This window comes from Streptomyces sp. NPDC049915, assembly GCF_040656475.1.
In the GTDB taxonomy this organism is placed as follows: Bacteria; Actinomycetota; Actinomycetes; order Streptomycetales; family Streptomycetaceae; genus Streptomyces.
This window is the reverse complement of the sequence record NZ_JBFAMH010000009.1, coordinates 100,898-214,136: the sequence shown is the minus strand read 5'-3', so window position 1 is coordinate 214,136 and position 113,239 is coordinate 100,898. Positions and strand designations below refer to the sequence as shown.

General features: G+C 70.8%; 105 protein-coding genes, 3 tRNA genes and 4 pseudogenes (1 of these 112 only partly in view). 63 read left to right on the top strand and 49 right to left on the bottom strand.

What is annotated here, in order from left to right; translation table 11 throughout:
- The 6 genes from murJ to trxA form a co-directional block, all read left to right on the top strand.
- Positions 1-621: the final stretch of a murein biosynthesis integral membrane protein MurJ gene (gene murJ / locus AB0J12_RS18395; RefSeq protein WP_363265334.1), read on the top strand. 1,698 nt of this gene lie to the left of the window's left edge; the window shows 621 of its 2,319 coding nt (coding positions 1,699-2,319); the start codon falls outside the window, past its left edge; it ends in the stop codon at positions 619-621.
- Between the two features lie 136 nt (positions 622-757).
- The gene (locus AB0J12_RS18390; protein ID WP_363265333.1) at positions 758-2,479 is read left to right on the top strand and encodes a protein kinase family protein; all 1,722 of its coding nucleotides are present in this window, start codon (positions 758-760) and stop codon (positions 2,477-2,479) included.
- Positions 2,480-2,505: 26 nt separating this feature from the next.
- Positions 2,506-3,231, top strand: a complete 726-nt coding sequence (gene sigM / locus AB0J12_RS18385; protein WP_363265332.1) for an RNA polymerase sigma factor SigM — start codon at positions 2,506-2,508, stop codon at positions 3,229-3,231.
- A complete protein-coding gene (locus AB0J12_RS18380) occupies positions 3,228-4,139 on the top strand; it encodes a hypothetical protein (RefSeq protein ID WP_363265331.1) in 912 nt (303 codons plus the stop codon). The genes sigM and AB0J12_RS18380 overlap by 4 nt, the downstream gene beginning before the upstream one ends.
- Before the next feature lie 126 nt (positions 4,140-4,265).
- Entirely contained in the window at positions 4,266-5,237 is a 972-nt protein-coding gene (gene trxB / locus AB0J12_RS18375) for a thioredoxin-disulfide reductase (protein ID WP_363265330.1), read from the top strand.
- A gap of 44 nt (positions 5,238-5,281) precedes the next feature.
- Positions 5,282-5,608: a thioredoxin gene (gene trxA / locus AB0J12_RS18370; protein ID WP_363265329.1), complete on the top strand. Its 327-nt coding sequence runs from the start codon at positions 5,282-5,284 to the stop codon at positions 5,606-5,608.
- A gap of 63 nt (positions 5,609-5,671) precedes the next feature.
- Here trxA and AB0J12_RS18365 read toward each other — a convergent pair whose 3' ends face one another.
- The 9 genes from AB0J12_RS18365 to rpmH all read right to left on the bottom strand — a co-directional run bounded on the left by AB0J12_RS18365 (position 5,672) and on the right by rpmH (position 12,583).
- The gene (locus AB0J12_RS18365) at positions 5,672-6,289 is read right to left on the bottom strand and encodes a GNAT family N-acetyltransferase (RefSeq protein ID WP_363265328.1); all 618 of its coding nucleotides are present in this window, start codon (positions 6,287-6,289) and stop codon (positions 5,672-5,674) included.
- Between the two features lie 299 nt (positions 6,290-6,588).
- Positions 6,589-7,686, bottom strand: coding sequence for a ParB/RepB/Spo0J family partition protein (locus tag AB0J12_RS18360; protein ID WP_363265327.1), 1,098 nt, complete (start codon positions 7,684-7,686; stop codon positions 6,589-6,591).
- Complete coding sequence (locus AB0J12_RS18355) at positions 7,683-8,756, bottom strand: AAA family ATPase (RefSeq protein WP_363265412.1); 1,074 nt, start codon at positions 8,754-8,756, stop codon at positions 7,683-7,685. The genes AB0J12_RS18360 and AB0J12_RS18355 overlap by 4 nt, the downstream gene beginning before the upstream one ends.
- Positions 8,757-9,055: 299 nt before the next feature.
- Complete coding sequence (gene rsmG / locus AB0J12_RS18350) at positions 9,056-9,772, bottom strand: 16S rRNA (guanine(527)-N(7))-methyltransferase RsmG (RefSeq protein ID WP_363265326.1); 717 nt, start codon at positions 9,770-9,772, stop codon at positions 9,056-9,058.
- Positions 9,773-9,890: 118 nt separating this feature from the next.
- Positions 9,891-10,403 (bottom strand): R3H domain-containing nucleic acid-binding protein, encoded by a 513-nt coding sequence (locus tag AB0J12_RS18345; protein ID WP_363265325.1) that lies wholly within the window; start codon positions 10,401-10,403, stop codon positions 9,891-9,893.
- Positions 10,404-10,418: 15 nt separating this feature from the next.
- Positions 10,419-11,699, bottom strand: a complete 1,281-nt coding sequence (gene yidC, locus AB0J12_RS18340; RefSeq protein ID WP_363265324.1) for a membrane protein insertase YidC — start codon at positions 11,697-11,699, stop codon at positions 10,419-10,421.
- Positions 11,700-11,702: 3 nt separating this feature from the next.
- Complete coding sequence (yidD, locus tag AB0J12_RS18335; protein WP_363265323.1) at positions 11,703-12,056, bottom strand: membrane protein insertion efficiency factor YidD; 354 nt, start codon at positions 12,054-12,056, stop codon at positions 11,703-11,705.
- Positions 12,053-12,424, bottom strand: a complete 372-nt coding sequence (gene rnpA / locus AB0J12_RS18330) for a ribonuclease P protein component (protein WP_363265322.1) — start codon at positions 12,422-12,424, stop codon at positions 12,053-12,055. Before rnpA ends, yidD begins: the two co-directional genes overlap by 4 nt.
- Positions 12,425-12,445: 21 nt before the next feature.
- Positions 12,446-12,583, bottom strand: coding sequence for a 50S ribosomal protein L34 (rpmH, locus tag AB0J12_RS18325; protein WP_003975051.1), 138 nt, complete (start codon positions 12,581-12,583; stop codon positions 12,446-12,448).
- Between the two features lie 378 nt (positions 12,584-12,961).
- Between rpmH and dnaA the strand changes: the two genes are divergently transcribed.
- From dnaA to AB0J12_RS18275, 10 genes are all read left to right on the top strand, one after another.
- Positions 12,962-14,947, top strand: coding sequence for a chromosomal replication initiator protein DnaA (gene dnaA, locus AB0J12_RS18320; protein WP_363265320.1), 1,986 nt, complete (start codon positions 12,962-12,964; stop codon positions 14,945-14,947).
- 976 nt (positions 14,948-15,923) lie between these two features.
- Complete coding sequence (gene dnaN, locus AB0J12_RS18315; protein ID WP_363265319.1) at positions 15,924-17,054, top strand: DNA polymerase III subunit beta; 1,131 nt, start codon at positions 15,924-15,926, stop codon at positions 17,052-17,054.
- Between the two features lie 211 nt (positions 17,055-17,265).
- Positions 17,266-18,141 (top strand): phosphogluconate dehydrogenase (NAD(+)-dependent, decarboxylating), encoded by an 876-nt coding sequence (gnd, locus tag AB0J12_RS18310; RefSeq protein WP_363265318.1) that lies wholly within the window; start codon positions 17,266-17,268, stop codon positions 18,139-18,141.
- 95 nt (positions 18,142-18,236) lie between these two features.
- Positions 18,237-19,358 (top strand): DNA replication/repair protein RecF, encoded by a 1,122-nt coding sequence (gene recF / locus AB0J12_RS18305; RefSeq protein ID WP_363265317.1) that lies wholly within the window; start codon positions 18,237-18,239, stop codon positions 19,356-19,358.
- Positions 19,359-19,377: 19 nt separating this feature from the next.
- Positions 19,378-19,956 carry a DciA family protein gene (locus tag AB0J12_RS18300; RefSeq protein ID WP_363265316.1) on the top strand — a complete coding sequence of 193 codons (579 nt, stop codon included), beginning with the start codon at positions 19,378-19,380 and terminating at the stop codon, positions 19,954-19,956.
- A gap of 476 nt (positions 19,957-20,432) precedes the next feature.
- A complete protein-coding gene (gyrB, locus tag AB0J12_RS18295) occupies positions 20,433-22,517 on the top strand; it encodes a DNA topoisomerase (ATP-hydrolyzing) subunit B (RefSeq protein ID WP_363265315.1) in 2,085 nt (694 codons plus the stop codon).
- A gap of 42 nt (positions 22,518-22,559) precedes the next feature.
- Entirely contained in the window at positions 22,560-25,154 is a 2,595-nt protein-coding gene (gene gyrA, locus AB0J12_RS18290; RefSeq protein ID WP_363265314.1) for a DNA gyrase subunit A, read from the top strand.
- Between the two features lie 17 nt (positions 25,155-25,171).
- On the top strand, positions 25,172-25,867 hold the full coding sequence (locus AB0J12_RS18285; protein WP_363265313.1) for a DUF3566 domain-containing protein: 696 nt from the start codon (positions 25,172-25,174) through the stop codon (positions 25,865-25,867).
- Positions 25,868-25,957: 90 nt separating this feature from the next.
- Positions 25,958-26,034 (top strand) — tRNA-Ile (locus tag AB0J12_RS18280).
- A gap of 105 nt (positions 26,035-26,139) precedes the next feature.
- Positions 26,140-26,328, top strand: a complete 189-nt coding sequence (locus tag AB0J12_RS18275) for a hypothetical protein (protein WP_363265312.1) — start codon at positions 26,140-26,142, stop codon at positions 26,326-26,328.
- A gap of 244 nt (positions 26,329-26,572) precedes the next feature.
- On the opposite strand, the gene AB0J12_RS18270 is transcribed toward AB0J12_RS18275, so the two are convergent.
- A complete protein-coding gene (locus tag AB0J12_RS18270) occupies positions 26,573-26,956 on the bottom strand; it encodes a DUF6344 domain-containing protein (protein WP_363265311.1) in 384 nt (127 codons plus the stop codon).
- A 358-nt stretch (positions 26,957-27,314) separates the two neighbouring features.
- Here AB0J12_RS18270 and AB0J12_RS18265 point away from each other — a divergent pair, with 358 nt between their 5' ends.
- Positions 27,315-27,443 (top strand): DLW-39 family protein, encoded by a 129-nt coding sequence (locus AB0J12_RS18265; RefSeq protein WP_003999697.1) that lies wholly within the window; start codon positions 27,315-27,317, stop codon positions 27,441-27,443.
- Between the two features lie 160 nt (positions 27,444-27,603).
- Positions 27,604-28,899, top strand: coding sequence for a hypothetical protein (locus tag AB0J12_RS18260; RefSeq protein ID WP_363265310.1), 1,296 nt, complete (start codon positions 27,604-27,606; stop codon positions 28,897-28,899).
- On the opposite strand, the gene AB0J12_RS18255 is transcribed toward AB0J12_RS18260, so the two are convergent.
- Together AB0J12_RS18255 and AB0J12_RS18250 are read right to left on the bottom strand one after the other, a co-directional pair.
- Positions 28,863-30,209, bottom strand: a complete 1,347-nt coding sequence (locus tag AB0J12_RS18255; RefSeq protein ID WP_363265309.1) for a protein kinase — start codon at positions 30,207-30,209, stop codon at positions 28,863-28,865. The genes AB0J12_RS18260 and AB0J12_RS18255 overlap by 37 nt on opposite strands.
- 88 nt (positions 30,210-30,297) lie before the next feature.
- Complete coding sequence (locus AB0J12_RS18250; RefSeq protein WP_363265308.1) at positions 30,298-30,846, bottom strand: DNA-binding protein; 549 nt, start codon at positions 30,844-30,846, stop codon at positions 30,298-30,300.
- A gap of 181 nt (positions 30,847-31,027) precedes the next feature.
- On the opposite strand from AB0J12_RS18250, the gene AB0J12_RS18245 reads away from it, so the two are divergent.
- A tRNA-Ala gene (locus tag AB0J12_RS18245) sits at positions 31,028-31,100 on the top strand.
- 125 nt (positions 31,101-31,225) lie between these two features.
- Here the strand turns inward: AB0J12_RS18245 and AB0J12_RS18240 are convergent.
- On the bottom strand, positions 31,226-31,936 hold the full coding sequence (locus AB0J12_RS18240; protein WP_363265307.1) for a DUF5324 family protein: 711 nt from the start codon (positions 31,934-31,936) through the stop codon (positions 31,226-31,228).
- Between the two features lie 327 nt (positions 31,937-32,263).
- Here AB0J12_RS18240 and AB0J12_RS18235 point away from each other — a divergent pair, with 327 nt between their 5' ends.
- Together AB0J12_RS18235 and AB0J12_RS18230 are read left to right on the top strand one after the other, a co-directional pair.
- On the top strand, positions 32,264-32,797 hold the full coding sequence (locus AB0J12_RS18235) for a peptidylprolyl isomerase (RefSeq protein ID WP_363265306.1): 534 nt from the start codon (positions 32,264-32,266) through the stop codon (positions 32,795-32,797).
- Positions 32,798-32,940: 143 nt separating this feature from the next.
- Positions 32,941-33,837, top strand: a complete 897-nt coding sequence (locus AB0J12_RS18230) for a rhomboid family intramembrane serine protease (RefSeq protein WP_363265305.1) — start codon at positions 32,941-32,943, stop codon at positions 33,835-33,837.
- Between the two features lie 281 nt (positions 33,838-34,118).
- Here AB0J12_RS18230 and crgA read toward each other — a convergent pair whose 3' ends face one another.
- Entirely contained in the window at positions 34,119-34,373 is a 255-nt protein-coding gene (crgA, locus tag AB0J12_RS18225; protein ID WP_363265304.1) for a cell division protein CrgA, read from the bottom strand.
- A gap of 140 nt (positions 34,374-34,513) precedes the next feature.
- Here crgA and AB0J12_RS18220 point away from each other — a divergent pair, with 140 nt between their 5' ends.
- From AB0J12_RS18220 to AB0J12_RS18200, 5 genes are all read left to right on the top strand, one after another.
- Positions 34,514-35,296: a DUF881 domain-containing protein gene (locus AB0J12_RS18220; RefSeq protein WP_363265303.1), complete on the top strand. Its 783-nt coding sequence runs from the start codon at positions 34,514-34,516 to the stop codon at positions 35,294-35,296.
- Between the two features lie 163 nt (positions 35,297-35,459).
- Positions 35,460-35,621 (top strand): hypothetical protein, encoded by a 162-nt coding sequence (locus AB0J12_RS18215; protein ID WP_363265302.1) that lies wholly within the window; start codon positions 35,460-35,462, stop codon positions 35,619-35,621.
- Positions 35,618-36,256 carry an aminodeoxychorismate/anthranilate synthase component II gene (locus AB0J12_RS18210; RefSeq protein WP_363265301.1) on the top strand — a complete coding sequence of 213 codons (639 nt, stop codon included), beginning with the start codon at positions 35,618-35,620 and terminating at the stop codon, positions 36,254-36,256. The genes AB0J12_RS18215 and AB0J12_RS18210 overlap by 4 nt, the downstream gene beginning before the upstream one ends.
- A complete protein-coding gene (locus AB0J12_RS18205) occupies positions 36,253-37,380 on the top strand; it encodes a class E sortase (RefSeq protein WP_363265300.1) in 1,128 nt (375 codons plus the stop codon). The genes AB0J12_RS18210 and AB0J12_RS18205 overlap by 4 nt, the downstream gene beginning before the upstream one ends.
- 11 nt (positions 37,381-37,391) lie before the next feature.
- Positions 37,392-38,132, top strand: coding sequence for a class E sortase (locus tag AB0J12_RS18200; RefSeq protein WP_363265299.1), 741 nt, complete (start codon positions 37,392-37,394; stop codon positions 38,130-38,132).
- 85 nt (positions 38,133-38,217) lie between these two features.
- Here AB0J12_RS18200 and pknB read toward each other — a convergent pair whose 3' ends face one another.
- From pknB to AB0J12_RS18170, 6 genes are all read right to left on the bottom strand, one after another.
- Positions 38,218-40,206 (bottom strand): Stk1 family PASTA domain-containing Ser/Thr kinase, encoded by a 1,989-nt coding sequence (pknB, locus tag AB0J12_RS18195; protein ID WP_363265298.1) that lies wholly within the window; start codon positions 40,204-40,206, stop codon positions 38,218-38,220.
- Positions 40,207-40,375: 169 nt separating this feature from the next.
- Entirely contained in the window at positions 40,376-41,860 is a 1,485-nt protein-coding gene (locus AB0J12_RS18190; RefSeq protein WP_363265297.1) for a penicillin-binding protein 2, read from the bottom strand.
- Entirely contained in the window at positions 41,857-43,293 is a 1,437-nt protein-coding gene (locus AB0J12_RS18185) for an FtsW/RodA/SpoVE family cell cycle protein (RefSeq protein ID WP_363265296.1), read from the bottom strand. Before AB0J12_RS18185 ends, AB0J12_RS18190 begins: the two co-directional genes overlap by 4 nt.
- A gap of 27 nt (positions 43,294-43,320) precedes the next feature.
- On the bottom strand, positions 43,321-44,865 hold the full coding sequence (locus tag AB0J12_RS18180) for a Stp1/IreP family PP2C-type Ser/Thr phosphatase (RefSeq protein WP_363265295.1): 1,545 nt from the start codon (positions 44,863-44,865) through the stop codon (positions 43,321-43,323).
- 140 nt (positions 44,866-45,005) lie between these two features.
- The gene (locus AB0J12_RS18175) at positions 45,006-45,515 is read right to left on the bottom strand and encodes an FHA domain-containing protein (RefSeq protein ID WP_363265294.1); all 510 of its coding nucleotides are present in this window, start codon (positions 45,513-45,515) and stop codon (positions 45,006-45,008) included.
- 10 nt (positions 45,516-45,525) lie between these two features.
- Positions 45,526-46,419 carry a DUF3662 and FHA domain-containing protein gene (locus AB0J12_RS18170; RefSeq protein ID WP_363265293.1) on the bottom strand — a complete coding sequence of 298 codons (894 nt, stop codon included), beginning with the start codon at positions 46,417-46,419 and terminating at the stop codon, positions 45,526-45,528.
- 510 nt (positions 46,420-46,929) lie between these two features.
- Here AB0J12_RS18170 and AB0J12_RS18165 point away from each other — a divergent pair.
- The 3 genes from AB0J12_RS18165 (at position 46,930) to AB0J12_RS18155 (ending at position 48,272) form a co-directional block, all read left to right on the top strand.
- A tRNA-Leu gene (locus AB0J12_RS18165) sits at positions 46,930-47,013 on the top strand.
- Between the two features lie 186 nt (positions 47,014-47,199).
- Positions 47,200-47,463 (top strand): tetratricopeptide repeat protein, encoded by a 264-nt coding sequence (locus AB0J12_RS18160; RefSeq protein ID WP_363265292.1) that lies wholly within the window; start codon positions 47,200-47,202, stop codon positions 47,461-47,463.
- A 158-nt stretch (positions 47,464-47,621) separates the two neighbouring features.
- On the top strand, positions 47,622-48,272 hold the full coding sequence (locus AB0J12_RS18155) for a TetR/AcrR family transcriptional regulator (protein ID WP_363265291.1): 651 nt from the start codon (positions 47,622-47,624) through the stop codon (positions 48,270-48,272).
- 66 nt (positions 48,273-48,338) lie between these two features.
- Here the strand turns inward: AB0J12_RS18155 and AB0J12_RS18150 are convergent, their stop codons facing one another.
- Entirely contained in the window at positions 48,339-49,256 is a 918-nt protein-coding gene (locus tag AB0J12_RS18150; protein WP_363265290.1) for an aminoglycoside phosphotransferase family protein, read from the bottom strand.
- Between the two features lie 227 nt (positions 49,257-49,483).
- On the opposite strand from AB0J12_RS18150, the gene AB0J12_RS18145 reads away from it, so the two are divergent.
- On the top strand, positions 49,484-50,227 hold the full coding sequence (locus AB0J12_RS18145; protein WP_363265289.1) for a 2OG-Fe dioxygenase family protein: 744 nt from the start codon (positions 49,484-49,486) through the stop codon (positions 50,225-50,227).
- A gap of 173 nt (positions 50,228-50,400) precedes the next feature.
- Entirely contained in the window at positions 50,401-51,015 is a 615-nt protein-coding gene (locus AB0J12_RS18140) for a LysE family transporter (protein ID WP_363265288.1), read from the top strand.
- Between the two features lie 94 nt (positions 51,016-51,109).
- Here the strand turns inward: AB0J12_RS18140 and AB0J12_RS18135 are convergent, their stop codons facing one another.
- On the bottom strand, positions 51,110-51,607 hold the full coding sequence (locus AB0J12_RS18135; protein WP_363265287.1) for a YbaK/EbsC family protein: 498 nt from the start codon (positions 51,605-51,607) through the stop codon (positions 51,110-51,112).
- Positions 51,608-51,926: 319 nt separating this feature from the next.
- Between AB0J12_RS18135 and AB0J12_RS18130 the strand changes: the two genes are divergently transcribed.
- The 3 genes from AB0J12_RS18130 to AB0J12_RS18120 all read left to right on the top strand — a co-directional run bounded on the left by AB0J12_RS18130 (position 51,927) and on the right by AB0J12_RS18120 (position 54,635).
- Positions 51,927-53,327 carry a DUF2252 domain-containing protein gene (locus tag AB0J12_RS18130; RefSeq protein WP_363265411.1) on the top strand — a complete coding sequence of 467 codons (1,401 nt, stop codon included), beginning with the start codon at positions 51,927-51,929 and terminating at the stop codon, positions 53,325-53,327.
- A gap of 121 nt (positions 53,328-53,448) precedes the next feature.
- Positions 53,449-54,255, top strand: a complete 807-nt coding sequence (locus tag AB0J12_RS18125) for a hypothetical protein (RefSeq protein WP_363265286.1) — start codon at positions 53,449-53,451, stop codon at positions 54,253-54,255.
- Positions 54,256-54,287: 32 nt separating this feature from the next.
- Positions 54,288-54,635, top strand: coding sequence for a rhodanese-like domain-containing protein (locus tag AB0J12_RS18120; protein ID WP_363265284.1), 348 nt, complete (start codon positions 54,288-54,290; stop codon positions 54,633-54,635).
- A 78-nt stretch (positions 54,636-54,713) separates the two neighbouring features.
- On the opposite strand, the gene AB0J12_RS18115 is transcribed toward AB0J12_RS18120, so the two are convergent.
- The 5 genes from AB0J12_RS18115 to paaA are packed head-to-tail and all read right to left on the bottom strand — an operon-like array spanning position 54,714 to position 58,330.
- Positions 54,714-55,775, bottom strand: coding sequence for a 2Fe-2S iron-sulfur cluster-binding protein (locus tag AB0J12_RS18115; protein WP_363265283.1), 1,062 nt, complete (start codon positions 55,773-55,775; stop codon positions 54,714-54,716).
- Complete coding sequence (paaD, locus tag AB0J12_RS18110; protein ID WP_363265282.1) at positions 55,775-56,305, bottom strand: 1,2-phenylacetyl-CoA epoxidase subunit PaaD; 531 nt, start codon at positions 56,303-56,305, stop codon at positions 55,775-55,777. Before paaD ends, AB0J12_RS18115 begins: the two co-directional genes overlap by 1 nt.
- Entirely contained in the window at positions 56,299-57,021 is a 723-nt protein-coding gene (paaC, locus tag AB0J12_RS18105; protein WP_363265281.1) for a 1,2-phenylacetyl-CoA epoxidase subunit PaaC, read from the bottom strand. The genes paaD and paaC overlap by 7 nt, the downstream gene beginning before the upstream one ends.
- Positions 57,018-57,305 carry a 1,2-phenylacetyl-CoA epoxidase subunit PaaB gene (gene paaB / locus AB0J12_RS18100; RefSeq protein WP_363265280.1) on the bottom strand — a complete coding sequence of 96 codons (288 nt, stop codon included), beginning with the start codon at positions 57,303-57,305 and terminating at the stop codon, positions 57,018-57,020. Before paaB ends, paaC begins: the two co-directional genes overlap by 4 nt.
- Entirely contained in the window at positions 57,302-58,330 is a 1,029-nt protein-coding gene (paaA, locus tag AB0J12_RS18095; protein WP_363265279.1) for a 1,2-phenylacetyl-CoA epoxidase subunit PaaA, read from the bottom strand. Before paaA ends, paaB begins: the two co-directional genes overlap by 4 nt.
- Positions 58,331-58,929: 599 nt before the next feature.
- Between paaA and AB0J12_RS18090 the strand changes: the two genes are divergently transcribed.
- From AB0J12_RS18090 to AB0J12_RS18080, 3 genes are read left to right on the top strand one after another with little or no spacing between them, the layout of a single operon-like run.
- The gene (locus tag AB0J12_RS18090; RefSeq protein ID WP_363265410.1) at positions 58,930-59,634 is read left to right on the top strand and encodes a DUF5819 family protein; all 705 of its coding nucleotides are present in this window, start codon (positions 58,930-58,932) and stop codon (positions 59,632-59,634) included.
- Positions 59,631-60,845 carry an HTTM domain-containing protein gene (locus AB0J12_RS18085; protein ID WP_363265278.1) on the top strand — a complete coding sequence of 405 codons (1,215 nt, stop codon included), beginning with the start codon at positions 59,631-59,633 and terminating at the stop codon, positions 60,843-60,845. Before AB0J12_RS18090 ends, AB0J12_RS18085 begins: the two co-directional genes overlap by 4 nt.
- Positions 60,842-61,591, top strand: a complete 750-nt coding sequence (locus AB0J12_RS18080; protein WP_363265277.1) for a TrmH family RNA methyltransferase — start codon at positions 60,842-60,844, stop codon at positions 61,589-61,591. Before AB0J12_RS18085 ends, AB0J12_RS18080 begins: the two co-directional genes overlap by 4 nt.
- A gap of 175 nt (positions 61,592-61,766) precedes the next feature.
- Here the strand turns inward: AB0J12_RS18080 and paaN are convergent, their stop codons facing one another.
- Positions 61,767-63,461, bottom strand: coding sequence for a phenylacetic acid degradation protein PaaN (gene paaN / locus AB0J12_RS18075; RefSeq protein ID WP_363265276.1), 1,695 nt, complete (start codon positions 63,459-63,461; stop codon positions 61,767-61,769).
- 159 nt (positions 63,462-63,620) lie between these two features.
- Between paaN and AB0J12_RS18070 the strand changes: the two genes are divergently transcribed.
- The 3 genes from AB0J12_RS18070 (at position 63,621) to AB0J12_RS18060 (ending at position 66,198) form a co-directional block, all read left to right on the top strand.
- Complete coding sequence (locus AB0J12_RS18070) at positions 63,621-65,138, top strand: 3-hydroxyacyl-CoA dehydrogenase (protein ID WP_363265275.1); 1,518 nt, start codon at positions 63,621-63,623, stop codon at positions 65,136-65,138.
- Between the two features lie 28 nt (positions 65,139-65,166).
- A complete protein-coding gene (locus AB0J12_RS18065) occupies positions 65,167-65,757 on the top strand; it encodes a TetR/AcrR family transcriptional regulator (RefSeq protein ID WP_363265274.1) in 591 nt (196 codons plus the stop codon).
- 90 nt (positions 65,758-65,847) lie between these two features.
- On the top strand, positions 65,848-66,198 hold the full coding sequence (locus AB0J12_RS18060) for a hypothetical protein (protein WP_363265273.1): 351 nt from the start codon (positions 65,848-65,850) through the stop codon (positions 66,196-66,198).
- A gap of 35 nt (positions 66,199-66,233) precedes the next feature.
- On the opposite strand, the gene AB0J12_RS18055 is transcribed toward AB0J12_RS18060, so the two are convergent.
- Positions 66,234-66,770 (bottom strand): Lrp/AsnC family transcriptional regulator, encoded by a 537-nt coding sequence (locus AB0J12_RS18055; RefSeq protein ID WP_363265272.1) that lies wholly within the window; start codon positions 66,768-66,770, stop codon positions 66,234-66,236.
- A gap of 171 nt (positions 66,771-66,941) precedes the next feature.
- Between AB0J12_RS18055 and pdhA (AB0J12_RS18050) the strand changes: the two genes are divergently transcribed.
- The 5 genes from pdhA (AB0J12_RS18050) to AB0J12_RS18030 all read left to right on the top strand — a co-directional run bounded on the left by pdhA (AB0J12_RS18050) (position 66,942) and on the right by AB0J12_RS18030 (position 73,082).
- Positions 66,942-68,090, top strand: coding sequence for a pyruvate dehydrogenase (acetyl-transferring) E1 component subunit alpha (gene pdhA / locus AB0J12_RS18050; protein ID WP_363265271.1), 1,149 nt, complete (start codon positions 66,942-66,944; stop codon positions 68,088-68,090).
- Entirely contained in the window at positions 68,087-69,094 is a 1,008-nt protein-coding gene (locus AB0J12_RS18045; RefSeq protein ID WP_363265270.1) for an alpha-ketoacid dehydrogenase subunit beta, read from the top strand. The genes pdhA (AB0J12_RS18050) and AB0J12_RS18045 overlap by 4 nt, the downstream gene beginning before the upstream one ends.
- Complete coding sequence (locus AB0J12_RS18040; protein ID WP_363265269.1) at positions 69,094-70,617, top strand: dihydrolipoamide acetyltransferase family protein; 1,524 nt, start codon at positions 69,094-69,096, stop codon at positions 70,615-70,617. The genes AB0J12_RS18045 and AB0J12_RS18040 overlap by 1 nt, the downstream gene beginning before the upstream one ends.
- A gap of 129 nt (positions 70,618-70,746) precedes the next feature.
- A complete protein-coding gene (locus AB0J12_RS18035) occupies positions 70,747-71,673 on the top strand; it encodes an NTP transferase domain-containing protein (protein WP_363265268.1) in 927 nt (308 codons plus the stop codon).
- Positions 71,670-73,082: a molybdopterin molybdotransferase MoeA gene (locus AB0J12_RS18030; protein ID WP_363265267.1), complete on the top strand. Its 1,413-nt coding sequence runs from the start codon at positions 71,670-71,672 to the stop codon at positions 73,080-73,082. Before AB0J12_RS18035 ends, AB0J12_RS18030 begins: the two co-directional genes overlap by 4 nt.
- Positions 73,083-73,161: 79 nt before the next feature.
- Here AB0J12_RS18030 and AB0J12_RS18025 read toward each other — a convergent pair whose 3' ends face one another.
- Entirely contained in the window at positions 73,162-74,271 is a 1,110-nt protein-coding gene (locus AB0J12_RS18025; RefSeq protein ID WP_363265266.1) for a potassium channel family protein, read from the bottom strand.
- A 114-nt stretch (positions 74,272-74,385) separates the two neighbouring features.
- Here AB0J12_RS18025 and AB0J12_RS18020 point away from each other — a divergent pair.
- A pseudogene (locus tag AB0J12_RS18020) lies at positions 74,386-75,051 on the top strand (NAD(P)-binding protein); the annotation flags it as partial.
- Between the two features lie 86 nt (positions 75,052-75,137).
- Positions 75,138-76,118, top strand: a complete 981-nt coding sequence (locus AB0J12_RS18015) for an NAD(P)H-quinone oxidoreductase (protein WP_363265265.1) — start codon at positions 75,138-75,140, stop codon at positions 76,116-76,118.
- A gap of 28 nt (positions 76,119-76,146) precedes the next feature.
- Here the strand turns inward: AB0J12_RS18015 and AB0J12_RS18010 are convergent, their stop codons facing one another.
- Entirely contained in the window at positions 76,147-76,704 is a 558-nt protein-coding gene (locus AB0J12_RS18010; protein ID WP_363265264.1) for a hypothetical protein, read from the bottom strand.
- 76 nt (positions 76,705-76,780) lie between these two features.
- Complete coding sequence (locus AB0J12_RS18005; protein WP_363265263.1) at positions 76,781-77,593, bottom strand: hypothetical protein; 813 nt, start codon at positions 77,591-77,593, stop codon at positions 76,781-76,783.
- Between the two features lie 210 nt (positions 77,594-77,803).
- Between AB0J12_RS18005 and AB0J12_RS18000 the strand changes: the two genes are divergently transcribed.
- The gene (locus AB0J12_RS18000; RefSeq protein ID WP_363265262.1) at positions 77,804-78,349 is read left to right on the top strand and encodes a bacterial proteasome activator family protein; all 546 of its coding nucleotides are present in this window, start codon (positions 77,804-77,806) and stop codon (positions 78,347-78,349) included.
- A gap of 132 nt (positions 78,350-78,481) precedes the next feature.
- Here AB0J12_RS18000 and AB0J12_RS17995 read toward each other — a convergent pair whose 3' ends face one another.
- The gene (locus AB0J12_RS17995) at positions 78,482-80,125 is read right to left on the bottom strand and encodes a protein kinase (RefSeq protein WP_363265261.1); all 1,644 of its coding nucleotides are present in this window, start codon (positions 80,123-80,125) and stop codon (positions 78,482-78,484) included.
- Positions 80,126-80,464: 339 nt separating this feature from the next.
- Between AB0J12_RS17995 and AB0J12_RS17990 the strand changes: the two genes are divergently transcribed.
- Entirely contained in the window at positions 80,465-82,138 is a 1,674-nt protein-coding gene (locus AB0J12_RS17990) for a protein kinase (protein ID WP_363265260.1), read from the top strand.
- 115 nt (positions 82,139-82,253) lie between these two features.
- Here the strand turns inward: AB0J12_RS17990 and AB0J12_RS17985 are convergent, their stop codons facing one another.
- On the bottom strand, positions 82,254-83,243 hold the full coding sequence (locus AB0J12_RS17985) for a phosphotransferase (protein ID WP_363265259.1): 990 nt from the start codon (positions 83,241-83,243) through the stop codon (positions 82,254-82,256).
- Positions 83,244-83,920: 677 nt separating this feature from the next.
- On the opposite strand from AB0J12_RS17985, the gene pdhA (AB0J12_RS17980) reads away from it, so the two are divergent.
- The 3 genes from pdhA (AB0J12_RS17980) to AB0J12_RS17970 are packed head-to-tail and all read left to right on the top strand — an operon-like array spanning position 83,921 to position 87,585.
- A complete protein-coding gene (gene pdhA / locus AB0J12_RS17980; RefSeq protein WP_363265258.1) occupies positions 83,921-85,159 on the top strand; it encodes a pyruvate dehydrogenase (acetyl-transferring) E1 component subunit alpha in 1,239 nt (412 codons plus the stop codon).
- A gap of 1 nt (position 85,160) precedes the next feature.
- Positions 85,161-86,141 (top strand): alpha-ketoacid dehydrogenase subunit beta, encoded by a 981-nt coding sequence (locus AB0J12_RS17975; protein ID WP_363265257.1) that lies wholly within the window; start codon positions 85,161-85,163, stop codon positions 86,139-86,141.
- Positions 86,142-86,151: 10 nt separating this feature from the next.
- Positions 86,152-87,585, top strand: a complete 1,434-nt coding sequence (locus AB0J12_RS17970) for a dihydrolipoamide acetyltransferase family protein (protein ID WP_363265256.1) — start codon at positions 86,152-86,154, stop codon at positions 87,583-87,585.
- A gap of 113 nt (positions 87,586-87,698) precedes the next feature.
- On the opposite strand, the pseudogene AB0J12_RS17965 reads toward AB0J12_RS17970, so the two are convergent.
- The 4 genes and pseudogenes from AB0J12_RS17965 to AB0J12_RS17950 form a co-directional block, all read right to left on the bottom strand.
- Positions 87,699-88,502 (bottom strand): annotated as a pseudogene (locus AB0J12_RS17965) (hypothetical protein); the annotation flags it as partial.
- Positions 88,503-88,719: 217 nt separating this feature from the next.
- Entirely contained in the window at positions 88,720-89,712 is a 993-nt protein-coding gene (locus AB0J12_RS17960; protein WP_363265255.1) for a DUF1648 domain-containing protein, read from the bottom strand.
- The gene (locus AB0J12_RS17955; RefSeq protein WP_363265254.1) at positions 89,709-90,056 is read right to left on the bottom strand and encodes a GntR family transcriptional regulator; all 348 of its coding nucleotides are present in this window, start codon (positions 90,054-90,056) and stop codon (positions 89,709-89,711) included. Before AB0J12_RS17955 ends, AB0J12_RS17960 begins: the two co-directional genes overlap by 4 nt.
- Before the next feature lie 99 nt (positions 90,057-90,155).
- Positions 90,156-91,064 (bottom strand): D-alanyl-D-alanine carboxypeptidase, encoded by a 909-nt coding sequence (locus AB0J12_RS17950; protein ID WP_363265253.1) that lies wholly within the window; start codon positions 91,062-91,064, stop codon positions 90,156-90,158.
- A gap of 223 nt (positions 91,065-91,287) precedes the next feature.
- Between AB0J12_RS17950 and AB0J12_RS17945 the strand changes: the two genes are divergently transcribed.
- Together AB0J12_RS17945 and AB0J12_RS17940 are read left to right on the top strand one after the other, a co-directional pair.
- The gene (locus AB0J12_RS17945) at positions 91,288-91,950 is read left to right on the top strand and encodes a GntR family transcriptional regulator (protein WP_363265252.1); all 663 of its coding nucleotides are present in this window, start codon (positions 91,288-91,290) and stop codon (positions 91,948-91,950) included.
- The gene (locus AB0J12_RS17940) at positions 91,947-93,254 is read left to right on the top strand and encodes an MFS transporter (protein WP_363265251.1); all 1,308 of its coding nucleotides are present in this window, start codon (positions 91,947-91,949) and stop codon (positions 93,252-93,254) included. The genes AB0J12_RS17945 and AB0J12_RS17940 overlap by 4 nt, the downstream gene beginning before the upstream one ends.
- A gap of 101 nt (positions 93,255-93,355) precedes the next feature.
- Here the strand turns inward: AB0J12_RS17940 and AB0J12_RS17935 are convergent, their stop codons facing one another.
- On the bottom strand, positions 93,356-94,180 hold the full coding sequence (locus AB0J12_RS17935) for a maleylpyruvate isomerase family mycothiol-dependent enzyme (RefSeq protein ID WP_363265250.1): 825 nt from the start codon (positions 94,178-94,180) through the stop codon (positions 93,356-93,358).
- Positions 94,181-94,374: 194 nt separating this feature from the next.
- Here AB0J12_RS17935 and AB0J12_RS17930 point away from each other — a divergent pair, with 194 nt between their 5' ends.
- Positions 94,375-95,172, top strand: coding sequence for a carbon-nitrogen family hydrolase (locus AB0J12_RS17930; RefSeq protein WP_363265249.1), 798 nt, complete (start codon positions 94,375-94,377; stop codon positions 95,170-95,172).
- Positions 95,173-95,185: 13 nt separating this feature from the next.
- Here AB0J12_RS17930 and AB0J12_RS17925 read toward each other — a convergent pair whose 3' ends face one another.
- Both AB0J12_RS17925 and AB0J12_RS17920 read right to left on the bottom strand, forming a co-directional pair.
- A complete protein-coding gene (locus AB0J12_RS17925; RefSeq protein ID WP_363265248.1) occupies positions 95,186-95,680 on the bottom strand; it encodes an LURP-one-related family protein in 495 nt (164 codons plus the stop codon).
- Positions 95,677-96,660, bottom strand: a complete 984-nt coding sequence (locus AB0J12_RS17920) for a helix-turn-helix domain-containing protein (protein WP_363265247.1) — start codon at positions 96,658-96,660, stop codon at positions 95,677-95,679. The genes AB0J12_RS17925 and AB0J12_RS17920 overlap by 4 nt, the downstream gene beginning before the upstream one ends.
- Before the next feature lie 52 nt (positions 96,661-96,712).
- On the opposite strand from AB0J12_RS17920, the gene AB0J12_RS17915 reads away from it, so the two are divergent.
- The 3 genes and pseudogenes from AB0J12_RS17915 to AB0J12_RS17905 form a co-directional block, all read left to right on the top strand.
- On the top strand, positions 96,713-97,117 hold the full coding sequence (locus tag AB0J12_RS17915) for a cupin domain-containing protein (RefSeq protein WP_363265246.1): 405 nt from the start codon (positions 96,713-96,715) through the stop codon (positions 97,115-97,117).
- Positions 97,118-97,146: 29 nt separating this feature from the next.
- Positions 97,147-97,290 (top strand): hypothetical protein, encoded by a 144-nt coding sequence (locus AB0J12_RS17910; RefSeq protein ID WP_363265245.1) that lies wholly within the window; start codon positions 97,147-97,149, stop codon positions 97,288-97,290.
- Positions 97,291-97,364: 74 nt separating this feature from the next.
- Positions 97,365-97,817, top strand: a pseudogene (locus AB0J12_RS17905) (hypothetical protein); the annotation flags it as partial.
- A gap of 16 nt (positions 97,818-97,833) precedes the next feature.
- On the opposite strand, the gene AB0J12_RS17900 reads toward AB0J12_RS17905, so the two are convergent.
- From AB0J12_RS17900 to AB0J12_RS17890, 3 genes are all read right to left on the bottom strand, one after another.
- Positions 97,834-98,088, bottom strand: a complete 255-nt coding sequence (locus AB0J12_RS17900) for a DUF6458 family protein (protein WP_363265244.1) — start codon at positions 98,086-98,088, stop codon at positions 97,834-97,836.
- 100 nt (positions 98,089-98,188) lie between these two features.
- Positions 98,189-99,502, bottom strand: a complete 1,314-nt coding sequence (locus AB0J12_RS17895) for a M18 family aminopeptidase (protein ID WP_363265243.1) — start codon at positions 99,500-99,502, stop codon at positions 98,189-98,191.
- A gap of 120 nt (positions 99,503-99,622) precedes the next feature.
- Positions 99,623-101,449 carry an acyl-CoA dehydrogenase gene (locus AB0J12_RS17890; RefSeq protein ID WP_363265409.1) on the bottom strand — a complete coding sequence of 609 codons (1,827 nt, stop codon included), beginning with the start codon at positions 101,447-101,449 and terminating at the stop codon, positions 99,623-99,625.
- A gap of 161 nt (positions 101,450-101,610) precedes the next feature.
- On the opposite strand from AB0J12_RS17890, the gene AB0J12_RS17885 reads away from it, so the two are divergent.
- The 4 genes and pseudogenes from AB0J12_RS17885 to AB0J12_RS17870 form a co-directional block, all read left to right on the top strand.
- Positions 101,611-102,072, top strand: a complete 462-nt coding sequence (locus tag AB0J12_RS17885) for an SseB family protein (RefSeq protein WP_363265242.1) — start codon at positions 101,611-101,613, stop codon at positions 102,070-102,072.
- Positions 102,073-102,303: 231 nt separating this feature from the next.
- Positions 102,304-103,281, top strand: a complete 978-nt coding sequence (locus AB0J12_RS17880; RefSeq protein WP_363265241.1) for a pirin family protein — start codon at positions 102,304-102,306, stop codon at positions 103,279-103,281.
- Between the two features lie 96 nt (positions 103,282-103,377).
- Positions 103,378-104,421 (top strand): AI-2E family transporter, encoded by a 1,044-nt coding sequence (locus AB0J12_RS17875; protein WP_363265240.1) that lies wholly within the window; start codon positions 103,378-103,380, stop codon positions 104,419-104,421.
- A 277-nt stretch (positions 104,422-104,698) separates the two neighbouring features.
- A pseudogene (locus tag AB0J12_RS17870) lies at positions 104,699-105,181 on the top strand (MFS transporter); the annotation flags it as partial.
- 75 nt (positions 105,182-105,256) lie between these two features.
- Here AB0J12_RS17870 and AB0J12_RS17865 read toward each other — a convergent pair.
- The gene (locus AB0J12_RS17865) at positions 105,257-107,467 is read right to left on the bottom strand and encodes a SpoIIE family protein phosphatase (protein ID WP_363265239.1); all 2,211 of its coding nucleotides are present in this window, start codon (positions 107,465-107,467) and stop codon (positions 105,257-105,259) included.
- A 185-nt stretch (positions 107,468-107,652) separates the two neighbouring features.
- On the opposite strand from AB0J12_RS17865, the gene aspS reads away from it, so the two are divergent.
- Positions 107,653-109,416 (top strand): aspartate--tRNA ligase, encoded by a 1,764-nt coding sequence (gene aspS, locus AB0J12_RS17860; protein WP_363265238.1) that lies wholly within the window; start codon positions 107,653-107,655, stop codon positions 109,414-109,416.
- A 57-nt stretch (positions 109,417-109,473) separates the two neighbouring features.
- On the opposite strand, the gene AB0J12_RS17855 is transcribed toward aspS, so the two are convergent.
- The 4 genes from AB0J12_RS17855 to AB0J12_RS17840 all read right to left on the bottom strand — a co-directional run.
- The gene (locus tag AB0J12_RS17855; protein ID WP_363265237.1) at positions 109,474-109,839 is read right to left on the bottom strand and encodes a PH domain-containing protein; all 366 of its coding nucleotides are present in this window, start codon (positions 109,837-109,839) and stop codon (positions 109,474-109,476) included.
- A 47-nt stretch (positions 109,840-109,886) separates the two neighbouring features.
- On the bottom strand, positions 109,887-110,576 hold the full coding sequence (locus AB0J12_RS17850) for a hypothetical protein (RefSeq protein WP_363265236.1): 690 nt from the start codon (positions 110,574-110,576) through the stop codon (positions 109,887-109,889).
- A 146-nt stretch (positions 110,577-110,722) separates the two neighbouring features.
- A complete protein-coding gene (gene metG, locus AB0J12_RS17845) occupies positions 110,723-112,339 on the bottom strand; it encodes a methionine--tRNA ligase (RefSeq protein WP_363265235.1) in 1,617 nt (538 codons plus the stop codon).
- An 86-nt stretch (positions 112,340-112,425) separates the two neighbouring features.
- Positions 112,426-113,239: VWA domain-containing protein (locus AB0J12_RS17840; protein WP_363265234.1), on the bottom strand; the 814-nt coding region annotated here is incomplete at its 5' end.

The following is a 113,239-nucleotide window of genomic DNA, read 5'->3' as shown; positions in this document are numbered from 1 at the left end:
GCCGTCGCGATCGTGCCCATCGCCTTCGGGTTCCTGGCCCTCGGCATCCCGATGTGCACGCTGATCTTCGGCTCATCGGGCACGAGCGAGGCCACCAACATGGGCTACATGCTGATGGCCTTCGGCCTCGGCCTGGTCCCGTACTCCGTGCAGTACGTCGTACTGCGTGCCTTCTACGCCTACGAGGACACCCGCACGCCCTTCTACAACACGGTCATCGTGGCCGCGGTCAACGCCGGCGCCTCGGCGCTGTGCTACTTCCTGCTCCCGGCCCGCTGGGCCGTGGTCGGCATGGCCGCCGCGTACGGCCTGGCCTACGCCATCGGTGTCGGTGTCGCCTGGTCCCGGCTCCGCAAGCGCCTCGGTGGTGATCTGGACGGGGCCCAGGTCCTGCGCACCTACGCACGGCTGTGCATCGCCTCGGTCCCGGCCGCCGCGCTCAGCGGCGCCGCCTGCTACGGCATCGGGCACGCGCTCGGCCAGGGTGTGGCCGGCTCCTTCGCGGCCCTGCTGGCCGGTGGGGTCGTCCTGCTCGGCGTCTTCTACGCCGCCGCCCGCCGTATGCGTATCGAGGAACTGAACTCGCTCGTGGGTATGGTGCGCGGACGACTGGGCCGCTGAGAGAGGGTAGGCGCACAACCAACGGACGCCACCGTGTGTCGTGCATAGCGGCGGACTGTGGGCACAATTGGTTTCGGCGTCGGACGGCGCGCTCGTCGTCGCACGGCGCGCAAAGGATGGGGAGGCAGGAACGACGGTGGCGGAACGGAGCACGGCTGCCGTCGACGTGGCAGACAACAGCGACGACGAGTCGCTGACCGCACAGGCGGACCAGTCCACGGCCGACGGGGTGGCCCAGAACCGGGAGCGGGACACGGACATCGACGAGGCACAGGGGAGTGGTGGGACGGCGGAACATCCCGGAAAGGCCTCACCGCCGGAGCTGCACAGCGGTCACAAACTGGCCAGACGCTACCGTCTCGAGGAATGCGTCACCCGTCTGGACGGATTCAGCAGTTGGCGTGCGGTCGACGAGAAACTGCGCCGCGCCGTCGGTATCCATGTCCTGCCCGCCCACCACGCGCGGGCCCGCTCCGTGCTGGCGGCGGCCCGTTCCTCCGCATTGCTCGGCGACCCCCGCTTCGTGCAGGTCCTGGACGCCGTCGAGGAGAACGACCTCGTCTACGTCGTCCACGAGTGGCTGCCCGACGCCACCGAACTGACCACCCTGCTCGCCGGCGGCCCGCTGGAGCCGCACGACGCCTACCAGATGGTCAGTCAGATCGCCGCCGCCATGGCCGCCGCCCACCGCGAGGGTCTCGCCCATCTGCGCCTGAACCCCAACGCCGTGCTGCGCACCTCCACCGGTCAGTGGCGCATCCGCGGCCTGGCCGTCAACGCCGCGCTGCGCGGGGTCAGCTCCGACACCCCGCAGCGCACCGACACCGAGGCGATCGGCGCTCTGCTGTACGCGGCGCTCACCCAGCGCTGGCCGTACGAGAACGACGCCTACGGCCTGTCCGGTCTGCCCAAGGACCTCGGTCTGATCCCGCCCGACCAGGTACGGGCCGGTGTCCACCGCGGCCTGTCCGAGCTCGCCATGCGTGCCCTCGTCAACGACGGGGCGACCGCCTCCCGGCACGAGGCGCCGTGCACCACTCCGGAGGAACTGGTCAAGGCGATCGGCGAGATGCCCCGCATCCGCCCGCCGGAGCCGGCGTTCACCGCACCGCCCGAATACCAGCGCACGACGTACCAGCAGGGCTCCTACGGCCGCCCCTCGGCGCACCCGGGCGGCACGCAGCCGGTGCCCACCCCGCCGCCCCCGCTGCAGAGCCGTACCGGCAAGGCGCTGAAGTGGGCGGTGTCCGCCCTGCTGATCGCCGCGCTCGGGCTGGGCAGCTGGCAGCTCGCGGACGCCCTGATGGACCGGGGCGGCACAGCCGAGGACACCGACCAGACCCAGACCACGGACGGCAACGGCAAGGCCGGCGACCAGAACAGGCCGACCAAGCCGATCCAGATCGAGAAGGCCGAGGAGTACGTGGCGGAGGGGTCCCCCCAGGCTCCTGAGGACGTGGGCAACACCTACGACAGCGACAGCTCCACGTACTGGCGCACCAAGCGCTACAACGAGGGGCCCACGCTCGCCCCGTACAAGCCGGGCGTGGGCATCGTCTACAAGCTCGGATCGGCGCAGGAGGTCCAGTCCGCGTCGATAGCGCTCCGGTACCCCGGTGACCACACCACCGTCCACCTGTACGCCACCGACTCCCTGACGCCGTCCACGACGATCGACGGCATGCAGGAGATCGGCACCGCCACCACGAGCGGCACCTCGCTCACCGTGAAGGCGTCGAAGACGGTGAAGACGCGGTACGTCCTGCTGTGGATCACGGCAGTGCCGAACGCGCCCTCGGACGGCTACAGCAGCGCGGGCTGGAAGCAGGCCGTCACCGACGTGACGTTCAAGGGCTGACATCTCACCGAGGGGGAGGGGGTCGGATGGCGGACGGCAGCGGATACGACGGTGTGAGCGATCAGGAGTTGCTCGCCCGTCATACGCAGGGAGACCCCGACGCCTTCGGTGAGCTCGTGCGGCGCCACCGGGACCGGCTGTGGGCGGTGGCCCTGCGTACGCTCGGGGACCGCGAGGAGGCCGCCGACGCGGTGCAGGACGCCCTCGTGTCCGCCTACCGGGCCGCCCACACCTTCCGCGGACAGTCGGCGGTCACGACCTGGCTGCACCGGATCACGGTGAACGCCTGCCTCGACCGCGCCCGCAAGGCCGCCTCCCGCAAGACCTCGCCGGTCGACGACACCGAGCGGCTGGAGCAGCTGCTGGAGCCGCACGAGTCCGCCTCCGCGCCCGCGGAACGCAACGACCTCCACCGCCAGCTCCTGGAAGCGCTCGGCACCCTCCCGGCCGACCAGCGGGCCGCCCTGGTGCTGGTCGACATGCAGGGGTATCCCGTCGCCGAGGCCGCCCGCATCCTCGACGTGCCGACCGGGACCGTGAAGAGCCGCTGCGCCCGGGGCAGAGCCAGACTGGTTCCGCTGCTCACCCATCTGCGCTCCGAAAACGCCTCCGACAGCGGAAAACCGGACGCGGGACGGAACCGGGTGGACGGGACATCCGTCCCACCGGCAGCGGAACCCGGCGACCCGGGTTCCGGTGAGGCAGGACCGAGCGACTCAGCTGCTGTGAAGGGCGGAGGTGGGCGAGCGTGACATCCACGACGGACATGGCCGGGCACCCGGATGTCGCCGAGATCTCCGACCTCGCCGAGGGACTGCTCCCGCCGGCGCGGAGCACGGACGTCCGGCGGCATCTGGATTCGTGTGAGCTGTGCGCGGACGTCTACGCGTCGCTGGAGGAGATCCGCGGGCTGCTCGGCACGCTGCCGGGCCCGCCGCGGATGCCGGCCGATGTCGCCGGCCGCATCGACGCCGCCCTTGCCGCCGAGGCCCTGCTGAGCGCGACCACTCCGGAGGAGCGCTCCGAAGAGGCGGCCGCTTCCTCGGTCAGCGAGCACGATGCGCATGTTTCACGTGAAACAGCGACCGTCTCCGACCGCCCCGCCGGACACGCCCGTACCGCCACCACGGGGCCCGGGCGCAAGCAGCGTCCGCGCCGCAGCCGCCGTACGGTCGGGCTCATCAGCGCCGCCTGCGCGGCTGCCGCTGTCGGGCTCGGTGCTCTCCTGGTGTCCACGCTGACCGGCGGCACCTCCGGCACGACGGCACAGCAGCACCAGTCCTCCGCTGCGGACACCTTCTCCGAGGCCAGGCTGTCACAGCAGGTCGACCGGCTGCTCGCCCAGCAGCAGAGGTCCGGGGACGGCTCGCGCACGCCACACAGCTTCGGTGCGGACTCCAGGACCGGCACCGAGCAGCCCAAGGTGTTCCGCTCCGGGCCCACGGTCCCCGAGTGCGTCCGCCGGGGCCTCGGCCGCGACGATGCCGCCCTGGGCACCGAGACAGGCACCTTCCAGGGCAAGGACGCGCTGCTCGTCGTGGTGCCCGACACCTCCGACGTGAACCGGGTCGACGCCTACCTCATGGACGCCACCTGCGTCGCCCATCCCTCGGCCGGCACCGCCAAGGTGCTGCTCAACAACTCGTACACGCGTCCCTGAGGACAGCCCGCCCGTGTGCACGGACACGGCGGGAATGCACGCCCCTTAGGATCCGTTGGGTGGGGTGAGAGTTCTGAAGGGGCTCCACCGGCCGTACGACGCAGTCCAGAGACGAGGAACCAAGCCGTGAGCGACGTCCGTAACGTGATCATCATCGGCTCCGGGCCCGCCGGTTACACGGCGGCGCTGTACACCGCGCGCGCGTCGCTGAAGCCCCTGGTGTTCGAGGGCGCCGTGACCGCGGGTGGCGCCTTGATGAACACGACCGAGGTGGAGAACTTCCCGGGCTTCCGCGACGGCATCATGGGCCCCGAGCTCATGGACAACATGCGCGCCCAGGCCGAGCGCTTCGGTGCCGAGCTGATCCCGGACGACATCGTCTCCGTCGACCTCACCGGTGAGATCAAGACCGTCACCGACACCGCCGGCACGGTGCACCAGGCCAAGGCCGTGATCGTCACTACCGGCTCCCAGCACCGCAAGCTGGGCCTGCCGAACGAGGACGCGCTGTCCGGCCGCGGTGTCTCCTGGTGTGCCACTTGTGACGGCTTCTTCTTCAGGGACCAGGACATCGCCGTGATCGGCGGCGGTGACACCGCGATGGAGGAGGCCACCTTCCTCTCGCGGTTCGCCAAGTCCGTGACCGTCGTCCACCGCCGCGACACGCTGCGTGCCTCCAAGGCCATGCAGGAGCGCGCCTTCGCCGACCCGAAGATCAAGTTCGTCTGGGACAGCGAGGTGGCCGAGATCCAGGGCGAGCAGAAGCTGTCCGGCCTGAAGCTGCGCAACCTCAAGACCGGCGAGCTCTCGGACCTGCCGGTGACCGGTCTGTTCATCGCGATCGGTCACGACCCGCGCACCGAGCTGTTCAAGGGCCAGCTGGACCTGGACGAGGAGGGCTACCTCAAGGTCGCCGCGCCCTCCACCCGGACGAACCTCACCGGTGTCTTCGGCGCCGGTGACGTGGTCGACCACACCTACCGCCAGGCGATCACCGCGGCCGGCACCGGCTGCTCCGCCGCCCTGGACGCCGAGCGCTACCTCGCTGCCCTCGCCGACAACGAGCAGCAGGCAGAGCCCGAGAAGACCTCCGTCTGATCCCCCTTCCGCCCCACGCACCGACCGATTAAGGAGAGCCCACCGTGGCCGACCTGAAGAACGTGACCGACGACTCCTTCGCTCAGGACGTCCTCAAGAGCGACAAGCCTGTCCTGGTGGACTTCTGGGCCGCCTGGTGCGGCCCGTGCCGCCAGATCGCTCCGTCTCTCGCGGCGATCGCGGCCGAGTACGGCGACAAGATCGAGGTCGTCAAGCTCAACATCGACGAGAACCCGGCGACGGCCGCCAAGTACGGCGTGATGTCCATCCCGACGCTGAACGTCTACCAGAACGGCGAGGTCGCCAAGACCATCGTCGGCGCCAAGCCGAAGGCCGCCATCGTGCGCGATCTCGAAGACTTCATCGGCTGACGTTTCACGTGAAACATCAAGGGGCCGGCCCTCAAGGGCCGGCCCCTTTCATGTCGTGGAGGATTACAGCGGTCGCAGCGCCGGCTCCTTCTGCACCGCGCCCAGCAGACGGTCCAACGCCAGCTCCACGTCTTCCTTCCACGACAGCGTGGAGCGCAGCTCCAGCCGCAGCCGCGGATGCGCAGGATGCTGGCGGACCGTCTTGAAGCCCACGGCCAGCAGATGGTCGGCGGGCAGCAGACAGGCCGGCTCCTTCCAGCGGGCGTCCCCGAACGCCTCGATGGCCTTGAACCCGCGGCGCAGCAGATCCTTGGCGACCGTCTGGACCATCACCCGGCCCAGCCCCTGCCCCTGGTATCCCGGCAGGATGAAGGCGGTGATCAGCTGCACGGCGTCCGGCGAGACCGGGCTGGTGGGAAAGGCAGTAGAGCGGGGCACGTAGGCGGGCGGCGCGTAGAGCACATAGCCCACCGGCTTGTCGTCCACGTAGACGACCCGGCCGCAGGAGCCCCAGTCGAGCAGGACCGCGGAGATCCAGGCTTCCTTCTCCAGAGCCGGTGTGCCGGCCTTTATCGCGGCTTCGCCACAGACGGGATCGAGCTCCCAGAAGACACACGAGCGACAACGCTTGGGAAGGTCCTGAAGGTTGTCCAGCGTGAGCGGTACGAGCCGACGCCCCATGAAGGCTGTTCCTCGCTTTCTTCGCTCGCCGAACCACGGGCGGCTGACAGAGCACTCCGTTCCCTGAGCAGGCTGCCGACGAAGCCGCCGACCGCGCCCAGCCCCAGTCCCGCGCTCACCAGCCCGGTCCGGCTCATCGTTCGCACGGCTCCCCGCCTCCCACTCAAAGGTGCCTGCCAGGTGGATGCGCCATACCTCAACGCATCGTATCCACGATGCGATTGCATCGATACCGGCAGAAAGCAAAGAGCGGGCCGTGTTCCGGTACACACCGGACACGGCCCGCTCCCGCAAGGTGATCAGGCGTCGGACTCCTCAGCACCGTCGTCCTGGAGGCTCCTGGACAGCACCGGCCCCTCGCCCGGGGCGAGCGTGCCGAGGATCCGCTCGAGGTCTTCCACGGAGGCGAACTCGACAGTGATCTTGCCCTTCTTCTGGCCCAGGTCGACCTTCACCCGCGTCTCGAAACGGTCCGAGAGCCGGCTCGCGAGATCGGACAACGCCGGGGAGAGCCGACCGCCGGCCCGCGGGCCCTTGGCACGCTGAGCCTTCTGCGGGCGCGACCCCATCAGGGTCACGATCTCCTCCACCGACCGCACCGAGAGCCCCTCGGCAACGATGCGGTGGGCCAGCCGGTCCTGATCCTCGAGGTCGTCGACGCCGAGCAGCGCCCGCGCATGACCGGCCGACAGCACGCCCGCGGCCACCATGTTCTGCACCTTGGGCGACAGCTTCAGCAGACGCAGCGTGTTGGAGACCTGCGGGCGGGAACGGCCGATGCGGTCCGCCAGCTGGTCGTGGGTGCAGTTGAAGTCCTTCAGCAGCTGATCGTAGGCGGCCGCCTCTTCGATCGGGTTCAGCTGCGCCCGGTGCAGGTTCTCCAGCAGCGCGTCCAGGAGGAGCTTCTCGTCCTCCGTGGCCCGCACGATCGCCGGGATGGCGTCCAGCCCCGCCTCACGGCAGGCCCGCCAGCGGCGCTCCCCCATGATGAGTTCGTACTGGGCCGGGCCGACCTGCCGGACGACGACCGGCTGGAGGAGACCGACTTCCTTGATGGAGGTGATGAGCTCCGCCAGTGCCTCCTCGTCGAAAACCTTACGGGGCTGTTCCGGGTTCGGCCGGATGGCGTCGAGAGGGATCTCCGCGAAGTGGGCTCCGAGAGGAGGCGCAGGCATCTCCGGCGCGGATGCCGTCGGTTCCTCTGTTTCACGTGAAACAGAGGGGAGCGTGGCCAGCCTGGCGGCGGCCACTCCACGGTCGCTCGTCAGCAGCGGGACCGACGCGGGGGATGCCGACGCGCCACCTCCCAAGGCCGTCGCGGCTGGTGTCTTCTCGGTCGGGGCAGCAGGAATCAGCGCGCCGAGTCCACGTCCCAGCCCCCTCCGTCGGTCGCTCACTGGATGCCCTCCACCATGTTCGGGTTGCTCTGGGCGCCGATGTGGGCGTGCGCCGCCTCATAACTGACGCCGACGCCCCTCAGCGCGATCTCTCGTGCCGCCTCAAGATAGGACAGCGCACCGCTCGACCCCGGATCGTAGGTCAGAACCGTCTGCCCATAGCTCGGTGCCTCGGAGATACGGACCGAGCGAGGGATGCTCGTCCGCAGCACCTCGTCACCGAAGTGGGTGCGCACCTCTTCGGCGACCTGAGACGCCAGGCGCGTCCGGCCGTCGTACATGGTGAGCAGGATGGTCGACACATGCAGCGTGGGGTTGAGGTGTCCCCGCACCAGATCGACGTTGCGCAGCAGTTGGCCCAGGCCTTCCAGTGCGTAGTACTCGCACTGGATCGGGATCAGGACCTCCTGGCCCGCGACGAGCGCGTTGACCGTCAGCAGGCCGAGCGAGGGCGGGCAGTCGATGAGGATGTAGTCCAGCGGCTGCTCGTAAGCCTGGATCGCCCGCTGCAGCCGGCTCTCGCGCGCCACGAGCGAGACCAACTCGATCTCCGCACCGGCGAGATCGATGGTGGCGGGGGCGCAGAAAAGGCCCTCGACATCGGGGACCGGCTGCACGACTTCGGCGAGTGGCCTGCTGTCGACCAACACGTCATAGATGGACGGAACTTCGGCGTGGTGGTCGATGCCCAGCGCGGTGGACGCGTTGCCCTGCGGATCGAGGTCGACCACCAGTACCCGGCCGCCGTGCAGTGCCAGCGAGGCGGCGAGGTTGACGGTCGTCGTCGTCTTGCCGACGCCGCCCTTCTGGTTGGCGACCACGATCACACGGGTCTGCTCCGGTCGTGGCAGACCTTCGCCGGCGCGGCCCAGAGCCTCCACCGCCAGTTGGGCAGCACGACCGATCGGAGTGTCGTCCATGGGGGGCGGTGTTTCACGTGAAACATCGTCCTCCATCGACTCAGTACGGGGACCGGGGACCGGATCGGTCATCGGTCCCGCGATGTTGGCGTCGGACCGCAAGGATTCACTCTCCTCGACTTCAGGCTCGCAATGAACAGAGCCTCGCATGCCTTCGGGGTCATGAACCAGTGAGGTCTGGTCTTCTGTGGAGAAATCCACCTCTGTGGACAACTCTGTGCCCCCCAGGGCGGACCTTGGCTCCTCGACAGGCGTCTCATCGAGTGAACCGAGGGGCTTACGGTCGCGGGGTTCGGCCGCAGCGCGGCCCCGACTGATGATGCCGTGCAGCAGTGAGCGACGTTTCACGTGAAACACGATGCACAGCACCGCAGGCCGAACTGTCGACGACACTCCGTCGCGCGTAGCCCGGGCAGCTTGTGTGGAGTACGTCTCGGCGTCGGAGACGATCAACGCCGTCGGCGTGTCCGGCCCGTCCGTGCCGCCTTCGCACGCTTCGCCGCGAACCGCACGCCGCCGGGGCTCTCGCCGACCTCGACCCGCACCACGGTCGACAGGGGATCCACCACGCCCTCACCCACATGCAGGATCGACGTCTCCACCGCACCCAGCTTGCTCAGTGCCGTGGCCGCGCTCTTCAGCTCCTCCTCAGCCGTGTCGCCCTTGAGCGCGAGCATCTCGCCGTAGGGACGCAGCAGCGGGATGCCCCAGGCGGCCAGCCGGTCCAGCGGGGCGACCGCGCGGGCCGTGACGACGTGGACGGGAGTCAGCTTGCCCATGACCTCCTCGGCGCGTCCGCGCACCACGGTGACGTGGTCGAGCCCGAGCAGCTCCACGACCTCCGTGAGGAAGGTCGTGCGCCGCAGCAGTGGCTCCAGCAGCGTGATCTTGATGTCCTCACGCACGAGCGCCAGCGGGATGCCGGGCAGGCCCGCACCGGAGCCCACATCGCACACGGTCACCCCCTCAGGAACGACCTCCGAGAGCACCGCACAGTTCAGCAGGTGCCGCTCCCACAGGCGCGGCACCTCCCGCGGCCCGATGAGCCCACGCTGCACACCGGCCTCGGCCAGGAGCTCGGCGTATCGGACCGCATCCGTGAAGCGATCACCGAACACGTCGCGCGCCTGCTCGGGCGCAGGGGGGAGCTCCGCTGCCTCCGTCACGGGGACCGTCCTTCCGTACCGCATCAGCGCCAACGGCGCCGATCACCAGAACTACAGGCTGACAAAGTCCGGCCCCGCCTGCGCATCAGACGGGGCCGGAGTGACGTACGTACCGACGTCAGTTGGGCAGGACGACGACGAAGCGCTGCGGCTCCTCGCCCTCGGACTCGCTGCGCAGGCCGGCGGCCTTCACCGCGTCGTGGACGACCTTCCGCTCGAACGGGGTCATCGGCCTGAGCCGCTTGGCCTCACCGCTGCTCCTGACCTCGGCGGCGGCCTTGGCACCCAGCTCGGACAGCTCGGAGCGCTTGTTGGCCCGGTAGCCGGCGACGTCGAGCATCAGCCGGCTGCGGTCCCCGGTCTCCCGGTGCACGGCCAGTCGCGTCAGCTCCTGGAGCGCCTCGAGCACCTCGCCGTCACGGCCCACCAGCTTCTGCAGGTCGCGGCTGCCCGTGTCGCTGATGATCGACACGGCGGCCCGGTCACCCTCGACGTCCATGTCGATGTCGCCGTCGAGGTCGGCGATGTCCAGCAGACCCTCGAGGTAGTCCGCCGCGATCTCGCCTTCCTGCTCCAGGCGGGTGAGGGTGTCTGCACCCTCGGCAGCGGCGGAGGTGGTGCCTTCCGTCACGGGATGGGCTCCTTCTTACTTCTTGGACGGGGACTTGGGCCGCTGCGGGCCCTTGCGCTGTCCGGACTGGGCCTTGCTGCGGGTACCGGAGCCCTGCTTCGGGGCGGCCTTGCCGGAGGCGCCGGCGGGCTTGGTGTCCTCGGGCTCGTCGGACTTGCTCAGCGACGGACCGGTGGACGACGGCTCATCGGGCTTCGCGGCGCCCGACTGGCGCTGGGACTTCGACTGTCGCTTGGGCTGCTGCCGCTTGGGCTGGCCACCGGTGGTGGTGGGCGTGCCGTCCTCGGCCACGGCGACCGCCTGGCTCTCGCCGCGGATCACCGTGCCGTCGGTCTGGGCGGCCAGGCCGACCTTGTTCAGGCCGTTGATGAACTTGCGCTCGAACTCGTTGCGGTCGCGGCCCTTGGCGACGATGGCCTTGACGATGACCTTGTCCCGGCGCCGGGCGACCTTGCCGTGGTGCGTGACGTGCTTGTACAGGCGCTCCAGGTAGGCGGCCTGGGCCTTGGAACCCGGGGTGGGGTTGTTGTGGATGACGTACATCTGCTGGCCCATGGTCCACACGTTGGTGGTCAGCCAGTAGACGAGGACACCGACCGGGAAGTTGATGCCGAAGACGGCGAACATGACCGGGAAGACGTACATCAGCATCTTCTGCTGCTGCATGAACGGCGTCTTCACCGTGGTGTCGACGTTCTTCGTCATCAGCTGTCGCTGCGTGTAGAACTGCGAGAACGACATCAGGACGATCATGATGGCGGTCACGACCCGGACGTCGGTCAGCGTCGCGCCGAGCGCCTCGACCTTGCTCGAGCTGTCCATGAACTTCGCCGCGAGCGGGGCGCCGAAGATGTGCGCCTGACGGGCACTGGCCAGCAGCGGGTCGTTGATGACGCCGATGGTCTTGCCCGTCGCGATGCCGTTGAGCACGTGGTACAGGGCGAAGAAGAACGGCGACTGGGCGAGGATGGGAAGGCACGAGGAGAGCGGGTTGGTACCCGTCTCCTTGTACAGCTTCATCATCTCTTCGGACTGGCGCTGCTTGTCGTTCTTGTAGCGCTCCTGGATCTTCTTCATCTCCGGCTGGAGCGTCTGCATCGCGCGCGTGGCCTTGATCTGCTTCACGAAGAGCGGGATCAGGCAGATGCGGATCAGGATCACCAGGGACACGATGGACAGGCCCCAGGCCCACCCGGTGTCAGGCCCGAAGATCGCCCCGTACACCTTGTGGAACTGGACGATGACCCAGGAGACGGGCCAGGTGATGAAACTGAAGAGGCTGGCAATCGTGTCCACTAATCATGCTCCTTGGGCATGGGGCGGGGTCTCTGCGGCCGGGCTCGAAGGGATCTTCCCGTCGGTGGCCGGTTCGGCGGCGGAGGGCCCGCCCCTGCGTGCACGCCAGGCGTCACGCAGCATTTCGTGCCACCGCGGGCGCTTGCGCGGCGGAACATGGTCCACACCGCCCGGCGACCACGGATTGCACCGCAGAATGCGCCAGGCTGTGAGCGCTGTTCCCTTGATCGCACCGTGCCGGTCGATCGCCGTGTAGCCGTAACGGGAGCACGACGGGTAGTACCTGCACACCGGCCCGAGCAGCGGACTGATCGTCCACTGGTAGAGCTTGATCAGGGCCAGCAGTGGGTACTTCATCGCGCGCCCCCTCCCAGCAGCCGCTGCAGGGCGGCGTCCAGGTCTCGGGCCAGCTGTGCATGGTCGGCGTCACCCGCACCGGGCAGCGCTCGTACGACTACCAGGCTACCGGGGGGCAGCCGGGTGACCCGGTCGCGCATCAGATGGCGAAGCCTGCGCTTCACCTTGTTGCGCACGACCGCGCCGCCGATGGCCTTGCTCACGACGAAACCCGCACGCGGCGGGGGAGCGCTCTCCCCTGGCGCGTGCGGGTCCGTGGCACCGCTGCGAAAATGGACGACGAGGGACGGGCGGGCTGCCCGACGACCTCGTCGTACCGCGGTCGCGAAGTCCTCGCGCCGCCTCAGCCGGTTGTCGGTGGGCAGCACGACGTCATGACCTGATCGGAATCAGGCGGACAGGCGGGCGCGACCCTTGCTACGGCGGGTTGCGAGAATCGCGCGGCCGGCACGGGTACGCATACGCAGCCGGAAGCCGTGGGTCTTCGCGCGACGACGGTTGTTCGGCTGGAAGGTGCGCTTGCTCACTCGGGGGCTCCAGAAAGATTCGGGGTTGGCGGGGTGCCGTCCTGGCTGTCACCGTGCGCCCACGAGTAGCTCGCGTTACGCCCGAGTGCACCGCTGTCCGATCACCGTGTTCGCGATCTGTGCCCATCGGAGGCAGGCGGCAGCAGCCATCGACAACTCGACCTGGTTACGGTACGCGGGACTACGCCATCCGGTCAAACCGACGGTCACCGGGAGACACTTGTCCACAGCCTGGGGACAACAACTTGAACCGTACCCGCCGCGCTGACTACCGTGGCTGGACTCCGATTCGTTCCCTTGTCCCCTCAACCACCCGATTCACATCCCGACCCGTCCCCGAACCACACGTTCGAGGGACTCTCTGAGAGAGCGTGCCCTGTGGCTGACGTACCTGCCGATCTTGCCGCAGTGTGGCCACGAGTGCTGGAACAGCTCCTCGGTGAGGGACGCGGCCAGGGGGTCGAGGGCAAGGACGAGCACTGGATCCGGCGCACCCAGCCGCTGGCGCTGGTCGCCGACACGGCCCTGCTCGCCGTACCGAACGAGTTCGCGAAGAACGTCCTCGAGGGGCGTCTGGCGCCGATCGTCAGCGAGACGCTGAGCCGCGAGTGCGGCCGGCCGATCCGGATCGCGATCACCGTCGACGACTCCGCGGGCGAGCCCGCTCCCCCCGCCACGCCGTCCGCTCCGCCGCAGCCTCGCTATGAGGAGTCGCGGTACGAGGAGTCGCGCTACGAGGAGCCCGAGCCGCCCGCCGCCCCGCAGTACGACCAGTACGAGGGGTACGGCCGGCACCGCGGCGAGCCCGGTGACCAGCTCCCCACGGCCCGGCCGGCCTACCCCTCCGAGTACCAGCGCCCCGAGCCGGGCGCCTGGCCGCGTCCCTCCCAGGACGACTACGGCTGGCAGCAGCAGCGGCTCGGCTTCCCCGAACGTGACCTCTACGGCTCCGGCGGGCGCGGCGGCAAGGATCCGTACGGCTCCGGGCCGGGCGGAAATGACCCGTACGCGTCCGGCGGCCCGGCGAAGGATCCGTACGCCTCGCCGTCGTCGGCGGACTACCGGCCCCCCGCGGCGGAGCGGCCGTCCTACGACCAGCCCCGCGGCGACTACGACCGGCGGGATGCCCACGACACCCGCGACCCCCGCGCGTCGCGCGACTACGACCGCGACTACGACCAGCGCGACGGCGGCCGACGTGAGCTGCCCGAGCCGCCGGCCGGCTCCGGGCACGTGCACCGCGGCGGCCCCGTGGGCTCCAACCTGCCCACCTCCGGGGCGCCCGGACCGCTGGCCGCGCAGCCCGCGCCGGCCTCGGGCCCCGGGGAGCCGACCGCGCGGCTGAACCCGAAGTACCTGTTCGACACGTTCGTCATCGGCGCTTCCAACCGGTTCGCGCACGCGGCCGCGGTGGCCGTCGCCGAGGCGCCCGCGAAGGCGTACAACCCGCTGTTCATCTACGGCGAGTCCGGGCTCGGCAAGACGCACCTCCTGCACGCCATCGGGCACTACGCGCGCAGCCTGTACCCGGGCACGCGCGTGCGGTACGTGAGCTCGGAGGAGTTCACGAACGAGTTCATCAACTCGATCCGCGACGGCAAGGGCGACAGCTTCCGCAAGCGGTACCGGGAGATGGACATCCTGCTCGTCGACGACATCCAGTTCCTGGCGGACAAGGAGTCGACGCAGGAGGAGTTCTTCCACACCTTCAACACGCTCCACAACGCCAACAAGCAGATCGTGCTGTCCTCCGACCGGCCGCCGAAGCAGCTGGTCACGCTGGAGGACCGGCTGCGGAACCGGTTCGAGTGGGGTCTGATCACCGACGTCCAGCCGCCCGAGCTGGAGACGCGGATCGCGATCCTGCGCAAGAAGGCGGTGCAGGAGCAGCTGAACGCGCCGCCGGAGGTGCTGGAGTTCATCGCCTCCCGGATCTCGCGGAACATCCGTGAGCTGGAGGGCGCGCTGATCCGGGTGACGGCGTTCGCGTCGCTCAACCGGCAGCCGGTGGACCTCGGCCTGACGGAGATCGTCCTGAAGGACCTGATCCCGGGCGGCGAGGACTCGGCCCCGGAGATCACCTCCACGGCGATCATGAGCGCGACGGCGGACTACTTCGGGCTGACGGTCGAGGACCTGTGCGGCACGTCGCGCGGCCGCGCGCTGGTGACCGCCCGGCAGATCGCCATGTATCTGTGCCGCGAGCTGACGGATCTGTCGCTGCCGAAGATCGGTGCGCTGTTCGGCGGCCGGGACCACACGACGGTGATGCACGCGGATCGCAAGATCCGCAATCTGATGGCCGAGCGCCGCTCCATCTACAACCAGGTCACCGAGCTCACCAACCGCATCAAGAACGGCTGACGCCACCACGGCGAACCGTCTGAGGGCGTCTCCGGGTCTCCGGAGACGCCCTCAGACGTATGCCGGCAGTGCCGCAACAACCCCGTGGTGACCGCGACGGCCCCCGGCGGGACGACCAAGACGGGATGCGACGGCATTCGACGGCCTCCGACGGACCCGTAGGCCAACGATCGCCGTCGCACATCTGTCATCTCATGTTCGATTACCTGCCGGGTTACGGCCTCTCTCCACAGATTCGGGGACTTTTTCGCGTCCACATCCTGGGGACTGCCGAGTTGTCCAGATCGCATCCACAGGCCAGCCTGGGGGAAAGCCATCGGCCCAGCTCATGTGCCTGTGGATCCGTGGACGAAGGAGATCCACAGGGTGTGGACAACTTGCCGGTCCACACCCTGTGCATGAAGTTGTCCACGGGTAACCCACAGGCTGCGGCCCGTTGTCCCCAGAGATCGCCCGCTTCTCCACATGTCTGTCCACTGTTCGGCAAGCCGACGCGCCTCCTCACCGCGTCGAGTGAAAGGCGTCACACGAAGCCGCCGGGTTGGCCTGTGGGAAACGTGGGTAAAACTGGGGACGCTTCTGGGGAGAACTCGCCCCGGCCTGTTGATGGCGTGTGCAGAACTTTCTGTTCTCCACAGACAGCCCCGGTTGTCCACCGCCTCCGCCCACAGGCCCGGTGGACAAAATTTGGGCTCTGACCTGCGCAAACGAGGTTATCCACGGTATCCACAGGCCCTACTACTACCAACGACTAGAGAGAGCCAGGAAACCGTTTCGAAGTGGGGGCTGTGCACAACTCGCTGTCGGTTGACCGACTGCCCCTCGTCGCGACTTGACCCCGACGGGCACCTACTGTCAGTGCGGTGCGTCAGACTGGTCCCGGTGTCCTTCCCCTCCTCGGGGCTCGTGACACCGCGACAGACGACGAAGGCGAAGCAGGGCGACAAGCGCCGGCAACAGCAGGAGGCGGCTTACCGTGAAGATCCGGGTGGAACGCGACGTACTCGCGGAGGCAGTGGCCTGGGCGGCCCGCAGCCTCCCGGCCCGTCCGCCGGCGCCTGTCCTCGCCGGCCTGCTGCTGAAGGCGGAGGACGGCCAGCTGAGCCTGTCCAGTTTCGACTACGAGGTCTCCGCCCGGGTGAGCGTCGAGGCCGAGGTCGAGGAGGAGGGCACGGTCCTGGTGTCCGGCCGCCTGCTCGCCGACATCTCCCGCGCTCTCCCCAACCGCCCCGTGGAGATTTCCACAGACGGTGTACGGGCGACCGTGGTCTGTGGGTCGTCCCGGTTCACCCTGCACACCCTGCCTGTGGAGGAGTACCCGGCGCTGCCGCAGATGCCGAACGCGACGGGCACGGTCCCCGGCGAGGTCTTCGCCGCCGCCGTCTCGCAGGTGGCCATCGCCGCCGGCCGTGACGACACGCTGCCCGTCCTCACCGGTGTGCGCATCGAGATCGAGGGCGACACGGTCACCCTGGCCTCCACCGACCGCTACCGCTTCGCGGTCCGCGAGTTCCTGTGGAAGCCGGAGAACCCGGACGTCTCCGCGGTCGCCCTGGTGCCCGCCAAGACCCTCCAGGACACCGCCAAGGCGCTCACCAGCGGCGACAGCGTGATCCTGGCGCTGTCCGGCTCTGGCGCCGGTGAGGGCCTGATCGGCTTCGAGGGCGCCGGCCGCCGCACCACGACCCGTCTGCTCGAGGGCGACCTGCCGAAGTACCGCACGCTGTTCCCGACGGAGTTCAACTCCGTCGCCGTGATCGAGACCGCCCCCTTCGTGGAGGCCGTCAAGCGTGTGGCCCTGGTCGCCGAGCGCAACACCCCGGTGCGGCTCAGCTTCGAGCAGGGCGTGCTGATCCTGGAGGCCGGCTCCAGCGACGACGCACAGGCTGTGGAAAGGGTCGACGCCCAGCTGGAGGGTGACGACATCTCCATCGCCTTCAACCCGACGTTCCTGCTGGACGGCCTGAGCGCGATCGACTCCCCGGTGGCGCAGCTGTCGTTCACCACGTCCACCAAGCCCGCGCTGCTCAGCGGCAAGCCGGCCGTGGACGCCGAGGCGGACGAGGCGTACAAGTACCTGATCATGCCGGTGCGGCTGAGCGGCTGATCCCGGTCCGGCGCCGGAGCGAGGCCGTCGCGGTGGTCCACAGCCTGTGGACCACCGCCCATCGAAATCCCCAGGTGAGGGCCTACGTATGAGCGCGTATGCCCACAGCTGTGCGGGACCGTCCGGGATTAGGCTCGGACAGGGGTACGAGGTGCCCCAGGGGTGCGCGAGCGCCCCGCACGCCACACAGCGACCGTAAGGAACAGCACTGATGGAGCTCGGTCTCGTCGGCCTCGGCAAGATGGGCGGCAACATGCGCGAGCGGATCCGCCGCGCGGGCCACACCGTCATCGGATATGACCGCAACCCCGACGTCGCGGACGTCCACAGCCTGCAAGAGCTTGTGGGGAAGCTGTCCGGCCCCCGCGTGGTCTGGGTGATGGTCCCGGCCGGCGAGCCGACCCAGTCGACCATCGACCAGCTCGCCGAGCTGCTGCAGCCCGGTGACGTGGTGGTGGACGGCGGCAACTCCCGCTGGACCGACGACGAGAAGCACGCGCGGGAGCTGGCTGCCAAGGGCATCGGCTTCGTCGACTGCGGTGTCTCCGGCGGCGTCTGGGGCCTGGAGAACGGCTACGCCCTGATGTACGGCGGCGACGCCGAGAACGTCGCCAAGGTGCAGCCGGTCTTCGACGCGCTCAAGCCGGAGGGCGAGTTCGGCGCGGTGCACGCCGGCAAGGTCGGCGCGGGCCACTTCGCGAAGATGGTCCACAACGGCATCGAGTACGCGATGATGCAGGCCTACGCCGAGGGCTGGGAGCTGCTGGAGAAGGTCGACTCCGTGGAGAACGTCCGCGAGGTCTTCCGCTCCTGGCAGGAGGGCACGGTCATCCGCTCCTGGCTGCTGGACCTCGCGGTGAACGCCCTCGACGAGGACGAGCACCTTCAGGGCCTGCGCGGTTACGCACAGGACTCCGGTGAGGGACGCTGGACCGTGGAGGCCGCCATCGACAACGCGGTGCCGCTGCCGGCGATCACCGCGTCGCTGTTCGCGCGGTTCGCCTCCCGTCAGGAGGACTCGCCGCAGATGAAGATGATCGCGGCGCTGCGCAATCAGTTCGGCGGCCACGCGGTCGAGAAGAAGTGACGCGCCGGACCACCTGACGCGTCACACGAAGAAGCAACGCGAAGAACAACGCGAAGCAAGCACTACCCGAAGGTTGGGGAGGTCGGCGAACGACCATGCACGTCACGCATCTGTCGCTGGCCGACTTCCGCTCCTACGCCCGGGCCGAGGTCCCGCTGGAGGCGGGCGTCACCACGTTCGTCGGCCCCAACGGGCAGGGCAAGACCAACCTGGTGGAAGCGGTCGGCTACCTCGCCACCCTCGGCAGCCACCGCGTCGCCTCCGACGCCCCGCTCGTGCGCATGGGCGCCGAGCGGGCCGTCGTACGCGCCCAGGTCCGGCAGGGCGAGCGGCAGCAGCTGATCGAGCTGGAGCTCAACCCCGGCAAGGCCAACCGCGCCCGCATCAACCGGTCCTCCCAGGTCAGGCCGCGGGACATCCTCGGCATCGTGCGGACCGTGCTGTTCGCGCCGGAGGACCTCGCCCTCGTCAAGGGCGATCCCGGGGAGCGGCGGCGGTTCCTGGACGAGCTGATCACCGCGCGCTCCCCGCGCATGGCGGGCGTGCGCTCCGACTACGAGCGGGTGCTGAAGCAGCGCAACACCCTGCTCAAGACGGCCGCGCTGGCCCGCCGGCACGGCGGCCGCTCCATGGACCTGTCCACGCTCGACGTGTGGGACCAGCACCTCGCACACGCCGGCGCCGAACTGCTCGCCCAGCGCCTGGACCTGATCGCCGCGCTGCAGCCGCTGGCCGACAAGGCGTACGAGCAGCTGGCCCCGGGCGGCGGTCCGATCGGTCTGGAGTACAAGCCGTCCGCGCCCGGCGAGGCGCACGCGCGTGAGGATCTCCACGCGCAGCTCATGGCGGCGCTCGCGGACGCCCGCAAGCAGGAGATCGAGCGGGGCGTCACCCTCGTCGGCCCGCACCGCGACGACCTGCTGCTCAAGCTCGGCCAGCTGCCCGCCAAGGGCTACGCCTCGCACGGCGAGTCCTGGTCCTACGCCCTCGCCCTGCGCCTGGCCTCCTACGACCTGCTGCGCGCCGAGGGCAACGAGCCGGTGCTCATCCTCGACGACGTCTTCGCCGAACTGGACGCCCGCCGCCGGGAACGGCTGGCGGAGCTGGTGGCGCCCGGCGAGCAGGTGCTGGTGACGGCCGCGGTCGACGACGACGTGCCGCACGTGCTCAGCGGAGCGCGATACGCGGTGGCGGACGGCGAGGTGGCACGCGTATGACCGAAGAGGTGGCACGCGGATGACCGAGGCGGAGCACACCCCGGCGGAGCCCCGCCCAGGCGCCGCCCCGGCGCAGGCCGGTGGCCCGAAGAAGGCCCCCGAACCCTCCGGCGTCGACCTCGCGCGCGTGGCGCTCAGGGCGGCGAAGGAGGCGGCACGCGCGCGTGGCGACGCGGCGCAGCAGAAGAAGCAGGCGCGCCGCGGCGGACTGCGTTCGGGCGCGCGCGCCGACGGACGCGACCCGATGGCGCTCGGCGCGGCGATCAACCGGCTGATCACCGAGCGGGGCTGGGAGACGCCGGCCGCGGTGGGCGGTGTGATGGGCCGCTGGCCGCAGATCGTCGGCGAGGACGTGGCCAAGCACTGTGTGCCGGAGAAGTACGACGAGGACGAGCGCGTGCTGGTGGTGCGCTGCGACTCCACGGCCTGGGCGACCAACCTGCGTCTGCTCGCGCCGACGCTGGTCGCGCGGCTCAACGAGGACCTGGGGCACGGCGCGGTCCACATGATCAAGGTGCTGGGCCCCGGCGGCCCCGCGCGTCGCTATGGTCCCCTGCGCGCCCCCGGCAGCGCCGGGCCGGGCGACACCTACGGCTGAGCGCGGCCGCGGACCGCGCCGGCGTGCCTGAGTGAGGGACGTCACACCGCATTCACACCTCTACGCGCGTGCGTGCCGGGTCGCGTGCGGTGCCGCCCGCCCCCGCGTACGCAACGCACGCACGCGTGCACGGCAAGATACGCAAAATCACCGCATAAGCGGATGAAACGACTCCTGACTCCCGAGTAGCGAAGGCTTGACAGCTCGAAGCGCTGAGTGCCGCTGTGAGCCTCTTGGAGCCCCCTTCCGTATATCGGGAGTCGGAAGAGGCCGGTTCAGGGCGCCACATCGGGACTCAGGTACCGGCAAACCCCCATCGATGTCAGTGCTACCGGTAGACTGGAAGACAATCCCGCCCCAAACGTGGGGACCGTCCGGGAAACGCTGAGCAACGCTGATCAAGGCTTACCAACGCACCATGCCGCAGCCGCTCCGGCAACCCTCCTGCACAGGGGGAACCCCCAGGAGCCTGGCTTGTGCTGTGCCAGAAAGGGCGCTTCGTGGCCGATTCCGGCAACCCCAACGAGAACATCCCGTCCACCGACGCCGGCGCGGACAACGCGGCGAGCACCTCACGCGGTGAGGTCACGGCCTCGTACGATGCCAGCGCCATCACCGTCCTCGAGGGTCTGGACGCGGTCCGCAAGCGACCCGGCATGTACATCGGCTCGACGGGCGAGCGCGGACTGCACCACCTCGTGTACGAGGTCGTCGACAACTCCGTCGACGAGGCGCTGGCCGGCCACGCGGACACGATCGACGTGACGATCCTCGCCGACGGCGGGGTGCGTGTCGTCGACAACGGCCGTGGCATCCCCGTCGGCATCGTGCCCTCCGAGGGCAAGCCGGCGCTCGAGGTCGTGCTGACGGTCCTGCACGCGGGCGGCAAGTTCGGTGGCGGCGGCTACGCGGTCTCCGGTGGTCTGCACGGCGTGGGCGTGTCCGTCGTGAACGCCCTGTCGAGCAAGGTCTCCGTCGAGGTCAGGACCGACGGCCACCGCTGGACGCAGGACTACAAGATGGGCGTCCCGACGGCGCCGCTGGCCCAGCACGAGGCGACGCAGGAGACCGGCACCTCGGTCACCTTCTGGGCCGACTCGGACATCTTCGAGACCACGGAGTACTCCTTCGAGACGCTGTCGCGGCGTTTCCAGGAGATGGCGTTCCTCAACAAGGGCCTGACGATCAGGCTCACCGACGAGCGCGAGTCGGCGAAGGCCACCGCGGGGGCGGACGAGGCGGGCGCCGACGAGAAGGACGAGGCGAAGACCGTCACGTACCACTACGAGGGCGGCATCGTCGACTTCGTGAAGTACCTCAACTCCCGCAAGGGCGAGGCGGTCCACCCCACGGTCATCGACCTGGAGGCCGAGGACAAGGACAAGAGCCTGTCCCTCGAGGTCGCGATGCAGTGGAACAGCGGCTACAGCGAGGGCGTGTACTCCTTCGCGAACATCATCCACACCCACGAGGGCGGCACCCACGAAGAGGGCTTCCGCGCCGCGCTGACGTCCCTGATCAACAAGTACGCGCGGGACAAGAAGCTGCTGCGGGAGAAGGACGACAACCTCACCGGTGACGACATCCGCGAGGGCCTGACCGCGATCATCTCGGTCAAGCTGAGCGAGCCGCAGTTCGAGGGCCAGACGAAGACCAAGCTGGGCAACACGGAGGCGAAGACCTTCGTGCAGAAGGCGGTCTACGAACACCTCACCGACTGGCTCGACCGCAACCCGAACGAGGCCGCGGACATCGTCCGCAAGGGCATCCAGGCCGCCACCGCGCGCGTGGCCGCGCGCAAGGCCCGTGATCTGACCCGCCGCAAGGGCCTGCTGGAGACGGCGTCCCTGCCGGGCAAGCTGTCGGACTGCCAGTCGAACGACCCCACCAAGTGCGAGATCTTCATCGTCGAGGGTGACTCCGCCGGCGGCTCGGCCAAGTCCGGCCGCAACCCGGAGTACCAGGCGATCCTCCCGATCCGCGGCAAGATCCTCAACGTCGAGAAGGCCCGGATCGACAAGATCCTGCAGAACCAGGAGATCCAGGCGCTGATCTCCGCGTTCGGCACGGGTGTGCACGAGGACTTCGACATCGAGAAGCTCCGGTACCACAAGATCATCCTGATGGCGGACGCCGACGTCGACGGCCAGCACATCAACACGCTGCTGCTGACCTTCCTGTTCCGCTTCATGCGGCCGCTGGTCGAGGCCCGGCACGTGTTCCTGTCCCGCCCCCCGCTGTACAAGATCAAGTGGGGCAAGGACGACGTCGAGTACGCCTACTCCGACCGTGAGCGCGACGCCCTGCTGGAGCTGGGCCGCCAGCGTGGCAAGCGGGTGCGCGAGGACTCCATCCAGCGCTTCAAGGGCCTCGGCGAGATGAACGCCGAGGAGCTGCGCGTGACCACCATGGACCAGGAGCACCGCGTCCTCGGCCAGGTCACCATTGACGACGCCGCCCAGGCCGACGAGCTCTTCTCGGTCCTGATGGGCGAGGACGTCGAGGCCCGCCGCGCGTTCATCCAGCGCAACGCCAAGGACGTCCGTTTCCTCGACATCTGAGTCGGTCTCAGCTGACCGCACCAGGAAGGATCTTCACCAGCAATGGCCGACGAGAACACCCCAGTCACGCCTGAAGGCGACGGCGTCATCGCCCAGCGTCTCGAGCCCGTCGGGCTCGAGACGGAGATGCAGCGCTCCTACCTCGACTACGCGATGTCCGTCATCGTCTCGCGAGCGCTGCCCGACGTCCGGGACGGTCTCAAGCCCGTCCACCGCCGCGTGCTGTACGCGATGTACGACGGCGGCTACCGCCCCGAGCGCGGCTTCTACAAGTGCGCCCGTGTCGTCGGCGACGTCATGGGCAACTACCACCCGCACGGCGACTCCTCGATCTACGACGCCCTGGTCCGCCTGGCGCAGCCGTGGTCGATGCGGATGCCGCTGGTGGACTCCAACGGCAACTTCGGCTCCCCGGGCAACGACCCGGCCGCGGCGATGCGCTACACCGAGTGCAAGATGGCGCCGCTGTCGATGGAGATGGTCCGCGACATCGACGAGGACACCGTCGACTTCACGGACAACTACGACGGCCGCTCCCAGGAGCCGACCGTCCTGCCGTCCCGCTTCCCGAACCTGCTGATCAACGGCTCGGCCGGCATCGCGGTCGGCATGGCGACCAACATCCCGCCGCACAACCTGCGCGAGGTCGCCGCCGGCGCCCAGTGGTACCTGGAGAACCCCGAGGCCTCGCACGAGCAGCTCCTCGACGCGCTCATCGAGCGCATCAAGGGCCCCGACTTCCCGACCGGCGCGCTCGTCGTGGGCCGCAGGGGCATCGAGGAGGCCTACCGCACCGGCCGCGGCTCGATCACCATGCGCGCGGTGGTCGAGGTCGAGGAGATCCAGAACCGCCAGTGCCTGGTGGTCACCGAGCTGCCGTACCAGGTCAACCCGGACAACCTGGCGCAGAAGATCGCCGACCTGGTGAAGGACGGCAAGATCGGCGGCATCGCCGACGTCCGTGACGAGACGTCGTCGCGCACCGGCCAGCGCCTGGTCATCGTGCTGAAGCGGGACGCGGTCGCCAAGGTCGTCCTGAACAACCTGTACAAGCACACCGACCTGCAGACGAACTTCGGCGCGAACATGCTCGCGCTGGTCGACGGCGTGCCGCGCACGCTGTCGCTGGACGCGTTCATCCGCCACTGGGTGACGCACCAGATCGAGGTCATCGTCCGCCGGACGAAGTTCCGGCTGCGCAAGGCCGAGGAGCGGGCGCACATCCTGCGCGGTCTGCTCAAGGCGCTGGACGCCATCGACGAGGTCATCGCGCTGATCCGGCGCAGTGACACCGTCGACATCGCCCGGCACGGCCTGATGGACCTCCTGGAGATCGACGAGATCCAGGCCAACGCCATCCTCGAGATGCAGCTGCGGCGACTGGCGGCCCTGGAGCGGCAGAAGATCGTCCAGGAGCACGACGAGCTCCAGGCGAAGATCCGCGAGTACAACGAGATCCTCGCCTCGCCGGTCCGTCAGCGCGGCATCGTCAGCGAGGAGCTGGCCGCGATCGTCGAGAAGTACGGCGACGACCGCAAGACGAAGCTGATCCCCTACGAGGGCGACATGTCCATCGAGGACCTGATCGCCGAAGAGGACATCGTCGTCACGGTCACCCGCGGCGGCTACATCAAGCGGACCAAGACCGACGACTACCGGGCGCAGAAGCGCGGCGGCAAGGGCGTGCGGGGCACGAAGCTGAAGGAAGACGACATCGTCGACCACTTCTTCGTCTCCACCACGCACCACTGGCTGCTGTTCTTCACGAACAAGGGCCGCGTCTACCGCATCAAGGGCTACGAGCTGCCCGAGGCCGGCCGCGACGCGCGCGGCCAGCACGTGGCGAACCTGCTGGCCTTCCAGCCGGACGAGGCGATCGCCGAGATCCTCGCCATCCGCGACTACGAGGCGGTGCCGTACCTGGTGCTGGCCACCAAGTCCGGCCTGGTGAAGAAGACGCCGCTGAAGGACTACGACTCCCCGCGCTCGGGCGGTGTCATCGCCATCAACCTCCGTGAGCGCGAGGAGGGCGGCGACGACGAGCTGATCGGCGCGGAGCTGGTCTCGGCCGACGACGACCTGCTGCTGATCAGCAGGAAGGCGCAGTCGATCAGGTTCACCGCCTCGGACGACACGCTGCGTCCGATGGGCCGTGCGACCTCGGGCGTCAAGGGCATGAGTTTCCGCGAGGGAGACGAACTGCTCTCGATGAATGTGGTGCGACCCGGTACGTTCGTGTTCACTGCCACTGACGGTGGGTACGCGAAGCGCACCCGCGTCGACGAGTACCGCGTCCAGGGCCGCGGCGGCCTCGGCATCAAGGCCGCCAAGATCGTGGAGGACCGCGGTTCGCTGGTCGGCGCGCTGGTGGTCGAGGAGACCGACGAGATCCTCGCCATCACACTCTCGGGCGGTGTGATTCGTACGCGAGTCAACGAGATCAGGGAGACGGGCCGTGACACCATGGGCGTCCAACTGATCAACCTGGGCAAGCGCGATGCCGTGGTCGGCATCGCCCGTAACGCCGAGGCGGGACGCGAGGCGGAGGAAGTCGACGGCGACGTGGCCGTGGACGAGACCGCCGAGGATGTCGCGACCACCGGCACGGACGAGGGTGAGGCGCCCTCGGCCGAGTAGCACGAGGAGTGAGCATCGTGAGCGGAGCCACGGGCGCCGGACCGACCGGTACCAGTACGGGAACGGACGGCGGCGGCCGTGGCTCCGCCGCGCATGCCACACCTGCGAACGACCCGCAGACCACCAACCTCCAGGCGATCAAGTCGCCCGCCAAGGGCGCGCCCTCTTCCGACACCCAGGGATCCCAGGGGGGAACCGTGACGGACACCCGTGGTCAGCAGCAGGCCTCGCCGCTGCCCGACGAGCGGCAGGGGCAGCAGAGCGGCGGCCCCTACCACCCGCCGCAGGCCTACCAGCCGGACGCCGTGCGCCGCCCGCGCACCGGAGCCCGCACGACGCCCCGGGTGCGCAAGGCGCGGCTGCGGGTGGCCAAGGCCGACCCGTGGTCGGTGATGAAGGTCAGCTTCCTGCTGTCCATCGCGCTCGGCATCTGCACGGTCGTGGCCGCCGCGGTGCTGTGGATGGTGATGGACGCGATGGGTGTCTTCTCCACGGTCGGCGGCACGATCTCCGAGGCGACCGGCTCCAACGAGTCGAACGGCTTCGACCTGCAGTCCTTCCTGTCGCTCCCCCATGTGCTGATGTTCGCGACGATCATCGCGGTCATCGACGTGGTCCTCGCGACGGCGCTCGCGACCCTCGGCGCGTTCATCTACAACCTCTCCGCGGGCTTCGTCGGCGGCGTCGAGCTGACGCTCGCCGAGGACGAGTGAGCAGGTCGGGGACGACCGATTTTGGGACAGCGCCCCTCGTGCGCTAATCTTCAGGAGTCAGCGCGCGGGACATACACCGCAGAGCGCGGCGGGGCTATAGCTCAGTTGGTTAGAGCGCATCCCTGATAAGGATGAGGCCACAGGTTCAAATCCTGTTAGCCCCACCAGACACGAAGACCCCCGGTCCGGGTAGGATCGGGGGTCTTCTGCATGGCAGGTCACATGGTGTGTCACCTGGGGGGCGTGTGGTCGCGATAGGTGTTCTCTTCGGCTTGCTCACCGCTGTCGTCGTCGCCTTGATCGCCGTGTTGCTGCGGCGGCGCAACGGCGGTACGCGGAACGCCGACGGGTTGCGCATCGAGCAGGACCGCCGGCTCCGGGCCCACAGGGACCGGGTGTCGTTCAACGCCATCACGCTGCACGGCCAGGCGCCGAACATGACCGACCAGTACCGGCGCTGACGCCCCGGAACCGGTGCGGTACCGGCACCGATGTCGTGGATCCGACAGCTGCACCGACCTTCGTAGCGGCACCGGCGTCGTGGATCCGACAGCGGCACCGGCGTCGTGGATCCGTGGGCGCACGCGGCGAGGCCCGGCGGCTCTTGCGAGCGGCCGGGCCGGGTTGCGCGTGCGGTTGTACGCGAATCGCCGTCACGTCAAAGGTGCTGGTAAGAGCACGGCGAGGGCGCCGTGCGCGGCGCTGTCAGCGCTGCAGGGGGATCATCGGGCGCTGCTGGGCGGGGATGGCGGCCCGTTCGGTGGCGTCGGCGCTGTCGCACTGTTCGTCGGTCGCCGTGTCGTCGAGCGGGCGGTGGCGGCAGCTGGGGGACTTGCCGTGGGCCTCGGCGCGGATGCGCTGCTTCATCGTCGGGGGAAGGGACCGGGCGTGGAGCCAGGACCAGGCGGGCAGTGGCGGTGCCGCCGCCTCGGGGGCGGTGGTCGCGTCGTCGCTGCTGCTGTTGCGCGGCGTCTCCGTCTGCGTTACCGCCGCGGCGGCGGTCGTGGTGACGAGTCCGAGCGCCGTGAACAGCGCGAGGAAGGCGGTCACGATGACCGTCCAGAGCTGCTTGACCTGGTTCTGAGCCATGATCCCCTCACTTTCGGGTTGGGCGATTTGCGTACTTTCCTCATGATGTGTATGAGGATCGCGAAGTGGTGGACCGACGCCCGTGGCGCGTCGATGTTCCGATGAACACCACTCGGATGGACGTACGGACTGCTCGGGGCCCGCTGCGAGGCCTCAGGATGCGCCCCACAGAACCGCGTGGTAGCGCGTGATCGAAGAGACGGGACGCGGGGCCGCATCGCCAGGAGCGGGATCCGCTTCCATCGCGCCGCTTCATATGGCCAGTTGGTGCCCCGACGCAGGTCACCGATCGGTATCGGCCGGTGTGTATAGTCGGGCGCCAGAGGTCCCTTACGTCAATGAAAGACGAGGTTGCGCGGTGAAGAAGCTGCTCCTGGTCGCACTGGCCGCCATCGGCGGGCTCCTCGTGTACCGCCAGATTCAGGCGGATCGCGCTGAGCAGGACCTGTGGACGGAGGCGACCGACTCCGTGCCCACGGGTTCCTGACCACCACCCGACACCGAATTCAGCAGACCCCGGCCGCCCGAGCGGTCGGGGTTTTGTGCTGTTGGGGTGCGGGGCGTGAATTGCGCGATACCCCGGATGCCCACGGGGCCGGCGGGGCAGGATGGGCACGGTCCGGTTGCGGAACGGTGAGAGGGCGCGTATGCGAGGGCGTACGGGGGCGGCGCTGCTGGTCCTGGGCATATGGCTGGCGTCGGCTCCACCCGCACAGGCGGCGACCGGCACCCCGGGACCCGGCTCCTACGCCTACGACCCCGACGCCCGCACCGTCGCCGCCGCGCAGGGCACCGGGGAGGCCGCCGCCCTGGCACCGGCGCACAGCTACCGGTCCACGCTGACCGGCAAGGGCCCGGTCTACTTCCGCCTCGACCTGGACGGCACGTCGAACGCGTACGTCTCCGCCACGGCCGTCCCGCCGGCGAACGCCGAGGTCTCCGCCTCCGACGGTCTGAAGGTGTCCGTCCAGGACGCCGACGGGCGCTCCTGCTCCTACGACACCGAACTGTTCGGCGCGTCCCGCAGTCCGCGTCCGCTGACGGCCTGGGGCGCGCGGGAGACGGGCCGTGCCGGCCGGTCGGCGTGCCGCAGCGCCGGGGTCTACTACGTCGTGGTGGAGCGTGCAGGCCGGTCCGCCGTCACGGCGTCCGCGCCGCAGCCGTGGGCGCTGGAGCTGACCGCCGCCACCGAGCCGCCGCTCGCACGCCCCGGCCCCACCAGCGCCCCCGAGGCCTGGGACTCGGCGTCCGCCGCACCTCCGGCGGGCACCCCGGCGAGCCGGCCGGCCGGCGCCGGTTTCGCCACGGCGCCGATCGTCGGCGACGGCGTCTGGCAGAGCGCCGTACACCCCGGGCAGACGCTCTACTACAAGGTGCCCGTGGACTGGGGGCAGCGGCTGTCCGCCACCGCGGAGCTGGGCAGCACCGCCGAGCGGGGCGATTACACCGCCGGCGCCCTGGAACTGGCGCTGTTCAACCCCGTGCGCGGGCCCGTCACCGACGTCGGCGTGGGCTACGACGGCACGCAGAAGTCGGCGGCCCTGCCGCCCGTGCCCCCGGTCGCCTACCGCAACCGGTACGCCGTGCGGGACACGGTCGGCGCGATGCGGTTCGCCGGGTCGTACTACCTGGTGGTGCACCTGGCCACGCGCGTGGCCGACCGGCTCGGTCCGGGAGCGTTGCCGCTGACGCTGCGGGTACGCGTGGACGGGGAGCCGCAGGCCGGGCCGGACTACGCGGGCCAGTCGTCACCGGGGGACCTCTTCCGGGCCACCGGCGGGAACGGGGGAGGCGGCACGTCCGGTGACCCCCTGCTGAGGGGCGTCGCCGTGGGCGGCATCGGCACCGGGACCCTGCTGCTGGCGGTGCTCGGCGGCTGGACGGTGCTGGCGCGGCGCCGGGCCGGTCAGATGCGGGCCAGGGCCCAGAACCCGACGGCGTAGCAGACGAGGGCGAGCAGCAGCAGCGGCACGGCGACCCGCGCGGGCGGCCCGGGGCGCGGGCGGCGCGGGGCCGCGGTGTCCACAGCCCTGTGGGAAACCCGCGGCTCCTGCGTGGCGTACGAGGCGGTGGTGTACGACGCGGTGGCGGGGTCCGGGCGATACCGGACGACGGGCAGGACGTGGGTGGGGGTGTCGACGTCCTGCTCCGGGGAGACGGACTGCTCCCGTGAGACGGGTTGCTCCCGGGACAGGGTCTGATCACTGGCCAAGGCCTGCTGCTGGGAGACCGTCTGCTCCCTCGGCACGGCCTGCTGCTGGGAGGCGGTCTGCTGCCAGGACACGGCCTGCACGGGTTGCGATGGTACGGCGGTGACGTCCCGCGGATCGCCGAGTGGGTGGCCGTCGAGGGGGCCGCTGAGGCGGCCGTCGCCGAGCGGGCCGTGCGGTCCGAACCCCGGGGGCAGTGGGCCGACTTGGTCGAAGATCTCGATCAGTTCGTCGTCGGGGCCCGGCTCCGGCAGGAGTTCGACGGCCGCCGCCAGCGCCTTGCGCGCCCCCGTCGCCGTGCGGAAACGTGCCTGCGGGTCGGGCTGCAGCAGCGCGGCCACGACCTGCCAGAGCGGCTCGGGGACACCTTTGGGCGCGCCGGGAGTGCCGTGGTCGGCGAAGTACTCGACGAGCGCCTTGGCGTCCGGCTTGGCGCCCTCCAGCAAATACAGGGCCACCAGACCGACGGCGAACAGATCGGCCGGGAAGTCCGGCTCGGCGCCCAGCAGTTGCTCGGGCGCGAGGTAACCGGGCGTCCCCACCACGAGGTTCGTCTCCGTCAGCCGCGGCTCGCCCAGCCGCATCGCGATGCCGAAGTCCGACAGGCGCAGCCGGGGGCGTGCGGTGCCGGTGGCTTCCAGCAGGATGTTGGCGGGCTTGACGTCCCGGTGGACGACCCCCTCGGCGTGCACCGCGGCCAGGCCCGACAGCAACTGGTCGAGCAGCGTGCAGACGAAGGCCGGCGGGAGAGGGCCGTAGTCGCCGACGAGATGGACCAGCGAACCGCCCGTGACCAGGTCCATGGTGAACAGGACCTGGTCGTCGTCGGCGGCCCAGCTGGTGGGTGCCAGCACATGCGGGTGGTCGATCCGCAGCGCCTGTTCCCGGACGAACCGCAGCAGCGCGTGCGCGTCGCGCTGCTGGAGCACCTTGGCGGCCGCGTAACGGCGACGACGGTGGTCCCAGACCCGCCATACGGCGCCGACGCCGCCGCGTCCGATCGGGTCGACCAGCTCGTACCGCCCGGCGAAGACCTCACCCATCGCTGCGCGCCGCTCCTCCCCCTCGGGTCACCCCCGTTGCATCCCCCGCCCTCGACCGCCGAACCCCCTCGGCGACCGGCCCTGCGGGTCAGTTCTGGTGGGACTGGTAGTGCGCGACCGCGTCGGAGGTGCGGCCGGCGCCGTAGACCCGGAGGAACTCGGCCAGTTCCGGATGGGTCATGGCGAGGGAGTCCGCAGCCTCGATTATGTCCCCGGCGGCGGCCACGGAACGCAGCAGCGACTGGATCTCGCGGACCACCCGCTTGACCGTCGGCGCGCCCGAAGTGCTGGTCGTCTGCGTGGTGTTGTTGAGCACCGAGCCCCCCTGAGACTTCTTGATCTCCTCCATGCGCTCGGTCGCCTCGGCGGCGCTGACGCTGCCGTCCGCCGCCTGCGCCGCCAGTTCCTGCAGCAGCTGCACCCGCTGGACGACCGCCGGGTTGCCGATCTTCGCCCGCTGGCCGCTCATCAGCTGGGACAGCATCGGCGCCGACAGTCCCAGCACCCCCGCGAGCCGGGCCTGGTTCAGGCCCAGGTCGTCTATGAGCCTGCGGAAGAGTGCCCCCAACGGCTCCCCGTACCAGTTCCGCTGCAGTTCCCGCGCTCTGGCGGTGGCTTCCTGCTGTGCGGCGTCCATTGCGTCTCCCCATCGCTTCCCCAAAACGGCGGTTCGCTGCCGCGAACCACGCCGAGCATCTTACGGAGCGTGGTCGAGTACGGGGACCCCCAATCTTTTTGCGAGATCCCCGGGTGGACCCGGTACTCTTGTCTGCGGCGCCCACCGGATCGCGGTTCTTCCGGCCGGACGCTTCTCTTGCGGGGCCTTAGCTCAGTTGGTAGAGCGCCGTCTTTGCATGGCGGATGTCAGGGGTTCGACTCCCCTAGGCTCCACCTGAAGGACCCCTCCGACCTGCGGTGACGCGGTCGGAGGGGTCTTCTTTATGGTGACGTACATGCCACCGCGGGACGGGCGACCATGTCGCGCGTCCCGCGGTGTCGTTGTGCTGGGGAGCGGTTCAGCCCTCGTCGTCGCGGCGGGCCGCTTCCTCGGCTTCCTTCGCCTGGACCTCCGGGTCGAGGGCGGCGTCGCCGCTGCCGTCGACCGAGCTCAGACGGCCCGACTCGGGTACCTCGGTCGCGGCGGGCGGCTCGACCAGCCAGTCCGGGTTGGCCTGCTTGTCCCACCACTTCCACGCCGCGAACGCACCGCCCGCGACGGCGCCGGCCACGGCCAGCACCTTCGCGATCCGGCCGGCCCTGGCCCGGCGCCGGTGCTTGCGCACCAGCTTCTGGATCTCCTTGGGCGACACCTGGCCGCGCAGTGCGGCGAGTGCGGCGGCGCCCCGGGCGGCGGCCTCGTCACGGACGGGTCCGGCCGCGGCCACCGCCTGCTCGATCATCGGCCGGGAATAGTCGGCGGCCTGCCGTGCGGCCTTGCGGGTGCGTACGGCGGCCTCCTGGGCCGCCTGGTCCACCCTCGGCGGCACATGGGTCATGGCCTGCACGCGGGCCTGTTCGATACGGGGCGCCACATGGACGCCGTACTGGGCGCGGGCCTGCTCGGCGGCCAGTGTCACCTTGGGCGCGAGCCGTACGCGTGCCTCGTGCGCGTAGTGCGCGGCCCTCTCCTTGGCCGTGTCGGCGTAGGGCGCCACCACTTCCGCGGCGTGCAGCACGCTGTCCTTCGCCGAACCGGTCGCGGCGCGCACGCTGTCGATGCGGGTCACGGGTTCCTCCTCCTCGGTGGCGTACGGTAAATCGACTTTCCACCCTTTTGCGGATCATGCCTGCCCGTGGGCTTTCCGGCATGCGGGGACGCGCATCCGGGTGCCGAAGAACGCGCTCGCGGGCGAATAGCGGACGAAAACGGGTCAACGGGAGCTTGCCGTCGACAATGCCACGGATCGGCCCGGCGCGCTCCCGTCCCGCAGGACTCGGTCGTTTCGCGCCACCGAACCGGGTGGCCGAGAGCCGTGCCTGTCCTCAGGAAGGCGACGCGGGGGGCGGACCGTGCGAGGATCGGGGAGTCACAGAAAGACAACGGAAGGCACATCGTGGCTGAGCAGCTCTACGCCACCCTGAAGACCAACCACGGCGACATCGAGATCCGGCTTTTCAAGGACCAGGCGCCGGCCACGGTCAGGAACTTCGTCGAACTCGCCCAGGGCGAGCGTGAGTGGGTCCACCCGGAGACCGGCCAGAAGAGCAAGGCCAGGCTCTACGACGGGACGATTTTCCACCGGGTGATCAGCGGCTTCATGATCCAGGGCGGCGACCCGCTGGGCAACGGCACCGGTGGCCCGGGCTACCAGTTCGACGACGAGTTCCACCCGGACCTGCGTTTCGACCGGCCCTACCTGCTGGCCATGGCCAACGCCGGCCCGCGCACCAACGGCTCGCAGTTCTTCATCACCGTCGCCCCGACGGCGTGGCTGACCCGCAAGCACACCATCTTCGGTGAGGTCACGGGCCAGGCCGGCCAGAAGGTGGTCGACTCGATCGCCGCCGCGCAGACCAACCCGCGCACCGACCGTCCGCTGCAGGACGTCGTCATCGAGTCGGTCGTCGTGGAGTCCCGCGAGGGCTGAGCGAGGATCCGGCAGGAGGACGCGCCGGACGTCCGACAGCTCCCGAAGGGAACCAATCGCCCTGCTCGTCCGTAAGGATGAGCAGGGCGGTTCCTTTCGTACCCGAGTTGCACCGGACGCGTACCGACGATCGAGGGGATCTCATGGACCAGGCGCCGAGCAGCCCGCAGGACGCGCGCAGCAGCCTGCCCACCTGCTACCGCCACCCCGACCGGCAGACCGGCATCCGCTGCACCCGCTGCGAGCGGCCGATCTGCCCGGAGTGCATGGTGGATGCCTCGGTCGGCTTCCAGTGCCCCGACTGCGTCCGCGGCCCGTCCGGCCGCCAGGGCCGCGCGGCTACGGCCGCGGCCCGCCCGCGCACCCTCGCCGGCGGCACCGTCACCGCGGACCCCCGTCTGATCACCAAGATCCTGATCGGCCTCTGCCTGGCCGCCTTCCTCGTACAGAAGGCCGTCGGTGCCGACTTCGAGGAGCGCTTCTTCCTCCTCGGACAGGCCTATATTCCGTCGCTCGGCGCTGTGCAGGGCGTCGCCGAAGGGCAGTGGTACCGGCTGCTGACCGCGATGTTCCTGCACGGCAGCTATGTCCACATCCTGTTCAACATGCTCAGCCTGTGGTGGATCGGCGGCCCGCTGGAGGCCGCCCTCGGCCGGATCCGCTATCTCGCCCTGTACTTCGTCTCGGGGCTGGCCGGCAGTGCGCTCACCTATCTGCTCGCCGCACCCAACCAGCCGTCCCTCGGCGCCTCCGGAGCGATCTTCGGACTCTTCGGCGCGACGGCGGTGCTGATGCGCCGCCTCAACTACGACATGCGGCCGGTGATCGCGCTGCTCGCGATCAACCTGGTCATCACCTTCGGGGTCAGCGGCATCGCCTGGCAGGCCCACATCGGCGGTCTGGTCGCCGGGGTCCTCGTCGGTTACGCCATGGTGCACGCGCCCCGGGAGCGGCGGGCGCTGGTGCAGTACGGCAGCTGTGCGGTGGTGCTCGCGGTCGTCGTGGTGATGACCCTGTTGAGAACGTCTCAGCTCACCTGAGCGACCGGTTGTCCACAACTGGTGCCCGATCTTGTGCACAGCGCGTCAGAACAGCTGTGCCCCCTGTCACCGACCCGAATTTGCGCAGGTCAGACAGGGGGCGAACAGATGTGCGGCAAGCAGTGTGTCAGTCGTACCGGCGTCAAGCCGCGAGGAGTTATCCACAGATCGTCGTTTCTTTTCCCCAGGCCGGGTGTGGATAAATGCACGACCTGTGGATAACTCAGCGGATAGCCGTGGGCAGAGCTGAGTTCACCGGCCCGTGGCCGGTACTTCCCCTGCTACTTCCACTGCGTGGAGACGCCGAAGCCGGCGGCGATGAAGCCGAATCCGACCACGATGTTCCAGTTGTCCAGGCTGTCGATGGGCAGGGAGCCGTCGGTCACATAGAAGACGACGATCCAGGCCAGACCGATCAGGAACATCGCCAGCATGACCGGTGCGACCCAGCCCCGGGTGCCCAGCTTGATGGTCGCTGCCTGCTTCGCCGGGGGCGGCGTGAAGTCGGCCTTCTTGCGGATACGTGACTTCGGCACGAGGGTCTCTCCTGTCGATGCGCTGCGTGGCCGCGCAGGGAACTGGTCGGGCTCGGGGCAGCGGAACTGGGGACACTGAGTGCTCCCCCGGGCGTCCGTTAGCGTAGTGCTTCCGCGGCGCCGAAGGAGATAAGGGTACGTTGAGCAATTCTGCCGACTCTCCCCAGACGGGATCCAGCCCTGCCCGCGGACCCCGTTTCCGGCCCGCGCGGGTGCTCACGATCGCCGTCTTCGCCCTCGCCGGACTCCTTTTCATCACGAGTTTCAACACGGCCAAGGGCACCAATATCCGGACGGACACCTCCTTGCTGAAGTTGTCCGACCTCATCCAGGAACGCAGCCGCAAGAACAAGGAGCTGGACGACGCCAACGCGACGCTGCGCGGTGAGGTGGAGGCGCTGGCCGAACGCGACGACGGCAGCACCAAGGCGCAGGACGACAAGCTCGCGAGGCTGGAGAAGAGCGCCGGCACCCAGAAGGTCACCGGCAAGGCGATCACCGTCACGCTGAACGACGCCCCGCCGAACGCCACCGCCAAGCTGCCCGGCTATCCCGAGCCGCAGCCGGACTACCTCGTGATCCACCAGCAGGATCTGCAGGCGGTGGTGAACGCCCTGTGGCAGGGCGGCGCCAAGGGCATCAAGGTGATGGACCAGCGGCTGATCTCCACCAGTGCCGTGCGCTGCGTGGGCAACACCCTGATCCTCCAGGGCCGCGTCTACTCGCCGCCGTACAAGATCACCGCGGTCGGGGACCCCGAGAGGCTGCAGAAGGCGCTCGCCGAGTCGCCGGCGATCCAGAACTACATGGTCTACGTGAACGTCTACGGTCTCGGCTGGAAGGTCGCCGAGGACGGGACGGTGACGCTGCCGGGCTACTCGGGCACGGTGGACCTGCACTACGCCAAGCCCGTGGACCGGTAGCCGCACATCTCGTGGCCCACGCCCAGGTTTCACGTGAAACCTGCCACCTCGGGCACGCCTCGCGCACGTACCTCGTGGACGCACGGGATCCGGGGCCGCCGCGCCGTTAGTCTGGTTCCGGTACGGCGTGAGTCTGGTGCCGTGGGGAAACGGAAGGGACGGCATGTACGGCTGGATCTGGCGGCATCTGCCGGGCAACGCGTTGGTGCGGGCGCTGATCTCGATCGTGCTCGTCGTGGCCGTCGTCTATCTGCTGTTCCAGTACGTCTTCCCGTGGGCCGAACCGCTGCTTCCCTTCAACGATGTGACGGTGGACAACCAGTGAGCGCGCGCATTCTCGTCGTCGACAACTACGACAGCTTCGTCTTCAACCTGGTCCAGTACCTCTACCAGCTGGGCGCCGAGTGCGAGGTGCTGCGCAACGACGAGGTGGCGACCTCCCACGCCCAGGACGGCTTCGACGGCGTGCTGCTGTCGCCGGGCCCGGGCAAGCCGGAGGAGGCCGGCGTCTGCATCGAGATGGTCCGGCACTGCGCCGCGACCGGCGTCCCCGTCTTCGGCGTCTGTCTGGGCATGCAGTCGATGCAGGTGGCGTACGGCGGAGTGGTGGACCGGGCGCCCGAGCTGCTGCACGGCAAGACATCGCTGGTCGAGCACGAGGGCAGGGGCGTCTTCGCCGGGCTGCCCTCCCCGTTCACCGCGACCCGCTACCACTCGCTGGCGGCCGAGCCGCCGACCGTGCCGGCCGAACTGGAGGTCACGGCCCGTACCCAGGACGGGATCATCATGGGCCTGCGCCACCGTGAACTGCCCGTCGAGGGTGTGCAGTTCCACCCGGAGTCGGTGCTGACCGAGCACGGGCACCGCATGCTGGCCAACTGGCTTGTGGAGTGCGGCGACCAGGGCGCGGTGGCGAGGTCGGCGGGGCTCGCCCCGGTGGTGGGCAGGGCCACGGCGTGACCGCGCTGCGCCCCGAGCGCAAGGACTCGTACGGCGCCGTGCCGCACGAGCCCTACGGCACGGCGCCGTACGGGACGCAGGACGGGGCGTACGGGGACGGGGTGTACGTCAACGCGGAGTACGGACCGGAGACGTATGCGCCCGAGGGCCATGGGCCCGAGGGGTACGAACCCTATGTGCAGCCCGCCGACGACGAGACCGTGGCGCTGCGGGTGGCGCAGCCACCGGCAAGGGGGCGCGAGCGCGGCCCCACATCCGCCTCTGAGGGCTCATCCGCCTCTGGAGGCACCGGAGTCACACCCGGCGGGCGGGCGGCCCGCAGGAAGGCCGCCAAGCGGCGCCGCGGGGGCCGGCACGGTGCCGCCGCGACCGGGCAGGACGCTCAACAGGACGAGCACAGCCCCGTTCCCCGCTCCCGGGTCGAGGCGCGCCGGCTCGCCCGGGCCCGCAAGCCGGGCCCGGGCGTCATCGCGAGCCGGGTGATCGGGGAGCTGTTCATCACGACCGGCGTGCTGATGCTGCTGTTCGTCACCTACCAGCTGTGGTGGACGAACGTGCGCGCCCATGCGCAGGCCGGCCGGGAGGCGAACAGCCTCCAGCAGGACTGGGCGAACGGCAAACGCAGCCCGGGCGCCTTCGAACCGGGACAGGGCTTCGCCATCCTGCACATCCCCAAGCTGGACGTGGTCGTCCCGATCGCCGAGGGCGTCAGCACCAAGAGGGTGCTCGACAAAGGCATGGTCGGCCACTACGGCGAGGAGCCGCTGAAGACGGCGATGCCGGGCGACAGGACCGGCAACTTCGGACTGGCCGGCCACCGCAACACGCACGGCGAGCCCTTCCGCTACATCAACCGGCTCCAGCCCGGCGACGAGGTCGTCGTCGAGACGCAGGACACCTACTACGTGTACAAGATGACGTCGATGCTGCCGGTGACGTCGCCCAGCAACACCACGGTGCTCGAACCCGTACCGCCGGGCTCGGGCTTCACCACGCCGGGCCGATACATCACCCTCACGACCTGCACGCCGGAGTTCACGAGCAAGTACCGGCTGATCGTCTGGGGCAAGATGGTCGAGGAACGGCCGCGCAGCAAGGGCAAGCCGGATGCGCTCGTCAGTTAGGGCTAGGGACAGTGGCAGCGACCGCAGAGGACACCGGGACGTCGTCCCCTCCACCGGCGCGGCGTCGCCGGGGCACCGGCCGGATCGCCATGGCGGTGAGCGTCTTCGGTGAACTCCTCATCACAGCGGGCCTGGTGCTCGGCCTGTTCGTCGTCTACTCGCTGTGGTGGACCAACGTCGTCGCCGACCGGGCGGCCGGACGGCAGGCGGACAAGGTCCGCGAGCACTGGGCGCAGAAGGACACCGGGCCCGGGGCGCTCGACACCAAGGACGGCATCGGCTTCCTGCACGTGCCCGCGATGAAGAACGGCGAGGTGCTGGTCGAGAAGGGCACCACCACGGACGTCCTCAACGACGGCGTCGCCGGCTACTACACCGACCCGGTCAAGGCGACCCTGCCGACGACCGGCAAGGACGGCAACTTCACCCTGGCCGCGCACCGCGACGGGCACGGCGCGAAGTTCCACAACATCGACAAGCTGAAGCAGGGCGACCCGATCGTCTTCGAGACGAAGGGCAAGTGGTTCGTCTACAAGGTGTACGCCGTCCTTCCCGAGACGTCGAAGTACAACGTCGACGTCCTCGGCCAGGTCCCCAAGGAGTCCGGCAAGGCCAAGCCGGGCCACTACATCACCCTGACGACCTGCACCCCCGTCTACACCTCCCGCTACCGCTATGTCGTCTGGGGCGAACTGGTCCGCGTGGACAAGGTCGACAGCGACCGCACCCCGCCGAAGGAACTGGCCGGCTGACCGCACGTGACAGAGCCCCGGTCCCCTCTCTCCGAGGGGGCCGGGGCTCTCGCCGTGGCAGCGGGCGGTCAGGGCTTCGTGCGGGCTAGCCCGTCACGCCTCCGAAGAACTGTGTGCCGCCACCGTTGTTGCCGCCGTTGTTGCCGCCGCCCATGGTGAACAGGTCGACCGTCTGCCCCTTGTTCACGGTGCTGCCCTGGGGCGGGTTGGAGCCGATGACGATGGCGTTGTCGTCGTTGGAGCCGTTGATGTTGCCGACCTCGAGACCGGCGTCCTTCAGGGCCTTCTTGGCGTCCTTCAGCTTCTGGCTCTGCACCGGCGGGACCTGGGTCTGCTGGTTCTGAGGGGCCTTGCCGACGACGATCTGGACCGTGGAGCCCTTGGTGACCTCCTGGCCCACCCCCGGCGTGGTCGAGATGACCTTGCCGACCTGGTTCGGGTCCTGGGTCTCCTGCTCGGTGCAATTGCCGACGAGGTTGTTGGCCTGCATCTGGGCCTTGGCAGCGTCGCAGGACTGGTTGACGACGTCCGGGACGGTCGCCTTCTCCTCGGGCTTGGCCACCGTGAGGGTGATCGTGGAGCCCTTCTCGACCTCGGCGCCGAGCTCGGGGTCCTGATGGAGGACCTTGCCCGGCTCCTCGGCCGAGATCTCGGTCTTCTTCTCGACCTTGAACTGGTACTGGTCGCCCTCCAGCAGCGCCTTGGCGTCGTCGTAGCTCTTGCCGAGCACGCTGGGCACGGCCACCTTCGGCGCGCCCGTCGACACCACGACGTTGACGGTGGTGTTCTTGTCCACCTCGGTCTTGTAGTCCGGGTCCTGCGAGCAGATGTTGCCCTTGGCCTGGTTCTCGCAGGGCTTCTCGGTGGTGGCCAGCTTCAGGTCCGAGTTCTCGGCGATCTTCTGCGCCTGTGCCTGCGAGAGGCCGACGAACTGCGGCACCGGCACCTGGTCGTTGCCGACGCCCTTGCCGGTGAAGATGTACTTGCCGATCAGGATCGCGCCGACCAGGACCAGGATCGCCGCGACGGCCAGCAGGATCGTGGACGTGTTGGACTTCTTCTGGCGGCGCCGGTCCGGGCGGTCGTCGTAGCCGTAGCCGCCGTCGTCCGGGTGCATCGGCGGCAGCATCGTCGTCGCCCCGCCCGGCCCGTCCGCGCGCAGGGCGGTCGTCGGCTGCTCGTCGGGGTAGCCGCCGTAGGCCACCGAACCCATGGCGGCGGTGGCGGCGACCGGCTGGCCGTCGAGGCAGGCCTCGATGTCGGCGCGCATCTCGTCGGCCGACTGGTACCGGTAGTTCGGGTCCTTGACCAGCGCCTTCAGGACGATCGCGTCCATCTCCGGCGTGATCTCGGGGTCGAAGACCGAGGGGGCCTGCGGCTCTTCCCGTACGTGCTGGTAGGCCACGGCCACGGGGGAGTCACCGACGAACGGCGGCCGTACCGTGAGCAGCTCGTACAGCAGGCAGCCCGTGGAGTACAGGTCCGAGCGGGCGTCGACCTGCTCGCCCTTGGCCTGCTCCGGCGACAGGTACTGCGCGGTGCCGATGACCGCGGCGGTCTGCGTCATCGTCATGCCGGAGTCGCCCATGGCCCGGGCGATGCCGAAGTCCATGACCTTGACCTGGCCGGTGCGCGTCAGCATGACGTTGGCCGGCTTGATGTCGCGGTGCACGATGCCGGCCCGGTGCGAGTACTCCAGGGCCTGGAGGATGCCGATGGTCATCTCCAGGGTCCGCTCCGGCAGCAGCTTGCGGCCGGAGTGGAGCAGCTCACGCAGTGTGGAGCCGTCGACGTACTCCATGACGATGTACGGGATCGAGACCCCGTCGATGTAATCCTCGCCCGTGTCGTAGACCGCGACGATCGCGGGATGGTTGAGCGAGGCGGCCGACTGGGCCTCCCGGCGGAAGCGGGCCTGGAAGGACGGGTCGCGCGCGAGGTCCGCGCGCAGCGTCTTCACCGCCACCGTGCGGCCGAGGCGGGTGTCCTGCGCGAGGTAGACCTCCGCCATGCCACCACGGCCGAGCACCTGGCCCAGCTCGTACCGGCCGCCGAGGCGACGCGGCTCTTCCATAGCTACCTACCAGCCCTCTCCATCGGTCCCGACCGGCACGCCCGTGCGGCCGGAGGCTGTCGTCCGGGCCTACCGTACCCGGATCGGTTTGTGTGACCTGGCCAAGCCCGTCACCCGATACAGGACCGGTATCGCAACGTGCGGCAATGTGCAGACGACGTGATCGGAGTCACTTCTTGCTGTTGATGACCGCCTCCATCACGCTCTTCGCGATGGGGGCGGCGAGACCGCCACCGGAGATGTCGTCCCGGTTGGCCGCCTCGTCCTCGACGACCACGGCGACCGCGACCGGCGAGCTGCCGTCGGCGAGCTTGGCGTAGGAGAGGAACCAGGCGTAGGGGTTCTCGCTGTTCTCCACACCGTGCTGGGCGGTGCCGGTCTTGCCGCCGACGGTGACGCCGTCGATCTGGGCGTTCTTGCCGGTGCCGTCCTTGACGACGGTCTCCATCATCGACTGAAGGATCTGCGCGTTCTTCGCCGACAGGGGCCGGCTCAGCTCCTTCGGGTCGGTCTGCTCGATCGGGTCGACGTTGGAGGTCTGCAGCTGGTCGACCATGTACGGCTTCATCAGCTTGCCGTCGTTGGCGACCGCGGAGGCGACCATGGCCATCTGCAGCGGAGTGGCCGCGGTGTTGTACTGGCCGATGGAGGACAGCGCGGTCTGCGACTTGTTCATGTCGTCGGAGAAGACGGAGGCGCTGGAGCGCACCGGCGTGAACTGCTCCGCGTCGAAGCCGAACTTCTTCGCCTCCGCCAGCATCTTGTCGTTGCCGAGGTCGGCGCCGATCTTGCCGAAGACGCTGTTGCAGGAGACCCGCAGCGCCTCACGCATGGTCGCGTTCTCGCAGGGGATGTTGCCCTCGTTCTTCAGCGGAGTCGTGGTGCCCGGCATGATCCACGGCAGCGGCGAGTTCGTCTTGCTGTCCGCGTCCGGGTAGAGCCCGTTCTCCAGCGCGGCCGCGGCCGTGACCACCTTGAACGTGGAGCCCGGCGGGTAGGTCTCGCGCAGCGCCCGGTTCAGCATCGGGTCGGCGGGGTTGTTCTTCTTCTGGAGCTTGTCCCACGCCTGGGCGTCGTCGTTGGAATTGCCGGCGAAGGCCGACGGGTCGTACGACGGGTAGGAGGCGAGCGCGAGGATCTTGCCGGTGGCCGGGTCCAGCGCGACGACGGCGCCCTTGCCGCCCCGCTTCTTCAGGCCGTTGAACGCGGCCTTCTGCGCGGCGGCGTTGAGCGTGGTGACGACGTTGCCGCCCTGCTTCTCCTTGCCGGTGACCATGTCGAGGGTGTTGCGGAAGAACAGCCGGTCGTCGGTGCCGGTGAGGATCCCGTCCTCGATGGACTCCAGCTGGTTGGCGCCGAAGGCCTGCGAGGCGTACCCGGTGACCGGCGCCCACATGGGGCCGTTCTTGTAGGTGCGCTTGTACTCCAGGTCGTTCAGCCCGGTCGTGCTTGTCTTCGCCGAGCCGGTGATCGGGTTGCCGCCGACGATGATGTCACCGCGCGGAGTGGAGTAGCGGGCGATGGTGACGCGGCGGTTCTTGTCGTCGGTGGCCAGCGAGTCGGCCTTCACGTACTGCAGCCAGTTGTCCCGGATGAGCAGGGTGAGGACCAGCAGACCGCAGAAGATCGCGATGCGGCGCAGGGGCTTGTTCACGGACGGACCACCTGGGTCATCTCGGCGTCGGGGTTGCTGGCGGGCGCGGGTGCCGGGCGGCGCGCGGTGTCGCTGATCCGGATCAGGATCCCGATCAGGGCCCAGTTGGCGATGACGGAGGAACCGCCGTACGCCAGGAAGGGCATCGTCATACCGGTCAGCGGGATGAGACCCATCACACCGCCGGCGACGACGAACACCTGCAGCGCGAACGCGCCGGACAGGCCGATGGCGAGCAGCTTGCCGAACGGGTCGCGGGCGGCGAGGGCGGTGCGCACGCCGCGCTCCACGATCAGGCCGTAGATCAGCAGCAGCGCCATCAGGCCGGCCAGGCCCAGCTCCTCGCCGAAGGTGGCGAGGATGAAGTCGGAGTTGGCGGCGAACCGGATCAGGTCGCTGTGGCCCTGGCCGAGGCCGGAGCCGAGGGTGCCGCCGGAGCCGAACGCCCACAGCGCCTGCATCGCCTGCTCGGAGTGACCGGCGGCGCCCTGCCGGGAGAGCGTGTACTCCTTCATCGGGTCGAGCCAGGCCTGGACACGCTGCTGGACGTGCGGCTCGAAGCTCGCGACGCCGACCGCGCCGGCGCCGGACATCAGCAGACCGAAGACGATCCAGCTGGTCCGCTCGGTGGCGACGTACAGCATGATCACGAACATGCCGAAGAACAGCAGGGAGGTACCGAGGTCGGTCTCGAAGACCAGGATGAGGATGGAGATGAACCAGACCACCAGGATCGGGCCGAGGTCACGGCCACGCGGCAGGTACAGGCCCATGAAGCGGCGGCTGGCGAGAGCGAGCGCGTCCCTCTTCACCATCAGATAGCCGGCGAAGAACACCGCCAGCACGATCTTGGCGAACTCACCTGGCTGGATGGAGAAGCCGGCCACGGAGATCCAGATCTTCGCGCCGTAGATGTTCTGGCCGAGGCCCGGCACCAGCGGCAGCAGCAGCAGGAACAGCGCGCCGACCATGGAGATGTAGGTGTAGCGCTGCAGGACGCGGTGGTCCTTGAGGAAGATCAGCACGACGATGAACAGCGCGATGCCCAATGCCGTGTACAACAGCTGCCGTGGCGCCGCGGTGCCGGCCTGCTTGATGGACTGCAGCAGTTTCGACTGGTCCAGCCGCCAGATGACCACCAGGCCGAGGCCGTTGAGCAGCGTGGCCAGCGGCAGCAGCAGGGGGTCCGCGTACGGCGCGAACTTGCGGACGACGAGATGGGCGACGCCGGCCAGCAGGCCGAGGCCCAGGCCGTAGCTCAGCAGACCGGCGGGCACCTCGTCGTTGATCGCGAGCCCGACGTTGGCGTAGGCGAACACCGGGATGACGACGGCGAACACCAGCAGCGCGAGCTCGGTGTTGCGCCGGCTCGGTGCGCCGATGGCGCCGATCGTGGACGTGTGGTGCGACGACGTGTTGGTAGTACTGCTCATCGTGTGACAGGGCCTCTCACGGCTTGCCTACTGCTTACCGCACAGCGAGACGACCTTCTGCTCTTCCTCCGAGAGGCTGGGGCCGGGGCTGGGATTGGCGGTGGGGGTCGGTGAGGTGGACGGGGCCTTCGTGCCCGGTTTTCCTGTGGCCGAAGGGCTGGGCGTGACCTTGGACGTGAAGGAGGCGGGAGTGGTTCCCCCCGCGGTGCCCCCGGCTTCGCCCTGCCCCGTCTTCGGGGTGTGCTCGTTCTCGGCGGCGTTGCGTTCGGCCTGCTTCTTGCAGGCGGAGGCCTGCAGGGCGAGCTCGTCGATCTTCTTCCGCGCGCTCGCCAGGTCGCTTTCCACGATCGTCTTCGTGACCAGCTTCTGCTGGTAGGGCGGCAGGTACTTGAGTTCGATCTCGGGGTGGTCCTTCTCGACCTTCGAGAGCGACACCCAGGCCAGGTCCTGGTTGATACCGCGGTACAGGGCGACGTGCTCGTCGTTGCTGCCGACGTAGTACTGCGTCTGTGTCCAGCGCCAGCCGCCGTACAGGCCGCCGCCGATGACGGCCAGCGCCAGCACCGAGTACAGCGATCTCTTGATCCACTTACGGCTCTTGCGCGGCTTGGCGAAGTCGTCCTCGTCCCAGTCGCCGAAGCTGCCGGCCGGGATGAAGCCGGTGGTGGCGCCCGAGCCGGGCGGGCCGAACTCACCGCCGCCACCGGGCGCGGCGTGCCGGCCCAGACCGGAGGCGCGGCCGGCGGGCGTCTGCATGATGCCGTTGTCGTGCTGGTGGTGCTGGTTCTCGGCGACCGCGCCGACCACGACCGGGGTGTCGGACAGCTGCCCGGCGAGCGTGTCACCGGTGTCCAGGTCCAGGACGTCGGCGACGATCACGGTGATGTTGTCGGGGCCGCCGCCGCGCAGCGCCAGCTCGATCAGCTGCTGCACGGTCTCCTGCGGGCCCTGGTAGCTGGCGAGGGTGTCCTCCATCGTCTGGTGGGAGACGACTCCGGACAGCCCGTCGGAGCAGATCAGATAGCGGTCGCCGGCCCGCACCTCGCGGATCGACAGGTCCGGCTCGACGTGGTCGCCGCTGCCGAGGGCGCGCATCAGCAGGGAGCGCTGCGGGTGGGTGGTGGCCTCTTCCTCGGTGATCCGGCCCTCGTCGACCAGGCGCTGCACCCAGGTGTGGTCCTGTGTGATCTGCGTGAGCACGCCGTCGCGCAGCAGGTAGGCGCGGGAGTCGCCGACGTGCACCAGTCCCAGGCGCCGGCCCGTCCACAGCAGGGCGGTGAGCGTGGTGCCCATGCCCTCAAGCGACGGGTCCTCCTCGACCATCTGCCGCAGCTGGTCGTTGGCGCGCTGCACGGCCGTACCGAGCGCGGTGAGGATGTCGGAGCCGGGGATGTCGTCGTCGAGGGCGACGATGGTGGAGATCACCTCGGAGGAGGCGACCTCACCGGCCGCCTGGCCGCCCATGCCGTCGGCGATCGCGAGGAGCCGCGGACCCGCGTAGCCGGAGTCCTCGTTGCCCTCGCGGATCATCCCTTTGTGCGATCCGGCGGCGAAGCGCAGTGACAGACTCATGCCCACCTCGCCCGTCGGCTCCGCATGCAGCCGGTCGTGTCGAGCCACACTGCCCACCCTCCGGTCGGGAGCGCGCCGGGGTCCGGGGTGTGAACCGCCGCTGCGTGCTCGCTCCGTTCGCGCTCATTCATGACGTAGCACTACTTCCGCAGCTCGATGACGGTCTTGCCGATGCGGATCGGCGCACCCGGCGGGATCGGCGTCGGGGTCGTCAGCCGCGTCCGGTCGAGGTACGTGCCGTTGGTGGAGCCCAGGTCCTCGACGATCCACTGCCCGCCCTGGTCCGGGTAGATCCTGGCATGGCGGCTGGAGGCGTAGTCGTCGTCCAGCACGATCGTGGAGTCGTGCGCCCGGCCCAGAGTGATGGTCTGGCCCTGCAGCGCGACGGTGGTGCCGGTGAGGGTGCCCTCGGTCACGACGAGTTTGGTGGGGGCGTTACGGCGCTGGCGGCCGCCGCCCTGCTGCTGGCGCTGCTGCGGCGGCGCCTGCCGCTGGGCCTGCTGCGGCCGTCCGGCGTCCCGCCGGGCTGCGCGCTGAGTCACGCGCGTTCCGAACAGGTCGCTGCGGATGACCTGCACGGCCACGATCACGAACAGCCACAGGACGGCCAGGAAACCCAGCCGCATGACCGTGAGGGTCAGCTCTGACATTGCCCCCGCTTCACCCTTCGGCTTGCCTATAGATAACGGTGGTGCTGCCCACGACGATCCGCGAGCCGTCGCGGAGCGTAGCGCGGGTGGTGTGCTGTCCGTCCACCACGATGCCGTTGGTGGATCCGAGATCCTGGATCGTCGAGGGCGTTCCGGTCCGGATCTCGCAGTGCCGGCGGCTCACGCCGGGGTCGTCGATCCGCACGTCGGCGTCGGTGCTGCGGCCCAGCACGAGCGTCGGGCGGGAGATCTGGTGGCGGGTGCCGTTGATCTCGATCCAGTAGCGGGTGCGTCCGCCGGATGCCGGTGCGGCGGCCGTCGGCCGCTGCGGGCTCGCCGGCTGCGGATAGCCGTACCCGCCGGGGCGGGCGCCGGGCGGCGGGGCGGACGGCATGGGGGGCGCCGCGGCGGGCGCACCGGGCGCTCCGTGCGCGGCCGGCCGGCCGGGCTGCGGGTAGCCGTAGCCGCCCTGCTGCTGCGCGCCGGCCTGTCCGGCGGCCGCGGGCGCGCCCGGCGCCTGCTGGCTGCTGGACGAGGCGAGCGTGCGGCTGCGGACCCGGTACAGACCGGTGTCGAGATCGTCGGCCTTCTCCAGATGGACCTTGATCGGGCCCATGAAGGTGTAGCGCTGCTGCTTGGCGTAGTCGCGCACCATCCCGGCGAGTTCGTCGCCGAGCTGCCCGGAGTAGGGGCTCAGCCGCTCGTGGTCCGGCGTGCTGAGCTCGACGATGAAGTCGTTGGGGACCACGGTGCGGTCGCGGTTCCAGATCGTCGCGTTGTTGTCGCACTCACGCTGGAGCGCACCGGCGATCTCCACGGGCTGGACCTCGGACTTGAAGACCTTGGCGAAGGTGCCGTTGACCAGACCTTCGAGACGCTGCTCGAACTTCTTCAGGACTCCCATGGGGCACCTCCTCCGTCGTTCCTGCCGTCCTGCTGCCCGCGGTGCGGGTACTGCCCTACCTGGTACTGCTTACTGATCGTATCCACGCGCCGGTCGATCGGCTGGTTCCCCCTGTCGGCCCGGTCGACGGGTGTCGACGCCTCGGTGCGTTCCTGATGCCTCGTACCCCTTGCGGGGTACTTCTGCCCAGGATCGTAGAGGCGGCCGCAAACCAGTGTCCCGCACCCTGCTGTGCGCTCCCTCCGCTTGAAGGGGGGACGGCACGGACCGGTACGAGGTTGATACGTGCCGGGGGTGAGGCCGAGACCTGCGGGGCGCGGGGGGCGGTTTCGGGAGTGTGGGGAGCTCGGGGCGCTGCTCAGAGGGATGCGGGCATCGGCCGCAGTGCCCGCCGGGGAGTGGCTGGGGGGCCGCGGGAAGGGATGTGAATCCACCCCGTACGGCGTGCTAATGTTCTGGGTGTCGGAAGGCGCCGGGCCGAAAGGAACGGAGCCCGAGGACACACCCAATGCGCGGGTGGCGGAATAGGCAGACGCGCTGGATTCAGGTTCCAGTGCCCGAAAGGGCGTGGGGGTTCAACTCCCCCCTCGCGCACAAAGAGATACCGGGGAACGGGTCTCTGTGGTGACGGAAGTCACCGCAGGGGCCCGTTTCTCGTTTTCGTGTGTCGGCACGGTGGGTGAGCCATCTCACGTGGCCGTGTGCCGTTGCTTTGAGGAGCCTGGCCGGATTTCAACGACATGTGTTGCTTAGACGACGCGTGTTGAATACCGTCGGATCATGAGAGTCGAAGTCTGGGCAGACGCGACGCGCTGCTGGACCTCGGTGACCCGCGGGGTGCGCCTGCTGGCCGCACGCGCCTGCTTCCGCTCCGCGCAGCTCGGGCGCGCCGTGCGGATGCTGGAAGAGCTGGTCGCCGAGGGGCCCGACGACTCGTACGCCAGGCTGCTGCTGGCGCGCGCGCTGGAGCGGCAGGGCCGGGGCGACGAGGCCGCCGTCCACTTGCGGATCGCGGCGGCCATGACGCCTTCCTACGGCCACTGACCGGTCAGCCGAGCCGTTCGATGATGGCGCTCCAGGTGGGCAGGAGGGGCGGATGCCGGTCGCGCCGAGCGGGTGTATGCGTGTAGAGAGGTGTACGACACCCATCGCTTAGACGACAGGTGCTGTTTTGACGTCGCGTGTCGTGGAAACTGGGTGCCATGCCGAACGTGTCAAGCACCCGCGGTGCCTCCCGGGACCCGCGCGCCCGCAAGACGAGGGCGCAGCTGCGTGACGCCGTCCTGGCCCTGGCGACCGAACAGGACCTCGACACGGTCACGATGGCCGACATCGCCGAGCGGGCCGAGGTCAACCGGGCGACCGTGTACCTGCACTACAAGGACCGGGACGACCTGCTGCTCGACGCCACGGACAGCACCATGAGCGGCATCGTGGACGCCGTGCGCGCCTGCCGGCCGACCGCGGCAGCGGGCCTGGGCACGTCCGAGCAGGACCTCGTGCCCGGGCACCTGCGCAACCTCTTCGCCCACGTCGACCGGCACCGGCCGCTGTACGCCCGCATGCTGGGCGAGGACGGCAGCTCCCGGTTCTCCGCGCGTCTTCAGCGCCGGCTCGCCCAGGCCTGGTTCGAGCAGCTCACCGACGACGCCGGTGCCGAGACCGGGCCGGGCGCACGCGCTGATCTCCTGGTACGCGCTCATTACGTCAGCGGAGGCCTGGTCGCGCTCATCGCGCACTGGGCGCAGGGCGAGTTCGACGCCCCCGGGCAGGACGAGGAGGCCGCCGTCGACCAGCTCTCGCACCTGGCCTGGACCTTGATCCGGGACAGTCATGACGCCGTATGGCCCTGACGCGCGCGTACTCGCCGATGCGCCGTACGGTGCCGGCTCTCGTACGGTCTCGTGCGCCGTACGGTCTCAGCGGCTGTCCAGAATCTGGTGCAGGGTGTAGCGGGCGTTGGCGGAGATGACCGGGTTGGTGTGCCGGTAGTACGGCAGTTGGATCACCGCCATGGACAGGGCCCAGCCGCGGCCCCGCGCCCAGGTGGCGTCGTCGATGCCGGCACCGTCGCGGAAGACCCGGCGGCTTGTGGGCGTGAGCAGGTTCCACGCCGGGATGAGGTCGACGGCCGGGTCGCCCACGCCGGCCGTACCGAAGTCGAGGACTCCGGTCAGCCGGCCACCGGCGCCCAGCAGATTGCTCGGCATGAGGTCGGAGTGGGTCCAGCACGGCTCAGCCGTCCAGTCCGGTGCCTGAAGCGCGGTGTCCCAGGCGGCGAGGAGCGCGTCCGCGTCGAAGGGCTCGTCCGTGCGGCGCAGTTCCCCGATCGCCGCGCGGGTCTCGGCGTCGACCGTGCGCAGCGGGGCGCCCCGGTAGGCCGGGGGGCCGTCGTCGAGGCCGGACGCTTCGGACCGGCCGGCCCGGCGCAGGGTGGTGACGAAGACCGCGAGGTCGCGGGCCAGGTCGTCGGACGCCTCGCCTTCGCGGAGGACCTCGCCGTCCAGCCAGCGGTGGATCGCCCAGCGATGGGGGTAGCCCTCGGCGGGCTCGCCCAGGGCGACGACCTCGGGGATCGGGACGGGCAGCAGCGGGGCCAGCCGCGGCAGCCAGCGCGCCTCGTCGTCGAGACTCCCGGCGCCGCCCTCCAGGAGCGGCAACCGGACGGTCAGCTCACCGCCCAGGCGGTAGATCGCGTTGACCGTCCCACCGGAGGCGAGGCGGGTGATCGGCAGGTCTGCCCATCCGGGGAACTGGGCGCGCAGGAGGCGGCGGACGAGGGCGGGGTCGGTGGCCGCTTCGCCGTCGTGCATCTTGGTCTTCTCCGGGGTCGTCATCACCCCTGTTCCTACACCGCCGGGGTGCTCCCCGTCACCGGAATTTCGCGGCCGTCGCGGGTGGAAAAGTGCTTCGGATATTTCGTCAAGCCGCAAAACTCGGCCAATGGCCGAAAAGAGCTGACGGGACGAACCGAGTGTAAACAGTTCCCTGATTTCATTGACACGCGTGCGCGGTGCACCTCATGATCTACGGCGGTATCGACCATGAAGGCCCAGGGGGAAAAATGTCTTCGCAATACCACGCCGCAATCGAGGAACTCTGCGATTCGCTCTCCGCGAAAAGCTACGACCTGCTTTCCGGAGCCAAGGTCGCGGATCTTCTGCGTGGGCGCTCCGAAAACGCGCTGGACGATCTGGAGGACTTCCGCGAGAGCTGGAACCGTATGCCGCTCGACGCCTACATGGCCGACGGCGGCCGTTACCGGCGCCGTCGGCACGCCACGCTGAGCGCCCCGAAGGGCGCCGCCGGGTACCGGGTCGAGGCGCACCGGCCGCACTACCAGACGCTGGACTTCAACAACCTCAACGGGGGCGTCGCCCGCCACTACGAGCCGTTCGAGGACGCCGTCCTGAAGGGCTCGACCATGGACAGCCTGGTCACCCTGGGCTGCGACATCTTCGGCCGGCTCGCGCCGTACTCCGCGTGGCACATCGAGGCGCACCAGTTCCGCATCGAGGTCGACGGGGAGGAGATCGGCAAGCCCACCCCGGAGGGCGTCCACCGGGACGGCGTCACCTTCGTGCTGATGGCCATGATCGACCGGTCCAACGCGGGCGGCGGCGAGAGCACCATCTTCAACCTGGAGCAGGAGCCGCTGGAGAAGTTCACCCTCACCGACCCGCTGGACCTCGCGCTGGTCAACGACGAGCGCGTCTTCCACGGGGTGTCGCCGATCCAGCAGCTCGATCCGGGCCGGCCCGCCTCCCGTGACGTGCTGGTGATCACCTACCGTCACAAGGCCGCCTGACGTCGGTGCTCGGGGCGCCCGCGGTTCGGCCGCGGGCGCCCTCGTGCAAGTCCTGCCGGTCCGGTGCGGGTCGAGAGCCCGTGCCGGTCGAGAGCCGGTCCGGTGCGGGACGAGAGCCGGTCCGGTGCCGGTCGAGAGCCGGTCCGGTGCCGGTCGAGTGAGAAAACGGGAACATGGGTCAGATCGTCGCCGTCGCAGTCATCACCGTGCTGGCTGTCATCAGCCCCGGCGCGGACTTCGCGATGACCGTACGCAACAGTTATCTCTACGGTCGCCGCGCGGGAATTCTCGCGGCGGCGGGAATTTCGCTCGGCGTCCTCGTCCACGTCACCTACACGATGGTCGGCGTGGGACTGCTCGTCTCGCGGACGCCGCTGCTTTTCACGGTGATGAAACTGGTCGGTGCGGCCTACTTGGTGTTCATCGGCTACAAGACGTTTGTCGCCAAGGCCCAGTTGCAGATCGATCTGTCCGCCGACGGCACGCTGTCCCCGGCCGGGGCGCTGCGGACCGGATTCCTGACGAACGCGCTGAACCCCAAGACCATGCTGTTCGTGCTCAGCACCTACACACAGGTCGTCAGCGCCGACACCCCGGTCGCCCAGCAGATCGGATACGGCTTGTTCATGTCGGTGGCGCACCTGGTGTGGTTCGCCCTGGTCGCGCTGCTCTTCTCACAGCAGGACCTGCGCGCCCGGCTGCTGCGACGGCAGGCCGTGCTGAACAAGGTGATCGGGAGTGTGCTGGTCGGACTTGGGGTGGTGCTGGCGCTGACGCCGGCGGTATAGCGAGCGGTGGCGTCGGCGGTCTGGCGAGCCGTGGCGTCGGCGGTCTTGTGAGGGTGCGTTCCCCTGCGCTGTGTGGCGCTGCTGACCGGGACCGTCAGTCCTGAGCGCCCTGGGAGATCGGCTCGAGGCGGGGCTCCGCGATCGAGCGGTAGTCCGTGGTCGACAGGGCCAGGGAGCGGTCGAGGCGGGCGGCGTTGAAGAAGAACTCCGGGTGGGCCAGCAGCGCCGGGTCGACGATCAGCTCCAGCCGCTCGTCGAAGGAGAACGGCAGGATGGTCCCGCTCTGCGACCCGGCCAGCTCCTCGGCGATCTCCGGGGAGGCGAAGGAGGCGTACGTGCCGCCGTACAGCGCCTTGATCGCGGCCAGGTCCACGCGCTTGTCGCCGGGGACGACGGCCAGGGCGAAGCGCTTCTCCTTCTTGCCGATCTTCACCATCACGATGATGCACTTGGCGGCCCGGTCCAGGGCGTGGCCGCGCAGCCGGCTGACCGCCTCGGTGGCGCCCTCGCTCTCGTGTTCGATCACCCGGTAGTCGGCCCCGTGCTCGTCGAGCAGGGCGATCAGCTTGTCGTAGGTGTCGTGCGAGGCCATGGGTTCCCCTCGGGCAAAACGGCGGCTGCGTCGGGCGAGTTGACCCTAACGTCCGAGGGGTGACCGAGTTGTCCACAACCGCCGACTGGTCCCCAGGGTCTGACGTGTTTCGGCCACCGGCTGTACGGTCGGCACGCGTTGATGTTCGCGCAGTCGATGTTCGTGCAGCTGTCGTTCGCGCAGTTGATGTCCGGGGGAGGCGGTCGCGGTGACCGAGACCGGTGCGGTGGCGTCCGAGGTGTCGGATGCGTCGGGGGTGGCCGCGCAGGCCGAGGGGTTGTCCACCCAGGCCGAGGGGGCGTCCGCCCATGCCGAGGGGGTGGCGACGGCCGCCGTCCGGCGGCTTCCCCGGGTGCGCGGTTTCGCCGAATGGCCCGCGCCGGGGTCGCCGAAGGAGGAGGGCAAGGCGCTGCGCCGCCGGGTGCCGCGCGGGTCACACGCCGAGCTGGATCTCGATGCCGGCCGCCCGGACGCGGTGAGCGCGGTGGAGGAGTCCAACCGGGGCCGGCTGCCCGAGCTGACGCCGATCCGGGTCGGCCGGATGGCGGCCACGCCGTTCGCGTTCCTGCGCGGATCCGCAGGGTTGATGGCGTACGACCTCGCGCGGACGCCGCTGACCCGGATCACTGCGCAGATCTGCGGGGACGCGCACGCGGCGAACTTCGGCCTGTACGGCGACGCGCGCGGTGGACTGGTCATCGACCTGAACGACTTCGACGAGACCGTGCCGGGCCCGTGGGAGTGGGACCTGAAGCGGCTCGCCGCCTCACTGGTGCTGGCCGGGCGCGCGGCCGGCGCCGACGAGGACGCCTGTCGCCAGGCCGCGTTCGACGCGGTGGGCGCATACCGGCGCACCATGCGGTTGCTGGCGAAGCTGCCGGTGCTGGACGCGTGGAACGCCATCGCCGACGAGGAACTGGTCTCCCACACCGACGCCCACGATCTGCTCGGCACGCTGGAGCGGGTCTCGGAGAAGGCGCGGGCCAACACCAGCGGCCGGTTCGCGGCGAAGTCGACGGAGCCGGCCGAGGACGGCGGGCGCCGTTTCGTGCCTGCACCGCCCGTCCTGCGGCGGATACCGGACGCCGAGGCGGCGGCGGTGGCCGCGTCCCTTGAGTCCTACCTCTCCACTCTCTCCGAGGACCGCCTGCCGCTGCTGGCACGGCACGCGGTGCACGACGTCGCCTTCCGCGTGGTCGGCACGGGCAGTGTGGGCACGCGGTCGTATGTCGTGCTGCTCCTCGATCACCGGGGCGAGCCGCTCGTGCTGCAGGTCAAGGAGGCCCGGCCGTCCGCGCTGGTGCCGCACCTGGCCGCCGTCGGCTTCGAGGTGCCGGACGTGGACCACGAGGGCCGCCGGGTGGTGCTGGGGCAGAAGCGGATGCAGGTCGTCAGCGACATCCTGCTGGGCTGGACGACGGTGGACGGCCGCCCCTTCCAGGTCCGGCAGTTCCGCAACCGCAAGGGCAGCGTCGACCCGGCCGCCCTCGCCGCCGGCCAGGTCGACGACTACGGCCGGATGACCGGCGCGCTGCTGGCCCGTGCCCACTCGCACAGTGCCGACCCGCGTTTGATCGCCGGCTACTGCGGCAAGAACGAGGAACTGGACGAGGCGATCGCCACGTTCGCGCTCGCCTACGCCGACCGCACCGAGGCGGACCACGCGGACCTGGTGGCGGCGGTCAGGGCGGGAAAGGTCGCGGCGGAGATGGGGGTGTGAGTCGCGGAGGCGGCTGGATGTGCCGCTGTGACGGTGACCACACAGTGGAGAAGCCGGTCATAAGCGGCACCGAAACCCCTCCTCATCGGCGCGCGCCCGGCGCAGCGCATACGCTGGCCGGGTGACGACCCCGGAAGCTGAGCAGCCGCGGCCCGAGGAGCGGCTGGAGCGGGCCGTGCGGGCCGCCGAGCAGGCGCTGATCGAGTACGAGATCGCGGTGGAGACGTTCCGCGTGGAGGTCGAGAACTTCTCCCGCCTCCACCACCAGCGGCTCGGCCCCATGTACGCCCGCATCGAGGAGCTGGACGCCCGGATCGCCGAGGCACGGGCCGCCCGCACCGGCGATCCCGAGGACCAGCGCCGGGCGCGGGAGCTGCGGGAGCGGCTGGAGCCGATCCCCGGCGTCGAGGACCTGATGCACGGCTGGATGGACGACTCCGGGCTGTTCCCGGAGGCGGCGGCGATGCTCACCGAGCAGCAGGTACGGCCGCCGCAGCGGGTGCGGCCCAGCGAGGAGGCTCGCCGGCTCTACCGGGAGCTGGCCCGCAAGGCCCACCCCGACCTGGCCCAGGAGGAGGGCGAGCGGGTCCGGCGCGAGGAGTTCATCACCCGGGTCAACGCCGCCTACGCCCGTGGCGACGAGGCCGAGCTGCGGGAGCTGGCGGCGGAGTGGGCGGCCGGCCCGGTGCCGCCGGAGCGCCGGCCCAGCCCCAGCGAGGAGCTGTACGCCCGCCTGGAGTGGCTCTCCCAGCGCAAGGAGCTGCTCACGGTGTTGCAGCGGGAGCTGGAGGAGAGCGCCATCGGCTCCATGCTGCGTCTCGCCCCGGACGACCCCGACCAGCTGCTCGTGGAGATCGCCGAGCAGCTGCGGACCGACATCACCGCCCGTGAGACGGAACTGGCGACGCTGGTCGGGCAGCAGCCGTAGGACCGTCGGCCGCGTCCGGTAGCGTCGGGCGCATGAGTTTCGGAGCTGGTGTTCCCACGGTCGAGGTCAAGGACGTCAAGGACGGCGACTTCCTGCTGGACGTCCGTGAGCACGACGAATGGCAGGCGGGCCACGCCGAGGGCGCCCTGCACATCCCGATCAGCGAGTTCGTGGCCCGCTACGGCGAGCTGACCGAGGCCGCGCCGCAGGACGGCCGCGTCCATGTGATCTGCCGCTCGGGCGGCCGGTCCGCCCAGGTCACGATGTACCTGGCCCAGCAGGGCATCGACGCGGTGAACGTCGACGGCGGCATGCAGGTGTGGGCCGCGGCGGGCCGCCCCGTGATCACCGACGAGGGCAAGCCCGGCCACGTGTTGTAGAGGTCGTCGCCCCGACAGGGCCCGCAGAGGTCGCCGTCCCGTCGGGGGCGCCGTCCTGCGGGGATCGCCGGTGCTGCCTCATCGGTCGAAGTCCAGCTCCACCCGTTCCGTCACCGGATGCGACTGGCAGGCGAGGACGTAGCCGGCCTCCGTCTCCTCCGGCTCCAGAGCGAAGTTGCGGTCCATGCGCACCTCGCCGGAGACCAGGAAGGCCCGGCACGTCCCGCACACGCCGCCCTTGCAGGCGTAGGGCGCGTCGGGCCGGTTGCGCAGCACCGCCTCCAGCAGCGTCTCGCCCTCGCGCACCGGCCAGGTGCCGCCGCGTCCGTCGAGGCGGGCGGTGACCGCGCTGTGGGCCGGTGCGCCGGCGGCCGACGTGGGGGAGGCCGCGTCCACGTGGAAGATCTCCTCGTGGATCCGGGCCCGGGCCACGCCCAGCTCGCTCAGCGCCCGCTCCGCCTGCTGCACCAGCCCGAACGGCCCGCACAGGAACCACCCCGCGACGTCACCGACCGGCAGCAGAGCCGGCAGCAGCCCGGTCAGCCGCTCCTGGTCGAGCCGTCCGGAGGGCAGCCCCGCCTGCTGCTCCTCCCGGGACAGCACGGTCACCAGCTGCAGCCGGTCCGGATAGCGGTCCTTCAGGTCGGCGACCTCCTCGAGGAACATCGTCGAGGCGGACGTCCGGTCGCTGCGCACCAGGCAGAAGCGGGCCTGCGGCTGGCGCGCCAGCACCGTGGCCGCGATCGACAGCACCGGGGTGATGCCGCTGCCGCCGACGATCGCCGCGTACAGCCCGGGCGCCGGGTCGAGGGTGAAGCGCCCCGCCGGGGTCATCACCTCCACCTCGTCCCCGATGTTGATCTCCTTCAGCGCGTACGTGGAGAACGCCCCGCCCTCCACCAGCCGCACCCCGATCCGCAGCGTGCGCGGGCCGGGCCCGTCCGGCGCGGGCGCAGGGGAGCAGATGGAGTACGTGCGGCGTATCTCGGCGCCGTCGGCCACCCGGCGCAGGGCGAGGTGCTGCCCCGCCGCGTGCCGGAACTCCTCGCGCAGCTCCTCGGGGACGGCGAAGGTCAGCGCGACGGAGTCGTCGGTGAGCCGGTCGACCTCGGCCACGGGGAGCCGGTGGAAGCGGGCCATCACAACTCCTTGAAGTGGTCGAAGGGTTCACGGCAGACGAGGCAGCGGCGCAGTGCCTTGCACGCGGTGGAGGAGAAGCGGCTGAGCAACTCGGTGTCGGCGGAACCGCAGTGGGGGCAGCGCACCGGGTCCGCTTCCTCGCCGTCATGGGTGCGCGTGGGGCCCAGCGTGACGGTGACCGCTCCCGCCTCCCGCCGCACGCGCGGCGGCGCGATGCCGAACTCCCGCAGTTTGCGCCGTCCTTCGTCGCTGATGTCGTCCGTGGACCAGGCCGGCGAAAGCACCGTGCGGACGGTGACCTCGCGCACGCCGTGCGCGTGCAGCGCCCGTTCTATGTCGGTGCTCATGGATTCCAGCGCCGGACAGCCCGTGTACGTCGGGGTCAGCTCGACCTCGACCGCGTCCGCGCCGTGCACCCGCACCGCCCGTACGACCCCCAGCTCCTCCAGGGTGAGCACGGGCAGCTCGGGGTCGGGCACCGCGCCGGCGATCTTGAGCAGTTCCGCTTCGAGCGGGGTGGTCGTCACCATGACGCCCCCGGGTGGCTGCGGTGCAGATGCTGCATCTCGGCGAGCATCCGCCCGAACGACTCGGTGTGCAGTCCCTGCCGGCCCGCTCCGGCCGTCCACGCCCCGGACTGCGGGCCCTCGGGCACGGTCAGGGTCGCGCGCGCGAGGACCTCTTCGACCGAGGCCAGCCAGCTCTCGCGCAGTGCGCCCCGGTCGACGCCGTCCAGGCCTTCGACCGGCTGGAACATCTCGCCGGTGAACCGCCACAGCGTCTCGCAGGCGCGCTGCATACGCGTGCGGCTCTCCTCGGTGCCGTCACCGAGGCGCAGCGTCCACTGCTCGGCGTGGTCACGGTGGTAGGCGGTCTCCTTCACCGCCTTCGCGGCGAGCGGGGCGAACGGGCCGTCCAGGGCGGCCAGTTGGCCGTACAGCAGGTGCTGGTAGGTGGAGAAGTACAGCTGCCGGGCGATGGTGTTCGCGAAGTCGCCGTTGGGCTGCTCCACCAGCTGCAGATTGGTGAAGGCGCGCTCCTCGCGCAGATAGGCCAGCTCGTCCTCGTCACCGGCCATCGACAGCAGCACCCGGGCCTGGCCGAGCAGGTCGAGGGCGATGTTGGCGAGGGCGACCTCCTCCTCCAGGACGGGCGCGTGCCCCATCCACTCCCCGAGACGGTGGGAGAGCACCAGCGCGTCGTCACCCAGCGCGAGGGCCGCCGTGGCGGGAACCGTGGTGGTCACAGGTGCTTCACCCCCTCCGGGATTTCGTAGAAGGTCGGATGCCGGTACGGCTTGTCGGCGGACGGCTCGAAGAACGGGTCCTTCTCGTCGGGCGAGGACGCGGTGATCGACACCGAGGGCACCACCCAGATGGACACGCCCTCGCCACGCCGGGTGTACAGATCGCGGGCGTTACGCAGGGCCAGTTCCGCGTCGGGTGCGTGCAGACTGCCGGCGTGGGTGTGGGCGAGGCCGCGGCGCGAGCGCACGAAGACCTCCCACAGTGGCCAGTCGGTGTTCGTCATGCCTGCTCCGCTCCCCTGATTCCGGTGTGCGTTCCGGCGTTGGTGCCGGTGTGCTTCGCCGCGTGGGCCGCGGCCGCCTCGCGCACCCACGCGCCCTCCTCATGGGCGCGCCGGCGCTGGGTGATGCGCTGTTCGTTGCACGGGCCGTTGCCCTTGAGGACGTTCCGGAACTCCGACCAGTCGATCGGCCCGAAGTCGTAGTGCCCCCGCTCCTCGTTCCACGTCAGCTCCGGGTCCGGAAGCGTCAGGCCGAGGCTCTCGACCTGCGGGACGCAGATGTCGACGAAGCGCTGGCGCAGCTCGTCGTTGGAGTGGCGCTTGATCTTCCAGGCCATCGACTGGGCCGAGTGCGCCGACTCGTCGTCGGGCGGGCCGAACATCATCAGCGACGGCCACCACCAGCGGTTCACCGCGTCCTGCGCCATCGCGTGCTGCTCCGGCGTGCCCTTGCTGAGGGTGAGCAGCAGCTCGTAGCCCTGGCGCTGGTGGAAGGACTCCTCCTTGCAGATGCGGACCATCGCCCGCGCGTACGGTCCGTAGGAGCAGCGGCACAGCGGCACCTGGTTGGTGATCGCTGCGCCGTCCACCAGCCAGCCGATCGCGCCGACGTCGGCCCAGGTCAGCGTCGGGTAGTTGAAGATCGAGGAGTACTTCTGCCGACCGGTGTGCAGCTTGTCGAGCAGCTCGTCACGGCCGGTGCCCAGCGTCTCGGCCGCGCTGTAGAGATACAGCCCGTGGCCGGCTTCGTCCTGGACCTTGGCCATCAGGATCGCCTTGCGGCGCAGCGAGGGCGCGCGCGTGATCCAGTTGGCCTCCGGCTGCATGCCGATGATCTCGGAGTGCGCGTGTTGCGCGATCTGCCGCACCAGCGTCGCGCGGTAGGCGTCCGGCATCCAGTCGCGCGGTTCGATGCGTTCGTCGGCGGCCACGGCGGCGTCGAAGGCGCGCTCGTACGCGGCCTCGGCGCCGTCCTGGGCGCCGGACGCCGCTGTGCGGCTCGTCTCGTGCGCGGCTGCTGTCGCCATGCGGTCCCCCTCGACCTTGAGTGCTGACCCGGCTTGCTCCCGACCGATCGTTCGGTCCGTGCGATTCCATGGTGGGACGGGCGTCGTAAGGTGTCAACCGCTGTGGACAACCTCCGGCCCACCCTGTGGAAAACCCTCGTGCCCGGGCGCGCCCGGCGCGGGTGGAGCGAGCCGGGCGCGCGTGACACAGCTGGAGCGAGCTGACACCGCTGGAGCAAGGCTGACCGCCGCGGTGACCTCCGTCTGCGCCCTGCGGGTGGGACCGCCGTGCGGGGTGGGGCTGTGCGGGGTCGGTGGTGCTGAGTACCGTTCCGTGCGGGCGTCGCGCGGCCGTCTCGCCGCAGGCGCCGGGTCAGGGGCCGTCGGGCGGGCACGGCAGGGCCGGACATCAGGACATCGAAAGACGGGGCGGAATGGACACGTACGGCGGTAACGACGCGTACGGCGGTGGCGCGAGCCCGCCACCAGGATCGGACGACCGCCCGGTGGACCGGGAGCGGCCGCCCGTGCCGCAGGCGCCACGGACCGACGGCACGCAGACGACCGATGGCGGGACGGTCGACGCCGGGATGACCGATGCCGGGGTGACCGATGCCGGGATGACCGAAGCCGGGATGACTGACGCCGGGACGGCCGACGCACCCCCCGCACCCGCGCGCACCGGTGTCGCCGCGCTCTCCCCCCGCTACCAGGTCGGGGCCGCGCTGGCGCTCGCCGTCGTCGCGGTGGCGGTGTGTGTGCAGATAGGCATGGTGTTCTTGCACGTCGCGCCCGCCAACACGGTCAGCCGCAAACACGGCACGGCGGTCGACGAGTGGATCTACCCGGAGTTCGAGCAGAACTGGAAGCTGTTCGCGCCGAACCCGCTGCAGCAGAACATCGCCGTCGAGGCCCGCGCCGAGATCCGCACCGCGGGCGGCGAGCTGCGCACCACCGGCTGGTACGGGCTGTCCGCGCAGGACGGCCGGGCCATCGAGCACAATCCGCTGCCCAGCCACACCCAGCAGAACGAACTGCGCCGCGCCTGGGACTTCTTCACCACCAGCCACACCGCCGACAACCGCCCCGTGGGGCTGCGCGGAACGCTCGCCGAGACGTATCTGCGCCGTATCGCGCTGCTGCGCCTGGAGCGGTCCGGCGCGGCCGGTGCGGGCGGCACGATCGAGCGCGTGCAGTTCCGCTCCCGTACCACCGCCGTGGCCCCGCCCCGGTGGAGCAGCGAGAAGGTCTCCCAGGAGCCGGCGTTCCGGGTGCTGCCCTGGTGGACGGTGGCGCAGGACGACACCCCCGGAGGTACCCGGTGAACCGCCTCGCCCTGTCGGTCTCGCGCGCGATCGCCCGCGTCACCGAGGCCGCCCACGGCCCGTACCAGACCGCGCTGATCCGGATCGGCTTCGCCTCCACATGGCTGCTGTTCCTGCTGCGGGAGTTCCCGCACCGCGCCGAGCTGTACGGCCCCGACGGCCCGTGGAGCTGGGACCTGGCCCACCAGCTGATCGGCACCAACGGCGCCTTCACCGTGCTGATGTGGTCCGACAGCCGGATCTGGTTCGAGATCGTCTACGTCCTGGCCGTGGTCGCCTCGGCGCTGCTGGCCCTCGGCTGGCGCACCCGGACCATGTCCCTGCTGTTCATGGTCGGCGTGCTGTCGCTGCAGAACCGCAGCGTCTTCATGGGCGACGGCGGCGACAACGTGCTGCACCTGATGTCGATCTACCTCGTGTTCACCCGCTGCGGCCAGGTGTGGTCGCTGGACGCACGCCGCGAGCGGCGGGCCGAGCGGGCACACGCGCGTGGCGAGCGGGTGGCGGACCGGGTGGGGCCCGCGCTGTGGGCGGTGCTCGGTGTGGTCCTGGTCATGGCGACCGCGGGCGGCCGGTTCGGCTCCCAGGAATGGGAGATACCGGCACTGCTGTGGGCGGCCTGGCTGGCACACGGCCTGCGGTGGCTCGTCGGGGCACGCTCACGCGGCGGCGAACCGCGCGTCCTGCTCGACGTGATCGCCAACCTGCTGCACAACGGCGCCGTGGTGGTGATCATGGCCGAGGCGTGCCTGATCTATGCCACGGCCGGCTGGTACAAGATCCAGGGCTCGCGCTGGCAGGACGGCACCGCCGTCTACTACCCGCTGCACCTGGACTACTTCACGCCCTGGCCGTGGCTCGCCGATCTGATGTCCTCCAGCGGTCTGATCATGCTGATCGTGACCTACGGGACCGTGATCGTGCAGGTCGCCTTCCCGTTCACCCTGTTCAACCGGCGGGTGAAGAACGTGCTGCTGGCCGCCATGATGGCCGAGCACGCCGTGATCGCCGTCGTGCTCGGGCTGCCGTTCTTCTCGCTCGCGATGATCGTCGCGGACTCGGTCTTCCTGCCCACGTCGTTCCTGCGCCGGCTGGGGAAGACGGCGGCACACGCGCGTGGCCGTGTGTTCGGGCGCGGGGCAAGCGCGGAGCTGCCGGGGCCGCGCACCCCGGAGGCCGCGGAGCAGACGCACGTAGGCTCTACGGCATGACTGACCCTGTGGCCGTCTGGCGGCGCCTCGCCGACTCGGCGGTGCTGCTCGACGGCTTCCACGCCCTCAAGCACGCCGTGCGCTTCGGCGCCGAGGTCCCGGTCGCGGTCACCACCGACGGCGGCGCCGCGCTCGCCCTCGCCGACGAGCTCGCCCCGGACGTGCGGGAGGCGCTTCGGGAACTGCTGACCGAGGTGCCCGAGTCGACGTACGCCTCCCTGGTGCCGCGCCCGCACCCCACGGCCGTGGCCGCCCTGGCCGTACGGCCCGCGCGAGAGGCGCAGCTGCGGACGCTGGCCCGCCTGCCGCGACAGGCGCCGGTGGTCGTGCTGGACAACCCGCGCAATCTGGGCAACGCCGGGGCCGTGATCCGGCTGGCCGCCGGGTTCGGGGCGACCGGTGTGGTCACCACCGGCACCCTGGACCCCTGGCATCCCACGGTCGTGCGCGGCGGCGCGGGGCTGCACTTCGCGACCGCCGTGGAGCGGCTGGACGTCGAGGAACTGCCGCCCGGTCCGGTGTTCGCGCTGGACCCCGAGGGCGAGGACATCCGGGGCGTGAAACTCCCCGACGACGCCGTCCTCGCCTTCGGCTCCGAGCGCAGCGGACTGTCCGCCGCCCTGCGCGCGCGTGCGGACCATCTGCTGGCGCTGCCGATGCGCCCCCAGGTCTCCAGCTACAACCTGGCCACGAGCGTGGCCATGACGCTGTACCACTGGAGCGCCACCGGGGACGCACCCCGCTAGGGCTGCGAACTGTTCCCAGGGACACACCGCGCTGGGCCCTGCGCCCCGCAGCCGGGGGCAACACGCGGCGCCAGGGCTGCCGTCCCGCATCCAGCGGCAACACGGCGCCAAGGGGGGCGCCCGCATCCAGGGGCGCACCCCGGCCAGGGCTGCGCCCCCGGGCCCACTCGCCGGCCTACGCCTCCCGGCGCACCTCGACCACGCGGAAGCGGTTCGCGACGAACGCCCCGTCGGTCAGCGCGGCGTTGGCCGCCGGGTTGCCGCCCGAGCCGTGGAAGTCGGAGAAGGCCGCCGTCTGGTTCACGTACACCCCGCCGGTGAGGTTGAACGACAGCTGTGCGGCCTCCTCCAGGCAGACCTCCTCGATCTGCTGCGCGGCCTCGCTGTCCGTGGTGTACGCCCCGACGGTCATCGCGCCCTTCTCACGAACCGTGCGCCGCAGCAGTTCCACGGCGTCGGTGAGCGAGTCGACGGCGACGGCGAAGGAGACCGGTCCGAAGCACTCGCTCATGTAAGCGGCCTCGGCGTCCGGCTTGGCACCGTCCAGCTTGACGATCACCGGGGTGCGCACGACCGCGTCGGGGAAGTCCGGGTTGGTGATCTCACGAGAGGCGAGGGCGACCTCACCGAGGCCGGCTGCGGCCTCCAATCGGGCCTTGACGTCGGGGTTGACGATCGCGCCGAGCAGGGCGTTCGCACGCGCGTCGTCGCCGAGCAGGCCGTCCATCGCCTGCGCGAGATCGGCGACCACCTCGTCGTAGGACTTGGGGCCCGCGTCGGTGTGGATGCCGTCGCGCGGGATGAGCAGGTTCTGCGGGGTGGTGCACATCTGGCCGCTGTACAGGGACAGCGAGAACGCCAGGTTGGCGAGCATCCCCTTGTAGTTGTCCGTGGAGTGGACGATCACCGTGTTGACGCCGGCCTTCTCGGTGTAGACCTGCGCCTGGCGGGCGTGGGCCTCCAGCCAGTCGCCGAAGGACGTCGAGCCGGTGTAGTCGATGATCCGGATCTCCGGGCGCGTGGCGAGGGTCTTGGCGATGCCCTCGCCGGGCCGCTCGGCGGCCAGCGCCACCAGGTTGGCGTCGAAGCCGGCCTCGGTGAGCACCTGGCGCGCGATCTGCACGGTGAGCGCCAGCGGCAGCACCGCGCGCGGGTGAGGCTTGACCAGCACGGCGTTGCCGGTGGCCAGGGACGCGAACAGGCCCGGGTAGCCGTTCCACGTCGGGAAGGTGTTGCAGCCGATGACCAGGCCGATGCCGCGCGGGACCGGCGTGAACTCCTTGGTGAGGGCCAGCGGGTCGCGCTTGCCCTGCGGCTTGGACCACTCGGCGGCCTCGGGCGTGCGCGTCTGTTCCGCGTACGCGTAGGCCACGGCCTCCAGGCCGCGGTCCTGGGCGTGCGGGCCGCCCGCCTGGAACGCCATCATGAACGCCTGGCCGGAGGTGTGCATGACCGCGTGCGCGAATTCGTGCGTCCGGTCGCTGATCCGCTTGAGGATCTCCACGCAGACCGCCGCGCGCAGCTGCGGGCCCGCGTCCCGCCAGGCGCGCTGCCCGGCCTTCATCGCGGGCAGCAGGACGTCGAGGTCCGCGTGCGGGTACGTCACGCCCAGCTCGATGCCGTACGGGGAGACCTCCCCGCCGACCCAGTCGTCGGTGCCGGGCTGGTCCAGGTCGAGGCGGCCGCCCAGCAGGGCGTCGAAGGCGGCCTTGCCCGCCGCCGCGTCCAGGCTGCCGTGCTCCTCGCCGTAGGCCTTGGGGTGCTCGGGGTGCGGGGACCAGTACGCGCGCGTGCGGATGGCCTCGAGTGCCTGGTCGAGGGTGGGCCGGTGCCTGGCGATCAGGTCGTGCGCGGTCAGTTCGGCGGCCATGCGGGACCAACTCCTGTCTCGAGAACTCTTCGTCGAGTTCATGACCTGGGCGAAACCATGGGCGGGAACAGCAGGACAGAGTTAGAGTAACCGAACGATCGGTCGGGACAAGGGGGCCTGCCGCATCTGTGGAAAACCCCGTGCGGGAGGATCGCGCACATGACAGCACTCGACCTCAGCAGCCCCGTGGCCGTCGTCGGCACCGGCACCATGGGCCAGGGCATCGCCCAGGTCGCGCTGGTCGCGGGCCACCCCGTGCGGCTGTACGACGCCGCGCCGGGACGCGCCCGTCACGCGGCCGAAGCGATCGGCGTCCGCCTCGACCGGCTCGTCGAGAAGGACCGCCTCACCGCCGCCGACCGCGACGCGGCCCGCGCCCGGCTCACGCCCGCCGACACCCTCGACGACCTCGCCGACTGCGCGCTCGTCGTCGAGGCGGTCATGGAGCGGCTGGACGTCAAACAACAGCTCTTCGGGGACCTGGAGGACATCGTCGGCGAGGACTGTCTGCTCGCCACCAACACCTCCTCCCTGTCGGTCACCGCGATCGGCGGCGCCCTGCGCCAGCCCGGCCGCCTCGTCGGGCTGCACTTCTTCAACCCCGCGCCGCTGCTGCCGCTGGTCGAGGTCGTCTCCGGCTACGCCACCGACGTCACCTCCGCCACGCGCGCGTACGAGACCGCCCGGGCCTGGGGCAAGACGCCGGTCGCCTGCGCCGACACCCCCGGCTTCATCGTCAACCGCATCGCGCGGCCTTTCTACGCCGAGGCGTTCGCCGTCCTGGAGTACCAGGGCGCCGACCCGGCCACCATCGACGCCGTGCTGCGCGAGTCGGGCGGCTTCAAGATGGGCGCCTTCGAGCTGACCGACCTGATCGGGCAGGACGTCAACGAGTCGGTCACGCAGTCGGTGTGGCAGTCCTTCTTCCAGGACGTGCGCTTCACTCCCTCCCTCGCCCAGCGGCGCCTGGTGGAGTCCGGCCGGCTCGGCCGCAAGAGCGGCCAGGGCTGGTACGACTACCGGGAGGGCGCCGAGCGGCCCGAGCCGCACACCGCCGAGCCCCACAAGGCGCCCGCCTACGTCGTCGCCGAGGGCGACCTGGGACCGGCCTCCGAGCTGCTCGCGCTGATCCGCGAGGCGGGCATCCAGGTCCGCGAGGAGGACGAGGACAACGGCACGCGCCTGGTGCTGCCCAGCGGCGGCCAGCTCGCCCTCGCCGACGGCCAGACCTCCGTGGAGTTCCGCGACGTCGTCTACTTCGACCTCGCCCTGGACTACCGCAGGGCGAGCCGCATCGCCCTGTCCGCCTCCCAGGACACCTCGGCCCAGACCCTCGCCGAGGCGACCGGGCTCTTCCAGGCGCTCGGCAAGAAGGTCAGTGTCATCGGCGACGTCCCCGGCATGATCGTCGCCCGCACGGTCGCCCGGATCGTCGACCTGGCGCACGACGCCGTCGCCAAGGGCGTGGCCACCGAGGAGGACATCGACACCGCGATGCGCCTCGGCGTCAACTACCCCCTCGGCCCCTTCGAATGGAGCCGCAGGCTGGGCCGCCACTGGGCCTACGCCCTCCTCGACGACCTGCACCTGCGCGACCCGTCGGGCCGCTACGCCCCGTCCCTCGCGCTCTACCGGCACGCGCACGCCTCCGACAAGCGGGAGGGGACCTCGTCATGACCGCCTGCCAGAAGCGGAAGGGCACCCCGTGACCACCGCCAAGCGCGACACGTACACCCCGGAGACCCTGCTGTCCGTGGCCGTGCGCGTCTTCAACGAACGCGGTTACGACGGCACCTCCATGGAGCATCTGTCCAAAGCGGCCGGCATCTCCAAGTCGTCGATCTACCACCACGTCACCAGCAAGGAGGAGTTGCTGCGGCGTGCGGTGAGCCGGGCGCTGGACGGGCTGTTCGCGATCCTGGACGAGGAGCACGCGTGCGTGGGGCGCGCCGCGGACCGGCTGGAGTACGTCGTCCGGCGCATGGTCGAGGTGCTCATCGCCGAACTGCCGTACGTGACGCTGCTGCTGCGCGTGCGCGGCAACACCGCCACCGAGCGGTGGGCGCTGGAGCGGCGCCGCGAGTTCGACCACCGGGTCGCCGAACTGCTCAAGGCGGCGGCCGTGGACGGGGACGTGCGCGGTGACGTGGAGGTGCGGCTCGCGACCCGGCTGGTCTTCGGGATGATCAACTCCATCGTGGAGTGGTACCGGCCCGACGGTCGCGGCATGAGCGAGCGTGAAGTCGGCGACGCGGTGGCGCTCTTGGTCTTCGGGGGACTGCGGCAGGCGGAGTGACCGCCGAGGGCGGCAGGTGAGTACGCGCGCGTGCGAGGCGGAGTGCGCAAGCCGCTTCCCCCGCCCGACGACGGGTGATGGGATGCCCGCATGCTTCCCGACGACGCGCGAGCGGACGACATCCGGCCGGACGAGGTGCGACCGCACGCCCCGCGTGCGCACGCGGCCCACCCGACGTGGTGGAGGGCCCCCCTGGTGGCCTCTGTGGCCGGCCTGCCGTTCCTGGTGCTGGTGCACCGCTCGTTCTGGTCCGAGGGCGGGGTGGACGCCTTCAAGGCGGCGTTCTACGGGTCGGTGGGACTGCTCGCGCTGTCCTGGGCGCTGCCGCACCGCCGGTCCCTGAGGACGCCGCGCCTGCTGGCCGCCGGCGCCGGGCTCGGGTGCGTGGGACTTTTGATGCTGTTCACGCTGCTGGTGAGTGCGGCCATGGCCGGGATCTGACGGCCGTGTGACGGTACGCCGGTGACGCGGGGGCCTCAGCCCTGAGGCTCCAGGTCCTCCTCCTCGAACACCAGCAGCGTGCGCGTGCTGAGCACCTCGGGGATCGCCTGGAGCCGGGTGAGCACCACCTCGCGCAGCGCCCGGTTGTCCGGGGTGTGGACGAGCAGCAGGACGTCGAAGTCGCCGCCGACCAGGGCGATGTGGGACGCGCCGGGCAGCTGCCGCAGCTGCTCGCGCACCGTCCGCCAGGAGTTCTGCACGATCTTGAGCGTGATGTACGCGGACGTGCCCTGCCCGGCCCGCTCGTGGTCGACGCGGGCGCCGAAGCCGCGGATGACGCCGTCCTCGACGAGACGGTTGATGCGCGCGTAGGCGTTGGCGCGCGAGACGTGGACCCGCTCGGCGACCGACCGTATCGAGGCGCGGCCGTCGGTCTGGAGCATCTTCAGGATGTCGTGGTCGATGGCGTCCAGCGGCCGCGCGGGTGGCAGGGAGGCGCCGCCGGCCGGGCTCGCCGGGGCCGACGGGGGCGCCGCGGAGTCCGCGGGATCGGCCATTTGTTCAGATGCCATGTCCCCCCACCTTCCTGCCGTGGACGTACTGCGTTCATCCCAAGCTGTGGAGAACCGTTTGTCCACAGCCTGAGGCCACCCGTAGCCAAAATGTGCCGACGACCGAACAATCGGTAGGTGAGGCGCATCACAGAGGCTGCGCCTACAGCCGCCCCATGAGGAGGTGCCGTCATGACGGTCATGGAGCAGCGAGGCGCGTACAAGCCCTCGCCGCCGCCCGCCTGGCAGCCCCGCACGGACCCCGCGCCGCTGCTGCCCGACACCGAGCCCTACAGGGTCCTCGGCACCGAGGCCGCCGCCAAGGCCGACCCCGCCCTGCTGCGCCGCCTGTACGCACACCTGGTGCGCGGCCGCCGCTACAACGCCCAGGCCACCGCCCTCACCAAGCAGGGCCGGCTCGCCGTCTACCCCTCCAGCACCGGCCAGGAGGCCTGCGAGGTCGCCGCCGCACTCGTGCTGCAGGAGCAGGACTGGCTCTTCCCCAGCTACCGCGACACGCTCGCCGCCGTCGCCCGCGGTGTCGACCCGGTCGAGGCGCTCACCCTGCTGCGCGGCGACTGGCACACCGGCTACGACCCCTTCGAGCACCGCGTCGCCCCCCTGTGCACCCCGCTGGCCACCCAGCTTCCGCACGCCGTCGGTCTCGCGCACGCGGCCCGCCTCAAGGGCGACGACGTGGTCGCCCTCGCCCTGGTCGGCGACGGCGGCACCAGCGAGGGCGACTTCCACGAGGCGCTGAACTTCGCCGCCGTCTGGCAGGCCCCGGTCGTCTTCCTGGTGCAGAACAACGGCTTCGCCATCTCCGTCCCGCTCGCCAAGCAGACCGCCGCGCCGTCCCTGGCCCACAAGGCCGTCGGCTACGGCATGCCCGGGCGCCTCGTCGACGGCAACGACGCCGCCGCCCTGCACGAGGTGCTCTCCGACGCCGTGCGGCACGCGCGTGCCGGGGGCGGCCCCACCCTCGTCGAGGCGATCACCTACCGCGTGGACGCCCACACCAACGCCGACGACGCGACCCGCTACCGCGGCGACGGCGAGGTCGAGGCCTGGCGCGCGCACGACCCGATCCAGCTGCTGGAGCACGAGCTGACCGAGCGCGGACTCCTCGACGAGGCCGCCATCGAGGCCGCCCGCCAGGACGCCGAGGCCATGGCCGCCGACCTGCGTGAGCGCATGAACCGCGACCCGCAGCTCGACCCAGCCGACCTGTTCGACCACGTCTTCGCCGAGCCCACACCGCAACTGCGCGAGCAGCGGGCACTGCTGGAGGCCGAGCTGGCGGCCGAGCAGGACGCCGGCCAGGAAGGGACGCACCGATGACGACGACCGTCGCCGTCAAGCCCGCCACCATGGCGCAGGCCCTCACGCGCGCACTGCGCGACGCGATGGCGGCCGACCCCGCCGTGCACGTCATGGGCGAGGACGTCGGCACCCTAGGTGGCGTCTTCCGCGTCACCGACGGCCTGGCCAAGGAGTTCGGCGACGACCGCGTCACCGACACCCCGCTCGCCGAGGCCGGCATCCTCGGCACCGCCGTCGGCATGGCCATGTACGGGCTGCGCCCGGTCGTGGAGATGCAGTTCGACGCCTTCGCCTACCCCGCGTTCGAGCAGCTCATCAGCCACCTCGCCCGCACGCGCAACCGCACGCGCGGCAAGGTGCCCCTGCCGATCACCATCCGCGTCCCCTACGGCGGCGGCATCGGCGGCGTCGAGCACCACAGCGACTCCTCCGAGGCGTACTACATGGCGACTCCGGGGCTCCATGTCGTCACGCCCGCGACCGTCGCCGATGCCTACGGGCTGCTGCGCGCGGCCATCGCCTCCGACGACCCGGTCGTCTTCCTCGAACCCAAGCGGCTGTACTGGTCGAAGGACTCCTGGAACCCCGAGGAGCCCACACCCGTGGAGCCGATAGGGCGTGCGGTGGTGCGCCGCCCCGGCAGCAGCGCCACCCTGATCACCTACGGCCCGTCGGTGCCCGTCTGCCTGGAGGCCGCCGAGGCCGCCCGCGCCGAGGGCTGGGACCTCGAGGTCGTCGACCTGCGCTCCCTGGTGCCGTTCGACGACGAGACCGTGTGCGCGTCCGTACGGCGCACCGGGCGCGCGGTCGTCGTCCACGAGTCGGGCGGCTTCGGCGGCCCGGGCGGGGAGATCGCGGCCCGGGTCACCGAGCGCTGCTTCCACCACCTGGAGGCGCCGGTGCTGCGTGTGGCCGGTTTCGACATCCCCTACCCGCCGCCCATGCTGGAGCGGCACCATCTTCCCGGCGTCGACCGGATCCTGGACGCCGTGGCGCGTCTGCAGTGGGAGGCCGAGGGCTGATGGCACAGGTGCTGGAGTTCAAGCTTCCCGACCTCGGGGAGGGGCTCACCGAGGCGGAGATCGTGCGCTGGCTGGTCCAGGTCGGTGACGTCGTCGCCGTCGACCAGCCCGTGGTCGAGGTCGAGACCGCCAAGGCGATGGTCGAGGTGCCCTGCCCCTACGGCGGTGTGGTCACCGCCCGCTTCGGCGAGGAGGGCGAGGAACTGCCCGTCGGGGCGCCGCTGCTGACGGTGGCCGTGGGCGCCCCCGCCTCCGGTGGCGAGAGCGAAGACGTGCACGCCGGGGCCGCCCGGCCCGCCACCGCCGAGGGCTCGGGCAACGTCCTCGTCGGCTACGGCACCGGCGCGCCCCCCGCCCGCCGTCGCCGGGTACGGCCGACCGGGCTCACCGGGCCGGGCACGCCGGGCGGCGCTTCCGCGCCGGGGCGCGGCACGCCGGGACCCGACCGCGCGTCCGGGGCGACGCGGCCGGAGCCGGGCTCGGCGGGCTTCCGGGAGCCGGGGATCGTCCAGCCCGACACCGCGCACACCGCGGGCGCCGCAGCCGGCTCCCACCCCGAGGGCCTCGTGAGCGTCATCTCCCCGCTGGTGCGACGGCTCGCCCGGGACAACGGCCTGGACCTGCGGGAACTGCACGGTTCCGGACCCGATGGGCTGATCCTGCGCGCGGACGTCGAGTACGCGCTGCGGGCCGCGGCAGCGCAGCCGAGCCGTTCGGTCGCCGAGCCGTCCGTGCGCGGGACGAGCGCGTCCGACGGCGCCCCCGCGCCGACCACGCCCGCCTCATCCCGGGTCTCGTCCGCGCCCGCCTCCCGGGTCTCGTCCGCGCCCGTCGGCGGCATCCGTACGCCCCTCAAGGGCATCCGCGGGGCCGTCGCCGACAAGCTGTCCCGCAGCCGCCGGGAGATCCCCGACGCGACCTGCTGGGTGGACGCCGACGCGACCGAGCTGATGCGTGCGCGCGCCGCGATGAACGCCGCCGGCGGGCCGAAGATCTCCCTGATCGCCCTGCTGGCCCGTATCTGCACCGCAGCCCTCGCCCGCTACCCCGAGCTGAACTCCACCGTCGACACCGAGGCCAGGGAGGTCGTCCAGCTCGACCAGGTGCACCTGGGGTTCGCCGCACAGACCGACCGCGGGCTGGTCGTGCCCGTCGTCCGGGACGCCCACGCCCGCGACGCCGAGTCGCTCACCGCGGAGTTCGCCCGGCAGACCGAGTCGGCCCGGACCGGGACGCTCACGCCCGCGGAACTGACCGGCGGCACCTTCACGCTGAACAACTACGGCGTGTTCGGCGTCGACGGCTCCACGCCGATCATCAACCACCCCGAGGCGGCCATGCTCGGTGTCGGCCGCATCGTGCCCAAGCCGTGGGTCCACGAGGGCGAACTGGCGGTCCGCCAGGTCGTGCAGCTCTCGCTCACCTTCGACCACCGGGTGTGCGACGGAGGCACGGCGGGCGGCTTCCTGCGGTACGTCGCCGACTGCGTGGAACAACCGGCGGTGCTGCTGCGCACCCTGTGAGGACGACACAACGGCCGGGGCGCAGGGAACTCCGGGCTCCGGCCGAGGGGCGACACCCACGGGCGTCCGCCGTGACCGCTGTGGTGCTCCCGCGTTCCCTGTGATCGGGGCGGCGCGCATACTCGGGGGGTGACCGCCTACGAGTCCCCCGGCCCCGGCGACGGCTTCGCCCCGGACAGCTACGACGCCGTCGTCCTGGCCGGTGGGGCCGCCCGGCGGCTCGGCGGCGCCGACAAACCCGGGGTACGCGTGGGCGGACGCGCGCTGCTCGACCGCGTCCTCGCGGCCTGCGCCGACGCCCGCACCACCGTGGTGGTCGCCGACCCCCGGCCCACCGCCCGCCCGGTCACCTGGGCGCGCGAGGAACCGCCCGGCGGCGGACCGCTCGCCGCCCTCGGCGCCGGGCTGCTGCACACCGCCGCCGACCGGGTCCTGCTCCTCTCCGCAGACCTGCCCTTCCTCGACCGGCACACCGTCGCCCGGCTGCTCGCAGCCCTGCGTGCGACCAGCACCGACGGCGTACTGCTCAGCGACCCCGGTGGCCGGGACCAGCCGCTCGTCGCCGCCTACCGCACCGGCAGCCTGCGCCGCGCCCTCACGCTTCTCGGCACCGAGCACGGCGGCCTCACCGGCCTGCCCCTGCGGCGGCTCACCGCTCTTCTCGACCTCACCCGCATCACCGACCCGGTCGCGTCCTTCGACTGCGACACCTGGGACGACATCGCCACCGCCAGAGCACGCATCAGGGAGCATGGGCACGTGTTGGATGAATGGATCTCCACGGTCAAGGACGAGCTGGGCATCGACCTCGATGTCGACACCGGCGTCCTGCTCGACCTGGCCCGCGACGCGGCCCACGGCGTGGCCCGGCCCGCGGCCCCGCTGACCACCTTCCTCGTCGGCTACGCCGCCGCCCGCGCCGGAGGCGGCCCGCAGGCCGTCGCCGACGCCGCCCACAAGGCCGCGGCTCTCGCCCAGCGCTGGGCCGGCGAGGGCGGCGACAAGCCCGACGTGGCCCCCGACGCCACGCCCGACACCCGCCCGGACGCCGGATGACCGCCGGCGGTATCCGGGACGAGCAGGACGCCGACGAGCTCGACGTCGAGGAGGCGCTCGCCCTGGTCAAGGACCGGCCCCAGCCCGACCGGCCCCGCCCGGACCGGGCCGGCCACACGTGCGGCGCCGGCGACCACGTCCCCGCACCCGCCTCCGGGGCCGAGGCCCCCGACCGGCATGGCCACGCCGACCCGCCCGCCCGTCACAAGGCCACCCCCTGGCCCGATGCCCGGGCGATCGCCGCCCGCGCCGGACGGCGGCGCGACCCTCGCGCGGCGAACGTCTCCGTGTCCCTGGCCGACGCCCTCGGCCTCAGCCTGGCCGCCCCGCTCACCGCACTCACCGACCTTCCGTCCTTCGACACCTCGGCGATGGACGGCTGGGCGGTCGCCGGGCCGGGCCCCTGGGACGTCCGCGAGACCGGCGTGCTCGCGGGGCACGGCGAACCCGCACCGCTCGTCGACGGCGAGGCCGTCCGCATCGCCACCGGCGCACGCGTCCCCGCGGACACCACCGCCGTACTGCGCAGCGAACACGGCCGCACCGATGACAAGGGCCGGCTGCACGCCACCCGGGAGATGGTCACCGGCCAGGACATCCGCCCACGCGGCCAGGAGTGCCGCAGCGGTGACCAGCTGCTGTCCGCCGGTGCCCTCGTGACCCCGGCGGTGCTCGGTCTGGCGGCCGCCGCCGGATACGACACCCTCACGGCCGTACGCCGGCCGCGCGTCGACCTGCTCGTCCTCGGGGACGAACTGCTCACCGAAGGGCTGCCGCACGACGGGCTGATCCGCGACGCCCTCGGCCCGCTGCTGCCGCCGTGGCTGCGCGCGCTCGGCGCCGACGTCACCGCCGTCCGGCGGCTCGGGGACGACGCCGAGGCCCTGCACACCGCCGTCACCACGTCGGAGGCCGACGTGATCGTCACGACCGGTGGCACCGCCGCGGGCCCCGTCGACCATGTCCACCCCACGCTGAGCCGTATCGGCGGCGAGCTGCTGGTCGACGGCGTCAAAGTGCGTCCCGGACACCCGATGCTGCTCGCCCGTCTCCAGGACGGCCGGCACCTGGTCGGGCTGCCCGGCAACCCGCTCGCCGCGGTGTCCGGCCTGCTCACGCTCGCCGAGCCGTTGCTGCGCGCGCTCGCGGCCCATCCGGTGCCCGAGGGATACACGCTGCCGCTGCGAGACGCGGTCCACGGACACCCGTACGACACGCGACTCGTCCCTGTCGTCCTGCGCGGCGACCAGGCCGTGCCGCTGCACTACAACGGCCCGGCCATGCTGCGCGGCATCGCGGCGGCGGACGCCCTCGCCGTCGTGCCACCGGGTGGCGCCCAGCAGGGCCAGGAGACCGAGATGCTCGACCTGCCGTGGGCGACGGCGGGAATCGGCGTCTGTTTCACGTGAAACGGTGCTGGACCGGCTGTTTCACGTGAAACGGCGGGCGGTGGTGCGAAGTCTCACGTGCGGGCGGTGGTGTGAAGTCTCAGCGCTCCTCCCGCACCGGCACCGCCCGGCTGACCGTGATCACCCGGTCGCCGACGTGCAGCTCGGTCAGCCGGGGGTCGGTGTAGTCCAGCAGCTGCTTGCTGCGGACGACCGCCACCACCAGGTCGGCACAGGCGCGCGGCGCCTTTCCGACCTCCTCCGCGGTCACCGCGCGCTCGACGAGGTCCAGCCCGCTGCCCAGGGTCATCAGGTCCTCCAGGGTCCGTGCCACGGACGGGCTCACCATGGACACCCCGAGCAGCCGCCCGGCCGAACTGGACGTGGTGATCACCGTGTCGGCGCCCGACTGCTTGAGCAGCGGCGCGTTCTCGTCCTCCCGTACGGCGGCGACGATGGTGGCGCGCCGGTTGAGCTGGCGGGCGGTGAGCGTGACGAGGGTGGCGGTGTCGTCGCGCTCCGGGGCGACGATGACCCGGCCCGCCCGCTGCACCTCGGCCTTGAGCAGCGTCTCGGAGCGGGTGGCATCACCGATGACGGAGACCAGCCCGTCGTCGGAGGCGGCGTTCGCCACCTTGCGCTGGGCGTCCACGACGACGATCCGGTCCTTGGGGATGCCCTGCCCGACGAGCGTCTGCACGGCATGGCGGCCCTTGGTGCCGTATCCGATGACCACCACATGGTCCTCGGTGCGGGCGCGCCAGCGGTGGATGCGGACCTGCTGACGGGTGCGCTCGGTGAGGACCTCCAGGGTGGTGCCGACCAGGATGATCAGGAACAGCACGCGCAGGGGCGTGATGACGAGGATGTTCACGAGCCGGGCGGTATCGCCGATCGGGGTGATGTCGCCGTAGCCGGTCGTGGAGAGGGTGACGGTGGCGTAGTAGGCCGCGTCCAGCAGGTCGACGGAGTCGTCCGCGCTGTCGCGGTAGCCGTCGTGATCGACGTAGACGATCAGCGTGGTGAGGACGAGGACCAGCAGGGCCATGGCGAGACGGCGCAGGACCTGCTGCAGCGGGGGCGTGACGGTCTGGGTCGGCATGGTGATGGTCCGGCCGGCCTCGGCGTCGTCACGGGCCTCGGTCCGTGAGCGGTACCAGACGGACCGCAGCAGCGAGGACGCCCGCGTCGGTCGGTGCTCGGCCTTCATCGTGTGCCCCCTGACATGAGTGTGCCCCCTGCCTCGTTGATCCGTTCGGACGGCACCATGGTTGCGGACGGGATCGTGCCCGTCAGGATCCAACACGAGCCGGGAGGGCCCATCGTGCGCGACCACACCGTTGTCGTCGGGTTCGGCACCAAGGGGCGGTCCGCGATCCGGACCGTGTGCGCGACGGGGCTGAAGAAGGAACGGGTCGTCGTGATCGACCCGTCGGCGAACGTGGTCGACGCCGCGACCGCCGAGGGGTACACGGGCGTGGTCGGCGACGGCACCCGCAGCGATGTGCTGCGCCGGGCGGAGGTGCAGCGGGCGGGGCGGATCATCATCGCGACCCAGCGCGACGACACGGCCGCCCTGGTGGCGCTGACGGCCCGGCAGCTCAACGCGGAGGCGATGATCGTGGCCGCGGTGCGCGAGGAGGAGAACGCGCCGCTGCTGAGGCAGTCGGGCGCCGACCAGGTCATCACCAGCGCGGGAGCGGCGGGCCGGCTGCTGGGGCTGTCCGTCCTCAGCCCCGCGGCGGGGCTGGTCATGGAGGACCTCATCCAGCAGGGCAGTGGACTCGACCTGGTGGAGCGGCCGGTCACCAGGGCGGAGGCGGGCCGCAGCCCGCGCGAGACGGCAGACCTGGTGGTGAGCGTCGTCCGCGGGCACCGGGTGCTCGGCTACGACGATCCGGCGGTCGGCGCACTCCAGTTGACGGACCGGGTCATCACGATCGTGCGCGCCCCGGAGCCGCAGGAGGGCCCCGGCCCGGCCCGGGCCTGAGGCTCACCCGCATACGGAAGGGCCCAGGGGCGCCCCGCGGCACCATCGTCCGCATGCCGGAGGGGTGCAGGAGTAGCGTCGCCCTCATGCATGCGATCACGATTCCCGAACCTGGTGGTCCCGAGGCGCTGGTGTGGGACGAGGTCCCCGACCCGGTGCCCGGCGAGGGCGAGGTCCTGGTCGAGGTGGTGGCCAGTGCCGTCAACCGGGCCGACATCCTGCAGCGGCAGGGCTTCTACGAACCGCCGCCGGGCGCTTCCTCGTACCCCGGCCTGGAGTGCTCCGGGCGGATCGCCGCCCTCGGCCCCGGCGTGTCCGGCTGGAGCGTCGGCGACGAGATGTGCGCGCTGCTGTCGGGCGGTGGATACGCCCAGAAGGTCGCCGTGCCGGCCGGGCAGCTGCTGCCGGTGCCGCAGGGCGTGGACCTCCGGCAGGCCGCCGCGCTGCCCGAGGTCGTCTGCACGGTCTGGTCGAACGTCTTCATGGTCGCCCATCTGCGCCCCGGCGAGACGCTGCTGGTGCACGGCGGCTCCAGCGGCATCGGCACGATGGCGATCCAGCTCGCCAAGGCGGCCGGCGCGAAGGTCGCGGTGACGGCGGGTACGAAGGAGAAGCTGGAGTACTGCGCGGGGCTGGGCGCGGACATCCTCATCAACTACCGCGAGCAGGACTTCGTGGAGGAGGTCCGGGAAGCCACCGACGGGGCCGGCGTGGACGTCATCCTCGACAACATGGGCGCCAAGTACCTCGACCGCAACGTCCGCGCGCTCGCCGTCAACGGCCGGCTCGCGATCATCGGTATGCAGGGCGGCGTCAAGGCCGAGCTGAACATCGGCGCCCTGCTGAGCAAGCGCGGCGCGATCAGCGCGACCTCGCTGCGGGCCCGGCCGCTGGACGAGAAGGCGGCCATCGTCGCGGCCGTACGCGAGCATGTGTGGCCGCTGGTGGACGCCGGGCATGTGCGTCCCATCGTCGACCGGGAACTGCCGATGAGCGACGCGGCCGCCGCCCACCGGGTCGTGGAGGACAGCGGGCACATCGGCAAGGTGCTGCTGATCGCGCCCTGAGGGAGATCCGGGTCGCTCTGAGGCAGACCTAGGTCCGGTTCCCGTCGCCGGGTTCGTCCGCGGGCTCGGCGTCGGGGCCCTGGCCGCGGACGCGCTCGACGTGTTCCAGGGAGTCCCGCAGCTCGGACAGCCAGTCGTCGGTGTGCCGCCGCACCAGCCGTACGCACCAGGCCAGCGCGTCGCTGCGGCTGCGTGCCACGCCGCCGGCGACCAGGGTGTCGAGCACCTGCCGCTCCGGCTGCCGCAGGCGGGTCATCACCGGGGCGGCGACCTGGGTGAACATCACCCGCTCACCGCCGCACTCGACGCCCCACGAGACCTTCTTGCCGAAGCGGTGCTCGGCCTCGCGCGCCACGTCGATCCGCTCCTCGCGGGTCCGTTGCCGGAACTCCTGCACCCGGCCCTGCACCGCAGACTCCCGCTCCGCGGTCGAGGCGGCGTCGGGCAGCCGGGGCTGTGGAATCTCACCGATGACGGTGATCTCCTCGCGATCCACCGTCACCTCCACCAGCCTGACGAAGAGATCGTCCGGCAGCCGGCCGGCGAACCAGCCGCGCAGCCGCTCACGCTGATCCGGTGTAATCATGTAATTCACATTACTCGCGTACGCCGCGACGGCAAGGGGCGGAACCGAAGGATCAGCGGCACCCCGTCCGAGGGATCTAACGGCCCCCTGTCCGGTAGAGCCGGGGTTCGCGGCGCAGCCGCAGTGCGAGCAGGCCCAGTGCCAGCCCCAGCCCGATGAGGACCAGGCCGCTGCCGAGCGGCAGGATCCGCAGAACCGGGTCGACGGGGCCCTCCGCCCGCACCGACTGCCGCGTGGGCACCGATGCGGACGCCGACGGCATGAGCCCGGCCTCCTGCTCCTGCGGTACGGACATGTCGTCGCCGTTGTCGATGCCCTGACCGGCGTCCTCGTTCTCCGCCGCCCCCTCGTCCTGTGCACTCTCCCGCAGCGGATCGTGGGCGCGCCCCGGACGCTCCCGGCCCTCACCGGCCCGGCTCCCGGCCCGTCGGGTCTCGCCGGCGGAGGCCGAGGGGTCCGTGGACGCGGACGGGCCGGGCCGTGCGGAGAAGGGGGCGGCGGAGGAGTGCGCGGGCCGCTCGGCGGGTGCGGAGGAATGCGGGCGCGCGGGCGAGTGGGAGTGGTGGGAGGGGCGCGAGGAGGAGGCCTGCGAGGAGGCGGAGCCGTGGGCCTCGTCGTCCGAGGAACCGGACGACGAGGTGGCAGAGGCGGCGCCGGAGCCGTCCGCGCCATCGGTTTCACCGATCTCTGCGGAGTCCTCGGAGTCGCCGGAGGCCGGGGAGGGATCCGCCTCGCGCGACGGGTCACGCGCGGTCCGGCCGACGAGCGGCACCGGGGCCGCGAAGGAGGGCCTGACCACGGAGAACACACCGGCGGACTCCGGCACGGCCGCGGAGGCCGGTGCGGCCGTCCCGCCCCCCAGTGCGCTCGCGGCGACCCCCGCGAGCACCGCGCACACCCTTGTCGCGCATGTCGCGCGCCACCATGGAGTCACGTCGGTGACCCCCTCCCGGGAACAGGCCGCCAAGATCGATGGAACAAGCCTGGCACGGGCGGACAGACCCGGCATTCCGGATTGCCCCGTCGGGCGGAAAGGGTGGATCAACCTCCGCCGGGGGCACCACCGTGGTGAGGTACAGGGGTGCGAGAGAATGACGGTATGGAGATGCCGAGGAACGATAGGTCGCCGGAGAACGCCCAGAAGATCCTGGTCGTGGGCCAGGACGGCATGGCGCTCGGCGGTGTCGACTCAGACGACGAGTCCCGCGAGACTCCGGTGACGGAGCAGGTCGAGCAGCCGGCGAAGGTCATGCGCATCGGGAGCATGATCAAGCAGCTGCTCGAAGAGGTGCGCGTGGCTCCGCTGGACGAGGCGAGCCGGGCCCGGCTGAAGGAGATCCACGCCAGCTCGGTGAAGGAGCTGGAGGACGGTCTGGCGCCGGAGCTCGTGGAGGAGCTGGAGCGGCTCTCCCTGCCCTTCGACGACGACGCGACCCCCACGGATGCCGAACTGCGCATCGCGCAGGCGCAGTTGGTCGGCTGGCTGGAGGGGCTCTTCCACGGGATCCAGACGACCCTGTTCGCCCAGCAGATGGCGGCGCGGGCCCAGCTGGAGCAGATGCGCCGGGCTCTCCCGCCGGGCGCGGTCCACGACGGCCAGGACGACGTAAGCGCAGCCGGCCGCACGGGCGGTCCGTACCTGTAAACGCCCGTCACGCAAGTCAACGCGGCAACACCCGCCGACGCGACGAAACGCAGCCAACGCCCGCCGATGTGACGAAGGGGGCCCGGCGATCACCGCCGGGCCCCCTTTCGTACGTTCGCGCGCTCCGCGCCGTTACGACGCCGGGTTGCCCGTGGAGACGTTCAGCTGGATCTCGACGTCCTTCGGGTCGATGTCCGTGCCGGGCGCGGGGAACTGCAGCATGACCGCGCCGTCACCGTAGGTGTTCTCGTCGACCTTCTTGATGTCGAGCTTCCAGCCGGCGGCCTGCGCGCAGGCCCGCACCGAGTCGATGTTCTTGTACCGGAAGTCGGGGAGCTGGATCTTGGTCTCGTCGTTCCACGACTTCTGCGGCTCCGTGCACTCGTCCTTCTTGACCGTGCGCGTGAGGTCCGGACCGCGGTAGCCGGCCGCCTTGGACGCCGATGCCGTGGGGCCGGTGGTATCGCCGCCCTTGCCCTGGTCGTCGCTGCTGCCGTTGTTCGCCAGCAGGGCGACGAGGAGGCCGCCGACGGCGAGCAGGGCGACCACGACGGAGCCGATGATCACCGGCTTGTTGCTCTTGCCGCCCGAGCTCGCCGGAGCCGACGGCTGCGGCGTGATGTCGTACGGCGGCGGGGTGGAGGCGGCCGGCGGCTGCGTGCCGTACGGCGTCGGGTAGCCGCCCTGCTGCGGGTAGCCGTACGCCGGGGCCGGCGTGGACGGCGGCGGGGTGGTGCCGTACGGGTTCGGGACCGGCGTCGGGGTCGGGTGGTACGGCGTCTGGACGTTGCCGTGCGGGGCCGGGGCGCTCTGGTCGAGCGGCGGGAACACCGCGGAGCCGACGCCCGCGCCGCTCGGCGCATGGGTGCCGGGCACGATGCTCGGCGGGGCCGGCTGGAAGGACGCCGCCACCCGCAGGCACTCGTCGCGCATGGACTCGGCCGTCGGGAACCGCTCGTTCGGGTTCTTCTTCAGCGCGCGCGTGATCAGCGCGTCCACGGCCGGCGGAAGCGCACGGTTGATCGAGGAAGCCAGCGGCGGCTCCTCCTGCACGTGCGCGTACGCGATCGCGAGCGGTGAGTCCGCGTCGAACGGCAGCCGCCCGGTGACCAGCTGGAACAGCATGATGCCGACCGAGTACAGGTCGCTGCGCGCGTCCACGCCGCGGCCGAGGGCCTGCTCCGGCGAGAGGTACTGCGGGGTGCCGACGACCATGCCGGTCTGCGTCATCGAGGTGACGCCGGACTGCATCGCCCGCGCGATGCCGAAGTCCATCACCTTGACCACGCCGCGCTTGGTCATCATCACGTTGCCGGGCTTGATGTCGCGGTGGACCAGCCCCATCTCGTGGCTGATCTCCAGCGCCGCGAGCACATCCGCGGTGATCTTCAGCGCCTTGTCGGCGGGCATCGCGCCGTGCTGCCGGATGTCGTCGGCGAGCACCGAGCCGAGCGGGCGGCCCTCGACGTACTCCATGACGATGTACGGCATCGTGGCGCCGCCGAGATCGTCCTCGCCGGTGTCGAAGACCGAGACGATGTTGGTGTGCGTGAGCTTCGCCACGGCCTGGGCCTCACGGCGGAAGCGCTCACGGAAGGCCTGTTCGCGGCCCAGCTCGGTGTGCAGCGTCTTGATCGCGACGTGGCGGTCGAGCACGGCGTCGTAGGCCAGGTGCACCGAGGCCATGCCGCCCTCGCCGAGCAGATCGCGCAGCTGGTACCGGCCGTTCGCGAGTGCTTGCCCCGCATAGCGACCCTGTGCGCCGTCCTGGCTCATCTCGCGTCCCCCACAGCCCTTTCGGCGCCGACGTTCTTGGATGTTCGTTGATCCACTGTGCTATTCCCGGCCAAGTCTGCCCGAGGGCACTGACACGTCAAGCTCGGTGCCCGTTCCGTGACCGTACGCGAAAGAAGCGTCGCGGAAGCGTTACAGGCGCCGTACGGCCGGTACACACAATTTGCACGAGCGGACGGATGCGGGGTTTGATGGCCGGTCCGTCTCGTACCGGTCAGCACGCCCATCCGGGACCGGCGCCTTGCGCCGAGGCTGTAGCGTGGCCGACGGAGACCGTAACAACACCGCGCGCACCGCGGGCAGAAACGACGGCGAGGACTGATGGCACAGCAGCAGCGCGCTCAGGGCCCGTCCGACCCCGAGGCGACTGGCGGCGGTATGTCAGATGCGCCGGAGAACTGGGGCAACGGCGGGCTTGTCGGCGACGGCCGGTACCGGCTGACGCACCGGCTCGGCCGGGGCGGTATGGCCGAGGTGTTCGCGGCCGAGGACGTACGGCTCGGACGTACCGTCGCGGTCAAGCTGCTGCGCGCCGACCTGGCCGAGGACCCGGTGTCCAAGGCCCGCTTCACGCGTGAGGCGCAGTCGGTGGCCGGCCTCAACCACCACGCCATCGTCGCCGTGTACGACTCCGGCGAGGACGTCGTCGGCGGCCAGAGCGTGCCGTACATCGTCATGGAGCTGGTCGAGGGCCGTACGATCCGCGACCTTCTGCTCAACGCCGAGGCGCCGGGCCCCGAGCAGGCGCTCATCATCGTCTCCGGGGTGCTGGAGGCGCTGGCCTACTCGCACCAGCACGGCATCGTGCACCGCGACATCAAGCCGGCCAACGTCATCATCACCGACAACGGTGCCGTGAAGGTGATGGACTTCGGCATCGCCCGCGCCCTGCACGGCGCGTCGACGACGATGACGCAGACCGGCATGGTGATGGGCACCCCGCAGTACCTGTCGCCGGAGCAGGCACTCGGCAAGGCGGTCGACCACCGCTCCGACCTGTACGCGGTGGGCTGCCTGCTGTACGAACTGCTGTCGCTGCGGCCGCCGTTCACCGGCGAGACCCCGCTGTCGGTGGTCTACCAGCACGTGCAGGACATTCCCACGCCGCCGTCCGAGGCCTCCGAGGGCTGCCCGCCGGAGCTGGACGGCCTGGTGATGCGGTCGCTGGCCAAGGAGCCCGACGACCGCTTCCAGACGGCCGAGGAGATGCGCGGGCTGGTCCAGTACGCGCTGCAGATGCTGTACGACCAGGGCGGCCACACCGGCACCTGGAACACCGGCCCGGTGGCCGCGCACGACGGCCGGCACACACCGGCGGGCGGCTTCGCGCACACGACCGTGATGGCGCACCCCGGCAACCATGGACCCGGTACCGCGCAGATCCCGCAGCCGATCCTGCCCAACGCGTACGGAAACGGCGACGAGGGCGGCTTCGAGGGGCACGGCAACAAGGGCAGTGGCCGCGGCAAGCTGTGGGTCCTGGCCGTGCTCGCGGTGATCGCGATCGCGGCGGGGGTGGCGCTGGCCGTCAAGGGCACCGGCACCAAGGGCGGCAAGCCGGAGACCACCCCGTCGCCGAGCATCTCCCGATCCCAGTCGCAGGAGACCCCCAGCCCGTCGCCGAGCGACGAGACGACCGACGACGGTTCGGGCGGGACGAGCGACGACAACACCGGGTCGGGCTCCGGCACATGGAACCGGCCGTCGTACACCCCGTCGTACACGCCGTCGCAGCAGAACTCCAACCCGCCCTCGGACGAGCCGACGGACCCGGGCACCCAGTCCTCGAACCCGACGGACGGCGGCACGACCAACGGCGGCACCACCGACGGCGGGACGACGGACGGCGGCACCACGGACGGCGGGAGCACCACGGACGGCGGGACGACGAACAACGGCGGCACCACCGACGGCGGCACGACGACCGGCAGCGGCACCACGACCGGCAGCGGCACCACGACCGGTGTCGCCGCCGGGGCCGGCGGCACCCCCTGACGTCCCGGCAGCTCTTGTTCCACGCGCGCGTGATGCCCCCTCAGGGCGCCACGCGCGCGTGCTGTTTCCGCCGGGCGCCACGCACGCGTGGCCGCGTGGGGCGACGACGCCCCGCTCACTGCGTGAAGGCGTCGCTGACGGCCTCGTAGCGCCGCGTCCACCACGCGACGAGCGCGGACGCCGCCGGGAACTGCGGATCCGCGCGGGTGTCGTCGCGCTCGTAGTGCCAGCGCAGCATCCAGAAGTCGTTCAGCCGCTCCCACCACACCCGGTGCACGGCCGCCGCCAGCTCGCTGGACGTGGCCCCGGCGGCGCGCCGGTAGGCGCGTGCGTAGGCGCGCACCTTGGGCAGATCGAGGGTGCCCCCCGGCTGGACGAAGAAGATCACGGCGGCGCGTACGGCCTCCTCGGCGCGCGGCTGTACGCCGAGACGGTCCCAGTCGACGATCGCGGCGGGCGCCTCGTCGCGGTAGAGCAGGTTGAACGGGTGGAAGTCGCCGTGCACCCAGCCCACCGGCCCGCCGCACGGAGGGCGCCGGCCGGCGTGCCGTTGCAGCAGCTCGCGGCGCTCCAGCAGGCGGTGGCGGGCCAGCTCGTCGAAGGAGTCGGCGGGGCGGTGGCGGCGCACGCGCGCGAGGAGCTCGTCGATGAGCGTGAAGGTGGCCGCCGGATCGGCGCTCTCCACGGGATGGGGGCTCGCGGAGGGCCGGGTGCGCCCCTTGGGTGGCATCACGCGCTCCAGGCAGGCGTGCACGGCGCCCAGGAGGGCGCCCAGGCGCGCGGACTCACTCCTGGTGAGCTGGCCGCCGTGGCGGTGGCGGCCGTCGATCCAGGGGTGCAGGGCGTAGGCGTGGCCGCCGATCACGGCGACCGTACGGCCGTCGTGGCCGGTCAGCGGCGGGACCACCGGGACGCCGAGGTCGGCCAGGCGCTGGGTGGCGCGGTGCCGGCGCTCGATCGCGGCCGGATCGGCGGTGTCGGGGTCGGAGTGGTGCTTGAGGAAGTAGCGCCCGCGGGTGGTGCACAGGTGGTAGCCGCGGTTCAGCAGGCCCTGGGCGACCGGCTCGCAGGAGAGCACGGAACCGGCGGCATAACGGCTCAACAAGGCGCGTAACGGGGGCGCCTGAGGCGCGGGGGGTGGTACACACGGGCGCGGCACGCGCCCGATGCTAGGGCAGGATCCGGGCCTGTGAGCTGGGCCTTGTCACAGACAGTCATTTCCGGTCGCAGGGTGTACCGGAAATGGTCCGGTGGAGTGAGGGGGGCGGGGGCCGAAAGGTGCCGGCGCATCCAAAAGGGCGTATGGCCACCACCGGTCCGCAATAAGTTCCGTATAAACCGGCCGGGTGAGGAGGTGCCGGCCTCCGTCAGAGGCGAATGCGGCGATTCGTTCGGCTCCACGCGCCGGGGGCGCCGTCACCCGCAAGCTCTTCCCGAGCCAGGGGTGACCGGGATAACGTGCCCCCTGTTCCGGCCCCCTGCACGGCCGTGACCAGCGGCATCCCCGAAAGACCGGCGAAGTACTCGGACCTCCTATCAAAAGTACTTGGAAATCCGAGTAAAAACGCAGGTCAGAAGGGGTTTCACAGAAATGTGGAGCACTGGGTAACGTGATTGTTGCAGGGCGCTCGCCGGGGCACCTGTCACGCCTGTTCCCGGCCGAGTGGCACCCACCCCGTGCCCGGTGGTCGGATCAGGTGAGCCTCCCCCAAGCTCTCAACGAGCAGGGGGGACCCCCAGGCCAACCGGCAACCCCGGGGCCGGACCGACGGAGGAGCACACGTGACCGTGGAGAGCACTGCCCCGCGCAAGCCGCGACGCAGCGCCGCAAGCAAGGCCGGGACCGACGGCAGCACGGCGACCGCAACCAGCGGTGGCAAGACGGCCGGAGACACCGGTACCAAGCGCGCCACCCGCACCACCCGCGCCGCGAAGAGCACCGAGCCGGAGCTCGTACAGCTGCTGACGCCCGAGGGCAAGCGGGTCAAGAACGCCGAGTACGACGCCTACGTCGCCGGCATCACCCCCGAGGAGCTGCGCGGCCTCTACCGCGACATGGTGCTCACCCGCCGCTTCGACGCCGAGGCCACCTCCCTGCAGCGCCAGGGTGAGCTGGGCCTGTGGGCCTCGCTGCTCGGCCAGGAGGCCGCCCAGATCGGCTCCGGCCGCGCCACCCGCGAGGACGACTACGTCTTCCCGACCTACCGCGAGCACGGCGTCGCCTGGTGCCGCGGCGTCGACCCGACCAACCTGCTCGGCATGTTCCGGGGTGTGAACAACGGCGGCTGGGACCCCAACGGCAACAACTTCCACCTCTACACGATCGTCATCGGCTCCCAGGCGCTGCACGCCACCGGCTACGCCATGGGCATCGCCAAGGACGGCGCCGACAGCGCGGTCATCGCCTACTTCGGCGACGGCGCCTCCAGCCAGGGCGACGTGAACGAGGCGTTCAACTTCGCCGCCGTCTACAACGCGCCGGTCGTGTTCTTCTGCCAGAACAACCAGTGGGCGATCTCCGAGTCCAACGAGAAGCAGACCCGCGTGCCCCTCTACCAGCGCGCCCAGGGCTTCGGCTTCCCGGGCGTGCGCGTCGACGGCAACGACGTGCTGGCCTCCCTTGCCGTCACCCGGTGGGCGCTGGAGCGCGCCCGGCGCGGTGAGGGCCCGGCACTGATCGAGGCGTGGACCTACCGCATGGGCGCCCACACCACCTCCGACGACCCCTCCCGCTACCGCGGTGACGAGGAGCGCCTCGCCTGGGAGGCCAAGGACCCGATCCTGCGCCTTCGCCGCTACCTGGAGGCCTCAAACCACGCGGACGAGGGATTCTTCGCGGAACTCGAGGCCGAGAGCGAAGCGTTGGGCAAACGAGTGCGCGAAGCGGTCCGCGCCATGCAGGACCCGGACCACTTCGCCATCTTCGAGAACGTGTACGCGGACGGGCACGCGCTCGTCGACGAGGAGCGCGCCCAGTTCGCCGCCTACCAGGCGTCGTTCACGGACGCAGAGGGGGTCTGACATGGCAGCGGAGAAGATGGCCCTGGCCAAGGCGATCAACGAGTCGCTGCGCCGCGCCCTGGAAACCGACCCCAAGGTCCTCATCATGGGTGAGGACGTCGGCAAGCTCGGCGGTGTCTTCCGGGTGACGGACGGCCTGCAGAAGGACTTCGGCGACGACCGCGTCATCGACACCCCGCTCGCCGAGTCCGGCATCGTGGGCACGGCCATCGGCCTGGCCCTGCGCGGCTACCGCCCGGTCGTGGAGATCCAGTTCGACGGATTCGTCTTCCCGGCCTACGACCAGATCGTCACCCAGCTGGCGAAGATGCACGCCCGCTCGCTGGGCAAGGTCAAGATGCCGGTCGTCATCCGCATCCCCTACGGCGGTGGCATCGGCGCGGTCGAGCACCACTCCGAGTCCCCCGAGGCGCTCTTCGCGCACGTGGCGGGCCTGAAGGTGGTCTCCCCGTCCAACGCCTCCGACGCGTACTGGATGATGCAGCAGGCCATCCAGAGCGACGACCCGGTGATCTTCTTCGAGCCGAAGCGGCGCTACTGGGACAAGGGCGAGGTCAACACCGAGGCGATCCCCGGCCCGCTGCACAAGGCCCAGGTGGTCCGCCCGGGCACCGACCTGACTCTCGCCGCGTACGGCCCGATGGTGAAGCTCTGCCAGGAGGTCGCCGACGCGGCCGCCGAGGAGGGCCGCAACCTGGAGGTCCTGGACCTGCGCTCGGTCTCCCCGCTGGACTTCGACACCATCCAGGCGTCGGTGGAGAAGACCCGCCGCCTGATCGTCGTCCATGAGGCACCGGTGTTCTTCGGCTCCGGCGCGGAGATCGCCGCCCGGATCACGGAGCGCTGCTTCTACCACTTGGAGGCGCCGGTGCTGCGCGTGGGCGGTTACCACGCCCCGTACCCGCCGGCCCGCCTGGAGGAGGAGTATCTGCCGGACCTGGACCGGGTGCTCGACGCCGTCGACCGTGCCCTGGCGTACTGAGGAGAGGGTCGTGACGACGATGACTGAAGGGTCCGTACGCGAGTTCAAGATGCCCGACGTGGGCGAGGGACTCACCGAGGCCGAGATCCTCAAGTGGTATGTCCAGCCGGGCGACACGGTCACCGACGGCCAGGTGGTGTGCGAGGTCGAGACCGCCAAGGCGGCCGTCGAACTGCCCATCCCCTACGACGGTGTGGTCCGCGAGCTGCGCTTCCCCGAGGGCACCACGGTCGACGTGGGCACGGCGATCATCGCCGTCGACGTGTCCGGCGGGGCACCGGCCGAGGAGGCACCGCAGCCGGAGGCCGAGAAGGCCGAGGCCCCGAAGGCCGAGGTTGTGAAGGCCGAGGCACCGAAGGAAGCCGCGTCCGTAGGCTCGGGCCGCCAGCCGGTCCTGGTCGGCTACGGCGTGGCGACCTCGTCCACCAAGCGCCGCCCGCGCAAGGCACCGGCCACCGCACAGGAGCCCGCCGCGGCGGCGGTCCAGGCGGAGCTGAACGGCCACGGCCCCGCGGAGGTCATGGACCGGCCGCGCCCGCTGGCCAAGCCGCCGGTGCGCAAGCTGGCCAAGGACCTCGGCGTCGACCTCGCGACGGTCACCCCGTCCGGCCCGGACGGCGTCATCACCCGCGAGGACGTCCACGCGGCGGCGGCCCCGCAGCAGGTCACGGAACCGGCCACGGAGCCGGCGCCCCAGCCGAGGACGGTCGCCCCGGCGCCGGCCCCGGCGTCGTACGACACCGCCCGCGAGACCCGCATCCCCGTCAAGGGCGTCCGCAAGGCGACGGCCGCGGCGATGGTCGGCTCCGCGTTCACCGCGCCGCACGTCACGGAGTTCGTGACGATCGACGTGACCCGGACGATGAAGCTGGTCGAGGAGTTGAAGCAGGACAAGGAGTTCGCCGGCCGCCGCGTGAACCCCCTGCTGCTGATCGCCAAGGCGCTGCTGATCGCCATCCGCCGCAACCCGGACATCAACGCGTCCTGGGACGAGGCGGCCCAGGAGATCGTGGTCAAGCACTACGTCAACCTCGGTATCGCCGCGGCCACCCCGCGCGGCCTGATCGTCCCCAACATCAAGGACGCCCACGCCAAGACGCTGCCGGAGCTGTCCGACGCGCTGTCCGACCTGGTGTCGACTGCCCGCGAGGGCAAGACGTCCCCGGCGGCCATGCAGGGCGGCACGGTGACGATCACCAACGTCGGCGTCTTCGGCGTCGACACCGGCACGCCGATCCTCAACCCCGGCGAGTCGGCGATCCTCGCGGTCGGCGCGATCAAGCTCCAGCCGTGGGTCCACAAGGGCAAGGTCAAGCCGCGCCAGGTCACCACGCTGGCGCTCAGCTTCGACCACCGCCTGGTGGACGGCGAGTTGGGCTCCAAGGTCCTGGCCGACGTGGCGGCGATCCTGGAACAGCCCAAGCGGTTGATCAGCTGGGCGTGACCGTCGGACCTCCCGAGACAGTGACTCTCAGTCACTGTCTCGGGAGGTCCCGCTGCTGCTCGCACCTGCGAGCGCGCTGAGACCGTAACCTCCGCTCACGGTCTCGCCGCTTCTCAACGCGGTACACCAGGGCCCGTCGGTTCCGGGTCCGCGCGCAGCCAGTGATCACCGGTGGTCCACCCCAGCAGTCGCCGGCCTTCGCCTTCGTCCGCCGACCCGCCCCGCACCACCTGCCGCAGGCCAGTGAGGGCGGGGGCGAGGCGTGCGGCGACGTGCCAGGGCTGCCGAGCGAGCTCCTCCGTCAGACGGTCCACGGTCCGCCGCTGGTCGTCTGGCGCGCACAGTGTCACGAAGAACACCATCTGCCGCCAGCCGTAGGCGACGTCCTTGATGGTGCCGAGCGGACGCGGGTTGCGGTGCACGCGCCCGGTCAGCCGGCACACCGCCGCGAAGCAGGACAGGGCCAGCTCGTCCCAGCCCGCGCCGGGCTCGATGCCGACCCGGCCGACGAGCGTCGCCAGGTTGTGCGTGGTGAGGATCTGTGCCTGCTCGATCACCGTGCCGTTCGCGGCGACCGAGGAGCCGAACGCGCCTGTGCCCGGCGCGAACTCGGCGGCCCGCTGCCGGCACAGTGTGGCGAAACCGGGGGACGTACGCGCCCCGCCCGACCGGCGGACGGCCTCGCCCGCTTCGACGACCGCCAGATTGCGCACCGCCCGGTAGTCGATGGCGTAGTAACGCTCGTACAGGGAGCCGCCGCCGAGGAGTTCGGCCGCCGCGCGCGCGGCGGTCAGGAACTTCGGCGTGAACGTGCCCATGAAGATGTCCGCGGCGAGTTCCTCCACGAAGGGCGCACTCAGCTCCGCCCGCCGGGCCAGTACGGACAGCTCGCGGACCAGCGGGTTCGGCAGGATGGTCTGCCGGTCGCGAAGCCACCACGGACGACCTCGGGTGTGACCCACGCGGGCAGCCCGGCGACGGGCGTACGGGAACCGATCGTCAGCAGGCCGCTCGCCTTCCCGTGCTCTGCCGCTGAGCTACACGTCGATGCCCCGACGGTAGGCAGCGCACGACCGGCCCCACAAACGGATTTCGTGTCGGACCACCGCGCTCATGCCTCCGCCTGGGCCGCCTTCACGGACGCTGCCGCGCGCGCAGCGCGTTGAGCAGTGCCGCCCCCCGTTCCGCGTCGTCCACGCTCACCGCGAAGTCCGTACGGCGGCCCCGTGGCCGTATGACCAGACAGTCGCCGGCGCGGAGCATGACCGTGGTGCCGAGACCGCTGAGGCGGTAGCCCCAGCCGCCGACCTGGGACGGCAGGCGCTGTTCGGCACGGGCCGACTCGATGGCGGCCGGGGCCCACCGGCGGGTGGGCCTTCCGAATGGGCCGAAGGCGACGTCCAGGCCGGTTTCCGAGACCTTCGCCCGGACCGACGAGCAGAGGGCCGTGGCGACCGAGACGACCGCGCCGCCCAGGAACATGGGCCACAGCGCGGCCGGGGCGGCGAGGCCCAGGGCGAGGGCCACGGCAGCGCCGACGGTGAGCAGGCCGGTCAGCGCCGCCAGCAACTGGAGCCAGGGATTGGAGACACGGGAGAACCAGACCACTTGTTCGTCGTCGGCCAGGGGCAGCTCCGGGCCCGGCGCCGGGGGCGCGGTCGCCGCGGAGCGGACAGTGAGCCTCCAGGTCACCACCCCGGTGAGGGCGGCGAGAACCAGGGTCACGGCGATGCCGGCAGTCGGCTGACGGGCGTCGTGCCAGTGGGTCCGGTCCAGGTTCGCCAGGACGACGGAGATCTGCGCGCCGACGAGGATCGTCGCCGTCGGCGCCAGCGCCGTCGGTACCCAGGTGCGGCGCGTCGGCCATGAGCGGCGCCATCGCAGGCCCACCGCGAGGACGACCAGCAGCCATATCGCGGCCGGGAACAGGGATGCCGCCCGGAACGGCATCGAGCCGTCGGGGGCCGCGCCACCGCTCCAGTGGGTGGCCAACCGGTCGGGGAGCCGGTTCCGCAGCAGCCACGGCACCACCACGATCAGTGCCGCGACGGCGGCCGTACAACCCACACCCGCCCAGCGTGCCGCCGTACGCCCCCCGTCGCGCCCCGCGTCCTCACCGGTCGTCACGACACCCCCCGGATCATCTCGATGACGTCGGTCCGGCTGTAGCCCAGTCGGGACGCCTCCGCGAGCAGCTCCCGCACCCGGATCTGGAGGCCCGAGCGGCGGGTGGCGCCCTCGGCGACGGTGATGCCCCGGCCACGGCGGAACTCCAGCAGCCCCTCGTCCCGTAGTTCGCGCAGGCCGCGCAGGACGGTGTTGACGTTGATGTCCAGGGCCGCGGCGAGGTCGCGGGCCGACGGCAGACGGTCGCCCGCGCGGCACTCGCCCTCGGCTACGGCCCGCCGGATCGCGCCCGCGACCTGCTCGTGCAGGGGGCGCGTGTCGTTCAGGTCCAGACGCAGCAACATGGTGCCAATGACGCTAGCACCATCAGTGTGACGCCGACAGGGCGACGGGCCCGTCGCCGGAGTGCGGCGGGCCCGTCGGCAAAGCGAGCTGAGTGGGTGTCAGGCCTTCGAGAAGCCGTAGTTCAGGAGCTTCGTGGCGTCCGACGCGCGGGTGGAGGCGTTCGTGGAGGACAGGACCGTGCCGATGACGGTCTTGCCGCCCCGGGTCGCGGCGAAGACCAGGCAGTAGCCGGCCTCCTTGCCGGAGCCGGTCTTGACGCCGATGGTGCCGCTGTAGCTGCTCAGCAGCGTGTTGGTGTTGGTCCACGCGCCCATCGTGCGGGTGCTGCCCGTCTTGGTGATGGTCTTCGCGGTGTAGGACTTCGTCTTCACGATCGCGCGGAAGTTGGCGTTCTTCATCGCGCCGGCGGCGATCTTCGTCAGGTCGCGCGGCGTCGAGTAGTTGCCGCCGTTGCCGATGCCGTCGAAGGAATCGAAGTGGGTGTTCTTCAGGCCGAGGTTCTTGACGTCGGCGTTCATCTTGCCGATGAAGGACTTCACGCGCGCGTCGCGGGTGGTGCCGGTGCCGAACTTGTCGGCCAGTGCGTAGGCGGCGTCGCAGCCTGAGGGCAGCATCAGCCCGTAGAGCAGCTGACGGACGGTGACCTTGTCGCCGACGATCAGGTGGGCCTGCGAGGCGTTCTTGGAGACGACGTAGTCGCTGTACGCCTTCTGGATGGTGACCTTGGCGTCCAGGTTGAGGTTCGGCTGCGAGAGCACGACCTTCGCGGTCATGATCTTGGTGGTGGAGCCGGTGGAACGCCGGGTGTCCGCCGCCTTGTTGTACAGGTCCTTGCCGGTGCCGTTGTTCATCACGTAGCCGCCCTTGGCCACGATGGACGGCGTCGTGACGGCCTGCGCGGGGGCCGCGGTGAGGGCGCCGGTGGTGAGCAGGGCGCCGGCGGTGACGGTGACCGCGGCGGCACGGCGCAGCCGGTTGCCCTTGATGCCGGAAATGGCGGTAATCAACTGAGATACCCCGATTATTGGTGAATGCCCCTTAGGGAGCGGCCTGGTTGAGGGGAAAGCAGATGGGGCCGCACAGGTGTGACGCGTACCTGGTGCACATGGTTGTACGCGTACCGGGGGCAGTTCGGTTCGACACTCGGAAGAAGGACGGGCGGCGGGGCGCCGCTGTCCGGATATTGGAACGGGCTGCTGATTGCGTACGTGATGTATCTATCCTGTGGGCATGCCAGCCGCCCCGTCCGCACCCGTAAAGCAGCCACCCGCCGCCGACCGCGTCTACGCCCACGTCAAGCAGGGCGTCCTGGACCGCCGCTACGAAGGCGGCACCCTCCTCACCGAGGGCGAACTCGCCGAGGCCGTCGGAGTCTCCCGCACGCCGGTGCGCGAGGCGCTGCTGCGGCTGGAGGTGGAGGGGCTGATCAGGCTCTACCCGAAGAAGGGGGCCCTCGTCCTGCCGGTCTCCGCCCAGGAGATCGCCGACGTCGTCGAGACGCGGCTGCTGGTCGAGGAGCACGCGGCCCGCAAGGCCGTGCCCGCCCCGCCGGGACTCATCGAGCGGCTCGAACAGTTGCTCGCGAAGCAGAAGGCACAGGCCGCCGCCGGTGATCTCGCCGCCGCCGCCGTCACCGACCGCTGCTTCCACGCCGAGATCGTGCGCAGCGGCGGCAACGAGATCCTCTCGCGCCTGTACGACCAGCTGCGCGACCGTCAGCTGCGGATGGGCGTCGCCGTCATGCACTCCCACCCCGACCGGATCGCCAAGACCCTCGCCGAGCACGAGGAGATCCTCGCCGCGCTGCGCTCGGGGGACGCGGAGGGGGCCGTGGGCATCGTCCACCGGCACGTGGGCTGGTTCTCCCACCTGGCCCGGGGGGAGGTCCGATGAGTTCGCCGTCCTCCTCCGCCACCCTGCCGGGTGACCCGCCGGGCGGACGGCGCGCGATCGCCGTCTGGTCCATCGGCGTCGCCGTCTACTTCGTCGCCGTCATCTTCCGTACGTCCCTGGGGGTGGCCGGCCTCGACGCCGTCGAGCGCTTCCACGTGGGCGCCTCCGCGCTGTCCACCTTCTCCATCCTCCAACTGCTCGTCTACGCGGGCATGCAGATACCCGTCGGCCTGCTCGTCGACCGGCTCGGCACCAAGAAGGTGCTGGGTCTCGGCGTGGTGCTGTTCACGATCGGACAGCTCGGCTTCGCCTTCCTGCCGTCGTACGGCATGGCGCTCGCCTCACGGGCCCTGCTGGGCTGCGGCGACGCGATGACGTTCATCAGCGTGCTACGGCTCGGCGGGCGCTGGTTCCCCGCCCGGCGCGGGCCGCTCGTCGCCCAGCTCGCCGGGCTGGTGGGCATGGCCGGCAACCTCGTCTCCACGCTCGTGCTGGCGCGGCTGCTGCACGGCATCGGCTGGAGCGCCGCGTTCGGGGGCAGCGCGATCGCCGGTGTCGTCGTGTTCGCCCTGCTGCTGCTCTTCCTGAAGGACCACCCGGAAGGGTTCGAGCCGGAGCCGCCGGCGCACCGGGGCGCGGCCTATGTGCGCCGGCAGATCGCCGCGTCCTGGCGGGAGCCGGGGACCCGGCTGGGACTGTGGGTGCACTTCACGACGCAGTTCCCGGCGATGGTCTTCCTGCTGCTGTGGGGGCTGCCGTTCCTCGTCGAGGACCAGGGGCTCAGCCGCGCCACGGCCGGTGAACTGCTCACCCTCGTCGTGCTGTCCAACATGGTCATCGGCCTGGTCTACGGCCAGATCGTCGCCCGGCACCACGAGGCGCGGCTGCCGCTGGCGCTCGGCACCGTCGGGGCGACGGCGCTGCTGTGGGCGGCCACGCTGGCCTGCCCCGGCGCCCACGCCCCGATGTGGCTGCTGATCGTGCTGTGCGCGGTGCTCGGGGCGTGCGGACCGGCGTCGATGATCGGCTTCGACTTCGCGCGGCCCGCGAATCCTCCGGAGCGGCAGGGGACGGCGTCCGGGATCACGAACATGGGCGGGTTCGTCGCCTCCATGACGACGCTGCTCGCGGTGGGCGTGCTGCTGGACGCCACCGGAGACGACTACACCGTCGCGTTCTCGGCCGTGTTCGTGCTCCAGGCGCTGGGTGTCTCGCAGATCCTGCGGCTGCGCAGGCGCGCGGCGCGCAGGGAGCGGGAGCGGCTGGTGGCCAGCCGGGTGGAGACGGTGCACGTACCGGCGTGATGGGGTGTGTGGCCCCGCGCCGAGGGGCCCCGGCGTCGACGAGGTGACCGCCGTGGGGGCGCTGCCCGGCACGGGCGGGGCGCCCCAGCGTGCCCCACGTCCTACGGCGTCACCGGGAAGTGGCGCAGGATCGCCGCCGCCAGATCCAGGTCGCCCTCCGTCTTGATGCGGTCCGACGCCGACTCCGGGCTCACGCGGCCGCAGGCCAGGCGGACGTAGGTCTCCCAGTCGAGGGTGAGGGTGGCGGCGGGGCCGAGAGCGGGAGTGCTCTCCAGGGTGCCGCGGCCCTGGATGTCGACGCGGATCGTGCGCAGGAACTCGACCGGACCGTGCACGTCGAAGACGACCGCCGAGCTGCGCGGAGCCCCGGCGCGCTCGGCGACGACCTGCGGCAGGGCGTCCAGCAGGACGTCACGGGCGACGTGCGCGCCCGGGGAGTCCAGATTGCCGGGGCGGCCGAGGGCCGTGCGCAGGTCCTGTTCATGCACCCACACGTCGAAGGCGTGCCGCCGCATCGACTCCTCCAGGGTGAGCTCGGCGCCGAGGGGGCCGCGCACCTTGGTGCCGGGGTCGCGGGAGTCGTTGCGCAGCTGGCGGTTGCGGCGGATGACCGTGTACTCCAGCTCCGACGTCATCTCCGGCGCCGTGTGGTGGCGGCGGACGTCGACCTGTATCTCCATGTAGCGCTGGTGGTCGTTGGTGACGTGGAACAGGTCGCGCGGCAGTGTGTGGATGGGGCGGGGGTCGCCGAGCATCTCGCAGTCCAGGCCGATGACGTGCGACACGATGTCGCGCACCGACCAGCCCGGGCACGGGGTACGACGGTTCCAGTCGGCGTCCGCCAGCGGCTGCACCAGCTCGGATATCGCCTCGACGGAGTGGGTCCAGGCATCGGCGTAGGGCTGGAGAGTGGGATGCAGACTCACGGAAACGGGACCCCTCGGCGGTCGTGTACACGGGCAGGTGGTGGCGGCGGTGCCAGTGGGAGGCGGCTGCACTCGGCGGTGTCTGGAATGGCTAAGTTACGCTGCTCCGAGGCACCCCGGCAGTGCTTTCTCGTGACGATCGTAGGCCGTGTGGCCACCCGCGTGGGCGGCCCGTTTGCCAGGACGGTGGTAGTGTGCGCGCCTCTTTGATCCAGATCGCCGTGAACGAGGGCGAATCGGTGGCGGACCGGCGGCTGCGGGCCGCCTCCCTGGTGCGGGAGCAGGCCGGCTCGGCGGACCTCGTCGTCCTGCCGGAGCTGTGGACGTGCGGGGCCTTCGCCTACGAGGAGTTCGGCACCGAGGCCGAGCCGCTCGAGGGGCCGACCTTCGAGGCGATGGCCAAGGCCGCGAGCGACGCGGGCGTGTGGCTGCACGCCGGATCCATCCCCGAGCGCGGCCCTGACGGTCACCTCTACAACACCTCCCTCGTCTTCTCTCCTTCCGGTGACCTCGCCGCCGCCTACCGCAAGATCCACCGCTTCGGCTTCGACAAGGGCGAGGCGGTACTCATGGGCGCGGGGCGTCAGCTGGTGACGGTGCGTCTGCCGTGGACCACGCTCGGCGTGGCGACCTGTTACGACCTCCGTTTCCCCGAACTCTTCCGCGGCCTCGTCGACGCCGGCGCCGAGACCCTGGTGATCCCGGCGGGCTGGCCGGAGCGCCGCCGGGCGCACTGGACGCTGCTGGCCCAGGCGCGGGCGGTGGAGAACCAGGCGTTCGTGCTCGCCTGTGGAACGGCCGGGACGCATGCGGGAGTTCCGCAGGCGGGTCACTCGATCGTGGTCGATCCGTGGGGTGAGGTCCTCGCCGAGGCGGGCGCCGGTGAGGAGGCCCTCACGGTGGAGTTCGACCCGGCGAAGGTCGCCACGACCCGTGAGCAGTTCCCGGCGCTGAAGGACCGGGTGCTGGGCCTCGAGGCGCCCCGGCGCTGATCGCCGCCCCGGGTCAGTCCTCCTCCCGTTCCTTCTCCGCCAGGTGGATCACGCACACCGCGACCGCGATGAGCAGCGCCGGGTCCGCGTCGTCGCGGACGACGTCGATGCCGTAGGTGTCGCGGACGGTGAGCCGGCGGCGGGAGATCACGGCCAGCAGTTCGCCGTCGTACTCGACGGCGAACTCCCGGTCCAGGATCTTGCCGCTGACGTCGAGCTCGGTGCCGTCGGCCAGGGTCACCCGGTAGTGGTTGCGCAGCAGGGACAGCCGCCGGCGCTTGATCGTCGCCAGGGGTTCGCCGGCCCGCTCGATCACCATCGTGTCGCGCAGGGCGAACATCTTCTGGTGGATGTCGATCAGGACGCGTCCCTGGGTGTCCTTCAGCTCCCAGGTGTCCCGCAGGCGCATGGCCTTGCCGTCGACGAGGAAGACCTTGCTGCCCTGGTCGTCCTCGATCCAGTAGTCGTCGCCGATGCCGAGGAGCCGGTCGTACACGAGGAATCTCATGCTGTGAGCGCTTCCCCGGTGGCCCCCGAGAAACGCCGCCGGTAGGCCGACGGGCTGAGTCCGGTCTCGCGCCGCAGCCGCGCCCGCAGGTTGGCCGCGGTGCCCAGACCGCTGCGCGCCGCGACGACGTCCAGCCGCTCCTCACCCCGTTCGATGAGCCGTCGCGCGAGCGTCACCCGCTCCGCCGTCAGCCACGCCAGCGGTGTCGTGCCGAGCTGGGCGCGGAAGCGCCGGTGCAGCGTGGCCGGGCTGACACGCGCGCGTGCCGCGAGAGCGGCGACCGTGAGCGGCTGGTCGAGACGTTCCTGCGCCCAGGCCAGGACCGGACCGAGGGACTCGTCCGGGACGGCCGCCACCGGGCGTTCCACGAACTGGCGCTGCCCGCCGTCGCGGTGGGCGGCGAAGACCAGGCGCCGGGCGACGTGGTTCGCGATTTCCGCGCCGTGGTCGCGGCGGACGACGTGCAGGCCGAGATCGAGGGCCGACGCGCTGCCGGACGCGGTGAGGATGTCGCCGTCGTCCACGAACAGCACGTCCGGTTCGAGCCGCACCTCGGGGAACCGTGCGCGGAACGACTGCGCCCACATCCAGTGGCAGGCCGCGCGGCGGCCGTCGAGCAGTCCGGCCTCCGCGATCGTGAACGCGCCGGAGCAGAAGCCGATGAGCCGGGCGCCCCGCGCGTGCGCCCGGCGCACCGCGTCCAGCACGCGTGGGGCGCGCGGGGTGTCGGTGTCCGGACGGTTCGGCACGATCAGCGTGTCCGCCTCCTCGGCGGCCTCCAGCCCGGCGACACCGGTGAGGGTGAAGAACCCGTCGCGCATCCGGGTCGCCGGACCGGCCGCGCACAGCCGGAAGTCGTACAGCTCGCGGCCCAGTTCCGGGCGGCGCAGGCCGAAGACCTCGATGGCGCAGCTCATCTCGAAGGGGTTGGAGTTCTCGTCGACGATCAGGACGACACGGTGCGAGGATCCTTGCGGCATGTGCGATTCCTAGCACTCGCGCATGCCACCGGGCCATACGCAGGATGACGCCATGAGCAGCGAACCGAGCAGCGAACCGATCTCCCTGGCCACCGTCCTCGCCTCCTTCACCGAGCGGTGGAGCCCGCGGATCGTCACCACCGTCAACGACTACGACGTCCGAGTCGCGAAGGTGGAGGGTGAGCACGTCTGGCACGTCCACGACCACACCGACGAGTTCTTCCTGGTCCTCTCCGGCGAGCTGCACATCGCCCTGCGTGAGCCGTCCGGTGAACGCACGGTGGTCCTCCCACAGGGATCCCTCTTCACGGTCCCGCGCGGCACGGAGCACAAGCCGTACGCCCCCGCCCCGACGGAGATCCTTCTCCTCGAACCCACCGGCACCCTCACGGTCGGCGACCGCCACGACGAGGTCCCGGCCCATGTGGACGCGACGACCGGCCACGCGCTGAGCTGACTGTCACAGGCGGGTGGCACCCTTGATCCATGAGCCCCTCCGCATCCCGTCGCGCCCGAGTCCGCGCCCCCGAGCCGGCCGGCAAGGGGGGCTGGCTGAACACCGGTGGGCAGCGGTACAGCCTCGCCGACCTGCCCGGACGGATCGTCGTTCTCGATGTCCGGGTTTCCTGAACCAATGTGCACACCTCTCGCCGGCGTGGGGAGGTGCACCAACACACCAGTGGTGACCTGTACTTGCGCCTGCGGGCCGGGCGCGGATCGCCATGGCCGGGGTCCATCAGCTGTGGGCCTACGACCCGGCCGCGCAGACCGTGGCCGTGACCGCGGGGACCACCAACGAGGGGCTCGTCGACGGGCCCGGGGCCGAGGCGTGGTTCGCGCAGCCGCCCGGGCAGAAGCTGGACACCGGATACGGCCCCTCGACCCGTCTGCCGGTCTCCGCCACCCCGCCCGAACTGCTGCTTCAGGGCGAGGGCGCGGGCACCGACCTGTCCCGCACCCTCGCCCTGAACCCCGCCGTCGAGCAGGGCGTCCTGCACATCTCGGCGATGGCCGCCTCCTGCGACGACGACCCCGCCGACCCGTGCCCCGCCTGCCATGTCCACCAGCAGGACTGGGGCGTCCCGGTCCGCCTCACCGAGGGCGGCGCGGACCGGCTGCCGCTGGTGCTCGCCGGGATGGACGAGCAGGTGTCGTAGAAGCCGCGCGGGCCGCTCAGACGCCGAAGCCGTCGCTGTAGCCGTCGCGGGTGTGGTGGTGCCGTTCCTCCTCGACGACCGTGGTCGTCGTCGGCGGGACCATGACACGTCGGCGACGCGCGATGCTGCTGAAGGTCGAGACGCCGATCAGTCCGACGATCATCAGGATGATGCCGACCAGGTCGAGGTTGACCCCCTGCATGTCCCAGTCGGTCGCGAACGTGAGGATGGCTCCCACGGCGATGAGGATGATGCATCCGCCGAGGCCCATGAGTGTCGCCTCCCTGTCCGGTCCGGTCTCTCCGGTCCGGACAGTCGGGTACCCCGGTTGTCAACCCCCATGCGGGTGACGGGCGTTCCGGCGCGGCCGGCTAGTTCTCCAGGAACGCCACCAGCGCGTTGGCCAGCAGATACGGGTCGTCGGCGCCGCACAACTCCCGTGCGCTGTGCATGGAGAGGATCGCCACGCCGATGTCGACGGTCCGGATGCCGTGCCGGGCGGCGGTGATGGGGCCGATGGTGGTGCCGCACGGCATGGAGTTGTTGGACACGAACGACTGGAAGGGCACGTCGGCCTTCTCGCAGGCGGCGGCGAACACCGCGCGGCCCGAACCGTCCGTGGCGTAGCGGTTGTTGACGTTGACCTTGAGGAGGGGGCCGCCGTTGACCCGCGGGTGGTGCGTGGGGTCGTGGCGCTCGGCGTAGTTGGGGTGCACCGCGTGGCCCGTGTCGGAGGAGAGGCAGACGGTGCCGGCGAAGGCGCGCGCCCGGTCCTCGTAGGTCCCGCCGCGCGCGAACACCGAGCGCTCCAGCACCGATCCGAGCAGCGGACCGTCGGCCCCGGTGTCGGACTGCGAGCCGTTCTCCTCGTGGTCGAAGGCGGCGAGGACGGGGATGTAGGGCAGGTCGCGTCCGGCGACGGCGGTGAGCGCCGCGACGGCCGCGTGCACCGACAGCAGGTTGTCCATGCGCGGGCCGGCCACCAGCTCCCGGTCGCGGCCCAGGTAGGCGGGCGGTTCCACGGAGTGGGTCATCAGGTCCCAGCCGGTGACCGAGCCGGCCGCCAGGCCGGCCTCCTGCTCCAGGAAGGAGATCAGGTCGCCCTCGCGGACGTCGTCGCCCAGGCCCCAGATCGGCTGTGAGTGCCGCTGCTTGTCGAGCTTGAGGCCCTCGGTGCCCACCGAGCGGTCGAGGTGGATCGCGAGCTGCGGGACGCGCAGCAGCGGGCGGTCGACGTTCACCAGGCGGGTGGTGCCGTCGCGCAGGGTGAGCCGGCCGGCCAGGCCCAGGTCGCGGTCGAGCCAGGAGTTCAGCAGGGGACCGCCGTAGATCTCCACCGCGACCTGCCGCCAGCCGTGCGCGCCGGCGTCGGGCAGCGGCTTCACACGCAGGTTGGGGGAGTCGGTGTGCGCGCCGACGATGCGGAACGGCGTGTGGGGTGCGGCGCCCTCGGGGACGTACCAGGCGACGATGGCACCGCCGCGCGTCACGTACTTGCCGCCGCTCGTCCCGTCCCAGGCGTCCGTCTCGTCGACCTGGCGGAAACCGGCCTTCTCCAGCCGCTCGGCGGCGTTCGCCACGGCGTGGTACGGCGACGGGCTCACCGCGAGGAAGGTCATCAGGTCGTCGGTGTGGCCGCGGTCGAAAGGTGTGGAGGCGGCGGCCGGGCGTGAGGGTTCGCTCATGGGTTCACCTTAACGACGGACGAGGGCCCGCTCCCGGTCAAGCGGGAGCAGGCCCTCGTGAGGACTGTGTGGAGGGGAGCCCGCTGGGAGAGCGGGCCCCCGCCGGGTCTCGGCCGGTTCCTAGAACGCGGCCTCGTCCAGCTCCATCAGGTCCAGGTCGACGCCCTCGGCGACCTTGCGGGCGCAGGTGACGCCGGGCAGGACGTTGGCGGCGAAGAACTTCGCCGCGGCGATCTTGCCGGTGTAGAACGCCTTGTCCTTCGCGGAGGCCGTGGCCAGCTTCTCGGCGGCGATCGCGGCGCCCTTGAGCAGCAGGTAGCCGACGACGACGTCACCGGAGGCCATGAGCAGGCGGGTGGTGTTCAGGCCCACCTTGTAGATGTTCTTGGTGTCCTGCTCGGTGGCGGCGAGGTCGGTCAGCATCAGGCCGACGATCGCCTCCAGCTCCACGGCGGCCTTGGCCAGGTGCTCGCGGGCGCCGGCCAGCTCCTCGCCGCCGGTGCCGAGCGCCAGGAACTTCTTGATGTCCTCGGCGAGGGAGTTCAGCGCGGCGCCCTGGTTGCGGACGATCTTCCGGAAGAAGAAGTCCTGGCCCTGGATCGCGGTGGTGCCCTCGTAGAGGGTGTCGATCTTGGAGTCCCGGATGTACTGCTCGATCGGGTACTCCTGCAGGAAGCCGGAGCCGCCGAAGGTCTGCAGCGACTGGGCCAGCTGCTCGTAGCCCTTCTCGGAGCCGTAGCCCTTGACGATCGGCAGGAGCAGGTCGTTCAGCGCGATCTCCGCGGAGGCGTCCTCGCCGTTCGCCTCCTTGATCTGGATCGCGTCCTGGATCGAGGCGGTGTACAGCACCAGGGCGCGCATGCCCTCCGCGTACGCCTTCTGCGTGATCAGCGAGCGGCGCACGTCGGGGTGGTGGGTGATGGTGACCTTGGGCGCCGTCTTGTCCATGAAGTTGGCCAGGTCCGGACCCTGGACGCGCTCCTTGGCGTACTCCAGCGCATTGAGGTAGCCGGTGGACAGCGTGGAGATCGCCTTCGTGCCGACCATCATGCGGGCGAACTCGATGATGCGGAACATCTGGCGGATGCCGTCGTGCTTGTCGCCGATCAGCCAGCCCTTGGCGGGGTGCTGGTCGCCGAAGGTCATCTCGCACGTGTTGGAGGCCTTCAGGCCCATCTTGTGCTCGACGTTGGTGGCGTAGACGCCGTTGCGCTCGCCCAGCTCGCCGGTCTCGAAGTCGAAGAGGTACTTCGGGACGAGGAAGAGGGACAGGCCCTTGGTGCCGGGGCCGGCACCCTCGGGACGCGCGAGCACGTAGTGGAGGATGTTCTCCGACATGTCGTGCTCACCGGAGGTGATGAAGCGCTTCACGCCCTCGATGTGCCAGGAGCCGTCCTCCTGCTGCACGGCCTTGGTGCGGCCGGCGCCCACGTCCGAGCCGGCGTCCGGCTCGGTGAGGACCATGGTGGAGCCCCACTGCTTCTCGACCGCGATCTTGGCGATGTGCTTCTGGACCTCGTTGCCCTCCTCGAAGAGGATGCCGGCGAACGCGGGGCCCGAGGAGTACATCCACACGGCCGGGTTGGCGCCCAGGATCAGCTCGGCGTAGGCCCAGATCAGGGAGCGCGGCGAGGTGGTGCCGCCGATCTCCTCGGGCAGGCCGAGCCGCCAGTACTCGGAGTCCATGAACGCCTGGTAGCTGTTCTTGAAGGACTCGGGGACGGGCGCGGTGTTGGTCTCCGGGTCGAAGACCGGCGGGTTGCGGTCGGCGTCGGCGAAGGACGCGGCCAGCTCGTTCTCGGAGAGGCGGGTCAGCTCCTCCAGGACGCTCTTGGCGGTGTCGAGGTCCATCTCCTCGAACGGGCCGGTGCCGTACACCTTGTCGCGCCCCAGTACTTCGAAGAGGTTGAACTCGATGTCTCGGAGATTCGACTTGTAGTGCCCCATGGCGACGGCTCCGTTGAGGATTCGGCGAGGCACTGGACTCCTCGCGCCTTTACACGTACCAGCAAGTAGCTCCGATGATGCTACCCGTCGGTAATATCTCGCAACCCCGATCCGGGTATCTGTGACCCACCCCTCGCCGTGGTGTCAGTACGCTTACGGTCATGTACGGCTACGACCAGAACGGCGCCCAGCAGCAGTACGCCCCGCCGCAGCAGCCGATGGCGGGCGGATACGGCCAGCAGCCGCCGCTGTACCCCGAGCCGTCGCCGCCGTCCCTCGCCGACGCCGTGCGCGCCTTCACCACCGGGCAGATGTCGCCGGAGGACTTCCAGCAGATCTTCGCCACGTCGAAGGTGTACTGCCCGCGCGGTGACACCCCGGGCTTCCTGGCGCTGCACAACACCCAGCAGCCGGTGATCCCGATGTTCACCTCGCTCAAGGAGCTGCGCCGCTACGCCGGCAAGGAGTCCAAGTACTTCGTGATCACCGGCGCCGAGGTGATCGACCTGCTGCCGACCGGCTACGGCTTCGTCCTGGACATGGAGGGCGAGCACCGCATGGTCTTCGACGCGAAGGCGGTCGAACAGATGGTCGACTTCGCGATGCGCCGCATGTACGGCTGACGGCGCCGCCGGCGGGTGGTCGCCGAACCGTGCCCGCGTGACCTCGAACAACACCGCGCCGTCGCTTCCGGGTGATCGGCGCCGCCGTGCTGCCCCGCTTCGGGGGAAGGTCGGGATGAGCTGTACCGAGCGTGGATGCGTAGTCCGGGAATGATGCCCGGACTTTTTTGGTTCCGGGTGGCAGGAAGTTCAACGCTCAACTAAACTGGGCGTACCAAGGAGGTACCGACCATGCCTGCAGTGACCGTCGAGAACCCGCTGATGCTCCCCCGCGTGACCGCCGACGCCGACGCCGTGGCGCGGCCCGTGCTCGCGGTCACCACCGCGCCGAGCGGCTTCGAGGGCGAGGGCTTCCCGGTGCGCCGTGCGTTCGCCGGGATCAACTACCGCCACCTCGACCCGTTCATCATGATGGACCAGATGGGCGAGGTGGAGTACGCGCCGGGCGAGCCGAAGGGCACCCCCTGGCACCCCCACCGTGGCTTCGAGACCGTCACCTACATCATCGACGGCATCTTCGACCACCAGGACTCCCAAGGCGGCGGAGGCACCATCACCAACGGCGACACGCAGTGGATGACGGCCGGCTCCGGCCTGCTGCACATCGAGGCGCCCCCGGAGCAGCTGGTCGTCTCGGGCGGCCTCTTCCACGGCCTGCAGCTGTGGGTGAACCTCCCGGCCAAGGACAAGATGATGGCGCCGCGCTACCAGGACATCCGCGCGGGCTCCGTCCAGCTGCTCACCTCACCCGACGGCGGCGCGCTGCTGCGTGTCATCGCCGGTGAGCTGGACGGGCACGCCGGTCCCGGTATCACGCACACGCCGATCACGATGGTCCACGCCACGCTCGCGCCGGGCGCCGAGGTCACCCTGCCGTGGCGGCAGGACTTCAACGGCCTGGCCTACGTCCTGGCAGGACGCGGCAGCGTGGGCGCCGAGCGGCGGCCGATCCACATGGGGCAGACCGCCGTCTTCGGCGCCGGGTCCTCGCTCACCGTCCGCGCGGACGAGAAGCAGGACGGGCACACGCCGGACCTGGAGGTCGTGCTGCTCGGCGGGCAGCCGATCCGCGAACCCATGGCCCACTACGGTCCGTTCGTGATGAACACCAAGGACGAACTCATGCAGGCCTTCGAGGACTTCCAGAAGGGCCGCCTGGGCACCGTCCCGGCCGTGCACGGCATGACGGAGGAAGGCCCGCAGGCCTGACGCCCCGTAAGCCGGGGCCCTGAGGCTCTGACGCCCCCTCACCCGGGCGGGCCGTCCCGACGGGACAGCCCGCCCGGCGCGTGGTGCGCTGTAGGCGTGCACCTGCTCCCCGACTCCGCCCGCCGCCTCGCCGCGTGGTGCGCGCTCGCCCTGCTCGTCGCGGGCGTCGGCTGGGTCGGCGTACGGCTGTGCTCCGAGCTGCGGACGGCGGTGACGCCGGTGCTGCTGGCCCTGCTGGGCACCGCGCTGCTCGGGCCCCTGCACCGGCGGCTGGTGCAGGCGCACGTCAACCGGTCGCTGGCCGCCGGGCTGACCTGTGTCGCCGTCGTCGCCGTGGTCGGCGGCGCGGTGTACATCGTGGTGGCCGCGCTGATCGACACCGGCGACCAGATCGTCTCCTCCCTCAAGGAGGCCGCCCAGGGCGTCGCCGACCACTTCGGGGCGGCCGGCACCTCGCTGGACGACCTCGCCTCCAACGGCCGTCAGCTGCTGGGCAAGTTCGGCGGGACCGCCGCGCACAACGTCATCAGCGGGGTCAGCGTGGTCGGCGAGAGCATCGCCATGGCCGTCCTCGCCCTGCTGCTCGTCTTCTTCTTCCTGCGCGACTCCGACAAGGCCGCCGACACCGTGCGGGCACTGGCCCCGCGCGGGAGCGCCGACACCCTGGAGGCGGTGGCCCGGCGGGCCTACCACGCCGTCGAGGGCTTCATGCGCGGCACCACATTCATCGCCCTGATCGACGCCCTGTGCATCACGGTCGGCCTGCTGATCCTGCGCGTGCCCGGCGCCGTCGGCCTCGGTGCGCTGGTGTTCGTCGGGGCGTACATCCCCTACCTCGGCGCCTTCATCTCCGGCGCCGTCGCCGTGCTGGTCGCGCTCGCCGACCGCGGGTTCGTCATCGCGCTGTGGACCTTCGGGGTGGTGCTCGCCGTGCAGGTGCTGGAGGGGCATGTGCTGCAACCGGCGATCCAGAGCAGGACCGTGCAGATGCACCCCGCGATCGTCATGCTCGCGATCACCGCGGGCGCCTCCGTGGCCGGCATCCTCGGCATGCTGCTCGCCGTACCGCTCACCGCGGCCGCCTTCGGCGTCCTGCAGGAACTGCGGGAACGCGGCGCCGAGGCGTCGGAGGTGCCGTGAGGCCGTACTGAGCCGAGGGAGGCGTGGGTGCCCGCGCGGCCGATGGGGGCGGGGGTGCTTGTGCGGCCCGCGGGCGTCGATGTGCGTATGCGACCGGTGGTGCCGCGACGCAGACTGATCGGGTGAGCGAACGCACACGAGACGACGTGAGGGCACGGTCGGCGCCGCACGTGCCACCTCTCAGCCGCCGGCGCTCGCGGCCATGATGTGTGCCGTGGCGATGACCTTCATCGACCAGACGATCGTGTCGATCGCCGCCCCCGAGATCGTCTCCGAGCCGGCCTCGACGGATGCCGTCAACCGCGCGATCGGCGCGTCCTACGGCGAGGTCACCGGCGTCACCCTGACCGTGCGCAACTTCGCCGCGAGCATCGGCCTGGCCCTCTACGGCACCCTGCTGACCCACACGATGACCGAGCACGTCACCGACACCCTGCGCGGGCGCGGACTGCCACCGGACGCGGCGCGCTCGGCCGCCGGGAACGTGGCCGAGGCGGTCACCGGCAACCCGGACGCCACCACCCCCACCGGCGACGGCCCGCTCGCCACGACCGTGCGCACCGCGATGTCCGCGATCCGCCGGGACTTCGCCGAGGCCAACCAGTGGGTGTTCTACGGCATGGCGATCGCCCTCGGCATCGGCTACCTGTGCGCCCTGCGCCACCCGGGCGGCCGCGCCGGCCGCGAGAGCGACCCGGAGCAGCGGCGGAGCGAGACCGGTACCGGGCAGCGGCCGTCGCCGGGGCAGCGCGCCCAGTAGGCACGTCCAGGTCGGTACGTCCAGCGTCCAGCGCAGGTACGTCCGGTTCACCAGGCCGTCGAGGTGGTCGGTCGGTCAGCTCTCCAGGTCCTCGAGGTGTTCGTCGAGGCTCAGCTCGCCGTCCCCGCTCCCCTCGGCCCGACCGAAGCCGTCCCCGCTTCTCTCGCCCCGCGCGAAGCCGTTCCCGCTCTTCTCGCCCAGCTCGCACCAGATGCTCTTGCCCTCCCCGCGCGGTGCCACGCCCCAGTTGTCGGCGAGCAGCTCCATCAGGACCAGGCCGCGCCCGGAGGACGCCAGCTCGCCGGGCCGGCGCCGGTGGGGCAGGTCGTCGCTGGTGTCGGTGACCTCCACCCGGATGCGGCGCTCACCCGGTGCGCCGCCGACCTCGGCGACGAGCAGCGCGTCGGCGTCGGTGTGCACGAGGACGTTGGTGAGCATCTCGGAGACCAGCAGGACGGCGGAGTCGACCTGGTCCGGGGAGGGCCAGTCGTGCAGCAGCTCGCGCAGCTGCTGCCGGGCCGTGGCGACCCGCTCCGGCTCGGCCTGCGCGACGGTCAGCACCGAGCGCCGCACCGGCGCGCGCACGGCGCCGGAGCCGTCTTCACCGGCCGGGTGTCGGCTGAGCAGCACCAGGGCGATGTCGTCCTCGCGGCGGTCGGTGAGCGGGCCGGTGGTGTGGTGCGAGGAAGGGCCGTGCACGGCCTGGACCAGGGCGTCGGCGAGGGCGTCGAGGTTGCCCTCGTGGGACTCCATGATCGTGCGGACCCGGGCCCAGCCGGAGTCCAGGTCGTGGCCGCCGGTCTCGATCAGGCCGTCGGTGCACAGCAGCAGCGTCTCGCCGGGCATCAGGGTGAGCCGGGTGGTCGGGTAGTCGCTGTCCGGGTCGATGCCGAGAGGGAGACCGCCGGCCGTGGGCCGGTGCAGCACCGTCCCGTCGGGCATGCGGACCGCCGGGTCCAGATGCCCGGCCCGCGCGGAGAGCACGACCCCGGACGCCGGATCGACCTCGACGTACAGACAGGTCGCGAAGCGCAGCTCGCCGGGGTCGTCGGTGTGGGTGATGCCGTGGAAGAAGCGGGAGGCGCGGGAGAGGACCGCGTCGGGCCGGTGGCCCTCGGCGGCGTAGGCGCGCAGGGCCGTGCGCAGCTGGCCCATCAGCCCGGCCGCGCGCACGTCGTGGCCCTGGACGTCGCCGATGACCAGGGCGAACCGGTCGCCCGGCAGCGGGATCATGTCGTACCAGTCGCCGCCGACCTGAAGACCGCCGCCGGTCGGCACGTACCGGGCGGCGATGCTCATGCCGGGGATCTTCGGACCCAGCACCGGCAGCATCGAGCGCTGCAGCCCGTCGGTCAGCTCCCGTTCGGTCTCGGCCGCGCCGGCCCGGGACAGGGCCTGGGCGAGCATCCGCGCCACCGTCGTCAGCACGGACCGCTCGTCGGGCGTGAAGGCGACCGGGTAGGTGAACGCGGCCATCCAGGCGCCCATGGTGCGTCCGCCGACCGTCAGCGGCAGGAACGCCCACGACCGGCGGTTGAAGCGCTGGGCGAGCGGCCAGGTCAGCGGGTAGCGGGCCTTGTACTCCTCCGGCGTGGACAGGTAGACCGCGCGGCCGGTGCGCACCACCTCGGCGGCCGGATAGTCCGTCCCGAGCGCCATCTGGGCGAAGGGTCCCTCGTCGCCGGGCTGCTGCCCGTGGTGGCCGATGATGGTCAGCCGGTCGCCCTCCGCGCCGAACACCGCGAGCCCGTCCGGCGAGAACCCGGGCATCGACAGGCCCGCCGCCACCCGCAGCACCTCCGCCGTGGAGCGGGCCTCGGCCAGCGCGCGGCCCGCGTCCAGCAGGAACGCCTCCCTCGAGCGCCGCCAGTCGCCGGTCACCGCGCTGCGGCCAGCCGGGGTGCCCGGCGCCGGCTCGGTGACCTCCTGGAGGGTGCCGATCAGCTCGTACGCCTTCTTCTGCGGGTCGAAGGCCGGTTTGGAGCGGGAGCGCACCACGCGCAGGACGCGGCCGGTCTCGTCCATGATCCGGATGCGTACCTCGGCGAGGGTGCCCTCGGCGACCGCCAGCTGGATCACGCCGGTGATCTCGTTCCAGTCGACCGGGTGCAGCCGGGCGCGTACCTGGGCCTCGGTGAGCACGGCCGGCTCGGCGGGCAGCCCGAGCAGCCGCGCCGCCTCCGCGTCCACGGTGACCTGCCCGGCTGCGGTGTCCCAGTGCCACAGGCCGGTCGCGAGGGCGGCGAGGATCTCCTCCACGGCGGGCAAGGGCTCACCAGTGCGCATTGCCCCACTTTAAGAAGGTCTGTTCGTATGCTGCCACCGAAGGGCGGCCCGGCGGCGCCCCGGAGCCCCCCGCGGCGGCCCGCGCGGTCATGGTGGGGAGGCGATCGCGGGGCGGCCGGTACCCTTGAAAAGTCCGGGCACCGGGCCCCGGAGATACCCGATCAGCGAAGACTGGATGAACGACGATGCATCGGTACAGGTCCCACACCTGCGGCGAGCTCCGCGCCACTGACGTCGGCACCGACGTCCGGCTGAGTGGCTGGCTGCACAATCGGCGCGACCTGGGCGGCATCCTCTTCATCGATCTGCGCGACCACTACGGCATCACGCAGCTGGTCGCCCGCCCCGGCACCCCCGCCTACGAGGCCCTGGACTCCATCTCCAAGGAGTCCACGGTCCGCGTCGACGGCCGCGTTGTTTCACGTGGAACCGAGAACGTGAACCCCGACCTGCCCACCGGTGAGGTCGAGGTGGAGGTCGCCGAGGTCGAGCTGCTCGGCGCCGCCCAGCCCCTGCCCTTCACCATCAACGCCGAGGACGGGGTCAACGAGGAGCGGCGCCTGGAGTACCGCTTCCTCGACCTGCGCCGCGAGCGCATGCACCGCAACATCATGCTGCGTACGGCTGTGATCTCCGCGATCCGCCACAAGATGGCGGCGATGGGCTTCAACGAGATGGCCACCCCGATCCTCACGGCCACCTCCCCCGAGGGCGCCCGTGACTTCGTGGTCCCCTCCCGTCTGCACCCCGGCAAGTTCTACGCCCTGCCGCAGGCCCCGCAGCAGTTCAAGCAGCTGCTGATGATCTCCGGCTTCGACCGCTACTTCCAGATCGCGCCCTGCTTCCGCGACGAGGACGCCCGCGCCGACCGCTCGCCGGGCGAGTTCTACCAGCTCGACGTCGAGATGAGTTTCGTCGAGCAGGAGGACGTGTTCCAGCCGATCGAGAAGCTGATGACCGACCTCTTCGAGGAGTTCGGCGGCGGCCGCCACGTCACCTCGCCGTTCCCGCGGATCCCGTTCCGCGAGGCGATGCTGAAGTACGGCTCCGACAAGCCCGACCTGCGCGCCAAGCTGGAGCTGGTCGACCTCACGGACGTCTTCGAGAACAGCGAGTTCAAGGCGTTCGCCGGCAAGCACGTGCGCGCGCTGCCCGTCCCGGCGGTCCAGGACCAGCCGCGCAAGTTCTTCGACCAGCTCGGCGACTACGCGGTCTCCCAGGGCGCCAAGGGCCTGGCCTGGGTCCGCGTCGGCGAGGAGGGCCAGCTGTCCGGCCCGATCGCGAAGTTCCTCACCGAGGAGAACGTCAAGGTCCTCACCGAGCGCCTCGGCCTGGAGGCCGGTCACGCCGTCTTCTTCGGCGCGGGCGAGTTCGACGAGGTCTCCAAGATCATGGGCGCGGTCCGCGTCGAGGCCGCCAAGCGTGCCGGCCAGTTCGAGGAGAACGTCTTCCGCTTCTGCTGGATCGTCGACTTCCCGATGTTCGAGAAGGACGAGGAGACCGGCAAAATCGACTTCTCGCACAACCCGTTCTCGATGCCGCAGGGCGGCATGGACGCCCTGGAGAACCAGGACCCCCTGGACATCCTGGCCTGGCAGTACGACATCGTGTGCAACGGCGTCGAGCTGTCCTCCGGCGCGATCCGCAACCACGAGCCGGAGATCATGCTCAAGGCGTTCGAGATCGCCGGCTACGACCGTGAGGTCACCGAGCGCGAGTTCGCGGGCATGCTCCGCGCGTTCCGCTTCGGTGCCCCGCCGCACGGCGGCATCGCCCCCGGCGTCGACCGCATCGTCATGTTGCTCGCGGACGAGCCGAACATCCGCGAGACCATCGCCTTCCCGCTCAACGGCAACGCCCAGGACCTGATGATGGGCGCCCCGACCGAGCTGGAGGCGGCCCGCCTGAAGGAGCTGCACCTGACGGTGAACAAGCCGCAGCCGAAGTAAGCGGCCCAGGCACGGACGAAGGCGCCCGGGACCTCGAGGTCCCGGGCGCCTTTGCTGTCACCTGGCGACGAACTGCGTGAGGATCGCCTGGACCTCGTAGATGTCGACGCCCTTGGTGAACGTCTTCTCGATCGGGGCGGCCGTGCCGGAGACCCAGATCTTCAGCTCGGCGTCCAGGTCCAGGTGGCCGGCGGTCTCCACCGAGAAGTGCGTGATGCTGCGGTAGGGGACGGAGTGGTACTCCACCTTCTTGCCGGTGATGCCCTGCTTGTCGACCAGGATCAGCCGCCGGTCGGTGAACAGGATGGTGTCGCGGATCAGCAGATACGCGGCGTGCACCTGCTCGCCCTGGCCCAGCAGCCGGGCGTAGTCCCGCTGGGCGTCGCCCGAGTCGATGGTGTGCGCGTTGCCGAACAGTGCCATGTGGTCCCCCCATACGTAGGTGATCGCCGTCGGTGATCTCCCGCAATCTAGCCGTCCGCGCCCTCGGCGTCATCGGGTGAGGCGCCGTCCTCCAGGAGGCGTTCGGCGATGTCGTCGGACCAGTGCTGGGCCCAGGCGCGCAGCGCGGCGATCTCCTCCACCGGCAGTCCGTACGCCGTGAAGGCGCCGTCCGGATACCAGTCGGTGCCGGTCAGGCGGGACTGCAGGGTGGGCAGGTCGAAGGGGTCGTGGGCGTGGCGGCGGCCCAGTTCCTCCAGGTCGGGGAAGCCGAAGCGGGCGGCGGCGGCCCGGGCGTCGATCAGGTCGACCGCGGCGCCCCGGTCGTACAGGGCCCGGATCTTGGTGCCGACCGAGTCCTCCAGGGACAGGGCGGGACCGGCCTCGGTGAGCACGGGCGGATGCCGGAACGCCTCTTTGTGCAGGGCCAGGGCGCACTCCTCGCCCGTCACCGGGTCGGTGACGGTGAGCTGCGCCGACAGCGGCGTCACGGATACGGCCCGCACCTGGCGGCCACGGGCCTGAAGGGCCGTGCGGACGTCGCCCGCGATCCGGTCCATCGGGTCGGGGCTGTCCGTCGCGAGGTCGACGTTGGCGTGCGGGCGGGTCAGCAGACCGTGTGCCTGAAGGGCGTACCCGCCGGCCAGGACCAGCCCGTGCGGGGTGCCGGTGGTGACGACGTCCGCGAGGAGGCGGTGGTGGGGTGCGGAGAGGTTCACGAAGGTCTCATGCTGTCAGACGCCGGCGCCGGGGCGGAGCCGGGCGCGCCGGTACGGTGCCGGGTGCGCCGGGGGCGGACCGCGACCGCCCCCGGGAGCGGGGCTCCTCGGGGGCGGTACCGGTGCCTGTGATCAGGCGGTGGGCATCAGGCGGTGGGCTTCTCCTCCAGGCGCGGGAAGAGGACCGCGCCCTTGGTGACCGTGACGCCGGCGGGCAGGCGGCCCCAGTCGCCGGCCTCCTGCACCCGCTGCTCGGCCAGGGCGCCCAGGACAGGCTCCGCGCCGAGGGAGTCCCACAGCTTCTGGGAGGTCTCCGGCATGACCGGGTTCAGCAGGACGGCGACCGCGCGCAGCGCCTCGGCGGCCGTGTAGAGGATGGTCGCGAGGCGGGCCTTGCCCTCCTCGGAGTCGTCCTTGGCGACCTTCCAGGGCTCCTGCTCGGTGATGTAGCCGTTGACCTGCTTGACGAAGTCGAAGATCGCCAGGATGCCGCCCTGGAAGTCCAGCTCCTCGCCGATCTTGCGGTCGGCCTCGGCCACCGCCTTGGCGAGGCCGTCGTGGATCGCCTTCTCGGCGTCGGCGTCGGCCGTGGACCCGGGCAGCGTGCCGCCGAAGTACTTGCCGACCATGGCCGCCACACGGGAGGCGAGGTTGCCGTAGTCGTTGGCCAGCTCGGAGGTGTACCGGGCGGAGAAGTCCTCCCAGGAGAACGAGCCGTCCTGGCCGAAGGCGATCGCGCGCAGGAAGTACCAGCGGTAGGCGTCCACGCCGAAGTGCGAGGTGAGGTCCTGGGGCTTGATGCCGGTCAGGTTCGACTTCGACATCTTCTCGCCGCCGACCATCAGCCAGCCGTTCGCGGCGATCTTCTTCGGCAGCGGAAGGCCCTGTGCCATCAGCATGGCCGGCCAGATCACCGCGTGGAAGCGGAGGATGTCCTTGCCGACGAGGTGCACGTCGGCCGGGAAGGTCGCCTCGAACTTCTCCGGGTTCTCGTTGTAGCCGACCGCCGTCGCGTAGTTCAGCAGCGCGTCGACCCACACGTAGATGACGTGCTTGGCGTCCCACGGGATCGGGATGCCCCAGTCGAACGTCGAGCGGGAGATCGACAGGTCCTGCAGGCCCTGGCGGACGAAGTTCAGCACCTCGTTGCGCGCGGACTCCGGCTGGATGAAGCCGGGGTTCGCCTCGTAGTGGGCGAGGAGCTTGTCGGTGTACTCGCTCAGCTTGAAGAAGTAGTTCTCCTCGCTGAGGATCTCCACCGGCTTCTTGTGGATCGGGCAGAGCTTCTGACCGGCGTACTCGCCCTCGCCGTCGAGCAGCTCACCGGGGAGCTTGTACTCCTCGCAGCCGACGCAGTACGGGCCCTCGTAGCCGCCCTTGTAGATCTCGCCCTTGTCGTACAGGTCCTGCACGAACTCCTGGACGCGGTCGGTGTGCCGCTTCTGCGTGGTGCGGATGAAGTCGTCGTTCGCGATCTCCAGGTGCTCCCAGAGAGGCTCCCAGGCCTCGGTGACGAGCTTGTCCGCCCACTGCTGGGGCGTCACCCCGTTCGCCTCGGCCGTGCGCATGATCTTCTGACCGTGCTCGTCCGTGCCGGTGAGGTACCACACCTTCTCGCCGCGCTGACGGTGCCAGCGCGTGAGCACGTCCCCTGCAACGGTCGTGTAGGCGTGGCCCAGGTGAGGAGCGTCGTTGACGTAGTAGATGGGCGTGGAGACGTAGTACGCCTTCCCCGCCTGCTTCTCGGATCCAGTGGCCGCCATGGTCGAAATCCTACTGGTCGCGTGAAGATCGACTCACATGCGTTTCGGGGGGTGGACGGGGCCGGCCCCGCCCACCCCGGGCCGTGCTACGGGCGCCAGGTGGCCAGTACGCCCTCGTAGAGCTCCTTGTCGGTGAGCTCGCGGGGGGTGGGGCCGGCGTGGAAGAAGGACGTGTTGTCCGTCTTCAGCTTGCGGAGGTAGTCGAACGCCTTGTTGTCGTGCTCACCGAAGGCGACGAAGGAGAAGAAGAGGGTGGGGTGCTTCTGCGCCGCGTCCGTGAGGGACTGGGTGGCGGGGGTCTTCGCGTCCGGGGCGCCGTCGGTCTGGAAGACGACGAGGGCGGGGGCGGTGGGGTCCTGCGACTTCTGGTGCAGGTCGATCACCTGCTGGACCGCGGCGTGGTAGCTGGTGCGGCCCATGCGGCCGAGGGCGGCGTGCAGCTCGTCGATCTTGTTCTCGTGGTCGGTGAGGGTGAGCTCGCCGGTGCCGTCCACCTCCGTGGAGAAGAAGACGACCGGGAGCGTGGCCTCGGGGTCGAGGTGCGCGGCGAGGGCGAGGGTCTGCTCGGCGAGTGCCTGGGCGGAGCCGTCCTTGTAGTACGGGCGCATGCTCGCGGAGCGGTCGAGGACGAGGTAGACCTTGGCGCGGGTGCCGGTGAGGTCGTGCTTCTTGAGGGCGGCGGTGGCCGCCTTGTAGGCGGTGGTCAGGGCGGGGGCGGTGGCCTTGACGTGGGTGAGGGGGGTGGCGGGTTCCTGCGGAGCGGGTACCTGCGGGGCCTCGGTCGGCTTGTCGGCCTCGGCGGGTTCCTGCGGGGCCTCGGTCGGCTTGTCGGCCTCGGCGGGTTCCTGCGGGGCCTCGGTCGGCTTGTCGGCCTCGGCGGGTTCCTGCGGGGCCTCGGTC

Excerpts from the sequence above, each read along its gene's own strand:
- AB0J12_RS18170 (WP_363265293.1), bottom strand. The coding sequence starts at position 46,419 with ATGGGAGTCCTGAAGAAGTTCGAGCAGCGTCTCGAAGGTCTGGTCAAC.
- AB0J12_RS17945 (WP_363265252.1), top strand. The coding sequence starts at position 91,288 with ATGCCAGCCGCCCCGTCCGCACCCGTAAAGCAGCCACCCGCCGCCGAC.
- AB0J12_RS18135 (WP_363265287.1), bottom strand. The coding sequence starts at position 51,607 with ATGGCCTCGCACGACACCTACGACAAGCTGATCGCCCTGCTCGACGAG.
- AB0J12_RS18070 (WP_363265275.1), top strand. The coding sequence starts at position 63,621 with ATGACAGCACTCGACCTCAGCAGCCCCGTGGCCGTCGTCGGCACCGGC.
- AB0J12_RS18175 (WP_363265294.1), bottom strand. The coding sequence starts at position 45,515 with ATGTCAGAGCTGACCCTCACGGTCATGCGGCTGGGTTTCCTGGCCGTC.
- AB0J12_RS18040 (WP_363265269.1), top strand. The coding sequence starts at position 69,094 with ATGGCACAGGTGCTGGAGTTCAAGCTTCCCGACCTCGGGGAGGGGCTC.
- AB0J12_RS17920 (WP_363265247.1), bottom strand. The coding sequence starts at position 96,660 with ATGCCGCAAGGATCCTCGCACCGTGTCGTCCTGATCGTCGACGAGAAC.
- AB0J12_RS18030 (WP_363265267.1), top strand. The coding sequence starts at position 71,670 with ATGACCGCCGGCGGTATCCGGGACGAGCAGGACGCCGACGAGCTCGAC.
- AB0J12_RS18300 (WP_363265316.1), top strand. The coding sequence starts at position 19,378 with ATGACCGAGGCGGAGCACACCCCGGCGGAGCCCCGCCCAGGCGCCGCC.
- AB0J12_RS18185 (WP_363265296.1), bottom strand. The coding sequence starts at position 43,293 with ATGAGCAGTACTACCAACACGTCGTCGCACCACACGTCCACGATCGGC.
- AB0J12_RS18090 (WP_363265410.1), top strand. The coding sequence starts at position 58,930 with ATGACCGAAGCCGGGATGACTGACGCCGGGACGGCCGACGCACCCCCC.
- AB0J12_RS17900 (WP_363265244.1), bottom strand. The coding sequence starts at position 98,088 with ATGGGCCTCGGCGGATGCATCATCCTCATCGCCGTGGGAGCCATCCTC.
- AB0J12_RS18010 (WP_363265264.1), bottom strand. The coding sequence starts at position 76,704 with ATGATTACACCGGATCAGCGTGAGCGGCTGCGCGGCTGGTTCGCCGGC.
- AB0J12_RS17910 (WP_363265245.1), top strand. The coding sequence starts at position 97,147 with ATGAGCCCCTCCGCATCCCGTCGCGCCCGAGTCCGCGCCCCCGAGCCG.
- AB0J12_RS18000 (WP_363265262.1), top strand. The coding sequence starts at position 77,804 with ATGGAGATGCCGAGGAACGATAGGTCGCCGGAGAACGCCCAGAAGATC.
- AB0J12_RS17955 (WP_363265254.1), bottom strand. The coding sequence starts at position 90,056 with ATGTTGCTGCGTCTGGACCTGAACGACACGCGCCCCCTGCACGAGCAG.
- AB0J12_RS18365 (WP_363265328.1), bottom strand. The coding sequence starts at position 6,289 with ATGGGGCGTCGGCTCGTACCGCTCACGCTGGACAACCTTCAGGACCTT.
- AB0J12_RS17885 (WP_363265242.1), top strand. The coding sequence starts at position 101,611 with ATGTACGGCTACGACCAGAACGGCGCCCAGCAGCAGTACGCCCCGCCG.
- AB0J12_RS18230 (WP_363265305.1), top strand. The coding sequence starts at position 32,941 with ATGGACCAGGCGCCGAGCAGCCCGCAGGACGCGCGCAGCAGCCTGCCC.
- gyrA (WP_363265314.1), top strand. The coding sequence starts at position 22,560 with ATGGCCGACGAGAACACCCCAGTCACGCCTGAAGGCGACGGCGTCATC.
- AB0J12_RS17940 (WP_363265251.1), top strand. The coding sequence starts at position 91,947 with ATGAGTTCGCCGTCCTCCTCCGCCACCCTGCCGGGTGACCCGCCGGGC.
- AB0J12_RS17925 (WP_363265248.1), bottom strand. The coding sequence starts at position 95,680 with ATGAGATTCCTCGTGTACGACCGGCTCCTCGGCATCGGCGACGACTAC.
- AB0J12_RS17890 (WP_363265409.1), bottom strand. The coding sequence starts at position 101,449 with ATGGGGCACTACAAGTCGAATCTCCGAGACATCGAGTTCAACCTCTTC.
- AB0J12_RS18120 (WP_363265284.1), top strand. The coding sequence starts at position 54,288 with ATGAGTTTCGGAGCTGGTGTTCCCACGGTCGAGGTCAAGGACGTCAAG.
- paaD (WP_363265282.1), bottom strand. The coding sequence starts at position 56,305 with ATGGTGACGACCACCCCGCTCGAAGCGGAACTGCTCAAGATCGCCGGC.
- recF (WP_363265317.1), top strand. The coding sequence starts at position 18,237 with ATGCACGTCACGCATCTGTCGCTGGCCGACTTCCGCTCCTACGCCCGG.
- AB0J12_RS18270 (WP_363265311.1), bottom strand. The coding sequence starts at position 26,956 with ATGGCTCAGAACCAGGTCAAGCAGCTCTGGACGGTCATCGTGACCGCC.
- AB0J12_RS17855 (WP_363265237.1), bottom strand. The coding sequence starts at position 109,839 with ATGGCACTGTTCGGCAACGCGCACACCATCGACTCGGGCGACGCCCAG.
- AB0J12_RS18015 (WP_363265265.1), top strand. The coding sequence starts at position 75,138 with ATGCATGCGATCACGATTCCCGAACCTGGTGGTCCCGAGGCGCTGGTG.
- AB0J12_RS17915 (WP_363265246.1), top strand. The coding sequence starts at position 96,713 with ATGAGCAGCGAACCGAGCAGCGAACCGATCTCCCTGGCCACCGTCCTC.
- aspS (WP_363265238.1), top strand. The coding sequence starts at position 107,653 with ATGCATCGGTACAGGTCCCACACCTGCGGCGAGCTCCGCGCCACTGAC.
- AB0J12_RS18145 (WP_363265289.1), top strand. The coding sequence starts at position 49,484 with ATGTCTTCGCAATACCACGCCGCAATCGAGGAACTCTGCGATTCGCTC.
- AB0J12_RS18080 (WP_363265277.1), top strand. The coding sequence starts at position 60,842 with ATGACTGACCCTGTGGCCGTCTGGCGGCGCCTCGCCGACTCGGCGGTG.
- AB0J12_RS18045 (WP_363265270.1), top strand. The coding sequence starts at position 68,087 with ATGACGACGACCGTCGCCGTCAAGCCCGCCACCATGGCGCAGGCCCTC.
- yidD (WP_363265323.1), bottom strand. The coding sequence starts at position 12,056 with ATGAAGTACCCACTGCTGGCCCTGATCAAGCTCTACCAGTGGACGATC.
- AB0J12_RS17865 (WP_363265239.1), bottom strand. The coding sequence starts at position 107,467 with ATGCGCACTGGTGAGCCCTTGCCCGCCGTGGAGGAGATCCTCGCCGCC.
- AB0J12_RS18260 (WP_363265310.1), top strand. The coding sequence starts at position 27,604 with ATGCGAGGGCGTACGGGGGCGGCGCTGCTGGTCCTGGGCATATGGCTG.
- AB0J12_RS18060 (WP_363265273.1), top strand. The coding sequence starts at position 65,848 with ATGCTTCCCGACGACGCGCGAGCGGACGACATCCGGCCGGACGAGGTG.
- sigM (WP_363265332.1), top strand. The coding sequence starts at position 2,506 with ATGGCGGACGGCAGCGGATACGACGGTGTGAGCGATCAGGAGTTGCTC.
- AB0J12_RS18055 (WP_363265272.1), bottom strand. The coding sequence starts at position 66,770 with ATGGCATCTGAACAAATGGCCGATCCCGCGGACTCCGCGGCGCCCCCG.
- AB0J12_RS17895 (WP_363265243.1), bottom strand. The coding sequence starts at position 99,502 with ATGAGCGAACCCTCACGCCCGGCCGCCGCCTCCACACCTTTCGACCGC.
- paaN (WP_363265276.1), bottom strand. The coding sequence starts at position 63,461 with ATGGCCGCCGAACTGACCGCGCACGACCTGATCGCCAGGCACCGGCCC.
- AB0J12_RS17880 (WP_363265241.1), top strand. The coding sequence starts at position 102,304 with ATGCCTGCAGTGACCGTCGAGAACCCGCTGATGCTCCCCCGCGTGACC.
- AB0J12_RS18140 (WP_363265288.1), top strand. The coding sequence starts at position 50,401 with ATGGGTCAGATCGTCGCCGTCGCAGTCATCACCGTGCTGGCTGTCATC.
- AB0J12_RS18160 (WP_363265292.1), top strand. The coding sequence starts at position 47,200 with ATGAGAGTCGAAGTCTGGGCAGACGCGACGCGCTGCTGGACCTCGGTG.
- AB0J12_RS18255 (WP_363265309.1), bottom strand. The coding sequence starts at position 30,209 with ATGGGTGAGGTCTTCGCCGGGCGGTACGAGCTGGTCGACCCGATCGGA.
- AB0J12_RS18025 (WP_363265266.1), bottom strand. The coding sequence starts at position 74,271 with ATGAAGGCCGAGCACCGACCGACGCGGGCGTCCTCGCTGCTGCGGTCC.
- AB0J12_RS17975 (WP_363265257.1), top strand. The coding sequence starts at position 85,161 with ATGGCAGCGGAGAAGATGGCCCTGGCCAAGGCGATCAACGAGTCGCTG.
- AB0J12_RS18115 (WP_363265283.1), bottom strand. The coding sequence starts at position 55,775 with ATGGCCCGCTTCCACCGGCTCCCCGTGGCCGAGGTCGACCGGCTCACC.
- paaA (WP_363265279.1), bottom strand. The coding sequence starts at position 58,330 with ATGGCGACAGCAGCCGCGCACGAGACGAGCCGCACAGCGGCGTCCGGC.
- AB0J12_RS18150 (WP_363265290.1), bottom strand. The coding sequence starts at position 49,256 with ATGACGACCCCGGAGAAGACCAAGATGCACGACGGCGAAGCGGCCACC.
- AB0J12_RS18180 (WP_363265295.1), bottom strand. The coding sequence starts at position 44,865 with ATGAGTCTGTCACTGCGCTTCGCCGCCGGATCGCACAAAGGGATGATC.
- AB0J12_RS18155 (WP_363265291.1), top strand. The coding sequence starts at position 47,622 with ATGCCGAACGTGTCAAGCACCCGCGGTGCCTCCCGGGACCCGCGCGCC.
- AB0J12_RS18215 (WP_363265302.1), top strand. The coding sequence starts at position 35,460 with ATGTACGGCTGGATCTGGCGGCATCTGCCGGGCAACGCGTTGGTGCGG.
- AB0J12_RS18250 (WP_363265308.1), bottom strand. The coding sequence starts at position 30,846 with ATGGACGCCGCACAGCAGGAAGCCACCGCCAGAGCGCGGGAACTGCAG.
- AB0J12_RS17990 (WP_363265260.1), top strand. The coding sequence starts at position 80,465 with ATGGCACAGCAGCAGCGCGCTCAGGGCCCGTCCGACCCCGAGGCGACT.
- AB0J12_RS18355 (WP_363265412.1), bottom strand. The coding sequence starts at position 8,756 with ATGCGAGGCTCTGTTCATTGCGAGCCTGAAGTCGAGGAGAGTGAATCC.
- pdhA (WP_363265271.1), top strand. The coding sequence starts at position 66,942 with ATGACGGTCATGGAGCAGCGAGGCGCGTACAAGCCCTCGCCGCCGCCC.
- metG (WP_363265235.1), bottom strand. The coding sequence starts at position 112,339 with ATGGCGGCCACTGGATCCGAGAAGCAGGCGGGGAAGGCGTACTACGTC.
- gnd (WP_363265318.1), top strand. The coding sequence starts at position 17,266 with ATGGAGCTCGGTCTCGTCGGCCTCGGCAAGATGGGCGGCAACATGCGC.
- paaB (WP_363265280.1), bottom strand. The coding sequence starts at position 57,305 with ATGACGAACACCGACTGGCCACTGTGGGAGGTCTTCGTGCGCTCGCGC.
- pknB (WP_363265298.1), bottom strand. The coding sequence starts at position 40,206 with ATGGAAGAGCCGCGTCGCCTCGGCGGCCGGTACGAGCTGGGCCAGGTG.
- AB0J12_RS17995 (WP_363265261.1), bottom strand. The coding sequence starts at position 80,125 with ATGAGCCAGGACGGCGCACAGGGTCGCTATGCGGGGCAAGCACTCGCG.